Raw genomic sequence first — 114,199 nt, 5'->3', positions numbered from 1 at the left:
CTCGATCGGTTCCCAACTGTCCGTGGTGGCCGAGGCCCTGGGCATGAAGGTCATCTTCCACGACATCGCCGAGCGCCTGGCGCTCGGCAACGCCACCCGGGTCTCACTCGACGAGCTGCTCGCCACCGCCGACGTCGTCTCCCTCCACATCGATGGCCGCCCCGCCAACACGGGCTACTTCGACGCGGAGATGTTTGCAAAGCTCAAGCACGGGGTCATCCTGCTCAACCTCGCCCGCGGGCACGTCATGGATCTTGACGCCCTGCGCGAGGCCCTCCTGTCCGGCCAAGTGGCCGGCGCCGCAGTGGACGTCTTCCCCAGCGAGCCCCTGAAGAACGGTGACCCGTTCTCCTCCGTGCTCATCGGCTTCGACAACGTCATCCTCACCCCGCACATCGGCGGCTCCACCCTCGAGGCCCAAGAGTCGATCGGCAGCTTCGTTAGCGCCAAGCTCCTCAACTACTGGCGCAAGGGCTCCACCGAACTGTCGGTCAACACGCCCAACATCGCCACGGCCCCCGCCGCCGAATCCCTCCACCGCGTGGCCTGGTACCACTGGAACACGCCAGGCGCCCTGGCCGACGTCAACCGCCTGTTCGCCGACGAGGGCGTCAACGTCACCTTCCAGTCCCTGGCCACCCAGGGCGAGTACGGCTACATGGTCACCGACACCGCGGCCGAGGTCCCGGAGGTTATCCTCGAGCGTCTGCAGGAGGCCAAGGCCCACATCCGCCTGCGCCTGCTGACCCGAGAATAGGCTTGCGCACCTCTCCGGGTGCCTCCACGCGGTACTCTTATCCCTAAGTGGGAAGGAGCCCCTATGGACCACATGACACTCGCGCACTCGTACTACGCCGATGGCGTGGCGACCACGATCGAGCCTGTCTCGACCACGATCGACCAGCTGCTTGTCGACGCCACGCGCGATTTCCCCGACCGAGTGGCCATCGACTTCCTCGCTCGCGAGTTTACCTACGCCGAGGTCTTTGACGAGGTGCGCCGGGCCGCCCAGGTGCTCACGATGTGCGGCGTGCGCAAGGGCGATGTCATCTCGGTGATCCTGCCCAACTGCCCCCAGCACTACGTGGCCTTCTACGCTGCCCAGTTCCTCGGGGTGACCGTGGCCGAGCACAACCCACTCGCCCCACCCTCTCAGATCGACGCCCAGATCGACCTGGTGGGATCGACCGTGGTGATCGGCTGGGAGCAGACACTGGAAAAACTGCTGGCAGGCGGCGATTTCAAGGACCGCACCTACCTGGCCGTCAACCTCACCAAGGCCCTGCCCGCCAAGTCCCAGTTCCTGCTCAAAATGCCACTCAAGGCCGCGAAGGCCCAACGCAACAAGCTACGCGGGCGGGTGCCGGACGGGGTGCACTCGTGGGACAACCAAGTCAAGCACAACGCCCCGCTCGACCTCAGCCGGGCGGAGGGCCCCGCGCTCGACGACGTCGCCGCCCTCCTCATGACGGGCGGCACCACGGGCACCCCGAAGGCCGTGGCGCTCAGCCACCGCTCCCTCCTGTCGAACACCAAGCAGATCGAACTGTGGCTGTCCGACCTGGTCTATGGCGAGGAGACCGTGGGCGCCGTGCTGCCCTTCTTCCACGCGTTCGGCCTGCAGCTATCCATGCTCACCTGCGTGGGCCTCGCCGCCACACAGGTGATGACTCCCTCCTTCGACGTCGACATCCTCTTCGCTGCCCACAAGCGCCACCCGCTCACCTTTTTCGGCGGCGTGCCGCCCATGTTTACGAAGATGCTCGACGCAATCGACGCCGGCAAGGTCGCAGACCTTTCGACCATCCGGTATTCGGTGTGCGGCGCGATGGCGCTCGACCCGGAGCTCGCCCGGCGTTGGGAGGAAAAGTCGGGGTTGATGATCGAGGGCTACGGCATGACCGAGGCCTCCCCCGTCATCGCCGGCTCGCCCCTCACCGAACGACGCCGCCCCTCCACCCTCGGCCTGCCCTTCCCATCCACCGAGGTGAGGATCGTCGACCCCGAAAACCGCTCGGTGGAGGTTGCCGACGGGGAAATCGGCGAGCTTGCCGTGCGCGGGCCGCAGGTCTTCCAGGGCTACTACAAAAACCCCGAGGAGACCGAGAATACCCTCAAGGACGGGTGGCTGTACACGGGAGACCTGGGGCGCTGGGATGACGGCTTCCTCGTCATGGCCGACCGGCGCAAGGAAATGATCATCAACTCTGGCTTCAACGTCTACCCCTCCGAGGTGGAGTCCGCCGTGCGCGACATGCCGGGTGTGGTGGACGTGGCCGTGGTGGGCATGCCCACAGACACGTTCTCCGAGTCCGTGGTGGCCGCTCTCGTGCTCGAGCCCGGGGCCACGGTGGACCTGGAGGCGGTGCGGGCGTGGACGGAGGACAAGCTCTCCCACTACGCCATGCCCAAGTCGATCGCCATCTTCGACGAGCTGCCCCGCTCCCAGCTGGGCAAGGTCATGCGCAAGAACGTGACCGAGCGGCTGGCGAACCTCGAGCTGGTCTCCGGCCAGTGGCGCGAGCGCGTCTCGGAGGCCACCGCGAAGCGCGCCGAGCGCCTCGACGAGTACGTGGCCTCCGTCAAGGAGCGGGCCGCGCGGATGACTGGTAGCGCGCCCGAAGAACCCGAGACGACCGGGGAGCCTGGGGCGAGCAACGCGCCTGAGAAGCACGAGGCAACCGAGGCGCCTAAGGCGGCCACGGACGGCGAGACCTCACCCGCTGACGAGTAGATAAGTAGGAGACCGTCTCACCCGTGCGAGCCTCCGCCCGCGGCGAGCGATCACGACGAGCAGGTACGGCTAGTTCTTCAGCGCGGCGATCGCCTGCTCGAAGTCCTCGAGCGATTCGAAGTTGGAATAGACGGAGGCAAAGCGCAGGTAGGCCACCTTGTCGAGATCGCGCAGGGGCTCGAGGATCGCTAGGCCCACGTCCTGTGAGTCGATTTGGGCAACGCCGGAGGCGCGGATCGCCTCCTCCACCTTTTGGGCGAGGACCGCGAGCTGGTCGGACGTCACGGGCCTGCCCTGGCAGGCCCTCCCAACGCCCTTGATCACCTTGTCCCGTGAGAAGGGCTCGGTGGCACCCGAGCGCTTGGTCACCATGAGGGTCGCTGCCTCCGTGGTGGAGAATCGGCGCCCGCACTGCGGGCATTCACGGCGCCGGCGGATGAGTTGGCCGTCGTCAGAGGTGCGCGTGTCGATCACGCGCGAATCTTCATAGTGACAAAAGGGACAGAACATGGTCATAAAGCTACCGCCCGCACTGAAGGATCGGCAAGACAGCGCCCCATGTCCGCGCTGATCCACCGCTGCCCGCGCGATGACCCCAACCATGAGCCGGCCCTCGATCAGTACGCCGGCAGGAGCAGCTGGGCGCCGGCTTCGATGTGCGTACCATCGAGCGCGTTGAGCGACATGATGTCACGCACCACCTGCTCAGTGGGCAGGCCGCTTCCCATGGCACTGGCGATCGACCACAGCGAGTCCCCCGCCATCACCGTGGTGACCGCGCCTGCCTGGGGGCCGACGCCGAGGGCGGCGTAGAGGAAGATGGCCAGGGCGAAGGCGAAAATTGCGACCGCCGCAACGGCGAGCCCCGCGAGCACATTGCGCTGGCGAGCGTTCATCCTGGAACGCTGCTGTGCCACCGATCGTGCAGGCGCCGCGCCCCGAACCGCGCGCGCCGCGCCCGCCCGCTGCGCCCGAGCAACCACGGGTACCGTGGCCACGCGCTCCACGGGCCGCGAAGCTACCACCCGCCGGGCCGGCGCAGTATCGGCAGAACCGGGCGTGGGAACAGCACGCAGGATTCGAGCTGAGCGATCGGGCCGCACGGCCACCTTGCGCTCGCCGGCGCGCACCGCGCGCAACGTGGGCCGCGACGCGGGCCGGACCTCAATGGTGGCATCGCTTCGAAGTGCAGTCATGTCTCCTCCTCGAACATACGTTCGTCGAACATCTGTTTGAATCTTACCGGAGGAGCTCCACGGTGTCTAGAACCTGTGTTCGACACACATTAGAACAGATGTTTGAACTCGCTTTGCTCACCCGATAACCTGTAGGAGAAAGTCAATCAGGCCGCTCCGACAACTTTTTCTGGAGCCGTGAGGGGGAGCCATGAGCATCTCGGATCGCCAACTCGCTATCCTGCGCGCTATCTGTTCGGCGATCGCCGAACGGGGCTTCCCTCCCACCGTGCGCGAAATCGGCCTAAGCGTTGGCCTCAAGTCCTCGTCCTCGGTCAAGTACCAGCTAGATCTGCTTGAGCGCGAAGGGTACCTCGCGCGCGATCCACGCCGCCCCCGCACGATTGAGGTCACAGAGCGCGGCCTCGAAATCGCCGGCTTCGAGGTGCAAATCCCCGCAATCCCCACCAGCTTCCATGTGGAGGGCACCGCCGTCTACCGGCTCAACGATACCGATATCGCCATCAACGCCCCCGTCAACGTCCCGGCGGTCGGCCGCATCGCGGCCGGCGGCCCGATCCTGGCCGAGCAGCACGTGGAGGACGTGTTCCCGCTCCCCCGCCAACTCACGGGAGACGGGGATCTGTTCATGCTCTTGGTCTCAGGCGATTCGATGATCGACGCCGCGATCTGTGACGGGGACTGGGTGGTGGTGCGCCGCCAGCCCGTGGCCGAGAACGGGGAGATCGTGGCCGCGATGATCGATGGGGAGGCCACGGTCAAGACCCTCTCGCGCAAGGACGGGCACGTGTGGCTCCTGCCCCGCAATTCGAATTACGCGCCCATCCCGGGCGACGAGGCCCAGATCCTAGGCAAGGTCGTTACCGTTCTTCGAGCCCTGTAGCCAGCCGCTCCAGCGCTGTGAGCACCACGGCCCGGTCGGTCGTGCGCCACATGTCCGGCAACGACGCCAATAGAAAGCCCGAGTAGCGCGCCTTACGCAGGCGCGAGTCCAGCACGGCCACCACGCCCCGGTCGTCGATCCGGCGCAGCAGCCGGCCGGCCCCTTGGGCAAGCAGGAGCGCCGCGTGCGTGGCGGAGACGGTCATGAACGGATTGCGCCCTGACTCGCCTGCGGCCTGGGTGCGCGCCTGAATGAGCGGGTCGTCCGGGCGCGGGAACGGGATGCGATCGATGACGACCAGCCGGCACGTGGGCCCGGGTACGTCCACGCCCTGCCACAGCGAGAGCGTGCCGAACAGGCTCGCGCTCGGGTCGGCCGCGAACTGTTCGAGCAGAGTCGGCAGCTGGTCATCCCCCTGGCATGCCACCGGAAGGTCGATCCGCTCGCGCACGTACTCGGCTGCCCGGGTCGCACCGGCACGCGAGGTGAACAGGCACAACGCCCCGCCCCGCGAGGCCTCGATGAGGTCCACGATCTCCTGCAGGTGCTCATCCCCGTATCCCTCCCGGCCGGGGGCGGACAGGTGCTCGGCCACGTAAAGGATGCCCTGGCGCCGCTCGTCGAATGGCGTGCCGACGTCGAGCCCGCTCCACTCCCCCTGGCTGGGGAAGGTGAAGCCCACCCGGCCGGCCATCGCGTCGAAGCTCCCACCCAGTTGTAGCGTGGCCGAGGTCAGCACCACCGGTGTGTCCTCGAACAGGCCCGAGGCGATCGCGCCCGACACGTCGAGCGGGGCCAGGTAGAGCGCGCGGTTGTCGTTGTACTCACTGACCCACGCCACGAGCCGCCCTTCACTCACCGCCCCCGAGATCAGGTCAGCACACAGGTTCACCAGTTCCGTCAGCCGAGAGCGCAGAACGTTCTTGGTGGCGTTCGCCTCCTCGTTCGAGCTCGAGAGCGAGGCGACTTCGCCGCCCGCGGTCTGCGCTTTGCCCATGATGCGCGCGATCGTATCGGAAAGCGCGTCGCCGATCCGGATGAGCCGACCCTCGTTGACGGCGCCGAGCGCGTCGGCCAGCTCGTCGGCGACGTCGCCCAACCCCTCGTCGTCGAGCCCAGCCTGGCGCAGCATTCGCGCGATGCTACGCAGCTCGTAGCCGGTGAGCGAGCGCGTGAGCTGGCCGGTTACGCGGTCGACCAGGTCGTGGGCCTCGTCCACGATGTAGGCGTCCGACTCGGGCAGCACGGGCGTGCCGGCGGCCTGGATGCCGAGGAGGGCGTGGTTTGTTACCACGATGTCGGCCTCCTCCGCCTGCGCGCGGGCCATGCGCGGGAAGCACTCGTGGCGCAGCGAGCAGTGCTCGCCGATACACTCGCGCTTTTGGATGGAGATCTGGTTCCATGCCCGGTCGGACACGCCGGGGACCAGGTCGTCGCGGTCGCCGGTATCGGTGGCGAGGGCCCACTCGCGGGCGCGCACCACCTCCTCGCCTGTGGCGGTCGCCCCCACCTCACCCTCGGCGCGCGAAAGCAGCGCGTCTTCCTCCGGAAACCCGCCATCGGCCTTGCGCAGGCAGGCGTAGTTGTTCCACCCCTTAAGCAACGCGACTTCCACGTGCGAGCCCATCGTCTCCCGGATCGCGTCGGCCACCGCCGGCGCGTCCTGCGTGATGATCTGGCGCTGGAGCGGCAAGGTGGCCGTGGAGATCGTGGCGCGCTTGCCTGTGGCTGCCGACCACACCATCGCCGGCACGAGGTATCCAAACGACTTGCCCGTGCCCGTGCCCGCCTCCACCATGAGGTGGGATTCCTCCGTCAGCGCCTCGTAGACGGCGTCGACCATCCGTTCCTGGCCCTCGCGCGGCTTGCCGCCGATTCCTGCCACGAGGTGGGCGAGCACCTCGCGCGGTGTCGCCTCGCTCACGCCTGCCCGCCCAGGGCCTCTACCGCCGCGGCCACGTCCGGGTTGACCCGCGCCACCATATGCGTGCCGGCCTCCTCGTGGGATTCGTGCAGGATCTCCCCGTCCTCGTGGATGCGGCTGACGAGGTCACCCCGGTCGTACGGGATGACGACGTCGACCGCCACCTGCGGGTGCGGCAGCAGCTCCTCGATGCGGGTGCGCAGCTCCTCGATGCCCTCCCCTGTTACCGCCGAGACGACCATCGCGTCCGGGAACCGGCTCCGCAAGGTTGCCACGGTCACCGGGTCAGCAATATCGACCTTGGACAGCACGATGAGCTCGGGCACGTCAAGCGCGCCGTCGACGTCGGCAAGCACCTCGTGGACGGCGTCGACCTGGGCCACCGGGTCGTCGTGAGCGGCGTCGACCACGTGAAGCAGCACGTCGGCGTCGGCGGCCTCCTCCAGCGTGGAGCGGAACGCCTCGACGAGCTGGGTGGGCAGGTTGCGCACAAAACCCACTGTGTCGGTCAGCGTGTACTCGCGCCCGTCGCGCGTGAGCGCCCGCCGCACCGTGGGGTCGAGCGTGGCGAACAGTGCGTTCTCCACGAGCACCCCGGCGCCCGTCAGCACGTTCATGAGCGAGGACTTGCCCGCGTTCGTATATCCCACGACCACGACCGACGGCGTGCGATTCTTGCGCCGGGCGGCACGCTTGGTCTGGCGCGCGTTGCCCATGTGGGCGATGTCCTTGCGCAGCTTGGCCATGCGCCGGTGGATGCGCCGGCGGTCGAGCTCGATCTTCGTCTCACCCGGGCCGCGAGAGCCGATGCCCTCGCCACTGGCAACGCGGCCGCCGGCCTGCCGGGACATCGATTCTCCCCAGCCGCGCAGGCGCGGTAGCAAGTATTCGAGCTGGGCGAGCTCCACCTGGGCCTTGCCCTCGCGCGACTTGGCGTGCTGGGCGAAGATGTCGAGGATGAGGGCCGTGCGGTCGACGACCTTGACCTTGACGATGTCCTCCAGGGCGCGGCGCTGGGACGGGCTCAGCTCGGAGTCCGCGATGACCGTGTCCGCGCCCGTGGCCGCCACAAGCTCGGCCAGCTCGCGGGCCTTACCCGAGCCGAAGTAGGTGGCCGGGTCGGGGTGCGGGCGGCGCTGGAGAGCGCCGTCGAGAACCTGGGAACCCGCCGTCGTGGCCAGCGCCGCGAGCTCGCGCAACGACTCCTCGCCGGCCTTCATGTCATCATCCACCACGCCGATGAGGACCACGCGCTCGAGGCGCAACTGGCGGTATTCAACCTCGGTAACGTCGGTCAGTTCGGTGGACAGCCCCTCCACGCGCCGCAACGAGGAGCGCTCCTCGCGATCCAGCGAATCGCCCGCCCAGTGGCCCCCGTAGGCCGGGTCTTCCTGAAGCGCCGTGCCCTCGCGGGATGTGAAGCTGCTGTTAATGAGTCTCTCCTCGTCTTTCCTCTATTGTCTATCAGCGGGGAAGAAAATGGGAAACGCGCCGCCGCCGCGGTATCGTTAGGCCGTGAGCGAGCACTACTTTTCTTCCCATCCCACCTCTGATTCGGCGGTGCGCCAGATCGACGTCCGCCTTCTGGGTGAAGACTACCGCGTGAGCACCACCGCCGGGATTTTTTCACCACAGGGCCTGGATAAGGGCACCGCGGTCCTCCTCCACAAGACGCCTTTGCCCGAACTACCCGCCGGCTCCACCATCGTCGACCTCGGCTGCGGCTGGGGCCCGCTCACCCTCGCCCTCGCCCGCCACTACCCGGCTTCCACCGTGATCGGCATCGACGTCAACGAGCGCGCCCGCGCGCTCACCGCCAAGAATGCCGACGACGCCGGCCTTGCCAACGTCCGCGTGGCCGAAGGGCCCGACAACGCCACCGCGCACATCGACCTGCTGTGGTCTAACCCGCCGATCCGGATCGGCAAGGAGGCCCTCCACGAGCTGCTCACCACCTGGCTCGTACGCCTCGCCCCCACCGGGGTGGCCTACCTCGTGGTCCAGCGCAACCTCGGCGCCGACTCCCTCGCCTCCTGGCTCACCGAGCAGGGGTTTGCCACGTCGAAGCTGCGATCACAGAAGGGCTACCGGGTGCTCGAGGTGCGCCCGAGCGCGCCGTAGGCGGCTCGCGCCACCTCGCTCAGATCGCCTTCCACGTCGATCCACGTGATGCGCGGGTCGCGCCCGAACCACGTGCGCTGCTTCTTGGCCAGGCGCCGGGTAGCCTGAGCGACCGACTCGACCGCCTCGTCCACGCCCATCTCGCCGTCGATGACGGCGATGGCCTCCGCATACCCCGTAGCCTTGCGTGCCGTCTCCCCCTCGCGTAGCCCACACTCAAGCAGGGCGCGAGTCTCCTCGAGCAGCCCGCCAGCGAACATTTTCGCCGCCCGCTGCCCGATCTCCTCGTTCAGCACCTCGCGCTCGCGCCGGACCCCGAGCATGACGACGTCGTCGTAATGGCTGGTGTGGCGCGGAAAGACGGGGGTGTAAGACCGGCCCGTCAGGCGCACCACCTCAAGCGCGCGGATGACTCGCCGCGGGTTTTTCAGGTTGATGGTCTGCGCGCTCACCGGGTCGAGGTCGCGCAACTCCTCGATGAGCGGGCTCAGGCCGCTCTCGGCATGGACGCGCTCGAGCTCGGCGCGGATCTTTGGGTCGGTGCCCGGGAAGTCGAGCTCATCGAGCAGGCCGGAGACGTACAGGCCCGAGCCGCCCACCACCATCGGGATCTTGCCCCGGCCCAGGATCGCCTCGAGGTCGGCCCGCGCGTGGCGCTGGTAGCCGGCAACGGACGCCACGTCGGTCACGTCGAGCACGTCGAGCTGGTGGTGTGCGATACCGCGCCGCTCTTCTACGGGTAGCTTGGCGGTGCCGATGTCCATGCCGCGGTAGAGCTGCATGGCGTCAGCCGAGATGATCTCCACCTCGCCGGGCCCACCCAGCAACTCGGCTAGCTCGAGCGAGAGCGCGCTCTTGCCTGCCGCCGTGGACCCCACCACCGCGATGATCACGATCGCGGGCGGATGGTCGGCAGTCCAAGTCCGACAGGCGCGATGCCCGCGGCCTCATTGGCCAGCTCGGCGCGGCGCTTGACTCCGCGCTCCCAGGCATCCCCGGCGCGCGTGCGGCGAATCGAGAACGTGCCGCCCTCGAGGGCCGAGTCGGCCAGCAGGTGGTGGGGAGCACCATACGTGACGGTGGCCCGCACGCAGTCGCCCGGGCGCGGGCGCTCCGATTCCAGCAGGCCCTCCGGCAGGGCCACGTGGACCAGGCGGTTGTCCTCGGCGCGGCCCGTCACGCGCTCGGTCGCCCCATCCTTGCGACCCTCACCCTCGGAGATGAGGACCTCCACCGTGGTGCCTTCGAGCGCCTTCGCGTCCTCGGCGCTGATGCGCTCCTGGAGGGCGACCAGCCTGTTGAGCCGGTCCTTCGCCACCTCCTCCGGCACCTGGTCGGCCATGTCGGCCGCCGGGGTACCCGGGCGCGGCGAATAGATGAAGGTAAAGGCCGAGCTGAAGCGCGAGGCCTCCACCACGTCGAGCGTGGCCTGGAAGTCCTCCTCGGTCTCTCCGGGGAAGCCCACGATGATATCGGTGGTGATCGCGGCGTTCGGGATCTTCGCCCGCACGCGGTCCAGGATCCCAAGGAAGCGCTCGGAACGGTACGAACGGCGCATGGCCCGCAGGATCCGATCCGAGCCGGACTGCAGGGGCATGTGAAGGGAGGGCATGACGTTCGGGGTCTTAGCCATCGCGGCGATCACATCGTCAGTGAAGGCGGCCGGGTGCGGTGAGGTGAAGCGCACGCGCTCCAGGCCCTCGATCTCACCCGTGGCCCGCAGCAACTTGGCGAACGCGCCGCGGTCACCAAAACCAACGCCATATGAATTGACGTTCTGGCCGAGCAGGGTCACCTCGATGGCACCCTCAGCCACCACGGCCTCGACTTCGGACAGGACCTCCCCCGGCCGCCGGTCCCGTTCCTTGCCGCGCAGGTGCGGCACGATGCAAAACGTGCACGTGTTGTTACAGCCCACCGAGATGGAGACCCAGGCGGCGTAAACCGACTCGCGATGCGTGGGCAGGGTGGAGGGGAAAACCTTGAGCGACTCCTCAATCTCCACCGCCGCCTCATCATTGTGCCGGGCGCGCTCGAGCAACGCGGGCAGCACGTCAAGGTTGTGGGTGCCGAGGACGACGTCAACCCACGGCGCCTTCTCCACGATCCCGCCACGCAGCTGCTGGGCTAGGCACCCGCCCACGGCGATCTGCATGCCGGGGCGCTGACGCTTGACGGCCGCGAGCTGGCCGAGGTTGCCGAACAGCTTGGTGGCCGCGTTCTCGCGCACGGAGCACGTGTTGATCACCAGTACATCCGCGCCCTCGTCCCCCGCGTCGGTGGCGCGCGCCGCCTTGTCGGGCACCTCGGACACGGGCACATACCCGGCCGCGTCGAGGAGGCCGGCCAGGCGCTCGGAATCGTGGACGTTCATCTGGCACCCGAGGGTGCGCACCGCGTAAGTCTTCAGCTCAGTCATCCCCGCCAGTCTACTGGCAAACGTCCGCGGCCCCACCTCCCACATCTGCGAGATGGCGCACCTAACCGAGAGCCGCCTCCATCGCCTGCCGAATGTGTTCCGGGCTAAACCCGCGCCGGCCGAGCGCGCCATAGAGGCGCCGGCGCTTCTTCTCTTCCTCCAGGCCAGCCATCGATGCCGCCTTCTTGCGAGCAAACGCGATGGCCGCCTCCAGCTCATCCTCCACCGTTATCTGCTCCAGCGCCCGCTGGGCCAGCTCACCCTCCACGCCCTTGGCGCGCAGTTCCTGGGCAAGCACGCGCCGTGTGGTCACCTTCCCCTCGAACTTCGAACGCACGTACATGTACGCAAAGCGCTCGTCATCCACAAGTCCCGCGTCCACGAACGCCTGGAGCGTTGCCTGCGCGATCTCATCGGGCACGAGGTTGCGTTCCATCGCATCACGGAGCTGCCGGCGCGAGCGCTCCTGCGCCGCGAGCAGCCGGTAGCACAGGTTACGGGCGTAGACGTGCCAGTCCTCCTCGTTGCGGGCCGCCGCCCGCGCAGCCCGGCGCTCCACGAAGTCGCGCCGGCGCCGCGGGCGGGGGTCCTCAGAGTAGTCGACCACTACTCATCAACCTCAGCCATCTCCTCCTCGGTGGCCGCGCCTTCGCCCACCCCGAGCTGGGCCTTGACCTTAACCTCGATCTCCTCGGATATCTCCGGATTGTCCTTGAGAAACTGGCGCACCTTCTCCTTGCCCTGGCCCAGCTGGTCACCCTCATAGGTGTACCAGGAACCGGACTTGCGGATGACGCCGGCATCCACCGCCATGTCGATGATGCCGCCCTCCTTCGAGATGCCCTGGCCGTAGAGGATGTCGAACTCGGCCTGCTTGAAGGGCGGGGCCATCTTGTTCTTCACCACCTTCACGCGCGTGCGGTTGCCCACCGGCATCGAGCCTTCCTTCAAGGTCTCAATGCGGCGCACGTCCAGGCGCACCGAGGAGTAGAACTTGAGGGCGCGCCCGCCCGTGGTGGTTTCCGGGTTGCCGTAGAAGACGCCGATCTTCTCACGCAGTTGGTTGATGAAGATCGCGGTGGTGCCCGAGGCGGACAGAGCGCCCGTAAGCTTACGTAGCGCCTGGGACATGAGCCGGGCCTGGAGGCCGACGTGCGAATCGCCCATGTCGCCCTCAATCTCGGCCTTCGGCACGAGCGCCGCCACCGAGTCAACCACGATGATGTCCAGCGCACCTGAACGGATCAGCATGTCCGCGATCTCAAGCGCCTGTTCGCCCGTATCGGGCTGGGAGACGATGAGCGCGTCCGTATCCACGCCGAGCTTCTTGGCATATTCCGGATCTAACGCGTGTTCGGCGTCGATAAAGGCGGCAATACCGCCAGCCGCCTGCGCGGAGGCAACCGCGTGCAGGGCCACGGTGGTTTTACCCGAGGACTCCGGGCCGTAGATCTCAACGATTCGACCCCGCGGGAGGCCGCCGATGCCGAGTGCGACATCGAGTGCGAGCGAGCCGGTGGGGATCACCTTCACGCGCACCTCCGGCGCGTCCCCGAGGCGCATTGCCGATCCCTTACCAAATTGACGATCGATCTGCCCGAGCGCGGTTGCCAGTGCCTTTTCGCGATCGGCGGTTTCCTTCTTTGCCATGTTTTTCCTCACGTATTGGGGCCGTGTGGGCCGGTTGATAGAACAGGTCTTTTTTGGTGTGCGCCCTCCCCGAGCGCCATACCAGCAACGATATGCCCGACCTCCGACATTCTTTTTCTGCACCCCCTGAAATTGGGGTTAGGTGTGCGAAACGAGTTGCCGTGGATAACTTTAGCCGAACATTCGTTCGAGATGGCAAGCTCCCCCGCGTGTCGCGCACAACAAAAGGGGCGACCCCGCAGGATCGCCCCTCTCATTGCTATTTGCTTTTCCTATGCAGGTATTCGTAGGACTCCGGCAGGTCCATCGCCACGCGCAAGGCGTGCCACACCTCCTGCGGATCGGTGTCCGCGATCGCCTCCGCCGCCGGCCGCGACCCCAGTTCCGGGATCACGAGGTCATGTGCGAGGGCGAGGCCACGCCCATTCGGAAACGCCCGCTCAACAACCTCCCAAAATTCGGAGTGCCTCATCGAGTGGGCGCGAGCTCACCGGCGAGGAGGGCCTCGGCAGTATCCGGGATGCGAACCCCGGCCGCGCGCGCCGCCTGCATCTTGCGCACCATCGGCGGGGTGCGGCCCTCGGCCACGTCGATGCGGTCAGCAACGAGGCGCAGCACGTGGCTCATGGGGACATTCAACGCGCGGCAGATCGAGTGCAGCAGCTCCGAAGATGCTTCCTTCTGCCCACGCTCAACTTCCGACAGGTAACCGAGGGAGACTCGCGCGCCTGACGACACCTCGCGCAGGGTGCGCCCCTGACGCTGGCGGTAATCCCGCAGGACATCCCCCAGTTCGCGGCGGAACAGGACGGTCTCAGTGCGGGTGGCTTCATTCATCATGTCTACTCTCATTCTGCTAGTAGCCTTCACTCATGGCTAACTTCGCGTCTTGAGAAGATATTCCCATTCGAAGCTGAAAGTTCCCTGAGAGGCTCGTTGGAGTTTACCGCTACTTTGCACTTGCGCGTTCGATTATCCCCAGGGCTTCCAAAACGGCGGCGTTGCGCACCTCATCGCGGTTTCCCGCGAAGTGAAACAGCTCCGACGTCGTGCCCTGCGGCGTGCGAATGCCGATCCACACGGTCCCGGCCTCGTGCCCGTCCGCGCTTCCAGGCCCGGCGACGCCCGTGGTGGCCACGGCGAAGTCGGCGTCGAAAAGTTTGGCCACGCCCGCAGCCATCTGCTCGGCGACGACGCCGTCCACCGGTCCCGTCTCCTCCAGCCGCGCCCGGCTCACCCCGAGGATGACAGCTTTCGCTTCGCTCGCATAGGCGACGACGCCGCCCTGGAAGCACGCCGAGGCCCCCGGCACGGAGACGATGGCCGACGCCACGCGCCCGCCGGTCAAGGATTCGGCCACCGCGATGGTCCTCCCCCGCTCCGTCAGCGAGGCGATGAGGGCGGGGAGGTGGGTGACGGCGTCAGTCCTCGCCAATGTTGCGCGCCTCCCGGATGTATTCGACCGCCGAGGTCAGCGCGAAGAAGAGCGCGATCGCGATGAGCCCGTAGGACATCCACATGATCGCGGTGGCGAGTGCGGAGGGGAGGAACGAGTACCACGGGATGATGAGCATACCCGCGCCCACCGACTGTGCCATCATCTTGATCTTGCCGCCGCGGCCCGCGGACATCACCTTCTTCTTCACCACCACCATGCGCATGATGGTGATGCCGGCCTCACGCACGATGAACACGATCGTCACCCACCACCACAGGATCCCGTGCGCCGAAAGCATGACGAGGGCGGAGATGATCAGGAACTTGTCCGCGATCGAGTCGGCGAGCTTGCCGAAGTTCGTGATCAGGCCGCGGCTGCGGGCCAGGTGCCCGTCGAGCTTGTCGGTGAAGGCGGCGAGTGCGAAGATCGCCCAGGACAGCCAGCTGCGAGCAGGCGTGGGGTCAAGAAACGCCCAGATGAAGACGGGCACCAGCACGAGCCGGAGTACCGTCAATGCGTTTGCGATGTTGACCAAAGGTACCTGACGTTTCTCTTCCACTCCTCTACTGTAGATCATGTCCACGTTAAATAAAGCTCACCGGAGGCCGCGTTGAAAAAGCCCGTCACACTCGCCGCACTGACGATCGTGCTCGCCCTCGGCGCGTGTAGCGACTCAACAGGCTCCGCCTCCTCGCCCACGACGCCGTCTGGCCCGTCCACGTCCAACGCTCCGGCCATGCCCACCCCGACGCCGAGCCCGACGCCGACCGCGGACCCGGAGTACTTCACGGTCAGTTCGGGCGGGGACATCCTTTTGCACCTGTCGGTCAACGAGGCGGCCCGGATCGCCGGGGAGACCTACGACTACACCCCGTACTACGCCCCGATCAAGGATTACATCGCGAACTCGGACGTGGCGATCTGCGCGCTTGAGATCCCGATCGTCGGCCCGGATCAGATGCCCTCGAACTACCCCAACTTCGGCGCGCCTTACGACCTGGCGGCGTCACTTGCCGAGATCGGCTTCGACGGTTGTGCGTTCGCCACCAACCACACGATGGACCGCGGCTTTGGCGGGGTGGAGACCACGATCGAGGCGCTGTCCGGCGCGGGGATGGGCTGGGCCGGCGCGGCCCGAACCCAGGACGAGGCCGAGCAGATTCAGTTCTACACGGTCGAGGGCGTCAACCACACGGTGAAGATTGCCCACATCTCGGCCACCACGCTCACCAACGGCATCCCGATCCCGGCCGATCACCCCTATTCGTGGAACGTGGTGGGTGAGCTCGGCTCCCCCGTCGAGACGGTGGTGGAGGACGCTAAGCGGGCGCGCGAGCTCGGGGCTGACATCGTCATCGTCTCCATGCACTGGGGAACCGAGTACGTCTCCGAACCCATCGCCGAACAGGTCGATATCGCCCAGCTCCTGGCCGACTCCGGCGAGGTCGACCTCGTCTTCGGCAACCACTCTCACGTCCCCGAACCGCTCGCCAAACTCCCGGGCGGCCCCACCGGGGACGGCATGTGGGTGGTCTACTCGATGGGCAACCAGATCTCGGGCCAGACGGTGGAAAACCACGGCTACCGCGTCACCACGGGCCTCATCACCACCGCCACGATCGAGGCAAACGACGACGGGGCGGCCGTCGTCGACTTCGACTGGATGGCCGTCACCCAGGACCGGCGCGCCGGCGAAAAGCTACACCCGCTCCTGCCCCTCACGCTCGGCGAATATCCCGGGGACCTGCGCCTGTCGGCCCAGGAGATCGCTGGGCGGGCCGAAGTGACCTACCCCGTTATGGAAACCTCCGGGCCCGAGCGCACCGCTCCGCCCGAGGCCACGGGGGCCACGGTCACCAGCTCACGCGAGTAGCTAGTCGCGGCCGGTGAGCTGCCAGGCGTCCTCGTCCGGGTCATCCTCTTCCGGCTCGTAGGCGAGTGGGTCGGTGGCGTAGCGGTCGTTGTTGAGGACGACCGTGCGGTCGGCTGGCACGTCCTCGCTCGCCCCGTCCTCGTCCAGGTCCACGCCCGCACCCGCCTCCCCGTTGGCATACGGGCGGGATTCGGCGTCGGGTTCGCGGGCCACGTCGGCGTCGCCGAAGTCGGCGTCGGCGTAACGGTCCTCGCCCTCGGGATCGTGAAGGGAGACGTCCTCGCCGCGGATCATCGCGAGCACAGTGGGCAGCTGTTCGGGGGTGGCGAGCACCTCGCGTGCCTTCGAGCCCTCCGAGGGGCCGACCACCTCGCGGGCCTCGAGCAGGTCCATCATGCGGCCCGCCTTGGCAAAGCCGATGCGGAGCTTGCGCTGGAGCATGGAGGTCGAGCCGAACTGGGTGGTGACCACGAGCTCGGCGGCCTGGAGAAGGATGTCGAGGTCGTCACCGATCTCCTCGTCGATCACGCGCTTTTCAGCCTTGGGGATCACGTCCTCGCGGTAGACCGGCTGCATCTGGACCTTGACGTGCTTGACCACGGCCGCGATCTCGTCCTCCGTGACCCACGCGCCCTGCACGCGCATCGGTTTCGACGCGCCCGACGGCATGAAGAGCGCGTCACCCATGCCGATAAGCTTCTCGGCGCCCGAGGAGTCGAGGATCACGCGGGAGTCAGCGAGCGAGGACGTCATGAACGCCAGGCGCGAGGGGATGTTCGCCTTGATCAGGCCCGTCACCACGTCCACCGACGGGCGCTGGGTGGCCAGCACCAGGTGGATGCCCGCGGCGCGCGCGAGCTGGGTGATGCGCTGAATCGAGGCCTCCACGTCGCGCGGGGCCACCATCATCATGTCCGCCAGCTCGTCAACCACCACCAGCAGGTAGGGGTAGGGCTGTAGCTTGCGCTCGGAGCCCGGGGGCGCGGTGACTTTGCCGGAGCGGACGGCGTCGTTGAAGTCGTCGATGTGCTTAAAACCGTAGTGGGACAGGTCGTCGTAGCGCTGGTCCATCTCCCGCACCACCCACTCGAGGGCCTCGGCGGCCTTCTTGGGGTTGGTGATGATCGGGGTGATGAGGTGCGGGATACCGGCGTAGATCGTGAGCTCCACGCGCTTGGGGTCCACGAGGATCATGCGCACCTCCTCCGGGGTGGCGCGCATCATGATCGAGGTGATCATCGAGTTGATGAACGACGACTTACCGGCACCCGTGGCGCCCGCCACCAGCAGGTGCGGCATCTTGGCTAAGTTCGCGACCACGAACTGCCCGCCCACGTTCTTGCCCACGGCGACGACGAGCGGGTGGGTCTGCTTGCGGGCCACAGGGCTGCGCAGCACGTCGCCCACCATGACGGTCTCCCGGTCCGTATTCGGGATCTCGATGCCGATAGCGGACTTGCCGGGGATCGGCGACAGGATGCGAACGTCCGCCGACGCCACCGCATAGGCGATATTCTTCGACAGCGAGGTGATGCGATCGACCTTGACGCCCGGGCCGAGCTCCACCTCATACTGGGTGACCGTGGGGCCGCGCGAGAAGCCGACCACCTCGGCGTCCACGGAGAACTCGCTGAAGACACGGGTGAGGGCCTCGACCACCGTGTCGTTCGCGGCGGAGCGTTCCACACCCGGAGGGCCCTCGACCAGCAGGTCGGCGGCCGGCAGGGTGTAGGTGATGTTGGACGATAGCTCTAACTGCTCGACGCGCGGCGGCAGCGGCTCGGGCTTCGGGGCCTTCTTCACTATCTTCCGGGCCGGGCGCGACGGCGTGGGCTCGGGATCGGGGGCACTGCCCTCAGCGGCCACGACGGTCTCTGCCTCCGAGGCATCGTCGGCGGCGGATTCGATGGTGGCCACCTTCGTCGCCTCGACCTCGGCGGCCGGCTTCTTTCCTCGCCGCACGCGCGAACGCACCGGCTCGGTCAGGGCGACGGTGGGGGCGTCGTCGTCGGCACGGTCCAGTCGAGCCTCGCGGCGGCCCTTGACCCAGTCGATGATGTCGCGCACCGAGGTGTTGAGCGAGAACAGCATGGCGTACACGCCGAGCAACACGAGGAGCGGGACGGCACCCCAGACCGACACGAGCAGGGCGAGTAGCCCGCCGGAGACCAGGCCGACGATGCCGCCCGCGCTCTCCAGGCCTCCAAATCCATCCGAGATCGCCGGCTGGCCCATCGACACGTGAAGAATACCCGTGATCGAGATAGTGAGCAGGGCAAGGCCGATGACGAAGCGCCGGTTCGTGTTGCCCACCGATCGGCGGAAGAGCTTGACCGCGACGCCGATCAGCATGATGGGCACGAAGATGGACAACGCGCCGACCACGCCGGCTGTGGCGTGATGGATGATGTCGCCGAGCAGGCCAGACAGGGAGAACCACTCGCGAAGCGCCACGATGATCGCGAGCGCGAGCATGATGAAGGCAAGCCCCTCGTAGCTGCGCTGCGCCTCTTCCGCGGGCTTGGGTTGCCGTGAATTGACGGGCTTATTCGTCCGAGCCATGTCCCCTCTTTCGTGCATCAATCATCTTGAGCCTAACGGCCCTACCCGAGCGGTGCCCACAGGCGCGCGCAAACGTGGCGTAAATGTGACTTGTTGCCACCCCCGTGATCGGATTGACTAGACTCGAAGCCATGACTGTCTCTGTGAGCATCCCCCAGCCCGAGTTCCGCGCCCTCGTGGAGAGCTACCCCGGGGAGGTGGAGATTGTCGAGTGGAATATCAAGAGCCCCGCGCCGCAGCGCCACATCGACATGGTCCTCACCCCGTTCGTCACGTACAAGCCCGACTTCCGCTTCCTTGAGGGGATGGACGCCTCCCTCATTCAGACCACGTCGATCGGTTTTGACCAGGTGATTGGCCACGTGGGCGACATCCCGCTGGCGAACGCCGCCACGGTTCATGAGACCGCCACCGCGGAGCTCACGCTCGGCCTGCTGCTCGTCATGCAGCGCCAGCTCCAGCGGGCCGTGCGCTCCCAGGACGCCGGCCACTGGGACCTCTTCTTCGCTCCCGGCCTGGCCGACAAGAAGGTCCTCCTCATCGGCTACGGCGGGGTGGGCAAGGCGATCGCCTCGCGCCTGGAGCCGTTCGAGGTGGAGCTGGTCCGGGCGGCGTCGTCGCGCCGCGAGGACGAGCTCGGCACGATCTACGGCCCCGAGGACCTGCCGGGCCTGCTGCCCCAGATGGACATCGTCATCGTCATCGTCCCCGGCGCGGCCTCCACGAATAACATGGTGGACGAGGCGTTCCTCGCCTCGATGAAGGACGGCGCCCTGCTGGTCAACATGGCGCGCGGGGCGGTGGCCGACACCGACGCGCTAGTGCGCCACGCGGACCGGCTGCGGATCGCGTTCGACGTCGTCAACCCCGAGCCACTGCCGGAGGGGCACCCGCTCTACACGCACCCGAACGTGTTCTTCACCCCGCACGTGGGCGGGTACTCGGACGCGCTGTGGCCGCGCCTGGAGGCGCTTCTCCACCGGCAGATCGCCCACTTGGAGAAGGGCGAGCCTGTGGAGAACCGCGTGAACTAGGCTTCGATGACGGTGGGGATGATCATCGGCTTGCGGCGCAACTTGCGAGCCACCCACCGTCCCACCACGCGGCGCATCGCCTGCTGCATCTGGTAGGTGGTGGCCGACGCGTTCGCGATCGACTCGTCGAGCGCCGTGCGCACGTCGGGCAGGATCTCCTCGAACACCGAATCGTCCTCGGCCATGCCGCGCGCCTGGATGTGCGGGCCAGTGAGGACCTTGCGCTCCTGGGCGTCAATGACGGCGAAGATCGCGATGAAGCCTTCCTCGCCCAGCGTGCGGCGGTCAGTCAGCTCGGCCTCCCCGATCTCGCCCACCGAGGAGCCGTCCACGTACACGTACCCGCACGGCACTTCGCCCACGATCGAGCAGTGCCCGTCGATCATGTCGATCACCGAGCCGTCCTCGGCCAGGATCACGTTCTCCGCCGGCACGCCCGTCTTGACCGCGATGGCGCCGTTGGCCACGAGGTGGCGGACCTCACCGTGGACCGGCATGGCGTACTCGGGCTCGAGGATGTTGTAGCAGTACAGCAGCTCGCCCTCGGCAGCGTGCCCGGACACGTGCACTTTCGCATTGCCCTGGTGGACCACCTTCGCTCCCAGCTTGGTCAGGCCGTTGATGAGGCGGAACACCGAGTTCTCGTTGCCCGGGATGAGCGAGGAGGCGAAGATGACCGTGTCGCTCGGGCCCACCGTGATCGACTTGTGGTTTCCGGAGGCGATGCGCGAGAGCACGGCCATCGGCTCACCCTGGGATCCGGTGGACATGTAGACGATCTCGTCGTCGGGAAGCGAATCGGCGTGCTTGAGGTCGATCAGCGTGTCCTCGGGGACGGACAGGTAGCCCAGCTCCTCGGCGATCCCCATGTTGCGCACCATCGAGCGCCCCACGAAGCACACCTTGCGCTCGTACTTGTAGGCGGCGTCGAGCACCTGCTGAACGCGGTGGACGTGCGAGGAGAAGGAAGCCACCACGATCTTGCCGCGCGCCTGGGCGAACACGGACTCGATGACCGGGCCGATGTTCGCCTCCGACGGCACGAAGCCGGGGACCTCGGCGTTCGTGGAGTCGCACATGAACAGGTCCACGCCCTCCTCGCCCACGCGGGCGAAGGAACGCAGGTCGGTGATCCGCCCATCGAGCGGCAGCTGGTCCATCTTGAAGTCGCCCGTGTGAAGGACCGTTCCCGCGTTCGTGCGGATAAACACGGCCAGCGCGTCCGGGATCGAGTGGTTGACCGCGATGAACTCGCACTCGAAGTTGCCGAGGTTTTCGATGTCACCCTCCTCGACCACATGCGTGTAGGGCTTGATGCGGTGCTCAGCCAGCTTGGCCTCGACCAGTGCGATGGTCAGCTGCGAGCCGATAATCGGGATGTCCTCGCGCAGGCGCAGCAGGTAGGGCACGCCGCCGATGTGATCCTCGTGTCCGTGGGTGAGGATGATCGCGTCGATCTGGTGGAGGCGATCCTTGATGTAGTCGAAATCCGGCAGGATCAGGTCCACGCCCGGCTGGGACTCTTCGGGGAAGAGCACGCCACAGTCGACCACGATCATGCGCCCGTCAATCTCGAAGACGGTCATGTTGCGCCCGATCTCGCCAATCCCGCCCAGCGGGACGATGCGGAGGGTGCCGTTCTTAATGGATGGGGGAAGCTTCGTCTTAGTCACCCCACCATTGTCGCATGTTTGGGCGCGGCTTGCTTTCACAGGTGGCGACGCGCTGCGTCACGACGCCGTCCACCCGGCTTGCGGCCCGAGCGCCCGGTTTGCACGGGGCCGGGTGGGCCGCCCGACCTGCCGCTTCTGGTTGGCGGCCGGCTACTCGATGAAGCCCTCGGCGCGCAGGGCAGTGCGGAGATTGGCAAGCTCGGCATCGGAGGCACCCACGAGCGGCAGGCGCACGGTGGCCGAGTCCAGCACGCCGATCATCTTGAGGGCCTCCTTGGCCATGACGGCCCCCTGGCCCCCGCCCATGACCGCATCGATGATGGTGGACTGCTTGGAGAACTCGGCGCGCGCGGCCGGCAGGTCCCCGGCATCGACTTCGGTGACGAGCGCACGGAGCCCGGAGGCGATGAGGTGGCCGGCCACCGACACCACGCCGGAGGCTCCGTGGGCGAGCCAGGCGAAGTTGAGCGAGTCGTCGCCCGAGTAGTACTCGAGGCCCGTGCGGGTGATGCGCTCAAAACCCTGTGGCACGTTGCCGGTGGCGTCCTTGACCGCCTTGATCTGCGGGTGCTCCGCCAGACGGTCGAGCGTGGCATCCGAGATCGCCACGCCGGTGCGGCCGGGAATGTCGTAGACCATGACGGGCAGGTCGGTGGCCTCGGCCACCGCCACGATGTGCTGGTAGACCCCGTCCTGGGAGGGGCGGTTGTAGTAAGGGGAGACGACGAGCAGGCCGTCCGCGCCTGATTCCTGGGCGCCCTTCGCGATGCGCACGGCGTGTGCCGTGTCGTTCGAGCCCGCTCCCGCCACGATCATGGCCCGGCCCGCAACCGCAGCCTTGACCTCGCGCACCAGCTCGTTCTTCTCCGGCTGGTGGGTGGTGGGCGATTCGCCCGTGGTGCCGGACAGGACGAGGGCGTCGCACCCGTCGTCGACCAGCTTGCACGCCACCTTACACGCGCTGTCGATGTCAATCGAGCCGTCCGGTTGGAACGGCGTGACCATGGCGACGGAGACGGAACCGAAGGAACGCGAAGGAGTATTCATGGCACTACCCTATACGGCGCTCCCCCATTCCGGCTCAGCTTTCGTCATCTGGACGTTTCCCTGACACAATGGCGGGGTGAACGTTGTGAAATCCGTGCGCCCCGCCCGACCCTCCGACGCGCTCGCCATCGCCCAGGTCCAGCGCGAGGCCATGTTGGAGGCAATCTCAGCCGGCCTCGACCACCGTGCTGGCCCCATGGTCGGCGCACAGCTCGAGATCGGCTCGCTTGCCGCCGCGTGGCAGGCCACGATCGAGGACCTGCCCTCCGATCGTCACCACGTGCTCGTGGCCGTAGCCGGAGACGAGGTGGAGGGCTTCGCCGCTGTCGCCCCCTCCCCCGCCGTTATCCTCAAGGGCGACGACGAATCCGGGCTCGACGCCGAAAGCGGGCGGCCGCGGGTCGCCTACGAGATCACGAACTTCTCCGTGCCGTTGCGCATGGCAAGCGCCGGCCACGATGCCCGCCTGCTCGCCGCCATCACAGACATCTGCACGGATGCCACCGAGCTCCACACATGGGCGATCGCCGGCCATGACCAGTTCACCCACTTCCTAGACGCCTCCGGCTTCGCCCCGCGCCCCCTGCGCCGGCACGCAGAGGTGGACGGGGAGGAAATCCGCGAGCACCTGTGGTGGACCACCCTCGAACGAGACGCCGACTAGTGCGCTAGTCGAGCAGGGCCCGCAGCTCGGCGGCGGACAGCTTGCCGTCCGCCGCGCCGTCCTCGCTCAGCACCCCGAGCAGCCGGCGCTTTTGATCCTGGAGGGCCACCACCTTTTCCTCGATCGTGCCCTCCGCCACCAGACGGTAGACGTGGACTGGGCGGGTCTGGCCGATGCGGTGCGCGCGGTCCACGGCCTGTTCCTCGGCCGCTGGGTTCCACCACGGGTCGGTGAGGATCGCGTAGTCCGCCATCGTGAGGTTTAGCCCCGTGCCGCCCGCCTTGAGCGAGATAAGGAAGACCGGCGCCTCCCCCGCGGCGAAACGCTTGATGAGGCCCGGGCGCCCGCGCGTGGACCCGTCCAGGTACAGGTAGGGAATCCCCGCCTCATCCAGCCGCTCGGCCACCAGTTTGAGGAAGCGCGTGAACTGGGAAAACACCAGTGCCGAGTGATGCTCGGCCACCAGGCTCTCCAGCAGGGGAAGCAGCTCATCCAGCTTGGAGGCCGGCGCGGCCGAGTCCCCGTCCGCCAGGCGCGGGTCGATCGCCAGCTGGCGCAGGCGCGTCAGCGACGACAGGATCTCGATCCGGTCCTCCTCCGACAGCCCGAGCACCCGCTGGCGCTCCTTTTCCAACTGCACATCATACATTCGCCGGTGGGATCCCTTGAGCTCCACGCGCAACACCTGCTCCTGCTTGGGCGGCAGGTCCAGGCTCACGGACTGCTTCGTGCGCCGCAGAAGGAACGGGCCGATGCGCCGGCGCAGCGTCGCCATGAGCTCCTCGCCCCCGCCGTCCGGGCTGGAGGCGGCCTTCTCGATCGGCTTGCGGTAGGCATCATTGAACTTTTCCGCCGAGCCCAGCAGGCCCGGGGCGGTGAGGGAGAACATCGCCCACAGCTCCCCCAAGTTGTTCTCGATCGGCGTGCCCGTCACGGCGAAGACCGTGGCCGCCCCCAGGCTTGCCGCCGCCGCAAACCCCTTCGACTTGGCGTTCTTCACGTTCTGCGCCTCGTCCAGCACCAGGCCCGTGATCCCAAGCGCCCGGTAATCGTCCGCCTCCAGCCGCATGAGGGTGTAGGAAGTCACCACGACGTCCGCGCCGCTCACCTCATCGGCCAGGCGGGTGCCCCGAATACGTTCGGTCGAATCGATGCCCACCACCTTCAGCGTCGGTGCGAAGCGCTCGGCCTCACTCACCCAGTTGCCCACCACCGAGGTGGGAGCCACCACCAGCCACGGCGAGCCGGGGTTACGCTCGCGGTCACGCAAAATCATCGCCAGGACCTGGACTGTCTTGCCCAGGCCCATGTCGTCGGCCAGCACGCCGCCCAGCCCCGCGTCACGCAGCTGGCTCAGCCAGCCAAAGCCCACCTCCTGGTAGGGGCGCAGTGTGGCATTCAGCGTATCTGGCACGGTGGCCGGCTCCGGTTCGGGGGCATTGCGCACTGCCTCCAGCCAGCGGTTCGCGGAAGCATTCACGATCCCCAGGTCGAGCAGGTCTTGCCACCAGGACTGCCGGATCTTCGGCACTCGCAGCTCCGAGCGCCGAGCGTCGCCCAGCAGACGCGCCTCCTCGATGAGCGCGCGCAACCTTGCAAGATCCGGGCTGTCGAGGTTCACGTACGAGCCGCCCACATAGGTGAAGCGTTGCCCCACGGCCAGCGCGCCCAGCAGCTCGCGTAGCTCGACCGGCTGCCCATCCACGAGCACCCGCATCCGCAGGTCCAGCCAGTCACGCGATTCGTCCACGTCCAGGTCTACCTGAACATCCTCGGCACGGCGGAACGTGGGGGTATCCTGGACGACCTCCACGCCGATCGCGGCCAGTTCGCTGGCCAGCTCATCCAGGGCCAGGAGCTGCTCGCCCCGGAGTTTGATCCAGCCCAGCCGCTCGCCCATCATCGCCGGGCACACCCGCGCCACCACGTCGCTCGCCTCGCTCCGGATCGCCTGCTCGGCCTCCGCGTTCCGCCCGGGCCCGGGCGGACTCCACAGCGGATACGTGCTGATCACGTGCCCACGCTTGTCCTGGTAGGCCCACTCCCAGTTCGCGGTCACCACGGGCAACCGCTCGCCCGAGGAGGTGAGGGTGAGGCGCAAAACCGGCTCGGGCGGCAAGGGCAGCTCGTACCCGTCCGTCTTGATCATCCCAGTCACGCGCAACGCCGGGAGGAAATCCCGCTCGAAGTCATCCTGTTCGGAGGTGGGGACGCGGACGTCCTTGCGGCGCAGGTAACTCCATTCCTCGCTTGCCACCGGCTCGAGGAAGGCCATGTGGAGCTTGCCGTCATCCCAAAACACCAGTTGGCTCGGCTTGCCGATAAGTAGGAAGTCCTTCGGATCGCTTGGATGGTTGAGCGCCGCCGTGACGTCGATGAAATCGCCCGTGTCCGTCAGATTAATCGTGGGAACGGCCGGCTCCGGCTCGATAATAATCGGCAGCTTCGTCACCGTGTCGACGAGTTCAACACCAGCGTCGATGCAGCCCTTGAGGTAGTACCCAAGGAGCGGAGAGTGCAGCATCGTCATTGACAGCGGCTCGCGCATCCCGAACAGGCCGCCCGAGCCCAGCTCACACGCCATGAGGAAGTCGCGCACCGCCCGCACCTGGCGCGGATCAAATTCGCGCCCGATCCCCTCCCGGAGGTTGGACAGCGAAATGCCCGTCTTGATCCACGTGTCCCGCTTGCCCTTCCGCATCGAATGCATCTCGAGCCTGCCGGTGGTCTGCTGCTTCCATATGGGAAGGCTCGACATAGGAACACGCGGCGCCGTGAAGGTAAACCCGAGCGCGATGGGATCTTGCCCCGTGGCTTCGAGACCCAGCATGTTGGTCAGCGCCCTGCGCCAGCCCGAGTTCGCGTCAGTGCGAGGACGGCTCACCTGCGAGGCGGTCATGAGCGACGGCGGCACGAGCTTAAGCGCCGTGAGCGTGGCGCTCACGCAGTGCTTACAGTTGTACCCCACCGGGCAGGTACACCGGCCGGAGAAATGGACGAATTCCTCCCCCTCCAGCTCGTATTCGATCCATTCGGTGTAGATCTCCCCGTTCGAGCCGCTAGAGATCGCCTCGATGTCCTCATCACTTGCCGACGTGACGGACGATTGACCGCGCAGGGCATACATGAGGCCCCGCGCGAACGAGCCCGAGTCAACGAAACGTTCGAGCCCGCCGTAGTTCATAGATTCAACAGCGACTCAAGGCCGTACGTCAGCCCCGGGCGGCCCGCCACCTCGCGCACCGCGAGCAGCACGCCGGGCATGAAGGACTCTCGCCCGAACGAATCCTGGCGGATCGTCAGCTGCTCGCCCGGGTTACCCAGCAAGATCTCCTCATGGGCGTACAGGCCGCGCAGGCGGACGGCGTGAACATGCACCCCGTCGATCTGCCCGCCGCGGGTGCCGAGCGGATCGGATTGCGTGGCATCCGGACTTGCCAGCCCCGCCTCCTTGCGCACAGCCCCAATACGCTGCGCGCTGGTGGTGGCCGTGCCCGACGGCGCATCCACCTTGTCCGGGTGGTGCAGCTCGATCACCTCTACCGACTCGAACATTGCCGCCGCCTTCTCCGCAAACAACATAGCCAACACCGCCGACAGCGCGTAATTGGGCGCAATGATCGCGTTCTTCCCCACACGCACCGCGTGTTCGCGCACCGCCTCTAGGCGCTCCTCCGTCCACCCCGTGGTGCCCACCACCACGTGCGATCCCGCATCGAGGATCGCGTGCACGTTCGCGTCCGTAGCGCTCGGCACCGTAAATTCAACGACGACGTCCGCCCCCGCCAGCGATTCGGCCGTGATCGGATCGCCCGCGTCCAGGCGCGCCACGAGATCGTGGCCGGCCCCTTCGACCGCCTCGCACACTGACCTACCCATGCGCCCTGCGGCGCCAACAACTGCAACCTTCATCTTATCCTCCTCTCCCCCCAAGTCTAAGACCCGGGTCCGACAATCATGAGCGATCTCGGCGAGCGGGCGATATCGCGGGCCAGCTCCTGGATCTGCTCCGCAGTGACGGCGCGCGCCTGGGCAAGTACTTCGTCGAGCGAACGCAGACGCCCGAACAGTTCGGACGTGCCGAGCCGGGAGCGCCGAAACGAGTTGCTCTCCGCGGAAAAGACGAGGCGGGCCCGGCGTTGGCGGAAGGCGATATCGACCTCGCGCTCGCTCACACCGCTGTCCGCGATGTCATGCAGGCACTCGGTCATGATCTCTGCCACCGCCTGCGTGTGGGAGGGCGAGCACAGCGCCTCCATCGCAACCAGGCCACCCTCAAGGTAGCCGGCCTGCCAGGCATAGGTGGCATAGGCCAGCCCGCGCCGCTCGCGCACTTCCTGGAAGAGCCGCGAGGACTGGCCGCCGCCCAGGATCGTCTCGAGCGCGGTGAGGATCTCCTCCCGCTCGTCCAGGAGCGGCAGCCCGGGGTATCCGACCACCACGGAGGACTGGCGCCCTGGGCGCTCCGCGAAGCCCTCACCCCCGGCCGTATACCGAATGTCCGCTCCGCGGCGGCGCGGTTCCGGCGCCCGCTCGGCCAGGTCCCACCCCGCCTCGCGCAGCTCCTTGGTCAGCAGGGCAACAAGCCGATCGTGGTCCACCTCCCCCGCGGCGGTCACGATGAGCTCTCCGGCATGGTAGTTGTCCCGGTAGTGGCCCACCATGTGCTCATGGTCGAGCGCCTCCACCGTCTCGAACGTTCCACCGATCGGCCGCGCCAGCGGGTGGGTGCCCATGACGAGCTCCAGGATGGCATCGGACGCGACGTCGGACACGTCGTCGTCGGCAGCGGCGAGCTCCTCGAGGATGACGCCGCGCTCGAGCTCCATGTCGGATCGGTCGAGGCGCGAGTTGCAGAACATGTCCACGAGGAGATTCAGCAATTCAGGCAGGTCGCCGGCGAAGACGTGGCCGTAGTAGCAGGTATACAGGCGGGCCGTGGCGGCGTTCATCGTACCGCCCAGCGCGTCGCCCAGGGCCGAGATCTCCGCGGCCGACCTTGTGTGCGTGCCCTTGAAGAGCAAGTGCTCAAGGAAGTGTGTGGATCCTTCAGCGTCCCGGGCCTCGTCGCGCGACCCGGCTCCTACCAAGAAACCGAGCGCCACCGACTTCTGCCCCGGCACGTGCTGGGTAAGCACGCGGATGCCGCTGGGGAGGAGTGTGCGCTGGGTGGGGATGCCGTCGTCGTCGAATGCGAGAGTGCCCGGAAGATCCAGTGGTAGTTGTAGCGCCATAAGATAGCCCATCTTACTTTTTTCGTCTCAACCACACCACCTGTCGCAACGGGCTTGCCCACGCGTTGGTGAGCTCTCTGGTCACAGATTTACAATCCGTAACGAAAGCATCTACTGAGGATTACGCATGCACGCACATTTTATTCCCTGGCCCACGCTTCCCCAGACCCCGCAGGGTCGGCCGCGCGCCGGAGCCCTCGTCACCACGTTCGCCGACGCAAGCACATCCATCCAGTGGTTCGACCCGGACATCCTGTTCTATTTCCAAGTCTGGGACCGCCTCGATGGCGCTGGCGGCAGCCGCCTCGAACCCGACATCTGCTTAAACGACAACGGCGATATATCTGTCGCAACCCTGCATACGCCGTGGGTCGAAGATAACATCCTGGGCCGATATTCAGTTCGCGACGGTCGATGGATCGACGAGCCAGATGGCCCGTGGGCCGAGTTCACTCGCCGCGCCTGTTCTGCCTTGGCCGAAGGCTTGCGTGCACCCAAAGTGGACCTGCCAGAAGGTAGAGTGTCCATCGTCGCAGTGCACAACTACCTCACGATTCATGTCAACTCTGGCGGAACGATGTATCGTCTGCTCGAGCGCGAGGTTCCCCGCGATGACGAATACGAGCCAATCTATCGACTCTTCGGCGTGCTGAGCGACGATTATCCCGTTCTCAGCCACGCCACCGCGGTCCTCCGGGATGACCGGTGGACCTACTGGGCACCCGGCACCGACGCCTACACCAACCCCAATGGAACACCTTCCCCCGCCTGGCTCGGTCTCGTCTCAGCCGCGTTTTGGAAGTTGTCGCAGTCTTCGTAGACCCTGGAGAGATAAGGGCGAGGGGCCAGCCCCTGCGGACCGGCCCCTCACCCATCTACCGATTACTCGTCAGCGGACTCCTCCGAGTCGCTTTCTTCGCGGGTGCGAGTGCGACGGCGACGACGCTCGCCGCCACGCTTCTCGCCATCCTCGCGGCGGTTACGGCGACGCGGGCGATCCTCTTCTTCCTTCGCGCTCTGCTCGGCCTCAGCGGCCAGCTGCTCGTCGGTGAGGACCGCGTGGAGCGAGAGCTTGCCACGCTGATCGATCTCGGCCAGCTCGACCTCGACCTTGTCGCCAACGTTGAGCACGTCCTCCACGGCGTCGATGCGCTTGCCACCGACCAGTCGGCGGACCTGCGAGATGTGCAGGAGGCCGTCCTTGCCCGGGGCCAGCGAGATGAACGCACCGAAGGTGGTGGTCTTGACCACCGTGCCCACGAAACGCTCGCCCACTTCCGGCATCTGCGGATCGGCGATCGCGCTGATGGTCTGGCGGGCGGCCTCGGCCGACGGGCCGTCGTTCGCGCCGATGTAGACCGTGCCGTCGTCCTCGATCGAGATCTCCGCGCCCGTGTCCTCCTGGATCTGGTTGATCATCTTGCCCTTCGGGCCGATGACCTCGCCGATCTTGTCCACCGGGATCTTGATGGAAATGATGCGCGGGGCGGTCTCCGCCATCTCGTCCGGGGCCGGGGCGGCTTCCTCGATGAGGTCGAGGATCGCGAGGCGGGCCTCGTGAGCCTGGGTGAGCGCCTGGGCGAGGACCGCGGCCGGGATGCCGTCCAGCTTGGTGTCAAGCTGGAGGGCCGTCACCATGTCACGCGTGCCAGCCACCTTGAAGTCCATGTCGCCAAGCGCGTCCTCGGCGCCGAGGATGTCGGTAAGCGCAACGTAGCGCTGCTCGCCCTCAACCACGCCGGAGATCAGGCCCATGGCGATACCGGCAACCGGAGCCTTGAGCGGCACACCCGCGTTGAGGAGCGACAGGGTGGAGGCACAAACCGAGCCCATCGACGTCGAACCGTTGGAGCCGAGAGCCTCAGAAACCTGGCGGATCGCGTAGGGGAAGTCCTCGCGCGCGGGCAGGACCGGGACCAGGGCGCGCTCGGCGAGCATGCCGTGGCCGATCTCGCGGCGCTTGGGCGAGCCCACGCGGCCCGTCTCACCGGTCGAGTACGGCGGGAAATTGTAGTGGTGCATGTAGCGCTTGGCCGTGACCGGCGAGAGGTTGTCCAGCTGCTGCTCCATCTTGAGCATGTTGAGGGTGGTCACGCCCAGGATCTGGGTCTCGCCACGCTGGAACAGGGCCGAGCCGTGAACGCGCGGAAGCACCTCGGTCTCGGCCGTGATGGTGCGGATCTGTGCCGGGGCACGCCCGTCCATACGCACGCCTTCGGTGAGGACGCGGTAGCGCATCTCCTCCTTCCAGTGCTGGTTCACAGCCAGGGTGAGGGCCTGCTCGCGGTCCTCGAAGCGGTCGGACAGCTCGGAGACGATGGTCTCGGTCAGCTCGTTGAGGGCGTCGTCGCGCTCGTGCTTGTCCACGATGCCCCACAGGGCCTCGAAGCGGCCGTTGATCTGCTGGCCAACAGCCTCGAACTCCTCGTCCTCGTACGGCAGGAAGCGCGGCAGGTCAAGCTCTTCCTTCTCCACCTGCTCGGCGAGCTTGAGCTGCGCCTCGCACAGGGTGCGGATGAAGGGCTTGGCGGCCTCGAGGCCCTCGGCAACCGAGGTCTCGGTGGGCTTCGTGCCGCCCTTGGCCACGTTGTCCAGCGCCTCATCGCCAGCCTCGGCCTCGACCATCATAACGGCGATGTCGTCACCAACAATGCGGCCGGCCACCACCATGATGAACGTGGCATCCGGAAGCTCGGAGTAGCGCGGGAAGGCCACCCACTGGCCGTCGATGAGGGCCAAGCGCACGGCACCAATCGGGCCCGAGAACGGCAGGCCGGAAATCTGGGTGGACATCGAGGCGGCGTTCATGGCGACGACGTCGTAGGCGTCATCCGGGTGAACCGTGAGCACGGTGGCCACGATCTGAACCTCGTTACGCAGGCCCTTGGCGAACGCCGGGCGCAGCGGGCGGTCGATGAGGCGGCAGGCCAGGATCGCGTCGGTGGACGGGCGGCCCTCGCGGCGGAAGAACGAGCCGGGGATGCGGCCGGCCGCGTACTGGCGCTCTTCGACATCAACGGTCAGCGGGAAGAAATCGAACTGTTCCCTCGGCTGAGAGGAGACGGCGGTGGCGGACAGGATGGTCGTCTCGCCGTCGAGGTAAGCAAGTGCCGAGCCGGCAGCCTGGCGGGCAAGCAGGCCGGTCTCGAAACGAATGGTACGGGTGCCGAACGAGCCGTTGTCAATAACGGCTTCGGCGAACTTCACGTCTGGACCCTCCATGGATCTCCTTTTCATCTGCCCGCGGTCATCGATTGTCATTGACGCTTTCGTGAGCGGCAACCACAACCGAGGACCGACGGGGATAACTTCTTCTACGTTCGCCCACCAGGCGGTGAGACGAACAATCGGCCCGCTCCATGGGGAGCGAGCCGATCGGGCGTCTAGCGGCGCAGGCCGAGACGCTTAATCAGCGAACGGTAGCGCTCAATGTCTTCGTTCTGAAGATACGTCAGAAGACGCTTGCGCTTACCGATGAGGAGCATCAGGCCGCGGCGCGAATGGTGATCGTGCTTGTGGGTGCGGAAGTGCTCCGTGAGTTCAGAAATACGAGCCGAGAGCAGAGCGATCTGCACTTCGGGAGAGCCGGTATCGCCCTCATGAGTCGCGTATTCCTTAATGATGTCGTCCTTACGCTCCTTGGACAGAGCCATACGATTCTCCTTCTACTCGTTGCGCGGAGCCTGGGGCATGTTCTCCCAAGCGATGACGCTCCGCGGCCGATCGAACGGCTTAGCTAGTCTAGCACGGCGCGCAATCACGCCTCCGTGGCCGCATGGGTGATATGCGCCTCTGTCAGTTAGCGGGCCGTGACGTCCTTCGGGTCCACCCTGTGCGAGACCGGCACGCCGAGGATCTCCGCGCTCTTGCGCAGATCGTCATCCATCTGGGCCTGCAGCTGTTCCACCGAGTCCATCTTCATCATTGGGCGCACGTAATCTACGAAGTCGATCGCGATCTCCTCCCCGTACAAGTTCAGGTCGGCGCGCCCGAGCACATGGGCCTCCACCGTGCGCTCCTCGCCGTCGAACTGGGGGTTCGTGCCGATCGAGATCGCGGCGGGAAGGTGGACTGTCGCCGTCGATCCCTTCACCTGCCGCACCACCCAGCCAGCGTAGACGCCGTCACGCGGCACCTCCCCCACGCCCGAGCCGGGCAGGTTCGCCGTGGGGAATCCGAGCTCGCGCCCGCGCTTGAAGCCGTGCTGGACGATCCCGCGCAGCCGGTGTGGCCGGCCGAGGATCTTCGCGGCCTTACGCACGTTGCCCGCCTCGAGCAACTCGCGCACCCACGTGGAGGAATAGCGCCTGCCGGACGGCCCGCCCAGGTCGTCGATGAGCGTCACGTCGATCCGGCCCTCGCCGTACTCGACCAGGAACTGCCCGTCCCCGGCGTTGCCCTTGCCGTAGCGCACGTCCTCGCCGACGACGACGGCCACCGCCTTCAGCTTCCCGATCAGCTCCTCGTCCACGAAGGCCTTAGGGGTCGTCTCGGCGTAGTCGAGGTCGTACTTTTGCACGACGACGCCGTCCAGGCCTGCCGCCTCCAGCATATTGAGACGGTCCTCGAGGGTTGAGATGAGCGGGAGGTCGACGTCGGGACGGTGGACGTGGCTGGGGTGGGGGTCAAAAGTGAGCGCCACGGAGGCAACGCCGCGCTCGCTAGCCTGCTCCACGGTCTGGGCGAGAATCTCGTGGTGTCCGCGGTGGACGCCGTCGAAGATACCGATGGTCACAACCGAGGGGCCGAGGTCGTAATCCTCGGCCGAGTGAAACACCTTCACTGCCCGCGCAATCCGAGCTGCATCCGGCCCTCGGAACGATCGTCTGGGGCGTCCGCGGGGGTGTTAGCCGTGCGCACGCCGTGGTGCTTACCCTTGCCACCGCAACCGCAGCCGCCACGGCCCTGCCCGTGCCCGTGGCCGCCGCACCCGCAGCCGCCACGGCCGTGGCCGTGTCCTTCGTGGCCCTTGCCACCGCATCCACATTGTTCACTCATAGGTTCATCCTAACGGATGCCGCCGCCGGATCCCCCACCGAACGAACCGCCACCGCCGCCGGAGGAGGAGAAGCCGCCCCCGCCCGAGGACGAGGAGGTGGCGTCGTTGTACGCGGAGCTGAGCGAGGAGGAGATCGAGGAGGCCATGGACACCGAGTTCGGGGTGAAGCTGGACTGTGTCGCGTAGTCCGGGTCCACGATCTTGAACTGCTCCTGGACCTCCTGCGCGATTCCGAGGTAGCCGGCCCACACCATGTACTGGTCCCACAGCAGCACCTGGGAGGCGCCGCGTTCGGCGAGCAAGGAGAAGTCCGTCAGGTAGTTGCGCAGCATGACGACGCGGCGGGCGAGCTCCTTGCCGCGGTCGGTCGCGTCGTACTTGGTGGTGGGGAACACGCCCAGCACTCTCTTCTTCGTCTTGACCATGAGGCCCTGGTGGATCATCTCCAGGCGTGACTGATCGAGCGCTTCTTCCCGCCACCGCTTCATGGTAGAGACATTCCTGCGCGTGTAGCGCTCGATCTCGCTGGCCTGCAAGATCCCGTCCTCGCCGGCAGCTGCCATCATTATGGACCACAGCCATTGCTCGGTGGGCCCTTGGATCACGGGCTCGCGCTGGATAATGAAGGCCGGCTCGTCGCGCTTGAAGAAGCGGCCCCGCTCCATCGTCGTCTCACGCACGGCCCCCTGCCCCACCCAGGTGAGGAAGAGCGCGGTGGCGAGTCCGGGCAGCGGAGAGCCATAGAGGGCCACGAGGTCCTCCAGTCGGCCGTCGTAGGGGATGTCGCGCCAGTACTCGTCCTTTTCCACCCGGCCCGCGAAGCCGTGCTTCGTCGAGTTCTTCGACCTCCTGGCCACATCGAGCCCGATCGCAACGAACGCGATGGTGAGAAGCGCGGGGATGGGGATCGACAGCAACTTGCCCGTCGATGACGATTCTCCCGTGACCAAAAAGTCGCCCTCGGAATCGTCGCCGCGATCGGAAAAGTCCGAGCCCTCCTTCGCCTTCGCCTCGAGGGACTCGGCGGTGTGGTCGAGCTGCGAGGTGGTGGCGAAGGGCCCCTCGGGGAAGATCGCGAGCATGACCATGTGGTCCGAGGAGTCGATCGGCCCGGAGGAGCTGGCCGTTAGCGCGCTAGCTGTGATCGCCGTGCGGCCCTCGTAGCCGAACCCCCACACGCGCGAGTTTTCCTGCGTGTAGGTCATGCCGATCGCGTTCGTCAGTGAGATCGAGATCGACTCACTGTACGTCATGTTGTAGGGGATGAACTCCCAGTACACGGCCTGGGCGCCGTCGGTGAGGTTCTTGACCACGTTCGTCACCGCGTACGTCATGACGGCGGTGTGGGTGCCGTACGTGCCAAAGCCGAAGGCGAGCTCGTAGCCGTCGTCGAGGGTCACGACGCCCGACTGGCCGGCTTTCTCCTCCAGGCTGCGGTCCACGTCCCACTCGCCCACGTCGGTCAGCAACTTGCCATCGAGCACCACGGAGAAGTCCGAGACCTTCGAATCGGCGAGGTTGCCGAGCGAAATGTAGTGCTCGGTGCCGTCCTGCGCCGTGAACGTGCGGGTGTCGGTCACGCGCATCGACCCGTCCGATTGCAACTCGGCCACGATGTCGATGCTTGAAATCTCGGTCGCCTGTGCCGGGATCGGGGCGAAGAGCGCCGGGATCAGGACAAGTGCAAAGGCGAAGACGAGGCGTTTCATGACCAGCCCGGCATCTCGTTCTTCGTGGCCGTGTTTTCGAAGTAGGCCTCCTGCTTGAAGCCGAACAGCGCGCCGACGATCATCGAGGGGAACTGGCCGCGGTAGCGGTTGAGTTTGGTCACCGCGTCGTTGTAGAACATGCGCGAGTGGCGCACGTTGTCCTCAAAGCGCGTCACTTCGCCCATCGCGGACTGGTAGGTCTCCGACGCGCGCAGCTGCGGGTAGGCTTCCGCGAGCGCGTTGAAGCGGCCGAGCATCGAGCCGAATGCCTGGTCGTCCGCCGCCACGTCGGCCGGGGTGGAGGTGGGGCGCAGGGGCGCGCGCTCCTTCGTCACGGCCAGAAGGGTCTCGGCCTCGTGCTCCGAGTACTGTTTGGCGGCGGCGATCACCGAAGTCAGGGCATCCCAGCGGGATTCGATCTGGGTGGCGATCTGCCCCATTGCGTTGCGAACGTTCTCCCGCAACGCCACGAATCGGTTGTAGGTGACGATGACCCACCCCATGAAGGCCAGGAGCAGGAATCCGATGATAAGAATGATGAGCAATAATGTAGGCATGGCCCCCATTATGACATCATGGCGCACGCCACTGCACCAGGGGAGATCTGGCAGATACCCCTAAGCGAACTGACGTCAGGATTGCGCTTCCACGAACCAGCCGTACGTGAAGACCACGCCGAGCTCTTGCCCCACCTCTCGCGTCCGCATGGTTTCCGGCTCGGTCACCACGAGGGTGCCGAGCGGCGTCTCCACCTCGTACTCCATGTGCGTGCGCGCGAAGATGGCACGCATGACCCGGCCGGTCACCATCCCCTGTTCCGGTTCGGTGAGCGCAAGGGTCTCCGGCGGCACGACGACGTCGGCCCGGCCCGGTACGAGTTGCTGGACGGTGGGCAGCCCCAGCCAGACTCGCCCAAACTCCACGTGTGCCACGCCCTCGCTGGCCCGGCTGATCTTGGCGCTCAGGATGTTGGGGATGCCCATGACGCGCGCGCAGAATGCGGTGGCGGGCTGACGGTAGAGCTCGGCCGGCCTTGCGCACTGGACGATGCGCCCGCGATCCATGATCGCCATGGTATCTCCAAGCCGGCATGCCTCCTCCACGTCGTGGGTGACGTAGATGGCGGCGATCTTGTTGCGCCGCACCTGCTCGATAATCGTGGATTGGATCGAGGCGCGCAGGGAGGGATCGACGTGGACGAGCGGCTCGTCGAGGAGGAGGATTCGCGGTCGGCGAACGAGGGTGCGGGCGAGGGCCACGCGCTGGGTCTGCCCGCCCGACAGGTGCTCCACGCCCACGTGTGCCAGGCCCAGGATGTTGAGTTGGGCGAGCGTGAGGTTGACCAGGTCCTCGCGCTGGGAGGGGGCAAGGCCGGTGTCGTCGAGCCCGAAGGCGACGTTGTCCCACACGTCGCGGCCGGGAAAGAGCACGGAGTCTTGGAAGACCGTGCCCGTGGGGCGCCTGTGCATGGGCAGAGAGTCCAGGTCACGGCCGAAGCTGATGCGCCCCGAAGCCCGGATGGCCCCCGAGATGGCGTGGACCAGGGTGGACTTGCCGCACCCGGATGGCCCGACGATCGAAAGGACCTGCCCGGGTTCCACCCGCAACGACACGTCCTGCACGATCCCCGCGCTCACACGGTCGACGACGAGCGCCATCGCTTCCTCCTCACTTCGATCCACAGCACGCCGGCCACCGCCAGCAGGGAGATCACCAGCATGCTCATGATGATGCTCAGGCCGAACGCTTGCCCGTCTGCGGCGGCGGCGACCTGACTTTGGACGGCCAGAGGGGTCAGGGCAAGTCTGCCCCCGACGTCGATAAAGATGGCCGGCGCGCTGCGCGTGAGGACCAGGCCCGTCAGCAGCGCGACCGCGATCGTGAGGGTGGGCCACACGATCGGGAGAAGCTCGCCGGCCAGGCGCAAGCGGTAGGCCCCCGCGTCACGCATGGCAGCAACGAAGGGCCGAATGTCGAGGCGGACGATCACCATCGCCAGCACCGCCAGCGGCAGCACCAGCAGCAGGTAGGCCAACACCACCCCGAGGAAGCCCTGATAGAGCGAATCGACGCCCACGATCGGCGGCACCAGCTTCGCGCCGGCCAGCTCCATCCAGTCGCTGTGCAGGGCACTGACGAACACCCCGCCGGTGGTCTGCGCACTAAGGACGAGCACGAGCGAGGGATAGACGAGCAGGTGTGCGCGGCGCACGGGCACGGCCATGACGATAAGGCCGGCGAGGATGAGGGCGACGGTCACGACGACGAGGAGGATGGCCACGGTCGTCGTGACGGACAGGGAGGCAGAGCGCCTCGCGTTGGCCGCCACGATCCAGGCGAGCGCCACCAGGGGAACTGCGAGCGCGAACAGCAGGCCAGCCCAGGGCTGCGGGGCCGGCGGGCTGGGTGTGGCGGGGTCGACACTGCGGATCCGCGCCGTCAGCGCCCGGCTGAGCGGGAGCGAAACGAGCGCCGCGATCGCACACGAAATAGCGAGGGCCGCGGGCATGGCACCGGGCCGGTTGGTCGACATGCCGATGAGGATCTCGGAGGCGAAATACCGCCGCGTGCCACCAAAGACAAGGGTGAGCGTGGGGTCGGTGAGGGTGAGCAGGCCGGCCACGGCCGTGGCCATGAGAACGCCCCGGGCCGCTTGCGGCGCCACCAGCCTGGCGGCGATCGCGGAGCGCGGCAGACCGAGTGCCCTGGCCTCGATGAGATGGCGATCACCCACGGCCGACAGGGCCAGGAGCGACACAGCAAAGCCGATCGGCACCGAGGAGATCGCGCTGGCGAGGATCACCACGCCCGTACCGTCCACGTCCAGGCCGAAGGGAGGGTAGGTCAGGGCCAGCGCCCACGTGGCCGGCGGCAGAAGGAAGGGCGTGACGGCGAGCATGGCAGTGATCACGCGGAAGCGGCCGAAGCGGTAGCCGAGCGCCAGGGCCATGCCCGCCAGCGCGGAGACGAGCCCGGCGGCCAGCGCCACGACCAGGCTGCGCGGCAACGCCTCCAGGTAGGGCGAATCGCCCAGCCGGTCACGCTCCCACGTCGCGATGAGCTCGGAGCGGTGGGCGCCCGCCCGCTCGATGTCCTCCCCGAAGATCGGCACCGCCACGGCATCGAGCGTGGTGCTCAGGTTACCAGCGAGCGCCGCCGACGTCGGATACTGCGTGGAAGCCGCCGCGCTCACCATCTGCCCCTCATCGGAGATGGCGTAGCCGACAAAGACCTCGGCCAGCTCGGGGCGCGTGGTCCCGGCCAGCACCCCCACCGAGCCGATCTCGAAACCGACACCGTCGGCGAAGTAGACCGGGTGGACCGCCTTGCCAGCGTTCCGCTCCGCCAGACAGTAGGAGTCAAAGGTGAGAGCCAGGGGAAGCCGCCCGCCGGCCACGATCGGCGCGGGGAACGTGCCCGACGTGGTGTAGGTGCCCACATTCTTCTCCAGCGCCCGATAGTAGGCCCGTGCCCCGTCCTCCGAGCCAAGCCGCTCGACCTGGCTCCACAAGATCGTGGCCGCCGTTCCCGACGTCGACGGGTGCGGCATCGCGATCGCATCGGCGTAGGCCGGGTCGATGAGGGCGTCCCACGAAACTGGCGCCACGGCGTCGTTGGCCACGCACAGGCTGAGTACGCCGCCGTAAATCCCAAACCAGCGCCGGCCGGGATCCTTCCAGCGCCCCGGGATCGAGTTGGCCGGCTCGCTCGCAAGCGGGCGCAGCAGACCGTCGGCGGCGGCCTGGGTGTAGGCCTCGGCTGGGCCGCCCATCCACACGTCGAACTCGCCGCGCGCGTTGGGCGAGGAGATGTGGGCGAGGGCCTGCGACGTCGGCACGCGCACCACCAGCGCATTCACCCCCTGAGCCGCCTCGAAGGAGTGCGCCACCGCCTCGCACGCCTCGGCCTTGTTCGAGCACAGGATGGTCAGGTCCGGCTCCGTCTGACGTGTGAGGAGCGCCCCGATGATTCCCACCGCGATCAGCGGCGCCACCACGAGCCAGGCATGGCGGTGGAACCAACGGGAATGACGCATAGAAGAGAGCATAGTCGCGCTACTTCCTTCTATGCGCCATCCCGCACTCGCCGATTACTCGTTGCCCTGAGTCTCCAGGCGTATGAGTTCCTCGCGAGCCTCCATCATCTTCCTCTCATCCTTACCCACGATCATCATGAGGACGAAGGCGAGGATCACGATGGCGGTCAGCGTGGCGTACGTGACGTTCCAGCCGAAGCGGTCAATGAGGATGCCGACGCCGGTCGAGGCGAGCGTTGCGCCGAGCAGATAACCGAACATGCCGGTGAAGCCCGCCGCGGTGCCCGCCACCTCGCGCGGCGAGAGGTCAATGGCCTGCAGGCCGATGAGCATGACGGGGCCGTAAATGAGGCCACCGATAATGGCGATGAGCACGTAGAAGATCCAGATCGGGGCGGTGGCCGGCAGCTGCCAGTAGGCCACGAGCGCGATACCCACTCCGGCGATGAACAGCATGCCTGCGCCCGAACGCCAGCCCTTGAACACCTTGTCCGAGATCCAGCCGCACAGGATCGTGCCGACAATGCCCGCCAGCTCGTAGATCGCAAACCCGATGATGCCGGTCTTGATGTTCGCGCCATGGATGACGTCGGTGAGGTAGACCGGGATCCAGGACAGCACGCCGTAGCGCAGTGTGTAGACGAACACGTTGGCGATGGCGAGCAGCACCACCACGCGGTTGGTGAGGACGTGCTTGAACAGCATCGTCTTCCACGTCAGGTTCTTCTCCTTGCTCTCCACCTTCGCCGGGTCGTTACGGTACTCCTCGATCGGGGGCAGGCCCACCGCCTCCGGCCGATCGCGCAGCATGAAGAAGATGAGCACGGCGATGACGAGCGCCACGATGCCGGGGACGAGGAACGCAGGCGTCCAGTCCGAATCGGAGGTCTGGAACTGGTCCAGCGCCCACACGGCCAGCAGGCCCAGGCCACCGGCGCCGACGTTGTGAGCGGTGTTCCACAGCGACGTCATCCAGCCACGCTCGGAGGTGGAGAACCAATGCACGAGGATGCGGCCCGACGGCGGCCAGCCCATGCCCTGCGCCCAGCCGTTGATGAACATGACGGTGGCGAAGATCCCCACCGACCCCACGATCGAGGGCACGAAGGAGATGACGATGTTGATGATGGCCGACAGGGCCAGGCCGATCGGCATGAAGTAGCGGGCGTTAGCTCGATCTGAGAGCATCGCCATGAAGAACTTCGACAGGCCGTAGGAGAAGAGAACGGCGTTGGCCACAATGCCAATCCCGACCGTGTTCATCAGGTCATATTCCTTGAGCAGGCCCGAGACCAAGGAGACGTTGTTGCGGATGAGGTAGAAGGCTGCATACCCGATGAAGATGCCCATGAAGACCTGCCAGCGCATGCGCTTATAGGTCTTGTCAATCTTCTCTTCGGGGAGCCGGGGTGCGGCCGGCGGTGCTAAGAGCACACCGAGCCCGCGTGATGTCTGTGCCATGATTGTCCCTTTCGCATGAGCGCATCGTTGCGCCGATACGTCGATGCTAAAAGGGGGCCAGTAACAGCGCCGGAAGGCAAAGTTACACTTGGTAACCGGCCCGTTACTCTTGGGCCGAGGCTTGCTCCTGGACCGAGTAGCCCTCCCCGCGGTGCGAGCGGATCACGACGCCGACCCCGGACTTCTCCAGCGTCTTACGCGTGCGGTAGATCGCGGTTTTCAGCATCTCGCGCCCGCCGTGGTGGTCGGGGGCGCCCCACGCCTCGTTGAGGAGCTGACGGTGGGTGACCACGGCGCCGGCGTGGCGAATGAGGGTGGTGAGGAGGCGGACCTCGGTGGCGGAGATGTTGAGGCGACGCCCGCGCCACGTGGCCTCGAGCCGGTCCGCGTCCACCACCAGCTCGCCGATGGCCTCGCGCACCTCATCCGGGTAGCTGCGCCGCAAGAGGGCCTGGGCGCGCAGCGCCAACTCCTGGGGCGAAAACGGCTTGGTGATGTAGTCGTCCGCGCCGGCCTTCAGGCCTCTGATGCGGTCCTCCACGTCCGAGCGGGCGGTGAGCAAGATGATCGGCAGGTCACCGACCTGGGAGCGGATGCGCGCGGTCAGGTCGAGCCCCGAACCGTGCGGGAGCATGATGTCGAGGACCGCAAGGTGAAAGTGGGAAGTGGACAGCAGTTGCCACGCCTCGGCGGCGCTGGCCGCCGTTAGGCACGTAAATCCTTTGGATTCGAGGGCGAAGGTGACGATGGCGAGCATCTGCGGCTCGTCGTCCACCACAAGGACGCGCGGCATCATTCACCTCCCGGATTGCCCAGCGGCAGGAGCACCACGATCGTGGTGCCGACGTCGGGGCGGGTATCAACCATCATCTTTCCGCCGTGTGCCGCCACAATTTCCTGTGAGACGAGCATACCAATGCCCGAACCCGGCCGGCGGCTCGATCCGGTGGCGAACGGGGTGAAAAAGCGTTCCAGATCCGCGCTGTCCATCCCGTTACCGTGGTCGGTGACCTCGAGCAGGGCTCCCCCGTCCTCCGCCTGGTTCACCCGCACGCGCACCCCGTCCTCGCCCTCCGAGTGGCGGATGGCGTTGTTGACGAGGTTCCACACGAGCTGGCGGATGAGCTGCTCGTCGGCATACAGCGGCAGGATCCCACCACGCACGTCCACCAGGATCGGGATGTCAGTGGTGCGGCGCAGGGACTGGGCGGCATCCCCCACGACGTCGCGGATATCCACCAGGTCGAGCCGTAGCGCCGCCCCGTCCTTAAGCCGGCGCTGGACGAGCGAGTTCTCCGCGATTCCGATCGCCTGGGTGGCATTATCGAAGATCGTGGACACGAAGCTAGCCTGGGTCTCGTTCAGCGGGCCGGGGCTCTCCCCCATGAGGAGCTCGGCCGAGGCCTCGATGAGCGACAGCGGCGTGCGGATCTCGTGGGCGACCACCGCCGGCTGGCTCTCATACCGCTTGACTTCCACGCGCGCACGCTCCAATTCTGAGGTCAGGCGACTGTTGAGGACGGCGAGCCTGGCGATGATCCCCGCCGCGACCACCGCGATGATGATGGCCGCGATCATAGCGTGAGCTGCAGATCCGGCTTGAGCTTGCCCGAGCGGGGCGAGACCAGCGCCGCCGGCTCGTCGCCCACGAACGTGGCAGCAGGCCAGGGCTCGCCGCGCGTTCCCTCCGTGGAGGCCGTCCGCTTGTCGATGAACAGACCGTTGCGCAGGGCGCGGGCCTCGGCGTCGTCGATCGCCATGACGGGGAAGACCTGCCGGCACACTTGCGCCATCGAGGCCGCGGGCAACTGCTCCCCTATGCTTGCCAGGTCACGCAGCTGGGCGACCGTCCGCGCGTCGTCGACGTGCCAGGGCCCGATCTGCGTGCGGCGCAGGGAGGTTAAGTGCGCGCGGGTTCCGATCGCCTCGCCGACGTCGCGGGCAAGCGCCCGCACGTACGTTCCGCTCGATGCGGTGACGACGACGTCGAAGTCGGCAACCGCCACATCCCGCCCGCCGAGCTGGATCTGACTGCGCTCGACCAGGCCGGTGCGCTCGAAGCGCTCGATGCGGATGGGGCGGGCGGCGAGCTCGACGCTCTCCCCCTCACGCGCCAAATCATGGGCGCGCTTGCCATCCACCTTGATCGCGGAGACCGTGGAGGGCACCTGCATGATGTCGCCCGTGAGGGCGGCCAGCGCCGCGTCGATCGCCGCGTCCGAGGCCACCGGCGGTTCGGCCGGCGTCAGCTCGCCCTCGGCGTCGTCGGTACTTGATCCGACCCCGAGCCGGATGCGCGCCTCGTAGGTCTTGTCCGCGCCCACGAGGTACTGGATAAGCTTCGTCAGCCGGCCGGTGGCCACGATGAGCAGGCCGGTAGCCATCGGGTCAAGCGTGCCGGCGTGGCCCACCTGCCGGGTGGCGCCCAGGCGGCGCAGCGCGCCGACCACATCGTGCGAGGTCACGCCGCGATCCTTGTCGATCAGCAGCAGCCCCTCACACGGCGCCTCGCCGCGCGGCAACTCGCCCCAGGGCTTCGGGCGCGCCTGGCGGGCGATGGCCCGCTGGCGGTTCCGCTCCCGCCCCTTCGGCACTACTCCTCGCCCTCGGCGTCCTCGAACTGGCTGCGGTAGGGGTTCTCCCCGCCCGCGGGCACGGCGCCCTCGGCGCGCTTGCGGATGTCATCATCGCGCTGGCGGGCAGCCGCGAGCAGGTCCTCCATCGCGCGGGACGATTCGGGGAGGGAATCGAGCAGGAACTCGATCGACGGGGTCAAGCGCAGGCCGAGCTGCTTGCCCACCGCCGAACGGATCATCCCCTTCGCCGACTCGAGCGCGTGGCCCGACTGACGGCGCTCCTCCTCCGATCCCATCACCGTGTAAAACACGGAGGCATGCTGGAGGTCCCCCGTCACGCGCACGTCGGTCACCGTCACCATTCCCAGGCGCGGGTCCTTCAACTTGGTATCGATAAGCCGGGCAACGATCTGGTGAATCTGATCCGCTACCCGATCAACACGTGTATTGGCCATGGTTCTCCTTTGCGTCAGGCGCCCGCATGCGGGCGCGAATGCCGCGGGGCGCCTCCCCGGCGCCCCGCGTGCCACTTAGTCGCGCGGCTTTTCGCGCATCTCCCACGTCTCGATGATGTCGCCCTCGGCGATGTCGTTGAAGCCGAGCGTGATACCACACTCGTAGCCCTCACGAACCACCGTCACGTCATCCTTCTCGCGGCGCAGGGACTCGATCGTCAGCTCCGGAGCAACAACCACGCCATCGCGCACCAGGCGCGCCTTGTGGCCACGGTTGATCGTGCCGCTGCGCACGATCGAGCCCGCGATGTTGCCGAACTTGCCCGAGCGGAACACCTGGCGGATCTCCGCGGTGCCCACCTCGACCTCTTCGTAGATCGGCTTGAGCTTGCCCTTGAGCGCGGCCTCGACCTCGTCGATCGCGGAGTAGATGACGTTGTAGAACTTCATCTCCACGCCTTCCTGGTCGGCCAGCTCCTGCACCCGCTCGGCGGGGCGGACGTTGAAGCCGATGATGACCGCGTTATCCACGGTCGCCAGGTCCACGTCCGACTGGGTGACAGCACCCACGCCGCGGTGGATGACCTGCAACTCGACCTCGCCCTGGCCCACCTCGATCTCGAGGAGGCTGGCCTCGAGGGCCTCAACCGAACCGGAGGAGTCACCCTTGATGATGAGGTTGAGGGTCTCAACCTTGCCCTCCTCGATCGCGGCCGTGAGGTCCTCGAGCGAGATGCGCTTGCGGCGCTTGGCCAGCGTGGCGGCGCGCTTGGCCGCCTCGCGGCGCTCGGCGATCTGGCGGGCGGTGCGGTCGTCGTCGGCAACAATGAGCTGGTCGCCAGCACCCGGCACCGAGGTCAGGCCCAGCACCTGGACGGGGCGCGACGGTCCGGCCTCGTCCACGTTGTTGCCGTGCTCGTCAATCATCGCGCGCACGCGGCCGTAGGCCGTGCCCACCACGATCGAATCGCCAATGTGGAGCGTGCCGTCCTGAATGAGGGCGGTGATGACTGAGCCGCGGCCCTGGTCGAGCTTCGCCTCGATCGCCACACCGCGCGCGGCCTTGTCCGGGTCCGCCTTCGGCTCCACGAGGATGTCCGAGGTGGCGACCACGGTGGACAACAGCTCGCCGATGTTGATGCGCTGCTTGGCCGAGATGTCCACGAACGGCACGTCGCCGCCGTAATCTTCCGCCACCAGGCCGTACTCGGTCAGCTGTGCGCGGACCTTCGCCGGGTTCGCGCCGTCGACGTCGATCTTGTTGACGGCCACCACGATCGGCACGTCAGCCGCCTGCACGTGGTTGATCGCCTCCACGGTCTGCGGCATGACGCCGTCGTTCGCGGCCACCACGAGGATGGCGACGTCGGTGACGTCCGCACCGCGGGCACGCATCTGCGTGAACGCCTCGTGACCCGGGGTATCGATGAAGGTGATCGAGCGGCGTTCGCCCTCCACATCCACGTGCGTCTGGTAAGCGCCGATGTTCTGGGTGATGCCACCAGCCTCGCCCAGCGCCACGTCCTCATTGCGGATCGCGTCGAGCAGCTTGGTCTTACCGTGATCGACGTGACCCATGACCGTGACCACCGGCGGGCGAGGAAGCAGATCCTCCGGATCGGTCTCCTCGCGCTCGGCTTCCAGATCAATATCGAAGGCCTCGAGGATCTCGCGATCCTCATCCTCCGGGCTCATAATCTTGATGTCGTAGCCGAGCTCGGCACCCAGCAGCTGGAACGTATCCTCATCAAGCGACTGGTTGGCGGTGGCCATCTCGCCCATGCGGAACAGGACTGTCACCAGCGCCGCCGGATCGGCGTCGATACGCTCAGCGAAGTCAGCCAGAGAGGAGCCCGCGCGCACGCGCACAGTCTGCCCGTTGCCGCGCGGCACCGAAATGCCGGCGACCATCGGATTTTGCTGCTCCTCCCACTCCTGGCGCTTCATCCGCTTCGACTTGCGACGGCTACCGCCGTTGCGCTTACCAAACGCTCCGGCCGTGGAACCGCCACGCGCCTTACCGCCGGAGCGGACGAAGCCGCCCCCGCGCTGGTTGTTCGACGTGCCGAAGGTGTTACCACCGGTGGTGGCCGGCCTGCCGCGGCCGCGGCTACGGTTCGCGTCAGTCTTGATGTGCTCCGGCATCATGTTCGGTGACGGGCGCGGACCGCCCGCCGGCTTCGGAGTCTTCTTCGCCGAATCCGAACGCATGCCCTGCTTCGGCGCGAACGGCGAGTTACCCGGACGCGGGCGCCCCATCCCCTGCTTGGACGCAAACGGCGAGTTACCCGGACGCGGACCTCCACGGCGCGGCTGCGGGCGCGGCGGGGCCGCATCGCGCGCGGCCTGGGCCGAGCGAGCGGCCTCACCCGGGGTGGCGATCGTACGCTTGTTGGCCGAGGCCGGGGTGGCCTTCGGTTCGGCTGCCTTCGCCTCGGGCGCCTCCTGCGCCGCATCCTTGTTTTCGTCAGCGACGCGCGGGCCCGGGGCGGGCTTATCGGACGACTTGGAGGCCATCGCGGCCGGAGTCGGGGCCGACTTCGCGGCAGGCTGAGCCTCCTGCTTGTCGCTGGTAGCCGAAGCCGCGGGGGCGGCCTGGGCCTTGGCGGGCGCTTTCTTTGCGCCCTTACCCGAGGGCTTCTTCACATCCTCAGGATGCTTGTCAAAATATTCGCGTGCCTTACGCACGACAGGTGCCTCGATACTCGAGGACGCCGAGGTTACAAATTCGCCACTTTCCTTCAGCACTTCCAAGAGCCTCTTGGACGTCACGCCGATTTCCTTGGCGAGTTCATGTACGCGGACCTTTGCCACAGTTCTCCTTATTCTTTGGTCCGCGCGCTCCGGCGTCAGACCTCTTGCAGACAGCTCATCGCTGGGTACTCATCGGGTGCCCATCGGCTTTCTACCCGCTTTCATCTCTTGGGCTTGCGCCCATCGGTCATTTCTCGAGCCAAGAGGCGCATCGCCTCGTCACTGACCTCGCACCGAAAAGCACGATTCAGCGCACGTTTACGCAACGCCAACTCGACACATTCGGGCGTGGGATGGACCCACGCCCCGCGCCCTCCCGCCGCGCGATCAGGATCGGGGACAGCCGCCCCATCCTTCAGCGCGATACGAAGAAGTTCGTGGGAATGTACAACACCTCGGCAACCGACGCATGTGCGCATGGATACGGAACGAGAGTGTGATGACATACCTAAGCTAGTCTATCCCACCCGCGAAGTACTGGGCACGGCCGGCCCGGGTGAGTTAGCTCAACTCTTGAGCCGAACGCTTATCCTCGGACGCCTTGCGAATGTCGATCGACCACCCGGTCAGCTTCGCGGCCAGGCGCACGTTCTGCGCCTCCTTGCCGATCGCGAGCGAGGCCTGATCGTCAGGCACGATCGCCCGCGCCTGACGCGTGTCACGATTGAGCACATCTACCCGGATGGCGCTGGCCGGCGACAGGGCAGCGGCGATGAAAAGCGCGATGTCGTCGTCGTAATCGACGATGTCGATCTTCTCCCCCTGCAGCTCCTGGGTCACCGCTCGCACGCGCTGCCCGTTCGGGCCGATGCACGCGCCCTTGGCCGCGACAGTCGGGTCATTCGACCACACGGCCACCTTCGAGCGGTGGCCCGCCTCGCGCGCGAGCGCCACGATCTCCACCACCCCGGACTCGATCTCCGGGACCTCGGTGGCGAACAGCTCGCGGACGAAATCCGGGTGCGAGCGCGACAGGCGGATCGACGCCCCGCGCGGGCCGACGTTGATGTCAAGGATGAGGGCGCGGATGAGGTCCCCGTGCTTAAAACGCTCGGTGGGCACCTGCTCCTCAGCCCGCAGCAGGCCGCGGTTGTCGCCCAGCTCCACGAACAGGTCGCGTGATTCGCCCGGGCCGGCCGTGGTGTCCACCGTGCCGGCTACGATCTTGCCCTGCTTGCCCTTGAAATCGCCCAGGATGCGGGCCGATTCGGCGTCACGCAGGCGCTGGGCAATGATCGAGCGAGCGGTGGAAGTGGCAATCCGGCCGAAGTCGTTCGGCGTGTCGTCAAACTCGCCGATGACGTTGCCCTCCTCGTCCTCCTCCGGCGCCCACACCGTCACCACGCCCGTGGAGCGATTGAGCTCGATGCGCGCGCCGCGGATCGCGCCGGGCGCGCGGTTGTAGGCGTGAAGGAGGGCCTCCTCGATCGCGCCGAGCAGGATATCCAGGTCAACCCCGAGCTCGCTTTCAACGATCTTGAGCTCATTCATTGAGATGTCCATGGTTCCTCCTAAAACTCGATCTGTACGTGAGCCTTGGCGATCTGCTCCAGCGCGATCACGCGCTGTTCGCCATCCAGAGCAAGTGTTACGTTATCACCTTCGATGTCCTCAACCCGGCCGGTGAGCGCATCCCCACTCGTGAGCACCACGTTGGCCAGGCGCCCCTGGGCGCGCGAAAAGTGGCGGGCGTCGTTCAGCTTGCGCTCGGCTCCGGGCGTGGAGACCTCCAGCGTGTAGGCCCCCGAAATCGGATCGGCCTCATCAAGCGTGGCGGAAACGGCCCGCGTGGCATCAGCCAGCTGCTCCGAATCCACGTTCCCCGGGCCGGACGGCAGATCGATGGTCACGCGCAACACCGAGTGCTTGCCGGCGCGCGTGAGCTTCACGTCCTCCAGGAAGAGCCCCCGGCCCTCGATGGCGGGCCGGATGAGATCAACGATTTCAGTTACCTTTGACATGCGTGAAATTCTACCCGCGCCGTGTGGCAGGATAAAGTTATGGCACATCGGCAAGGTTCCACGCTGGCATTTATCGGCACACTGTTACTCGGGATCGCGCTGTTCGCGCTCGTCATGGTGGTCATGGGCGCGCACCTGGACCGCGACGTCTCCCCCGCCCCCGCCTCGGACGCCGAGGTCGAGCGCCAGATGCTCGCCGCGCGCGCAACCGCCATCAGCGACGACCCGGCGTTCGCCGACGTCGCCGCGCACTGGGCCGAGGCCCTCGGCGGTGTGTGGGTGCCGTGGCCCGACGGCGCCCCCGAGGGTTACACCAATCCTGTCGAACCCTACGTGGCCGGCAGCGACACCCACGCCGAGCTCCTCGAGCTTTCCCGCGCCGCCCTCGATTCTTCGCTCGGACCGATCGCCACCTCGGTGGGGATCTCCGCCCTCACGCTGGGCGCCACCGATGCCGACCAGTGCGGCGAGTACGAACTGTCCGACCTGGCCCGCTCCCTCAACTCCGGGGTGTCAGTAGCCAACATCGAAACGGCACGCCAGTGGCTCGAGTGGCACGCCGCCACCATCCCGGCCGGCCAGCGCGACGCCGAACTGGCCCGCATCGACGAGCTGACCGACCTGCTCGACGCCCAGCTCGCCTCAGGCGCACCCGACGACCGCCCGGTCATCGCACCCGAACCCGAAGGGCCCTACGTGGAGGACGCCTTCAACCTGCTCATCGACCAACTGGCCTTCTCCGCCACCCAGGCTGACCCGGCTGGCAAGCAGGCGATCGCCAGCTTCGTGTGCCACATGGCGAAGACCCCGGACGCGCCTCTCATCGAGGCGCTGCCCGGGATCGAATTCGCGAATGCGGAAGGCTAGCCGATCATCGCGGTGACCTCGGCCACCGCGTCCGCGAGCGCCACCTCGCGCCGCTCGCCGCTGCGCCGATCGCGCAGCTCGACCTTTCCGTCCTTCAGGCCGCGCCCGACGACCACGCCGTAGGGCACGCCGATAAGCTCGAAGTCCGCGAACTTCACGCCGGCCGAGACCTTCTGGCGGTCGTCGTAGATGACCTCCACGCCGGCCGCGTCCAGCTCGGCGGCAATGGCGGAGGCTGCCTCGAAGATCTCCGCGTCCTTGCCGGTGGCCAGCACGTGTACCACGGCAGGGGCGACGTGGGCAGGCCAGATGAGGCCGGCGTCGTCGTGGTTGAGCTCGGCGAGGGCGGCGACCGCGCGCGAGACGCCGATGCCGTAGGAGCCCATGGTCACCACCACGGACTTGCTGTTCTGGTCGAGCACCGTCAGATCGAGCGCCTCGGCGTACTTGCGGCCCAGCTGGAAGATATGGCCGATCTCCATGCCGCGCTCGATGCGCAGCGGTCCAGACCCGTCGGGGGCCTGGTCGCCGTCGCGTACCTCCACCGCCTCCACGAAGCCGTCCGCCTCGAAGTCGCGGCCGTAGACCACGTTGAAGGCGTGGCGCTGTTCGGCGTCTGCGCCCGTGATCCAGGACGATCCGCGGGCCACGTGCGGGTCAAGGAAGTAGCGCACGGAGCCGGAGATCTCCCCGTCTTCGCCCACCACGCGGTCGGGCGAGTTGGGTCCGATCCGGCTGGGGCCGATGTAGCCGGGCACGAGCTCGGGGTGGGAGGCCAGGTCATCGGCCGTGGCCATCTCGATCTCGGCAGGCGCCATGTTCGCTTCGATGCGCTTGAGGTCCGCCTCGCGGTCACCCGGCATACCGATGACCACGAGCTCGCGCTCCCCGGTGGGGTGGGTAGCCACCACGACCACGTTCTTTAGCGTGTCCGAGGCCTGCCAGGGCCGGTCCTCACGCGGCATGACGTCGTTCGCCAGGTCCACCAGCGCCTCGATGGTCTTGCAGTCCGGGGTGGCCACGACCTCCTGCTCGGGCACGCCCGCGAAGTCCAGCTCCGGTAGCGGCGCGGTGGTCACGGCCTCTGTGTTGGCGGCATACCCGCCGTCGGAGACCACGAACGTGTCCTCGCCCACCTCGATGGGCGAGAGGAACTCCTCCGAGCGCGAGCCGCCCATCGCGCCCGACGTGGCCGCGCAGATGACGTAGGGCAGGCCAAGCCGGGTGAACGTGCGCTCGTAAGCATCGCGCATGATCTGGTAGGAGACATCCAGGCCCGCGTCATCCACATCAAAGGAGTAGGCGTCCTTCATCACGAATTCACGCGTGCGCAGCAGGCCGGCGCGCGGGCGGGCCTCATCGCGGTACTTGGTCTGGAACTGGTACAGGTTCAGCGGCAGGTCCTTGTACGAGCTGCACTGGTCCTTCACCGCGAGGGTGAACATCTCCTCATGCGTGGGCGCCAGCAGGTAGTCGTTCTCGCGGCGGTCCTTGAGTCGGAACAGGTTCGCGCCGTACTCCTCCCAGCGGTTCGTGGCCTCGTACGGCTCGCGCGGGAGCAGGCCCGGGAAGAGCATCTCCTGAGCGCCCGCGGCGTCCAGCTCTTCACGGATAATCTGCTCAACCTTGCGCAGCACCCGCAGGCCGAGCGGCAGCCAGGTGTAGATGCCCGGCGCCACGCGGCGGATGTAGCCTGCGCGCACCAGTAGCTTGTGGGAATCGACCTCGGCGTCGGCCGGATTCTCGCGGAGGGTCTTAACAAAAAGATGAGACATTTTCAGCACAAAGCCAAGTGTATATGCCCCGGCCGACAATTCCGTATTCGGCCACCATGTGTACCGAGCGCACGACGCCGTCGCTCACCTCTCGCCCGAATGCCCGACTCTCCGCGCGCAGCTCCCGCACCGCCCGTCTCACAGCAAGATCGTCGAGTACTCCCCCACGGTCTTAAATCCCGCCTTCTCGTACACACGTACGGCGGGCAGGTTGTAGTCGTTGACGTAGAGGGAGACCGTGGGCGCGATCGTGGCCTGAACCAGCCGCGCCACCTGCACCATCGCGGCGGTGGCAATCCCCTGCCCGCGCAGGTCGGGCGCGGTCCACACGCCCTGGATCTGCGCCACTCCCCCGGCCAGCGCCCCGATGTCGGCCTTGAACTCCACGCGCTCGCGCCCATCCGTGCCCCGCCCGAGCCGCACGAAGGTGTGGCCCGCCCGCACGAGCCCGTGCACCCGGTGCGAATACCCCGAGCCGTAGGTGAGGGGATCGTAGCCGACCTCCTCGGTGAACATCGCCACCGACGCCGGCAACACGATCGCGCCCTCGCCGATGCGCGCCGGGCGCACCTCGGGATCGGGCGCCACGCTCTCACGCCCGGCGTATACCATCGACAGCTGGCTCTCGCGCACCTCACGCGCCACGCCCACCCCGGATTCGATCCGCTCCCACAGGGGCATCACCTGCTCGCGCGGACCCACCAGCGAGGAGAAGATGCGGCGGGTGGACAGGACATGGCCGGCGAGCAGGTCCAGGCCGTCGTCGTCGAAACCAAAGGGGACCAGGTTCGCGCCGTTCCAGGCGACGGCCGTGAGTACACCGGCGTCGTCGAAAAGACCAAGCGCGTGGCTGGGACGCGGCCATCCCTCCTCGATCGGGACGCGGGCCAGGATGGTGGCGACGGGGTCAGTGGCGAGGAGGTCGATGGCCGCCTGCCGGTCGGCCGGTCCCAGCCGGCGTAGCCGCCCGGGCCTGCGCAACCAGCGCACTAGACGATCACTTCGACATGCGAGTCCGGATCCTCGGCAAGCCCCAGCTCCTCGGCCACAATCCGGGCGCGCGCGATGAGGGTCTCCACGATATCCGCCTCCGGCACCGTGTCCACCACCTTGCCGCGCACGAAGATCTGGCCTTTGCCGTTGCCGGACGCGACACCGAGGTCCGCCTCGCGCGCCTCGCCCGGGCCGTTGACCACGCAGCCCATGACGGCCACGCGCAGCGGGAACGTGATGTCTTTCAGGCCTTCGGAGACGTTATTGGCCAGCTCATACACGTCCACCTGCGCGCGCCCACACGAGGGGCAGGAGACGATCTCGAGCTTGCGCGGGCGCAGGTTGAGCGAACGCAGAATCTCCTCGCCCACCTTCACCTCTTCCACCGGCGGGGCGGACAGGGACACGCGGATCGTGTCGCCAATCCCCTGGGAGAGCAGGGCGCCGAAAGCCACGGCCGACTTGATCGTGCCCTGGAACTGCGGGCCGGCCTCGGTCACGCCCAAGTGCAGCGGCCAGTCCCCCGCCTCCGAGAGCAGCTCGTAGGCGCGGACCATCGTCACCGGATCGTGATGCTTGACCGAGATCGCGAAGTCGTGGAAGCCGGCCTCCTCGAACAGGCGCGCCTCGTTGACTGCGGACTCCACGAGGGCCTCCGGGGTGGCCTTGCCGTACTTCTTCAGCAGGCGCGGGTCGAGCGATCCGGCGTTGATGCCGATGCGCATCGCGGTGCCGTTCGCGTTCGCGGCGGCCGCGATCTCCGGGATGCGGTCGTCAAACTTCTTGATGTTGCCCGGGTTCACGCGCACGCCCATGCCCGCATCGATCGCGGCGAACACGTAGCGCGGCTGGAAGTGGATGTCGGCCACCACGGGGATCGTGGCCTGCTGAGCAATGATCTTCAGAGCGTCGGCGTCCTTGTCGGTGGGGCAGGCCACGCGCACGATGTCGCATCCGGCGGCCGTCAGCTCCGCGATCTGCTGGAGGGTGGCGCCGATGTCGTGGGTCTTCGTGGTGGTCATCGACTGCACCGTCACGGGCGCGTCGCCTCCCACGAGCACGTCACCCACCTTGATCCGGCGGGTTTTCTTGCGCCGCCGCAGCACGGCGGGCGCCTCTTTGACGGACGGCATTCCAAGAGAAACTGGTGTATTCACGAACACGATTATGTCACTTCCCGCAAAGATTCCCTACCGAAGGCACGCTAGACGACCGGGTTCACGATATCGGCCACGATCAGCAGGATCGTCATCGCGATCAGCGCGAAGAACACGGCGTTGCTCAGCGGCAGGAGGCGGGCGGTATCGAACGGCCCGGGATCAGCCTTGCCGCGTGCCTTGGCGATCGTGCGCCGGGTGCCTTCGAGGATCGCGCCGAGGATGTGCCCGCCGTCCAGTGGCAGCAGCGGGATCATATTGAACACGAACAGCGACATGTTGAGCCCCGCCAGCAGCATCGTCAGGTCCGCCACCCGGTCCGCCGCCGTGTAGTTCACCGCGTTCGAGGAGGTGATGTTACCGGCGATGTCCGCCACGCCCACGATCCCCACAACCCCGGTCTGGTCGCGCTCCCCACCCGTCACCAGGTTCGTGGCCATGTGCCACAGCTGGGCGGGCAGGGTGAGGACCACCTTGGCAGTCCCTGCGGCGATGGTGGCGGTCACGTCCGCCGCGCGCGTGAACGGCTGGCGCTGGCGCTCGAAGGCCGGCGCGATGCCGGCATACGGCACCTCCCGCACCTCGGCCTCGCCCACTTCGTTCTGCTTGGTCTGCTCCACCGGCACGGGTGTGATAACGACGTCGGCCGGCTCGCCCCCACGCAACACCCGGACCGTCACCTGCCCGGTGCCGCCCTGGGCGATCGCGGCGGAGAGCTCGGGCCACGTGGCCACCTCGCGCCGGCCCCATTCGACGATGACGTCGCCAACCTCCAGCCCGGACAGCGCGGCCGGGCTTGGCTCCTTGCCCTCGCACTGGTCGGCCTCGGCCTGCCCGACGCACGGCATGATCGCCCCCACCGCGGTGGTCGGCTGGGAGATCCCGATGCCGGAGACGACCCCGGCGATGAGGAGGGCGGCGAGCACCAGGTTGGTCAACGGCCCGCCGAACATGACGGCGAGCTTCTTCGGCGCGGTGAGGCGCCAGAAGGCCTGGTGCTCCTCCCCCGGCCCGAGTTCGGCGGCCGAGGCCTGGCGCGCCTCCTCGGCCACCGTGATCTGGCCGTTCTTCTCCACGGGGGTGCCCGGCCTGGCCGGGGCCAGCATGCCCGCGATCCGCACGAAGCCACCGAGCGGGATCGCCTTGATGCCGTACTCGGTGCCGCCCCGGGTGGTCGACCACAGGGTGGGGCCAAAGCCGATGAAGTACTGCGAGACCTTGACCCCAAAGCGCTTGGCGGGCAGCAGGTGGCCCAGCTCGTGGATCGCCACCGAGGCCAGCAGGCCAAGAATGAGGAACGCGATGCCGAGGGCGGCCATCAGCCCAGCCGCTCTCGCGCGGCGCGGCGCGCCCAGGCGTCGGCCGCAAGCACGCCGGCAAGCGAGACCTCGCCGGTCCCATCGAAGGAATCAAGCACGGCCGCCACGGTGTCCACAATGTCGAGGTAACCGATCTGGGAGGCAAGGAAGGCATCCACGCACACCTCGTTCGCCGCGTTCAGCACCGCCGGGTGGAGGGCGGAGGCCGCCACGGCGGAACGGGCCAGGTCGATCGCTGGGAAGACATCGGCGTCGTAGGGCTCAAACGTCCAGGCGGCCGGCACATCCCACGCGCACGGGCGCGCCACGTCCTCCAGGCGCGCGGGCCAGGACAGGCCGAGCCCGATCGGCAGGCGCATGTCAGGCGGGGAGGCCTGGGCGATCGTGGAACCGTCGATGAACTCCACCATCGAGTGAATAATCGACTGCGGGTGGACTACCACCGTAATGTCCGCCGGTGCCACGTCGAACAGCAGGGCCGCCTCGATAAGCTCGAGGCCCTTGTTGATGAGGGTCGAGGAGTTGATCGTCACCACGGGGCCCATCGCCCACGTGGGATGGTTGAGCGCCTGCGCGGGCGTCACGTCCTCAAGCTCGGCGCGGGTGCGGCCGCGGAACGGGCCGCCCGAGGCGGTCAGCACCAGCCGGCGTACCTCGCTCTTGCCGGTCACCACCGGGCTGGTCAGCCCCTTTTCGTGGCGGCCCGAACGCAGGGCCTGCGCGAGCGCCGAATGCTCCGAATCGACCGGTACGATCTGGCCCGGCCACGACATCGCGTCCTTAATCAGCCCGCCGCCGATCACCAGCGACTCCTTGTTCGCCAGCGCCAGCGTGGCGCCCGATCGCAGCGCGGCGAGCGTGGGGCGCAGCCCGATCGAGCCGGTGATGCCGTTGAGCACCACGCCCGAATCCTCCGCCGTGCCGGACAGGAAGCCGGCCAGCTCCACCATCGCCTCCTCGCCGCACGCCACCTCCGGCGCGGGCGCGTCGCCCGCCACGGCCTTCCATGCCTCGGCGAATTCGCCGGCGCGGTCGGCGGCGATTGCCACCCGATCGACGTCGTGGTCAAACGCCTGGCGGGCGAGCAGCTCAATGTTGGCGCCGCCAGCGCCCAGCCCGCGCACGCGGAAACGGCCCGGGTGGGTGGCGATGACGTCGAGGGCCTGGGTTCCGATCGAGCCAGTGGATCCGAGCAGGACGACGTCGCGCATCACTCCACCGCCAGCAGGACGGAGACGGCGTGGTCCAAGAAGACGTCAACCACGGACTCGCGGTAGGCATCGGCACCGCGGGCCGAGCCGAAGGTGGCCCCGCGCACCTCGGCCGACGTCAGCTCCGCCTTGCCCGCAAAGTACTCTGACAGGCGCTCGAGCAGCGCATCGACGTCCGCCTTCTTATAACCACGCCCATCGGCGTCGGCGAAGCGCTCCCCGGCCGGACGGAGCAAGCGCGGGTAGAGGGCCTGGGCCTGCTTGTAGGTGGCGGCGAGCCACGCCTCCTCCCCCTCGGCCTCCATGACCTTGGCCCGGCGACGCTGAACGAACGCCGACTCGAGGCGATCGAGGGCGGCGTCGACCAGCGCGGGCGTGTAACCCTTGCGCACCCAGTCGAACGCGACGCCGCGCACGGCCACCTCGTCAATGTCAATCGACTCGTCCCCGGCGTAGGCCAGCTTGGCCTGCTCAAGGAACTCATCGACCTGGGTCGGGTTGTAGCCGTTGTTGAGGCCGCCGACCCGCTTGAATGTATCCGTCATTTTCTCCCCTGTTCCATCACAGCGAGTTGATCAGCCAAATCGACAGGCTCGGCACGGTGCTCAGCCAGGCGCGCCTCCACCGCTTCCTGGGCCTGCTTCGCGCGACGCGCCACGTTGTCCCGGTCCACGACCTCCGCGGCGAGCTGCCCGCACGCACCGTCGATATCCGAACCGCGCGTGTCCCTAATCGTTGTCGAAATCCCGGCATCGATCAAGGTCTGGACGAACGTGCGTGTCGCCCGATCCGTCGACGCCGTCCAGATGCTTCCCGGCGTGGGGTTGAGCGGAATGGGGTTGACGTGCGCCCAGCCGCGCCCGCGCGCATTGAGCTCAGCCGCCAGCAGCTCCGCCCGCCACTGATGATCGTTCATGTCCTTGATGAGGGCATACTCAATCGAAACGCGCCGGCCCGTGCGCACGAAATAGTGCCGCGCGGCGTCCAGCAGCTCACCCACCTTGTAGCGCGAGTTGATCGGAATGAGGTCATCGCGCAGGCCGTCGTCGGGAGCGTGGAGTGAGACCGCGAGCGTCACCTGTAGCCCCTCCTCGGCCAGCTTGAGGATCGCCGGCACCAGGCCCACCGTGGAGACCGTCACGTGGCGGGCCGCCATGCCGAAGCCCTCCGGGGACGGGTCGATCATCCGATGCAACGCCGCCCGCACGGCCGGGTAGTTCGCCATCGGCTCACCCATGCCCATGAACACCACGTTCGTCACCTTCACAGACTCGCCGAGCGCGCCCGACTCGGCGAGCGCCATGTTGAGGCGCAGCTGCTCCACGATCTCGGCCGTGGACAGGTTGCGGGTCAGGCCCGCCTGGCCCGTGGCGCAAAACGGACAAGCCATGCCGCAACCGGCCTGGGAGGACAGACACAGCGTAGCCCGATCCGGGTAGCCCATGAGGACCGACTCCACCACCGCGTCGTCAAACAGCTTCCACAAAACCTTGAGGGTGCGCCCACCATCGGCATACTGCTCGGAGACCTTCTTCACCAAGGGCGGCAGGAGCTGGGACACGATCTCCTCGCGCTGACCTTGGGGCAGGTCTGTCATCTGCGCCGGGGCAGCCGTACGGTGGTCGAAGTAGTGACGCGAAACCTGGTCGGCACGGAAGGCCGGCAGGCCCATGTCGGCCACGAGGGCGCGGCGCTGCTCGCGATCGAGGTCGGCCAGATGACGCGGAGGCTTGCCGCGCCGCTTTTGCTGGAAGGTGAGCGTGGGGCGCTCGCCGCTCTCCACGCGAGGCTTAACTTGCTTGGGCTGAACGTTCATCATCGTGCCTGCACTATAGCAACCCCAGGCCACCGGCAAACATGAGGTAGCACGCAGGGGCACAAAAAAGGATGGAGTCAATCCGGTCAAGCATGCCGCCGTGGCCGGGGAAGATCGAGCCCATGTCCTTGATCGCGAGGTCGCGCTTGAGCAGCGACTCGGAGAAGTCCCCGGCGGTGGACATGACGGGGGTGACGAGCGCGAACAGAACCACCCACGGCCAGGAAAGGCCCACCATGGACCCCACGAAGAACCAAGCCACGAGGAAGCAGGCGATCACCGAGCCGGCAAAGCCCTCCCAGGACTTCTTCGGCGAGATCGACGGCGAGATCGGGTGCTTGCCAAACAGGACGCCAGCCAGCCAGCCACCCGTGTCGTTCGCCACCGGCAACAGGATGAAGGCCGTAATCACCCAAGCCCCGTGCGGCATCGTCGCCATCGCCACCGCGAAGCTGCCCATGAGCCCGATCCAGCCCAGCGAGAAGCAGCCCGCGAGCGCGTCCGTCACGCCCGCGGCGCGCGCATACCCGTTGACCAGCAACGCTAGGACGCAGGTCACCATGTAGATGATGAGCGCGGCCTGAATCCCGTAGAACCAGGTGCCCACCGCCATCGCTGTCTGGCCCGCGATCAGAACGAGGAGCGGGATCTTGAAATTGCGCGCGAGCAGGGCGCCCGCCATCTCCCACTGCGCGATCCCGAGCGCCACCACTACCAGGCCCGCGAAGACCTCGATGCGGATGAAGATCGACGCCGCCACGAGGGCGAGCAGGATGAGCGCAGTGGGGATGGCCGCCTTGAGGTTGCGGCCGGCCCGAGAATGGGACTCCTCGGGTGGCTTGGGTGGACGCGGAGCAAGCCGCGAGAAAATCGCGGCTTGCGGCTGATCTGAGGGCATCAGATCTCCATGAGGTCTTTCTCTTTGCCCTCGAGCAGCGCGTCCACCTGGTCGGTGAAGCGCTTGGTCAGGGCCTCGAGCTCCTTCTCTGCGCGCTCGACCTCGTCCTCTCCGGCCTCGCCGTCCTTCTTGATCTTCTCCAGGACGTCCTTGGCCTTACGACGCGCGGAGCGCACCGAAATCTTCGACTCCTCGGCCTTCGTGCGGGCGAGCTTGACGTACTCCTTGCGGCGCTCCTCGGTGAGGGCCGGCAGGTTGATGCGCAGCACCTGCCCGTCGTCGGTGGGGTTGACGCCCAGGTCGGCGTCGCGAATCGCCTTCTCGATGTCCTTCATCGCAGTGCGATCGTAGGGGGTGATGATGACCGTGCGCGCCTCGGGCACGGTCACCGAGGCGATCTGCTGCATCTGCGTGGGCGAGCCATAGTAGTCGACGATGAGGGAGGTGAACAGTTCGGGGTTCGCGCGCCCGGAGCGGATCTTGGAAAACTCGTTACGCAGGGCGCCCAGAGCCTTCTCCATCATCTCTTCGCCTTCGAGCAGTGCATCTTCAATCATGGTGTCCTCAGTTCTTTGTTACGAGTGTTCCGATATTTTCGCCGCGCAGAGCACGGGTGACGTTTCCAGGTTCCACCATGCCAAAGACGCGCATTGTCATTCCATTATCTTGACACAGCGAGAATGCGGCCGCGTCAACCACACGCAGGCCCTTGCGAAGCGCGTCGTCGTAGGTGAGGTAATCGAGCTTGACGGCCTCCGGATCCGTGCGCGGGTCCGCGCTGTAAACGCCGTCCACTCCGTTCTTGCCCACGAGTAGTTCGTCGCAACGCAGTTCGAGGGCGCGCTGGGCCGAAACGGTGTCGGTAGAGAAGTAGGGCATGCCGGCGCCGGCCCCGAAGATCACCACGCGCCCCTTCTCCAGGTGGCGGATCGCTCGCAGCGGGATGTAGGCCTCCGCGACCTGCGCCATCGTGATCGCGGTCTGCACGCGGGAGGGAACGCCTGCGCTTTCAAGAAAGTCCTGGAGAGCCACGGCGTTGATGACCGTGCCGAGCATGCCCATGTAGTCGGCACGCGCGCGGTCCATCCCCGCCTCCTGCAGTTCAGCCCCGCGGAAGAAGTTTCCGCCACCGACAACGACGCCGACCTGCACCCCGTCGTTCACCGCCGCGGCGATCTCCCCCGCCACTCGCGTCAAGACCGAGGTGTCGAGTCCGACCTCCCCTCCTCCGAAGACCTCTCCGGAAAGTTTAAGCAGGACACGGCGTCGCGTTTGCGAGTCAGACATGGATGAACCTTTCGTCGGGTGATGACCAGTTTACCGCATTCGCCCGTAGTTCGAATCCCGCCCAAACAGCCGGTCCAGTTCGCGACGCTCGCGCTTGGTGGGCCGCCCGGCGCCGGGCTCGCGCGTGGCGATCGGCACGCAGACCTTGGGCCGGGGCAGGGTCAGGTCCGTGTAGGCTTCCCGGGCCACGGGCGCGCCCACGCGTTTGAGGAGCAGCTGCTTGACCTCGAGGATCCGGTCCCAGCCCTGCACGCGGTAGCGCACGACGTCACCCACCTTCACCTTCGTGGCCGCCTTGACCGGCTCGTCGTTGACCCGCACGTGGCCGGCCCGGCACGCGGCGGTGGCCGCCGAACGGGTCTTCGTTTGCCGCACGGCCCACAGCCACTGATCGATGCGCACGCTTTCCATGACAGACAGTGTAGTCGGTGTCGCGCACCACTCCTCGCCGGTGACCCACGCAACTGACCACCCGGGACCTTCCTCACTACGATCAAAACAGAGGTGCTTAGTGCGCCCTTTTTGTTTGTGAGGAATCGATGGCAGAAAACGTCAGCAGGCAACCGAACCAACCCAATTCAAACCCCCGTCACATCCGCGTTCCCGGATCAGATCGGGTCTACGACCGCAACAAACTCCTCTTCGTTCTCCTCGTCCCACTCATGATGACCCTGTTGCAGGTCTCCTCCGTCAACAACATCCTCACCTCGATCGGCCACGCCATGAGCGCCTCCGACTCCCAGCTCCAGTGGGTGCTGTCGGGCTACGCGCTCGCCGTCGGCATCATCCTGGTGCCCGCCGGCCGCCTCGGTGACATGTTCGGCCGCTCCTCGGCCTTCGTGGCAGGATTTTCGCTCTTCACCCTGTCCTCGCTGCTCGTGGGCCTGGCCACCGACGCCACGATGCTCAACTTCATGCGCGTCCTCCAGGGCGCCGGCGCGGGCATCCTCTCACCCCAGACCACGGGCCTCATCCAGCGTTACTTCGTGGGCCAAGCCCGCGCGAAGGCCTTCGCCATGTTCGGCCTGGTCGTGTCGATGTCTGTGGCCGCCGGCCCGCTCATGTCCGGCGCACTCGTGGGGATCCTGGGCGAAGCGGCCGGCTGGCGCTGGTCATTCATCATCAACTTCCCCATCGGCATCATCGGCCTCATCCTGGCCTTCCTTTGGCTCCCATTCGGCAAGGAGCGCCGCCACGTGGGCCCGCACCGCGCCGAGGCCCGCAGCGAGTACATCGAGATGCAAGAAGAGGAGGGCCGCTTCTACGAGCGCCCGAAGATCGACCTCGACTTCCTCGGCATGGTCCTCCTTGCGCTGGCCGTGGTCGGCATCATGCTGCCCTTCATGTCCACCGGCTGGGCGTTCGCCTGGGCGCTCCTTCCCGCCGGTGTCCTCCTGCTCGCGGCCTGGGTGGCCTGGGAGTCGTACTACAAGAAGATCGGGCGCGAGCCGATGGTTAACCTCGAGCTGTTTGGCATCTCCACGTTCTCCTGGGCCACGGCGATTACCGTCTTCCAGTTCCTTGGCATGACGTCGATCTTCGTAGTCCTGGCCCTCTTCCTCCAGCGCGGGCTTAACGTCTCAGCACTCGAGGTCGGCCTGGTCACGCTACCCAACGCGTTGGTCTCCGCCTATGCGGCAGTGTGGGCCGGCAAGCGGGTCCTCCTCAAGGGCCGGGCCGTGCAGGCCATCTCGCTCGCCCTCATGGTGATCGGTGTGCTCGGCATGATGGGCGTGATCTGGGCGATCGGGAAGGGCCTGCCCTTCTGGTGGCTCATGGTCCCCGTCAGCGTGCTCGGCTTCGGCCAGGGCGCGATCGGCTCGACCAACCAGACCCTGTCCATGCTCGACGTGCCCGCCGAGCACGGCGGCACCGCCGGCGGCATCGTTCAGACCGGTCAGCGCATCGCCACCGCAATCGGCATCGCAATGATCACCGCGGTCTTCTTCCAGGGCCAGCACGCTGGTAGCGGCGACACGGCGTGGTACAACGCGATCTACATCGCCTACGCGCTGGTGACCTTCATCCTGCTCATCGCCCTCACCCTGGCCGTCATCTTCTGGCGCAAGGGCACGGCGGAAATCAAGGCGTAGGGGCTCAGCCCTCGCGGTACTCGATCCCCATCCCGCCCTCGGGGTAAACCCAGCTCAGGGCCCCGGGGGTGGCGACTGCGAGGCACGCCCCGCACTCCAGGCACGCGGCGAACTCGGCCGAGATCGTACCGTCGGCCTCCTCGCGATACACGTGCGCCGGGCAGACCGCGATGATCCGCTTGGCCGTGCCCGTGGAACGCACAAGCTCCTGGTCGATGACGATGTGGCTCTCGCCCGTGTGGTAGACGTTCTTGGCGAGGCGCTCGTTCACGCCGCCCGGATTGAAAGACATCCCTGCCTCCTAAAGCGCTCGCAGCGCACGATAGCCGGTCTTGACCAGGTCACCCACGCGGATCCCCGAGCCCTTGAACGCGTCAAGGGCCACCTTCGCCAGGTGCCGGCGCGGACTGAGATCGTGGTGGTAGGCGCCGTAGAAGACGTCCGCCAGCAGCTCGCCCGCCGGCCCGAACATCAGCTGATCATTGCCGAGGAATTCGGGGGTGTGGCGGTAGGTGTGCATGTCCTTGCCCACGAAGCTCGCCTCGTATTCATCCACGTAGGACTGCAGGGCCAGGCGCGAGTAATCGCCCGCCTCGATGGCCGCGTGGACCGCCTTCGCGGCGGCCAGCGCCGATCCGGCCGCCAGGTCCATGCCGCGCACGGTCAGGCCCGTGTTGAGGGTGAAGCCGGCGGCGTCGCCGATGAGGACCAGGCCATCGTGAACGATCCCCTCCTGCATCGCCTGCCCGCCCTCGGCCACGAGGTGGCAACCGTACTCGAGCAGCTCCCCGCCCTCGAGGAAGGGCGCAAGGAACGGGTGGGCCAGCAGGTGGTCATGGATGTCGGTGGAGGCCAGACCCGAGTCGGTCAGCCGCTCGAGCATGAGGACCACGCCCATCGAGACCGAGTCCCTGTTGGTGTACATGAAGCCGCCGCCCGGCACGCCCATCGTGGCATCCCCCACGATCGCGTAGGAGGCGCCTTCGTTGCCTACGAGGTTGAAGCGCTCCCGAACGGCATCCTCGCCGATCTGGATAACGGACTTGATGCCGAGTCCCAGGTTCTTCGTGGGCTGCTTCGGACGCACGCCGGCGCCCTGGGCGAGGAAGGAGTTGACGCCGTCGGCGGCGATGACCACCTTCGCCGTCATCTCCTCGCCCGCGGCCTCGATGCCGCAAAAATGCGTGTCGCCGCGCATCAGCCTATCGACCTTGACGCCGCTAATAAGGCTGACGCCGGCCTCCTCGGCCTGCTGCGCAAGCCACGGGTCGAGGTGGGCGCGCAGCACGCTGACGGCATTGACGGGCTCGGCAAGGCGCTGGTCCCAGTAGTCAATATTGACCGCCGAGGTGGCGTTCAAGAAGCTCAGCGTGTTGCGCGTGATGACGCGCTCCACGGGGGCCTCCTGGGCGAAGCCGGGGAAGATCTCCTCCATCACGCGGCTGTAGAACACGCCGCCGGAAAGGTTCTTGGCCCCCGGCTCGGTGCCGCGCTCGACCAGCAGCACCTCGCGCCCCTCGCGGGCGAGCGCCGTGGCGGCCACGGTTCCGGCCACCCCCGCGCCCACAACGATGACGTCGAAATCCTCCATGTCGGCCCCTCCCCTACGCCTTGAGCGCCTCGATCATCTTCGGCAACACCTCGTACAAGTTGCCGACGATCCCGTAGTCGGCCAGCTCGAAAATCGCGGCCGTCTCGTCATTGTTGATGACCACGATCGTCTGCGCGCCGCCGATGCCGGCCGTGTGGTGGATCTGGCCGGAGATCCCCACCGGGATGTAAAGGTCCGGGGAGACCGAGTGGCCCGAGACCCCAAGATACGAATCGCGCTCGAACCAACCGTGGCCTTCAACGAGCGGGCGGGTGCACCCGACCTCGGCGCCCAGCGCGTCCGCGAGCTCACGTGCGAGCGCCAGGTCCTCCTCGGCCACGAATCCGCGCCCGACCCCCACGATGCGGGTGGCCGCGCCCAAGTTCACCTGCGCGCCCTCGTGGATGTCTTCACTGGCCACGCTCACCGTGTAGCCCTCGCCAGCCACGGTTTCTCCCGCAACCTCGCCCGGCACCGCCTCGCCCTCGCTGACGAGGACCACGGCCGGGCCGGCGAACTCCACGGTCTCCTCGACCATGCCGCCGAAGCGGCTGACCGTGGCGGAGGTGGTCGACAGCTCGCTCACGTTGCGCAGCAGTGGCGCGCCCTTCGCGGCGCACAGCGCACCCGCCAACGAGCGGCCTGCGGGGTTGTTCACCACGAGAATGAGGTCGCCCGCCTGCGCGTCCACCGCGGCCACGACCGCCGGGGCCAGCGCCTCGGCCGGGGCGTCGCCCGTCTCGATCCGGATCACGCGGTCCACCCCGCCCACCGGGGCATCGCCGACGACGACGCCGACCTTCTCCCCCTGGGCCAGCTCAACGAGCGTAGAAATCTCAGAAACGGTGGTCACAATCCAGGTAGTCATTTACAGCACCCCGTCCTCACGCAGGGCCGCCACAAGCTCGGCGGCCGTACCAAACATCTTGCCCTGGCGCACGCGCTTGTCCGGGCGCTTGCGGCCCACCACCTCGAGCGGGGCACCCGCGCTCTCCACGCCCGCGGCCGTCAGCACCTCCACGGGCTTCTTGCCGGCCGCGAGGATGTCCTTCATCGACGGCACGGCCGGGGTGGTTGCATCCGAGGTGGTGGCGACGACGGCCGGGCCGGTCAGGCGCAGCGTGCGGCTGCCGCCCTTGATCCGCTGGGTGAGAACGAAAGCATCGCCGTCGACCTCCACCTTCGCCACGTCGAGAATCGCCGGCCAGCCAAGGTACCCCGCGATGAGCGCGGGCGTGACTCCAGCCGCCTCATCCACCGAAGAATCGGCCGTGAGCACCAGCGAGACGTCACCCACCTTGCTCACCAACTGGGCCAGGGCGGCGCCGACCTGGGTGGCAGACCAGGCCGAGACGGCGTCGTCGGCAAGTATCAGCCCGCGGTCAAAGCCGCGCGACATAGCGTTCTTGCGCGCCATCGGGGAGGCAACCTGGGCAGAGCCCACCGAAATACCCACGAGCTGCGTGCCCGCGGCATCAGCGACCCGCCGGCCCATCTCCATCGCCACCGGATCCGACTCCGACACGGCGGCCTTCGCGCGCGTCCAGTCAACCGTGCCGTCGGCAAGCACCTTGGCATCTTGCGGATTAGGCGCGTACTTGTAGGCCACAACAATACTCAACGTCGTTCTCCCCTTCATCAAACCCTCATTATCGCGCGGGTCGCGCGCAGCCGCGCCCGGGGCACGGCTTTTCATCTGCGAGCAAATACTCGACTTAAGCCAGTGTGGGGTGCGATTACCTCGCACCCCACACCAGTGAACTAGCCCTTACTCCTGGCCAACGCGCACGCGCTTAAAGCCCGTGATCGTGGCGCCGGCGGCCTTGGCAACCTCGCCCACCGAGTGCTTCGGATCGCGAGCGTAGGGCTGGTCAAGCAGGCAGACCTGCTTGAAGTAGCCCTTAAGGCGGCCTTCGACGATCTTCGGAACAGCCTGCTCCGGCTTGCCCTCGGCGATCGTCAGCTCGGTGGCGATGCGGCGCTCGTTCTCGAGCTCCTCCTCCGGCACGTCGCCCTCAGCGAGGTAGGCCGGGGACATGGCGGCCACGTGGACGGCGACGTCGTGGGCGATCTCCTTGCCCGCGGCATCGGTGGCGACGATGACGGCCACCTGGGCCGGCAGGTCAACAGCCGTCTTGTGCATGTAGGCCTCGACGTGCTCGCCAGCGAGGTACTCAACCGCACCCACGCCCAGCTTCTCGCCGATGATGCCGATCATGTTGTCCACGGCGTCCTTGACAGTGCCCTCCGGGTGAGCGGCGGCCAGGACCTCATCGGTAGTCTTGGCACCAGCCTCGACGGCGGCGGCGAGGATGCCCTCGGCGAAAGCGATGAACTTCTCGTTCTTCGCCACGAAGTCCGTCTCAGCGTTGACCTCGACGATGAGGCCGAATTGGCCCTCGTCGTTCGTGCCGATGTGGGACAGGACCAGGCCGTTCGAGGCCGTGCGGCCCTCACGCTTGGCGGCGACCTTCAGGCCCTTGAGGCGAAGGATCTCCTCAGCCTTGGCGGTATCGCCCTCAGCCTCGGTCAGCGCCTTCTTGACATCCATCATGCCAGCGCCGGTCTTCTCACGAAGAGCCTTGATATCTGCAACGGTAATTGCCATGTTGATCTTCCTTAGGCGTTGTCGGTCTCAGCCGGGGCCTCAGCGGCCGGGGCCTCGGCGGGGGCTGCTTCAGCCTCGGCCGGAGCCTCAGCCTCGTCACCCTCGAGGAGCTCGCGCTCCCACTCGGGCATGGGGTCCTCATCCTTAGCGCCACCGCCACGGGCCACCAGGCCCTCAGCGACTGCGTCGGCGATCACGCGGGTCAGGATATCGATGGAGCGGATCGCGTCGTCGTTCCCCGGGATGCCGTAGTCGACGTCGTCGGGATCACAGTTCGTGTCGAGGATCGCACAGACGGACATGTTGAGCTTGTGGGCCTCAGCGACCGCCAGGTGCTCCTTGTTCGTGTCAACGATCCAGATGGCCGAGGGAACCTTGCCCATGTCGCGGATACCGCCGAGCGTGCGCTCCAGCTTCTCCTTCTCACGACGCATCATGAGCAGTTCCTTCTTCGTGCGACCAGAGCCGGCCACGTCGTCGAAGTCAACGAGCTCCAGCTCCTTGAGGCGCTGGATACGGGCGTTAACGGTGGAGAAGTTGGTCAGCATGCCGCCCAGCCAACGCTCGTTGACGTAGGGCATACCCACGCGCTCCGCCTGCTCGCGGATCGGGCGCTGGGCCTGACGCTTGGTGCCAACGAAGAGGATGTTGCCGCCGTGGGCCACGGTCTCCTTGACGAACTCGTAGGTGCGGTTGATGTCGTCAACCGTCTTACGAAGATCAATGATGTAGATGCCGTTACGATCGTTGAGGATGAAACGCTTCATCTTGGGGTTCCAGCGACGGGTCTGGTGCCCGAAGTGGACGCCGGCTTCAAGCAGCTGGCGCATGGAAACGACTGCCATGGTCGTCCTTTCTCACAGCGCGGGTGTGCCGCGCTTGGTTTTACGGTTCTTTGCCCACCACACCCTGTGGCAGGCCCTGGTGCCCCATTCCACGCTCCATCGGACCGATGCGCGGAAGGCCTTGCGGCGAGCGAGCACGCGTAGTCTGTCTTTCGACAGCCTTCCTAGTTTATCCAGGGCCCGCACAGTTCTCCAACACTAAAACTTGGCGCGCGCGGTGGCGTTGCCTACATCGCACCCGGGCCATGCCGGGCTGACATTTGGCGTCCCCGCGGGGCACAATGAATCGGATGGTCATTTCTTGCAGGGAGGTGCGGCATGGATCCTGAGGTTCTCTTCCGTATCGTGGACGTCGCGGGCGTCATCGCCTACGGGGTCATCGGCGCATCCCTTGCCCGCAAGCTCGAATACGACATCATCGGCTACCTCACCCTCGGCATCCTGACCGCGCTCGGCGGTGGCATGATCCGTGATTCCCTGCTTGGCGTGGGCTTCCCCGTGGCGCTGACCGACCCGTGGTACCTCGCCGGCGCGATCGGCGCCTCCGCCTTTGCCTACCTCGTGCCGCTGGATGGGCCGTGGGCGCGACGCGGTCTCACCCTCGCCGACGTCCTCGCTCTTGGCTGCTGGTCCGCCACCGGCGCCGCGAAGGGCATCTCCGCCGGGCTCGCCCCGATCCCCTCGATCTTCCTCGGGGTCATCACCGCCACCGCCGGCGGCGTGATGCGCGACGCGCTCGTGCGCCAGACCCCCGCTATCTTCGGCTCCAACCCCCTCTACGCCACCATCTCCATCGCCGCCGCCGGGATCATGGTGATCTTCCAGCAGCACGACATGTACGAGGTGGGGATGGGCCTAGCGATCCTCCTGTGCCTCATCTTCGGGCTCGCCGCCCGCCGCTTTAACTGGATCCTGCCCGTGCGGCAGATGAACCTGCTAGCCGATTCGCGGCGCATCCTGCGCCGCGAGCACGTGACCAACCTGCGCAAGTTTTCCCGACGCAAGGACTCCAAGTAGCGCCAACCACGCCGTGGCGCAAGCTTGCCGGTCGCTCCGACACAACTCGTGAATCTGGTGCCGCCCTGGCGGCGGTAGCGATCGTTAGCCGGTATTTTCACGAGTTTCGTCGGCCGCCCCAATCGGGACGAGTCCCTGAATTGGGAAGAGCGTGTTTCTCCACAGATTCCCTGCCGGGTGGCCCGACCACATCGGGCACATTATCGGCGTGGGGCTTTCGGCGATTTTGAGAGCCTGGTGGCATGAAGAAGTTTCTTGTTGCACTCGCTCTCGTCTCCCTCGGCGGCGTTGCCGCCCTCACCCTACCCTCAGGCCCTGCGCCTGCTGAGCTCTCGGAGAGTGTGGCGCCCTCGGCGAACTCGGCACTCTCGGCTGACTCGGTGGGTTTGGCCGGCACGGTAGACGCGGACAGCTTGGCTGGCTCGGTGGGCTTGGCCGGCTCGGCGCCCACGGTCGAGTATGCCTGGCCCTCGGGCGCCGAGGTGCCGGTGCTCCGGCCGTTTGCGCCCGGGCCAAACAACTGGGACGCTGGGCACCGGGGCGTGGACCTGGCGATCGCCGCCGGCCAACCCGTGTATGCGGCGGCGAGCGGCCGCGTCATCTACGCAGGCAAGCTCAATGACCGCGACCTAGTGTCGATCGGGCACGCCGACGGGATCCGCACCACCTATGAGCCCCTCTCCCCTGCAGTCACACGCGGGGACACGGTCACGCGCGGCCAGCTCATCGGGCACGTGACCGGCGAACACTGCGCGCCCTCCTCGTGCCTGCACTGGGGAGCCAAGCGCGCAACGAGCGACTACCTCGACCCGCTATCGCTTCTATGGGGTCCGATCATGCTCGTCGAGTAGCACGCCCACCTGCCGTGAGCGCATCAGGCGAACTTGAGGCGCGGCGGTAGATTGCGGGCGCTCCCGGGGCGGGTGCGCCCGCCGTGTACGCACCTCTTCTGTTAGGCGCGCGGGTGGGCCTGGCCGAAGGCGGCGCGCAGGCGCTCGGCGCTCACATGGGTATAGCGCTGGGTTGTGCCGAGCGAGGAGTGGCCGAGGATCTCTTGGACGTTGCGCAGGTCCGATCCGCCGTCGAGCAGGTGGGTGGCCGCCGAGTGCCGCAGGGCGTGAGGCCCGATGTGCGGCAGGTCCGCAAGGTCGGTGAGCCGGTCGAGGACCGTACGTACCATGCGCGGGTCGATCCTGCGTCCTGCCTTGCCCACGAACACCGCTGGCGTCGGCCCCTTGAGGAACTGGGGGCGTAGCGCCAGCCATTCCGACAGCGCCTCGCGGGCGGGCCTACCGAAGGGGACGATGCGCTCCTTATCTCCCTTACCCACCACCCGCAGCGTCATGTCGGGCTGGATGCTGGACACGTCGAGGCCCACGAGCTCGCTGACACGGATCCCGGAGGCGTAGAGCAGCTCGACCATCGCCCAGTCCCGCACCGTGAGCTCGCCGTCCTCCGCCGCGCGATCCGCGGCGATATCGAGCAGGCGCTTGGCCTGGGCATGACTCAGCACCTGGGGTAGCTTGTTCTCCGCCTTCGGGGAGGTGAGCCGCTGGCCCGCGTCGGAGTCGATGTGCCCGTTCTTGTACAGCCACCGGGTGAAGCTACGGATCGCCGCCGAGTGGCGGGCCATCGAGGCCCTCGAGTGGCCCTCCTGCTGGAGGGAGGCAAGCCAGGAGCGCAGGTCGGCAAGCTCCACGAAGCGCAACGCTCCCGCCACGTCGTCCGAACTGGTGCCGAGGAAGTCGAGGAAGGAGCGTGCCTCGGCGGCATAGGCGGCCACGGTGTGCTCGGACAGCCCGCGCCGCACACCCAGCTCGCGCACGTAGTCGTCCAGAATCGTCTCGATGCTCATGACTTCACCTTAGTGCGCCGGTAGCGCCCGTCGCGCTCTTCCACACGCCCGGCAAGTACCAGCCGGCCGAGCGCCGCCAGGGTCTCGGGCAGGGCCATGCCCGCTGTCGCCGCGATCGACGCCGCGCCCTTACCGCGGACGAGGGGCACGGCATCGAAGGCGCGCTGCTCGCGCATGTCGAAGCCGTCGTCCACCCCGCCGGAGAAGAAGTCGGCGGCCAGTGGCCCTTGGACCCCGATTGGCCCCATGAGCTCGCGCAGGTGGCTCACACTGCCGATCGCAGTGGCGCCGTTGCGAAGCAACTCGATGCAGCCCTGGCTCTGCACGGAATCGATTGGGCCGGGGACAGCGCCGACCGGCCGGCCGATCGCGAGCGCGTGGCGCGCGGTTGACAGAGCACCGGAGCGCACGGGCGCCTCGACCACTACGGTGGCCTGGCCCAGCGCCGCGATGATGCGGTTGCGGGCCAGGAAACGGAAGCGCTGCGGGGCGGCCCCCAGCGGGGATTCGGACACGATCGCGCCGCCCGCCTCCAGGGTCTTAGCGAAGAGCGATTCGTGGGAGCGGGGGTAGACCCGGTCCGCGCCGCCCGCGCTGACAATAAGGGTGGGACGGCCGGCGATGAGGGCACCCTGGTGGGCGGCGGCATCGATGCCGAAGGCCCCGCCGGAGACCACGGTGGCCTCCTCGGAGATCTCGAAGGCGAAGTCGCGGGCCGTGCGCAGGCCGGTGGAGGTGGCCGCGCGTGAGCCGACGATCGCCACTGCCCGCGCCTCCAGCGCCGTTGGATTACCCTTGACCCACAGTAGGAGCGGCGCGTCGGCGCCCAGGTCGTTCAGTTGGCTCGGCCACCGCGAGTCCTCCGGCCCGATCACGCTCACCCCGGTCATCTCCAGCGCCCGCATGTGGAACGGCTCTTGGTGGGCAAGCCGGTGGCGCCAGCGCTCGATCTGCGCGCGCATGCCCGGCTCAAACTCCCCGTCGCGGATAGCCTCGAGTGCCCCGGCCGGGCCGAGGTTCTCGATGAGGGTATGGGCGATGGGGTCAGCTCCCTCGGTCATGCGCGACCATTCGATGCGCGCCTGCAAATCGTTCACGAGTCCATCCTTCCGCTCAACATGAAGGCCGCCGCCACGTCGTCGTCGGTGGGCCTGCCGTGCCCGGCGAGGTCGGCAATCGACCAGGCGAGGCGCAAAATCCTGTCATACCCGCGCAGCGAGAGCAGGCCCGAGGCCAGGCCCTTGTCGATCCGGGCCAGTGTCACGCCCTGGAGCGGGGTGTTGCGCCGCAGCCAGGAGCCGGGCACGTCGGCGTTACGCTCGAGTTCGAGGCCGGCCAGGCGGAAGGCCTGCCGCTCCCGGGCCTCGGCCACGGCGCTCTTCAGCTGCGCGCTCGAGGCGCTTCCGCCCCGGCGCAGGTCTGCCTTCGACGGGCGACGCAGGGTAACGTGGATGTCGATACGGTCGCGCACCGGGCCGCCTAGCGAGGCCTCATACAGCCGGATGTCGCGCGAAGTGCACGTGCACGCCGAGCCCGGGTCGAGCCTGCGCCCGCACCTGCAGGGGTTGGCCGCCGCGATGAGCTGGAAGCGTGCCGGGAAGCGCACGCTCGCCTTCGCCCGCGCCACGTCAATCCACCCCTCCTCGAGCGGCTGGCGCAGGGACTGGATCGCTCGCGGGGCAAACTCGGGAAACTCGTCCATGAAGAGCACGCCGCGGTGCGCGGCTGTGATCGCACCCGGCCGCGGCATCCGCGATCCCCCGCCCACCAAAGCCACCGTGGTGGCCGTGTGGTGGGGCGCGGCGAAAGGCGGATGGACGGGCAGGGACGTGACCCGCTCGCCCGTGAGGGAGGCGATCGCCGCCACCTCCAGCGCGTCAGCCTGGCTGAGGTCCGGGAGGATGCCGGGCATGCGGCGGGCGAGCATCGACTTACCCACCCCGGGCGGGCCGACCATGAGCATGTGATGCCCGCCCGCGGCCGCCACCTGGAGGGCGAGGATCGCCTCCTCCTGCCCGCATACGTCAGCCACGTCCGCCATCGCCTCCGGCACGTCAAGCACCTCGGCACTGAGCTGGGTTGGGGGCGGGACGACGACGCCGGGCACCCCGCACATCTCGGCCACCTGGGCCAGGTGGTGCACGCCGATGACCTCCAGCCCGTCCACGAGCATCGCCTCGTCCTGGTTGGCCTGGGGCACGATCGCCACCTGCGCGTCCTTAGCCGCGAGCAGGGCGGGCAGGACCCCGCGCACCGGCCGCACCGAGCCGTCCAGGCCGAGTTCGCCCATGACAACCGCCTCGCGCCCGAAACCGAACCCGATCGAGCCGAGGATCGCCACCGCGATCGACAGGTCAAAGCCGGTACCCGATTTCATGACGTCGGCCGGCGATAGGTTGACCGTGAGGCGCCGATTGGGCCACGTGATCCCGATGGCGTGAAAGCCGGCCCGCAGGCGTTCGCGCGCCTCATTGACCGCCGCGTCGGGAAGCCCCACGATGTGGAAGCTCGGCAACCCGTTGAGCTGGACGGCCTCCACGAGGATTGGCACCGCCTGCACGCCCACCACCGACAGGGTGTTGGCCCGCCCCACCGTTCCTGCGATCGCGCTCATAACTCCACCCCCTTGAGGTGGGTCAGCTCATGCCTATCGCCGGCCAGATCCACCGTCACCACGTCCACGCCAATCTGCGTGCCGAACGAGCGGTGGTCAAGGAGCCACTGCAACAGCAGCCCTTTGATCCGATTGACCTTGAGCGCGGTCACCGCCTCTGCGGGCGTGCCCGCCCGGTGAGTACGCCGTGTCTTGACCTCAACCGCCACGATCGCGTTACGTTGCGGGTCGAAGCCCACGATGTCGATCTCGCCCCCGCGCGTACGCCAGTTGCGGGCGAGGATCGTCCAGCCCTGATGCGTCAGATATGTTGCCGCGAGGTTCTCGCCCCACGCGCCTAATTCATTGTTCGTCATAGGACGATTTCAGCAGGAATCGCCGGCGCCTGATTTCGCAAAAGCCCCAAATGTGGGTAAAGCTCCCGCAAGGGAAAATGTGGATAATGTTTTTTCGCGAAATAACGCTATTCGAAGTCGAGCCCGCGCGAGAGATCGGGCTTGTTCAGCTCCTCCACGTTGACGTCCTTAAAGGTTACGATCCGCGCGCCGCGGATGAACCTCGAGGGGCGGAAGATGTCCCACACCCACGCGTCCGTGAGCATCACCTCGAAAAAGACGTCACCGGCGGCCGAGGCGCGAACCTTGACATCGACGTCGTTGGCCAAATAGAAGCGCCGCTCGGTCTCCACCACAAACTGGAACAGGCTCGCCACGTCCCGGTACTCGCGGTAGAGCGCGAGTTCGGCGTCCGCTTCGTAGTTCTCCAGTTCGCTCATCGTCCCTGCTCCAATCCAGGTAGTTTCCAACTCGTTCGGTGGTGCTCGCTCGCGCCCAGCGCTCCCAGGCCCGCGATGTGGGCCGGCGAGGAGTATCCCTTGTTTCGCTCCCAATCGTAGCCCGGATACTGCGCGCCGAGCCGGGTCATGAGCTTATCGCGCTCCACCTTCGCGAGCACGCTCGCCGCGGCCACCACCGCGCAGCGCGCGTCGCCCTTGACCTCCATGTGCACAGGATAGGGCGGAAGTTGCGGCCCGATCGGCAACTCCGACGGCGACCACCAGTCGTGCGTGCCGTCCAAGATCACCGCCGAAATCGGCAGATCCAGCTGGGCGAGCGCCTCCCCGGCGGCATACCGCAGCGCGCCGATGATCCCCCACTGGTTGACGACGTCGGCGCCCGCGTGCCCCACCGCCGCGGCTTCCACCCACTCACGGACCTGGCCCACTGCGCGGGTCCGCGCTATCGGCGTCATGAGCTTCGAATCGCGCAGTCCCGCGGGGAAGTCATCGGGAGTACCCAGGGAGACGACCGCGATGCCCACCGTGGCCGGCCCGGCGAGCGCCCCGCGCCCCACCTCGTCAACCCCCGCCACGTAGCGACCGCCGCGCTCGCTCACCTCGCGCAACAGGGCGAGCTCGACCTCGCGATCAGGGACTATCAACGCCTGCGAACACCTCTCTGGCCGAGGGGATCTTACCCATCCGGTCGAGCGGATACATGGTCAGCCACGCTCGCCCCTCGATGTTCGAGATCGGCACGAAACCAAAGCCGGTGGCTTGCTGGTGGTAGCGCGAATCCTTCGAGCGGTCGCGGTTATCGCCCATGAGCCACACGTGCCCATCAGGAACCACCACGTCGAACTCCGTGTCCGACGGCGAGGATCCGGGCTTGATGTACGTCTCCGTAATCGGCTCGCCGTTGACCGTGATGAGGCCGTCATGACAGCACTCCACGTGATCGCCGGGCAGGCCAATGATGCGCTTGACCAGATGGTCGCCCACGTTCTGTGGGACCACGCCCACGAGTTCGCCCACACTGATGAGCACCTTCTGCACCCCAGAATAGTGCGGCTTCGCCGAGTCGGACAGCCAGTTGCCCGGGTCCACGAACACGACCACGTCACCCCGGTGGAGGTCTTCCTCCGAGTCCGCCAGCTTGTTGACCAGGATCCGATCCCCCGGAATAAGCGTGTTCTCCATCGACTCAGACGGGATGGCGAAGGCCTGCGCGAAGAAGGTCTTGATGATGACCGAGATGAGGAGAGCTACCGCGATGATCGTGGCAAATTCGAGCACGGTGGATCCCAGGCGCTTCTTGGCGCCCACTTCGCCCTTCTCGCTCCGACTCGGTTCAGCACGGTGCTCGGGCGGGTACGACGGCGGCATCGCGTCCGCCTGGTCAAGTTCCTCCATCGCGCTCCTCCTACTGACCACTACACTACGTCACCGGCCGGGCACGTTCGCCGCCGAGCCGGGGTGTCTCCACGTGACTTCGCCGACAGCGTTCGGGCTGTGGATAAAAAAGAAGCACCCTCGCGGGTGCTTCCAGCTTGCGACACCCCTAGGCGTCTGCACGCATCTCGCGGATCTTCGCGGCCTTGCCGTGACGATCGCGCAGGTAGTACAGCTTGGCGCGGCGAACGCGGCCACGGCTGACCACCTCGATTGAGTCAACGTTCGGGGAGTGCAGCGGGAAGCGACGCTCCACGCCAACACCGAAGGACACCTTGCGGACCGTGAAGGTCGCACCAATGCCGTTGCCGCCCTTGCGGTCGATGACAACGCCCTGGAAGACCTGGATACGGTGACGCTGGCCTTCCACAACCTTCACGTTGACCTTGACCGTGTCACCCGCGCGGAAGTCGGGGCGCTCGGTCAGCGATGCTTCGTTAATCTTGTCGATAATGATCATTATCTTCTCAACCACCCTGCGCGCAGGTCAGAGTGCTTTCCGGGCTTTCGCCCGTTCGTCGGAAAGAACTTGCAGCCGGATCGTGCCCCCTGCGGCAGGCCGCGAATCCCATACAAGCCCTACAATTGTGGCACACGCGCCCGGATCGCCAAAGTGACATCCTTGTTGATCTGCTCACCCACAACGAATTCGCGCGCGCCCACAACCCTGAAGCCGGCCCGCTTGTAGGCCCGGATGGCACGTTTGTTGGCGGTGTTCGTCCCTAGCCAGACGTACGGCTCGCCACCCTCGGCCCGCCGCGCCATCTTGGCCAGGGCCTCGCGCATGAGGATGTCGAACACGCCCGTGCCGCGCCACGGCGTATCGACGTAGAGCTTGGACAGGTACACGAGCTCGCCCTCACGCGGGGTGTCCTCCAGCACGACGTCGACCGGCGCCCCCGCCTCGATCGCCTCGGCCTGGTCCTGTGCGCTCGCCGGGAAGAAGGCCATCGCGTAGCCGGCGAGCTTGCCACCCACGCGGGCCACGAGCACGAGGTAGCGCGGGTCGGCGACGTAGTTCGCGAACCGCTCCGAGCTCAGGTTTTCGGCCACGAAGGCCGCGATGTCGGCGTCGGCCATGCCGGGCGGGCAGGCGTGCGGGAAGAGCCGGCCGGCAAGGGCAGCGACCTCTCCCGCCTCCGCCGGCCCAGCCTCGTTCACGACTACGCGCTGCAGGCCCTCCCCGACCACCCAGCCGAGCCGGGTCAAGGTCGCGCGATCCCTCTTGCCCAAGCCAGCCACGTCGAGCACGGCGATCATGTCCGGGCGCCGGGCGGCCGTGCGCTCGAGGGCGCGGTCGCGCCGCCAGCGAGCCACCTTCCCGTGGTCGCCGGAGGTGAGGACCTCGGGCACGTCCAGGCCGCGGAAGGAGGTGGGCCGGGTGTAGACCGGGTACTCGAGCAGGCCGGCCACCCCGTGCGATTCCTCGCGCAGCGACTCGGGGTTGCCCACCATCCCCGGCACGAGCCGCGAGACGGCCTCGACCAACGCAATCGCGGCCACCTCTCCCCCGTTGAGTACGTAGTCGCCGAGCGAATACTCGACCACCTCCATGCCCGCCGCACGGTAATGTTCGGCCACCCGGGCGTCGATCCCCTCGTACCGTCCGCACGCGATGACGATTTGGTCAGCCTCCGCCAGCTCCCAGCACGCCTGCTGCGTGAGCATCGCGCCCGAGGGCGTCGGGATCGCAAGTACGGCACGGCCGGGGCCCACGACGTCGTCGATCGCCTTGCCCCACACGTCCGGCTTCATCACCATGCCGGCGCCCCCGCCGAACGGCGAATCGTCCACGGTGCGGTGGACGTCGGCGGTCCAGGTGCGCAAGTCGTGCGCGGCGATATCGATAAGGCCGCGGCTGCGCGCCTTGCCGACAAGCGACAGGTCGAGCACGGAGAAGAACTCGGGGAAGACCGAGATGATGTCAAAGCGCACGCCTACCGCCCCTCGGTCTCCTCGGAGATCACGAGCTCGTCGGGCGAGAAGAGCCCGGGAGGGGCGTCGATGATCACGCAGTTATCCTCGAGGTCCACCTCGGTGACGATCTCCTTGACGAAGGGCACCCGGGTGATGATCCCGTCCGGCTCGCGCACCACCAGCAGGTCCTGAGCGGGCATCGGCTCGAGCCCGACCACGATGCCGAGCTCGTAGCCCTCCGGGTCGAGCACCTCCAGGCCCTTGAGCTCGTGCGGGAACCAGGCATCTTCTTCCGCCTCGTCCTCATCCGACTCGATGACCAGCTTCACCCCGCGCAGCGACTCGGCGCCCGTGCGGTCGGCGTACTCGGCGAAGCGCACGTACTGGGTGCCCTTGTATTCGCGCCGCGCGGTGATCGTCACCGGGCCCATGTCGGCCGGGTCGGTCTCCAGCGTGGTGCCCACGGCGAGCCGCCGCTCCGGATCGTCCGTGCGCACGTCCAACTTCACGTCACCCTTGAGGCCGTTCGCGGCACCAATGATCGCCACCGTCAACTGCATGACTCCCCCTTTTTCTCTTCCTTCAATCTTGCCTGGATAGCAAAGGACCCGCCACACCTGGCGGGTCCTTCACGGAAGTTATCACAGATCGGTTTCGATCACGTCAACGCGTACCGGGCCCTGCGTTGCAAGCGCGCCGATCACGGAGCGCAACGCCTTGGCCGTGCGGCCGTTGCGGCCGATCACACGCCCGAGGTCCTCGGGATTGACTCGGACTTCGAGGAGCTCACCGCGGCGGTTGTTGCGCGAGGTGACCTCGACGTCGTCCGGATTGTCCACGATTCCGCGAACGAGGTGTTCCAAGGCGTCAGCAAGCATTACGCTTCCTCAGCCTCTGCCGGAGCCACGTCAGCCTCGGCCTCAGCCTGTGCAGCCTCCGCCTCGGCCTCCTCGCGAGCCTTCGCCTTGTCGGCGCGGCGCTTCTCGGCCTCGGCCTGGACGGCCTTGGTGGCCTCCTCGCGCTGCGCGGCGATGTCCACAACCTCGGCGGTCTTCAGGGTGGAGCCACCCTCGAGACCCTTGGCTGCCTGCCAATCACCCGTGATCTTCAGCTGAGCCAGCACCGGCTCCGACGGCTGGGCGCCGACCGAGATCCAGTAACGAGCACGCTCCGAGTTGATGTCGATCACCGACGGCTCGGTGTTCGGGTTGTAGTAACCGATCTCCTCAATGACGCGGCCGTCACGCTTCTTGCGAGAATCGACGACGACGACGCGGTAGTGGGCCTCACGGATCTTGCCCATACGCTTCAAACGAATCTTGACTGCCACTTTAGCGGTCACTCCTAGTTCATGTTTGGTGGGTTCCAACCGGAAACGTGGGAAATCATGCGTCTGGTTTTTACCCGGACTGAGACGCCGCCAGGGTGAGAGGGACCCGGTGATGCCTGAGTACAACGAACCATGATGCCAGACTTTGCCCACTTTTTGCACTCCCTGCTCGCTTTCCGCTCGGTGGTAGTGGTCACGTGCCGGGTTTTCAGGAGCCCTAAACACGGCGTTTCATTGTAGCGAAGTGTGCGAAAGGTCCCTCAACTGTTAGTTCCCATCGCCGCTGGCAGGAACGACAATGGAGTCATGACCCAAGACACCCGCCACAGGGAGAACCTCGCGCCGTACGCGTGGCTCTCGATCGGCGTCGCTATCGTGACCATCGCGCTCAAAGCGGGAGCCTACCTCGCCACCGGCTCTGTCTCCCTCCTGTCGGACGCGATGGAGTCAGTGGTCAACCTCGTCGCGGCGGTCATCGCCCTCATTTCGCTCATGCTGGCCGCCAAGCCCGCCAGCTCGCGCTACACCTTCGGGCGCTCGAAGGCCGAGTACTTCTCCACCGCCATCGAGGGCGCCATGATCTTCGGCGCGGCCGCGCTCATCATCTTCGCCGCGATCATGCGCCTCGCTCACTCCAAGCCCGTGGAGAGCCTCGGGATTGGCCTGGTCATCTCCGCCATCGCCGCCCTCATCAACGGCGCCGCCGGCATGTACCTCATTCGCGTGGGCCGTAAGAAGCGCTCGATCACGCTCGAGGCCGATGGGCGCCACCTGCTCACCGACCTCATCACCTCCGCGGGCGTCATCGTCGGCCTTCTCCTCGTCCTGGCAACCGGCTGGTCCATCCTCGATCCCCTCATCGCGATCGCCGTCGCCATCAACATCGTGTGGACGGGCCTCTCGCTCCTGCGCACCTCGCTCTCCGGCCTCATGGACGTCACACTTCCCGACGACGAAAACGCGGCCATCGTCGAGGTCCTGCGAAGCTTCAGCCAGCCGGGCTCGATCAGCTTCCACGGTCTGCAGACCCGCCAGTCCGGCCGCGAGCGCTTCATCAACGTCGACCTCCAGGTGCCGGGGCTGTGGACGGTCAAGCAGGGCCACGACCTCGCGATGGAGGTCGAGCGCGCGATCCAGGCCCGGCTCGACAACACCGACATCGTCATCCACGTCGAACCGATCGAGGACGAGGCCTCGTATGAGGATATCCCCGAGGGCTTCATCCCGCTCGGCGACGAGTACTGGTCCTAGCCCGCCGACCTGACGGGCCGGCGCGGCCTAGATGACGCGCACCCCTGAGGCGAACACGGCCAGCGGCTCGCGTAGCGTCTCGATGTTGACTTCCGGGTCTTCCCGGTACACGACGACGTCGGCCGGCTCCCCTTCCGCCCACACGTCGAAGCCGATCTTGGCTCGCCCATCAAAGGTGGCGGCCGCCATGACGAGGTCGGCCGGCATCCCGTCCTCGACCGCGTCGATGAGTTCGTCAACCAGGTTGACCTCCGCCACGTTCTCCGCCGTGTCGGAGCCCATGAGGAAGTGCGTGTCTGTCTCGACCATGAGGGCCAGGTGCTCGCGGCGCCTCGCGTCCATCCCCAGCATGCGTTCCACGTAGGTGGGGAACTTCGCGCCTTTGGCCGCGAACTCGGGGAAGCGGCGGATCTGGTGAACCGTGGGGGTGATGAGGATCCCCCGCGCGGCGGCCTCCAGCAGGTGGTCACGGGTCATACCCGTGCCGTGCTCGATCCCGTCCACGCCCGCCTCCAGCAGGTCATCCACCGTCTCGGTGGCGAAGGTGTGGGCGGTGACCTTGCCCCCGGCGTCGTGAACGGCGGCCACAGCGTCGATCAGCGCCCTGCACGGCCACAGCGGCGTGGTGTCGCCGACCTCGCGGTCGATCCAGTCGCCTACGATCTTGATCCAACCATCCCCGCGCTCGAACTGGCGCACGGCCTCGGCGGGGAGGCCTGCGGGTTCGACGTCGACAGCGAGGTGGCGTTCGTAACGCTTGAAGCGCGCAATGTGCTGGCCCGAATGCATGACGCGGGCCAGCCCCGGCTCCCACGCGACCTTCGCATCGTGCTGGCCCCCGGCGTCGCGAACAGTGGTGATCCCGTGCCGGGCCAGCACCTGCAGGCGACGGCGCATCTCAGCCACCGGGAGCGGCTCGGGCGTGCGGCGCATGCCGGGGTGGGTGTGGACGTCGAGGAGGCCAGGGTAAGCGAAGCCCGCAATCTCCTCTCCCCCACCGGAGCGCGGGGGCGAAAAGGCGAGGCGGCCGCCGTCGATCCAGGCTTGGCTCGCGTCGGTCCCACGGAGGGTACCGCGAAGATGAACGGTCATGATTCCTCCCCGCCTACTTGAGGAAGCGCGCCAGCTCCTCCATGTCGACCTCGGGCTTGGCCTGCGGGCCGCCGAACGCGCTGCCCTTCTTCGCCTCGGCCTCACGCTGGGCGGCGAGTTCCTGCTGGCGGCGCTTGGCCGGGTTGCCCGAGCGGCCCTTCTTCGAACCGGAGGTGTTGCGCTTCTTCTTGTTCTGCCGCTTCGTGTAGCCACCGCCCATGCCCGGCATGTTCGGCATGCCCGGGATGTTCGGCATCCCGCCGCGCGACATGCTGGTCATGACCTTCTTCGCCTGCTCGAAGCGGTCCACGAGCTGGTTGACTTCCGTGACCGTGGTGCCCGAGCCGTTGGCGATGCGCAGGCGACGCGAGCCGTTGAGGATGCGGGTGTCGGCGCGCTCGGCCGGGGTCATCGACTTGATGATCGCCTCCTGGCGGTCGATCTCCCGCTCGTCGAACTCCTCGAGCGCCTCGCGGTACTGGCCCATGCCGGGCAACATGCCCATGAGCTTCTTCATCGAGCCCATCTTGCGGATCTGGTTGAGCTGCTCGAGGAAGTCGTCAAGCGTGAAGTCGCCGCCGGCCATCTTCGAGGCCAGGTCCTCGGCCTGCTGCTCGCTCCACGTGCGCTCGGCCTGTTCGATGAGGGTGAGCAGGTCACCCATGTCAAGGATGCGGGAGGCCATACGGTCCGGGTGGAAGCGTTCGAAGGCGTCCAGCTTCTCGCCCGTGGAGGCGAACAGGACCGGCTGGCCGGTCACCCCGCGCACGGACAGCGCGGCGCCGCCGCGGGCGTCGCCGTCGAGCTTGGAAAGGACCACACCGGTGAAGCCCACCCCGTCACGGAAGGCGAGGGAGGTATTGACCGCGTCCTGGCCGACCATCGCGTCCAGCACGAACAGGATCTCATCAGGGTTGACGGCATCACGGATGTCGCGCGCCTGGGCCATCATCTCTTCGTCCACACCGAGGCGGCCGGCCGTGTCGACCACCACCACGTCGAACGTATTTTCCTTCGCGTAACGAACCGAGTTGCGGGCCACCTCGACCGGGTCGCCGATGCCGTTGCCCGGCTCGGGGGCGAAGACGTGGACACCGGCCTGCTCGCCGACCACCTGGAGCTGGTTGACGGCGTTGGGGCGCTGCAGGTCCGAGGCCACGAGGAGCGGGCGGTGGCCGTTCTCGCGCAGCCAGCGGCCGAGCTTGCCGGCCAGGGTGGTCTTGCCCGCACCCTGGAGGCCGGCGAGCATGATGACCGTGGGCGGCTTGGGGGCCCAGTTCAGCTCGCGGGTTTGACCGCCGAGCACCTCGATGAGCTCCTCGTTGACGATCTTGACCACCTGCTGGGCGGGGTTGAGCGCCTGGCTCGCCACCGCACCCACCGCCTTCTCACGGACCGCGGCGGTGAACTGCCGCACGACGGGCAGGGCCACGTCCGCATCCAGCAGCGCGCGGCGAATGTCGCCGATGACCGCTTCGACGTCCTTCTCCGACAGGCGCCCTGCCTTGCGCAGGTTGCGAAGCGAACCGGTGATCCGATCAGAAAGCGAATTAAACATGCAGACCTCAAACGAAGTAATAGAACGAGCAAAAGTCTACCCCAAGCGCGCCGCCGGCCAGGTGGCGCGCTTGGGGCAGGAGATTAGGCGAGGAGGGAATCGACGAAATCCTCCGGGTTGAAGGGTGCCAGATCGTCGGCGCCCTCCCCCAGACCGACGAACTTCACCGGCACGCCAAGCTCGCGCTGGACCGAGACCACGATCCCACCCTTGGCTGTGCCGTCCAGCTTGGTGAGCACGATGCCGGTGATCCCGGCGACCTCCGCGAACACCTTCGCCTGTGTCATGCCGTTCTGGCCCGTTGTCGCGTCCAGCACCAACAGCACCTCGCGTAGCGGGGCGCCCTTTTCCATGACGCGTCGGATCTTGCCCAGCTCGTCCATGAGGCCCGCCTTGTTCTGCAGGCGGCCGGCGGTGTCGACGATCACGACGTCGGCCCCGGACTCGCGCCCGACCTTGACGGCCTCGAAGGCCACCGACGCCGGGTCTGCACCCTCACGGTCGGATCGCACGACGTCGACGCCAACGCGCTCACCCCACGTGGCAAGCTGGTCGGCGGCAGCCGCGCGGAACGTGTCAGCAGCGCCGAGCACCACGCTCTTGCCGTCGGCCACGAGGAGGCGGGCCAGCTTGCCGGTGGTGGTCGTCTTGCCCGTGCCGTTGACCCCGACCATGAGGATCGAAGCCGGGTGGCGGGCGTCGTCGGCGACGACGGACTCAAGGTTAAGGGAACGGTCCATGTCCGGGCCGACGAGCGCGAGCAACTCCTCGCGCAGGATCACGCGCACCTCCTCCACGTCGGTGGTACCGCGCACCTTGGTCTGCGTGCGCAGGGTGTCCATGAGCTCGGTGGTGGCGTCCAGGCCGAGGTCGGCCATGAGGAGCGTGTCCTCGAACTCCTCCCAGTCCGCCTCGGACAGGTCGCCGCGCGACAGGATCGACAGGAGCGCGCGCCCGAGCGCGCCCGAGGCGGCAAGGCGCCCGCGCAGGCGCTCCATGCGCGAGCCCACCGATTCAGGAACCTCGACGGCCGGGACCTCGACCTCGGGGACCGCGGGCTCCGCAGGGACCTCGGGCTCGGCCGGCCCAGGTTCGGCCGGAACCTGCGGCGCTACCGGCGCCTCGACGTCGGGCTCAGCCTCGGCCGGCGCCTGCTGCTCGAGCTCGGGGCGCTGCTCCCAGGGCAGCTCCTTCGACGAAGACCTGCGCTGGCGCACAACCAGCGCCGTGCCAAGGGCGAGAATAGCAAGAATGCCAAGGATAAGAATGATGATCTGTTGAGTATCCACGGCTCTAGTCTCGCCTACATCGGGCGATATTCCAAAGAGTGACTCGCTCGGCGGACCGCGCCACCAGGCCCATTGAAAAACCTTGGACGGTTCCGGCGCGATGTCCCCATATAAAGAAGATCTCGCCGAAACCGTCCAAAATACTTTACTCGCCGCGCGGCATGAGGTTGATCGCGGCGCCGGTGAAGATCCGAACCCCGGCCGGTAACACCTTTTCCTCCACGCAGAACTTACGGTTATGCGCGCCGGCGGGCGAAGCGGTGAGCATGCGGATGAAGGTGGCCTTGCCGCCGTTGGCCTGGACCCGATCCATCATGAAGGCGTAGTCCTCCGATCCGGAGGCCTCCATCCAGTTCGGCTGGTGCGCCTTCAGGCCCAGCTCCGCTGCGACGGCGTCGATGCGCTCCATGAGCTCGCGGTCGGAATCGAGCGAGATCGACTCCCCCATCCGCACGATCTCATACTCGAGCTCGTACATCGCGGCCGCCGCCTTGATCACCGCCCTGGCCCGCTTTTCCATGTACTCGTTGGTCTCGGTGGTATCGCCCCGCACCTCAATCTCCAGGTGCGCCTTGTCGGCGATGATGTTGCGCCCACCGTCGATGATCACCTTGCCCACGTTGACCCGGCTGGGCCCGTGCGAGTGGCGGGAGATCGCGTACAGGTTGAGGATCGCGGTAGCCACGGCCGGCACCACGTTGCGCCCCTCCTCGGGCGCGCCCGAGGCGTGAGCCGAGCGGCCGAAGAAGTTCACGTCCATCTTCGTGGTCGCGAGCGCGCCGCCCGCTCCGGAGCAGATGTCCCCGTCCTGGGACTTCTCATCCACGTGCTGGGCGAGCATGAAGTCGACGTCGTCAAGGTGGCCCTTGGCCACGATCGACTTCGCCCCTCGCACGCCCTCCTCCGCGGGCTGGAAGATGATCTTTAGCGTGCCGGACCACGAATCCTTCATCTCGGCCAGTAGCTTGGCGGTGCCCAGACCGATGGTGATGTGGGCGTCGTGGCCGCAGGCATGCATAGTGCCCTCATGCTCGGAGCGGAAGCCCTTGGCGGCCGGCTCGAAATCGTCGTCGTCGGCCTCGTGGATGGGCAGGGCGTCGATGTCGAAACGCATGCCGACCGTGGGCCCCTCCCCGTTGCGCATGATCGCCACCGCGCCCGTGAACTGGTCCTTGATCCTCTCCAGCCACGCGGGGTCGGCGCCCTCGTCGAGCGCGCGCTGGAAGGCCGCGGCGTCGGCGTCGGGACCGGGCAGGCCCATGCGCTCGTCGGCCTCGCACACGTCGGGGCCGTAGAGCACCTCGTAGCCCCAATCGGTGAGGCGCTCCAGGATGATCACGGTGGTGCGGTACTCCTGGAAGCCAAGCTCGGGGTAGCGGTGGAAGTCACGGCGCCACTCCACAAGCTCGTCGGTCATCTGGGCGGCGGCGTCGTTGATGCGACGCGCAATATCGTCGGTGATAGCGGTCATGATGTCCTTATTTCCGTTATGCCCGATGTTATCGGAGCCTCCTTCGGGCGTGATCACCGACGACGACGCACGGCGCCCGGGATCCGACGCGCACCGCGATACAGCGCCCTGCCGAGCCGAGCAGAGCCTCGCGCACCCTGCTTGGCCACCTGTGCCACCGTGCCAGCACCCGCCGAGCACGCCGCCCACACCTTCTGCGCGCGCGTGGACTGGGCCGGCGCCTTGTGGGAAGCGCGCTCCGAGTAGTCCTGCTTGACGTCCCCGGCAGCCTCGAGCGCCTTGATGACGGCAAGCTCGGTGGCGTCAAGGACTTTACGCGGGGCCGAGGAGCCGACCGCGCGGGAGAACTTTTCCTCAATGCCGTCCGGGGAGTAGTAGGGATCGCGCTGATCGCCGCCGAAGGTGGCAAACATATCCGACAGGTGTGTGTCCTTCATGTGAACCACGAACCTGTCCCCGTCCAACTCATTCGAGCGCCACGCCCTGACCGATTCCTCGACCCATTCGCGCCCTTCGGCGGTCTTGCGTCCGCGCGCTAAATAGTAGGCGCCGCCGCCGACGGTCCCCACAACAGCTGCACTCATCAGAATGGTCATCACCCTTTAGTTCTAGACCAGCCCCACCCAAATAGCACGCTTCGCCGTGGGCGTTTCCATCACAATTGGGTCACGGTCCCTGCTGGCAGCCGGGACCAGGGTCCGTACCTGCCCGCCGCCCGTGCGTCGTTAGCTTCCGGCGAGGTCCTTGACCCGCTGGGAGATGACGCTGGTAACGCCGTCTTCGCGCATGGCCACACCGTAAAGAGCGTCGGCGATCTCCATGGTGCGCTTTTGGTGGGTGATGATGAGCAGCTGCGAGTTGTCCTGCAGCTCCTCGAACAGCCCAAGGAGGCGGGAGAGATTCGTGTCGTCGAGCGCGGCCTCCACCTCGTCCATGACGTAGAACGGCGAGGGACGCGCCTTGAAGATCGCGATGAGGAACGCCACGGCCGTCAGCGAGCGCTCCCCACCCGACAGGAGCGAGAGCCGCTTGACCCGCTTGCCCGGCGGGCGGGCCTCGATGTCGACGCCGGTAGCAAGCACATCGTCGGGGTCGGTGAGCACCAGCTGTCCCTTCCCGCCCGGGAAGAGGCTGGCGAAGGTCGTCTCGAATTCGCGGGCCACGTCCGAAAGCGCGCTGGTCATCACCTCGTTCACGCGCTGGTCGATGTCGCGCACGATCCCCAGCAGGTCCGCCCGCGACTGGCGCAGGTCCTCAAGCTGCTCAGTGAGGTAGCGCTGGCGTTCCTCGAGCGCGGCGTGCTCTTCGAGGGCGAGGGGGTTGATCTTGCCCAGGCGTGCCAGGTCGCGTTCGGCCTTGATCAGGCGTTTTTCCTGTTCCTCGCGCACGAACGGCTGCTCCGGCTTCGGCTTCTCGCCCTCCGCCTGCGGCAAGGTGATCATGAGGTGGGGGCCGAACTCGGCCACGAGCGTGTCAGCTGACATGCCCAGGTCATCGATCGCCTTCGCCGCGAGCTGCTCGTACTTGAGGCGCTGTTCGGCGAGCGCGAGTTCGTGGCGGTGGCCCAGGTCGTCGAGTTCGCGCTGTTCCTGGCGCAGCCGCTCGAGGCTAGTGCGTGCCGCGGAGAGTTCGCCCTCGCGTGTGGCGCGCATGCCCTCGGCCTCCTCGCGCTCAGCGCTGAGGGCCGCAAGGTATTCTTGCGCGACGACGAGCGCGGCCGTGGCGTCCTTCGCCACCTGTTCCGCCACCCCGGCCGCCTCCTGGCGCCGGGCTGCCGCGCGCTCCTCCTGGGCGATGCGGGCCTCGACCGAGCGGGCCTGCGCCTGGAGCGCCTCCGACTTGCCGGCGATCGCGCGCAGGCGCTCCTCGCGGGTGCGGAGCCTCAGCCGGGCCTCCGTCTCGTCCGAACGCGCCGCCACGGTGAGCTTGTGTGCCGCGTCCCGCTCGGCTGACAGCTCGGCCGCGTGCTTGGCCAGGTCCTCCGGGGCGTCCTCGAGCTGGCCCTGCTGCTCACGCAGGTCGGCAAGTTCGTCGATGTGCCGTTCAAGATCGTGGTCAATCCGGCGCACACGTTCCTCGTTACGCTCGATCTCCTGGTGAGCAGCCGACAGCGATTGGCGCAGCACCCCGAGCTGGGCGCTGACAGCCGCCAGGTGCGAATCGCGGGCGCCGAGCTGGGCGGCGATCTGGTCAAAGTCCTCATCGGCGACCGCGGCGGCTGCGTGAGCGCGGGCCAGCTCCTCCTCGGCCCGCGCGAGGGCCTCGGTGGCGGCGGTGGTCTGGGCCCGGGCGTCGTCGTAAGCAGCCTGGCGCGCGAGGATCGCGGCCGCCTGCACCTGCCCGCCCCAGGCGTGGGTGCCGGACAGGACGTCGCCAGCCATGGTCGCCACCGCCGGCGCGCCGGCGTCGAGGAGCTGTTTGGCGGCGGCGAGGTCGACCGCGAGCACCGTGCCGGTCACTAGCGCGCGCAGAGCCACGGCCGAGCCGCCCTCTCCCTCCACGACGTCGGAGGCCAGCCGCGCCTGGTCGGCGGCAAGATTAGTCTGTGCGAGCGCCGCGCGGGCGGCGTCGTCGCGATCGGATCGCGCACCGGACTCGATGAGGAGCTCGAGGTGGCCGGCGTCGGCCTCGCGGGCGGCCCGCAGGGCGTCGACGGCGGCGTCGACGTCGCGCACGATCGCCCCCGTTGCAACGCCCGACAGCGCGGCCTCGGCGGCGGCCTCCCAGCCTCCGGCGATCTTCACCGCATCCCGCACCAGGCCCACCACGCCCGTGCGGTGCTCGTCCAAGAGCCAGGCGGTGGCGTCCTCGGGGGCGAGCGAGAGTTCAAGGGTGTCGGCCTTCGTGCGCCACTCCACCACCGAGGACTGCGCGGCGGCCACGGCCTGACGGGCCTCCTCGACCGCACCATGCGCACCCTGGCGCACGCGCGCCGCCTCTTCGTGGGCGATAGAGAGCGTGTCGTCGCCGTCGGTGTGAGCCACCGCCTGCTCCTCAAGCTCGATGACCTGCTGCTCGGCGGCATCCGCGCGCTTGCCGGCCTCCGCCATCGCGGCGGCCACGCGCTCCTTTTCAGCGGCAAGCGACTCGATGCGCGAACTCGCCGTGGCAATCTTGCCATTCAACCGGGCTGCCAGCTCGCGGCGATCGGCCACAGAGCGGTTGACGGTGGCAAGCTCCTGGTCCAGCTCACGCTCGCGCAATTCGGCGCCCTCCCGCCGAGAGATTACCTCACGCAGCGCGTCCTCGGCAGCGCGGACCTCCTTACCCAGGCTCTCCTCCTCGACCCGGGCCTCCTCCGCCCGCTGCCAGATACGCTCCGGGGCCTCCCCGCGATGCGCCGACGGGCCGGTCTGAAGCAGGGAACGCTCGCGCTCGGTGGCAAGGTTCGCCAGCCCGCGGAAGCGCTCCACGAGCGAGCCGAGCCGCTGCCAGTTCTCCGTCAGCGCCGCGATCTGCGGGCTGGCCGCATCCGCCGCCGCCTGGAGCTCGGACACCTCGTTCGCCGCCCTCGCCACGCGCGCGGCCAACTCGGCCGCGGATTCCTGGAGCTTCTTCTCATTCACCGACTGAGCCTGCAGGCGCGCCTGGGCCTGGGCGACGTCGTCGGCAAGAATGCGAGCCCGCGCGTCGAACGCCTCAGCCTGGATGACCTGGGCGCGCCGGGCCGTGGCCGCCTGGCGGGCGAGCGGGCCGAGCTGGCGGCGCAACTCCCCGGCAAGGTCCTCAATGCGCGTGAGATTGCCCTGCATCGACTCTAGCTTCCGCAGCGCCTTTTCCTTCCGGCGCCGATGCTTGAGCACGCCGGCGGCCTCCTCGATGAAACCGCGGCGGTCCTCAGGCGTGGCCGTCAGCACCTCGTCAAGCTTGCCCTGCCCGATGATGACGTGCATCTCCTTGCCCATGCCCGTGTCCGACAGCAGCTCCTGGATATCGAGCAAGCGGCAGGCCGTGCCGTTGATCGCATACTCCGAACCACCCGTGCGGAACAGGGTGCGCGAGATCGTGACCTCGGAAAACTCAATGGGCAACGCGCCGTCGGTGTTGTCGATCGTGAGCGTGACCTCGGCGCGGCCCAGCGCGGGGCGCTTCGCGGTTCCAGCGAAGATCACGTCGGCCATGTTCCCGCCGCGCAGATTCTTCGCACCCTGCTCGCCCATCACCCACGCGAGCGCATCCACCACATTCGACTTACCCGACCCATTCGGGCCCACCACACAGTTAATACCCGGCTCGAAGCTCATGGTGGTGGTCGTGGCGAAAGACTTAAAGCCACGCAAGGTCAAGGTTTTCAGGTGCACGCGCCCAGTTTATCGTGGACGAGCAAATTTTCAGCTATCCGCGCTCCACGTGATCCCGCCGTCGATGGATACGGCGCGCTCGCGGCTCCCATCCGTGCGCATGAACGTCACCTCGATCCGGCCCGCGGCTACCTCGACGTCCTCTACCGCGCCCGTCGATGGCAACTCCGCAACATAGACCCACTCCTGACCCATACGCTCGGCGAAGACGTTGCGGTTAGCGGGGCCGGCCTTGTCCACGACGACGACCGCGTGCTCGGGGTCGACATCGAAGGCCTCCACCTCCCCCACGTCCCACCTGGCCGCCACGGTCGGCAGGGACCAAGGCTCAGGCGACGGTGAGGCGGTGGCCTCCGGGGTGGCCTCGACCTCCGGCACGGTGACAAGCTCGGATTCGGGGATTGGCCGGCGGCGCATGGTGAAAGGCGAGAGGGACTCGTACTCGCCGACGTCGCTCTGCCAGCCCTCCCGGCAGTCCGCCGGGTCGAAACACCAGCTGTCGAGGTAAGCGAAGGTGAGCATCGAAGGTGCGATGCCCAGCCATGTGATCCCCGCGAGGGGCAGGGCGAACACCCAGGCTAACATCGCCAGCCCGATCCCCCACGTCCGCCACCTCCAGGCGGCCAGCGCGCCCAGGCAGGCGAGCAGCGGGGCCGCCCCGATGACCACGACGATCTTCAGCGGATCCGTGATCCACCAGCCGAGGCGGACGGAGTCCCATTCGCGGCCCGGCAGGGTGATGGCGAGCCACAGAGCGGTGGCGCAGGAAACCCACACCGCCAGCGCAATGAGCGTCACGCGGGTGAACACATGCCATCCGCGCGGCTCGGGTTCACCCTCAGCCGGGATATGGTCAGCCGTATCCACCGTCAACAACCCTCCAGGGGCCGCCATCATTACGCACAAGGATCTCCTTGTAATCCGTATACGTATCGTCGCCGTTCAGCCCCATCTCGGGAGCCTTGTCATTCGTGATGAAGTCGACTGTGAGCACGATGGCCTCATCTCCGTCGTACTGGCTCGCCCAATAATCGGAGTCGAGCTCGCCCGTGTACGTCACCGACCCGAAATCCTCCAGCACCTCTGACAACGCCGTCCAGTGATCAACGACGACGTCCGCCGCCTCGCGCACCTCGTCCTCCGAGTAAGTGGCCGAGGGCGCAAGGTTATACGTGACCTCACTCATCGGGTCGCTGGAGCACCCGCCCAGGAGGGCGAGTCCAGCGACCAAAGCGAACGCGCTACGAGACCTAGTCGAACCAGACGGAGATCTCATGGGCGGCCGACTCCGCACCGTCAGAGGAATGGATGAGGTTGCGGATCTCGCCGTCGCCCCAATCACGCCCGAGGTCGCCACGGATCGTGCCGGGCGCGGCCGCAGTCGGCTCGGTGGCACCGGACAGGGAGCGGACGCCCTCGATCACACGATCGCCCTCAATGACGGCCGCGACGATGGGGCCGGACTTCATGTAGGCGGTCATGCCCGCGTAGAAAGACTTTTCCGTGTGCTCGTGGTAGTGGCGGGCCAGCAGATCATCAGTGGCGGTGAGCATGCGCATCCGCACGATGCGGTAGCCCTTCGCTTCGATACGGCGCAGGATCTCGCCAGTGAGACCACGCTCCACGCCGTCAGGCTTGACAAGGATCAGTGTTTGTTCAGTCATGCTCCTATGATAGTCGCGCCCTCACCATTGCGTGCGAAAAACGGGGCTAGGACAGCAAAAGTGCGCGGCACAGGGCATCGTGCGCCCGGCGTAAACTCTCGGAATTCTTCATCGCATTGTCGATGTCCCACACCTGAGAGAACTCACCATATACCGACTCGAATTCCGGGCCAGGCCGATGGCCGTCTCTCACCAGGCGCTGTTTCATCGTCTTCGTTCCGAAACGAGCGACGGCCCTTAAAAGCTCCTTCTTGGGGCGCACACTTCGCTGCGCATTGCGCACCTCATTAGTCGGCACTCTAAAGAAAGAAGCGGCGCCCTCATGGTCGGCCAGCATCCACTCCTCGATCATGGGGTCGGCGATTCTGAGGAGAAAGCTGCTTGGGCAGGAACCACCGAGCAAAGCCTGCCGAAGATCAACCGGGCACTTTCCGTCCGAGTCACGTACGACCAACCAAACGCCCCCGTCTGGTACCGACGCCGCTTGACAGTACGCACTGATCTTCTTGTCAAGATTTGCAACGCCATTTTGAATGAAATCGCCACACACCTCCGCTCCCACATACTCCACAAGACGCGCAAGGAAGGCAAGGTCACTCCTCCCCTCACACACAAGGTAGACACGCGCGGCCATCACTGCATCGCTTGGACAAGACCGGTACCGATGCGAGGGTTGATGAGATTGGAGATGGCCTCGGACTTCAGCACTCCGGTATCGACGAAATCTGACTCCGGCGAACACTCCGATAGCAGACTAGCCTGCGTGTTCTCGTCTCCGCGCGTGAGTACCAAGATCTCCTCGCTGGCAACGCCCTCATCGTCGAGCAGGTCGGGCGAGTGAGAGGTCATGACCACCTGCATGTCCTTGCCACGCTGGACGGAGGCGATCATCGACGGGAGTTGCTGAATGATCTCACGGTTAAGCGAGATCTCGGGCTCCTCCAGCAGCAAGATCCCCTCGGATCGAGGCTGGGAAAGCACTGCCCAGAGTAGTGCGATGAGCCGCAACGTGCCGTCGGAAAACTCAGTTTCGAGCTGGTTCGCCGGATTCTTTCGCCAGTTCTTGAAGGCCGCGACCAGGTGTGGGTGCCCGGCCTTGTCGATCTCCAGCTTCAGCGATTCAAAGTTCGGCACCGCCGTCTGAAGCGCCGCTTGGATGCGCTTCAGGCGAGCCAGCCGAGTGCGCTCCTGCGTGGCGTTGATCTCCGCAATGAGCCCGTTCCCCACGGCGTCACTCGATGTCCGGGTGGGACTGGAGTGACGAATGCTCTGCGGGGAGGGATGCGAGTAGCGAATCCCTTCGAAGAACCTCGCCACGTCCCGGAACTTCGTGTTGCTCGCGATCTGCTCCAGGTGGGTCTGAGTGAGCAGGACCGGATCGGCGTTGTCGGCCGCGTTGGGGCGCGAAAGGATAGTCTCGCCCGCTCGCGTCACCACTTCCTTCGCAACGGTCGGCCGGCGCAGGCCCGAGGATTCCCGGCTGATCGCAAGATTGTAGGTCCATTCCTCGCCGCCGTCATCCATGACCACGAGGATTTCAACGTGCCCGTTATTGAAGTTGCGCGCGTTGAGATTGCGGATCGTACTCAAACCGCCACGGTTCTCAATCGCGGAGCTCAGGCCGCCCTGGGGGCTTGCGATGTCACGCAGGAAGCGGAAGACATCCAGGAGGTTTGACTTGCCGGTGGCGTTCGCACCGACGATAATGAGGCGCTGCCCCAGGCGGAAGTCAATCTCGTGGAAATTCCTCCAGTTCTTGACCTGCAGTTTCGTCAGGCGCATTTTCCCTCCCAGGGCCGTCCGTTTCCTCCCATCGTATACGGACGGCCGGCGCATTCCTAGGAGCCATCCACCTTCGGCCGGCCCATGACCGCGCGCGCATTGGCGGCCAGCACGATCGATCCCATGACCACCACGTGCGGGGTGGTGAGCTCCTCGACGTCGGCGCTTTCGGCCACGTCGGCGGCGTACACGATCGCCGTGTCCAGGTTCGGTTCCACGGCCACGCGGTCCTCGCCGAAGACCTCGCGCGCAAGCTCGGCGGTCTCGTCGATCGGCATCGCCCGCTCCGAATCCAGCGCGGTCACCACCACCGAGGAGAAGTGCGGCTCAGCAACCGACAGGATGCCCTCCACGTCCTTGTCCGCCATCGCGGCGAACACGAGGACGCGCGTGCCGGGGAAGTTCTCCTCGAGCGCCCCCACTGTCGCCTCCACGCCAGCGGGGTTGTGTGCGGCGTCGACCAGCACGAGCGGCGACTTGCGCACCACCTCCATGCGCCCCGGCGAGTGCGTGGCCATGAGCGCGTGCTCCACCACGTCCCCGCTCCACGCTCCCCCGCCGAACAGGGCCTCGGCCGCCGCGATCGCCATGGCCGCGTTGCTGGCCTGGTAGTCGCCAAACATTGCGAGCGGCACGTCCTCATACACACCGGCCGGAGTGCGAACCGTGATGATCTGCCCGCCCACCGCGCTCTCCCGGTCAAGCACCTGCAGGTTCTGGCCGTACTGGACGTACTCGGCGCGATTGGCCCGGACGGCGTCGCGGACGAGGTCAAGTACCTCGGGGTCCTGGCGGGCGCTGATGAGGGTGGCGCCCGGCTTGAGGATGCCAAGCTTCTCAGTGGCGATGTCGGTCAGTTCGTAGCCGAGCCATTTTTCGTGGTCGCGGGCGACCGTCATGAGCACGGCCACCTCCGCGTCGATGACGTTCGTGGCGTCCCACTTGCCACCCATGCCCACCTCGACGACGGCGACGTCGACCGGCGCGTCCGCGAACGCGGCATATGCCATCACCGTGAACACCTCGAAGAACGACATCCGCGGGCCGCCCTCAGCGGCGGACTTCTCATCCACCCACGCCACGAACGGGGCCACGTCCTCCCACGCCTGAATGAAAGCGGCGGGCGAAATGGCCTGGCCGTCGATGCTGATGCGCTCACGCACCGAGTTCAGGTGCGGGGAGGTGAAGCGGCCCGTGCGAAGCCCGCGCTCGCGCAGGAGCGCCTCGATCATGCGGGCCGTGGACGTCTTGCCGTTCGTGCCGGTGATGTGGACCGCGCGGAAGGACCGCTGCGGGTTACCCATCATGTCCAGGCAGTCGGCCACGCGCTGGATCGAAGGCTGTACCTTGTGCTCCGGGGCGCGGGCCACGATCTGGGCGTAGATCTCCGCGACCTGGCGCTCCAGCTCTACCTGGTCGGCCAGCTGCTCGGTGGGGTCGGGTGCGGGGGCGGCCACGACGTCGTCGAGCACGGACGGGTCCGGGCCCACCACCAGCCGCGAGCGCAGGACAGCCTCGAGGTCGGCGTCGAGCTCGTCGCCCGCCTCCTGACCGGTCAGCGGGTCCGGGCCCTCGTCGAAACGCGATTCGCTCATAGCTTCTCCACGTTCACATCGATGGTGTCGGCGCCGCCGGACACGCTCGCCTCAAGGGCCAGGGTCTCGGCGGTGATCATGTCGAGGTTGGCCTCGACCGCGGCCACCCGCTCATCAGGAACGCGCAGGGTGAGGCGGATGCGGTCAGCCACGTGCAGGCCGTCGGCCTTGCGCTGGTCCTGGACCGCGCGCACGACGTCGCGCGCGTAGCCCTCCGCCTCCAGATCCGGATCAAGCACCGTGTCGAGCACGACGAACGCGCCCGAATCCAGCACCTCGGCCACCGAGCCCTCGGCCGCCTCCACGGCCGTGGTCGCCTCAAACTGGCCGGGCTCGAGCACAATGACCGGGTCGATGAGCATGCGGGCGCGGTCACCCTCCAGCTCCCACGCGCCCTCGCGCGCCGCCTTGAACAGGGCAGACGTGTGACGACGCACGGCGGGTTCCAGCTCGCGCGGCAGCACCGTCAGCTCCTTGCGCACCTCCAGCCCGGACTCCTCCGCCGTCTGGATCTTGACCTCCTTGACGTTGACCTCGGAGGCGATGAGCGAGGCGAACGGGGCCAGGTCCAGGCCGGTGACCACGGTCAGGGAGCGCAGCGGCTGGCGCACGCGCAGCGAGTGGGCCTTGCGTAGCGAGTGGGCGTGCGAGACGACGTCGCGCACCTCGTCCATGACCTTCACCAGATCCGCATCGACGACGTGCTCGGGCCACGTGGGCCAGTCGGTCATGTGGACCGAACGCCCGCCCGTCAGCCCGCGCCAAATCTCCTCCGCCACCAGCGGCAGGAGTGGGGCCGAGACCCGCATGAGAGTCTCAAGCGCGGTGTAGAGCGTATCGAAGGCGCCCTCGTCCTCGTTCCAGAAGCGGTCGCGGGACGTGCGCACGTACCAATTCGTCAGCAGGTCAATGAACCCGCGCACCTCCTGCGTTGCCGCCGGGATGTCCAGCCCGTCGAGGTCGGCCTTGACGGCGTCGGCCAGCAGCTTCGTACGCGAAAGGAGGTAGCGGTCCATGACGTCCAGGCTCGCGAGCGCCTCGGCGTCGTCGACGTCGATCGGCGACGCCACGTAGCCCTCGCCCTTGTTGCACGTGCCCGCGTAGAGAGCGAAGAAGTACCACGTGTTCCACAGCGGGAGGATGACGTGGCGCATCGCCTCACGGATGCTCTCCTCGTTGACCACCAGGTTGCCGCCGCGCAGCACCGGGGAGCTCATGAGCATCCAGCGCACGGCGTCCGAACCGTACTGGTCGTACATCTCCATCGGGTCCGGGTAGTTGCGTAGCGACTTGGAGGCCTTGCGCCCGTCGTTGCCCAGCACGATGCCGTGCGAGATGCAGGAGGTGAAGGCCGGGCGGTCGAACAGGGCCGTAGACAGCACATGCATGACGTAGAACCAGCCGCGGGTCTGGCCGATGTATTCGACGATGAAGTCGCCCGGGAAGTGGGACTCGAACCAGTCCTGATTTTCGAACGGGTAATGTTTCTGGGCATACGGCATCGAACCCGAATCGAACCAGACGTCGAGGATGTCCGGGATGCGGCGCATCGTGGACTTGCCCGTCGGGTCGTCCGGGTTGGGGCGGGTCAGCTCGTCAATGTAGGGCCGGTGCAGGTTCGGCTCCCCGTCCGGGCCCACCGGCAGGCGGTCAAAGTCGGCTTCGAGCTCGGCGAATGATCCGTAGACGTCGATGCGCGGGTAGGCCGGATCATCCGACTTCCACACCGGGATCGGGGTGCCCCAGTAGCGGTTGCGGGAGATCGACCAGTCGCGGGCGCCGGCCAGCCAGTTGCCGAAGATTCCGTCCTTGATGTGCTCCGGCTGCCACGTGATCTGCTGGTTGAGCTCCACCATGCGGTCGCGAAACTGGGTGACGGCAACGAACCAGGAGGTCACGGGCTTGTAGATGAGGGGCTTGCGGCAGCGCCAGCAGTGCGGGTAGGAGTGCACGTAGGACTGCTCGCGCACCAGCACCGAGCGGCGCTCGGCCGGGATGCGCTCCTGGGAGCCCGTGCCGTCGCGCAGGTCATTCATGATCGGGCGGTTGGCCTCGAACACATTGACCCCGGCGTAGTCCGTGATGTTGGGGAAGAACTTGCCCGCCGTGTCTACGGTCTCGATCACCTTGATGTCCGCCTCAGCGAGCACGAACATGTCGTCCTCACCGTAGGGGGCGATGTGAACCAGGCCCGTACCGTCCTCAGTGGAGACGTACTCAGCGGTGCGGATCTGCCAGGCGTTCGGGCCCGGCTTCTCATCCTCGCGCGTGTAGTAGTCGAAGATCGGGTAGTACTTCTTGCCCTGCAGGTCGGAGCCCTTGTACTCGGCCACCACCTGCGGATCCTCGCCCAGCTCCTTGGCATAGGCTCGAAGGCGCGCCTTTGCCAGCAGCACGTCCTGGCCAGCCAGCGGGCCATCCGCGGGACGCACGGTCACGTAGTCGATCTGCGGGCCCACCGCGATCGCCAGGTTGGACGGGAGGGTCCACGGCGTCGTCGTCCAAATGAGGGCCAGCTCGCCCGACTCGAGGCGCAAGCCCACCGTCACCGTCTGATCCTGGCGGTCCTGGTAGACGTCGTCGTCCATCTTCAGCTCATGGTTCGACAGCGGGGTCTGGTCATTCCAGCAGTACGGCAGCACGCGGTAACCCTCGTAGACCAAGCCCTTGTCCCACAGCGTCTTAAACGACCAGATCACCGACTCCATGAACGTGGGGTCGAGCGTCTTGTAACCGTTGTCGAAGTCCACCCAGCGCGCCTGGCGGGTGACGTACTCCTTCCACTCCTTGGTGTAGGTCAGCACCGAGGTGCGGCAGGCGTCATTGAACTTCTCGATGCCCATCGTCTCGATCTCGGACTTGTCCTCGATCCCGAGCACCTTCTCCGCCTCCAGTTCGGCGGGTAGCCCGTGGGTGTCCCAGCCGAACTCGCGGTCCACGCGCTTACCCTGCTGGGTCTGGTAGCGGGCGATGACGTCCTTGACGTAGCCCGTGAGGAGGTGGCCATAGTGCGGCAGGCCGTTGGCGAACGGCGGGCCATCATAGAAGACGAATTCGTCCCCCGTACGCTGATCGATCGAGGCCTGGAACGTGTCATCCTTCTCCCAGTAGGCGAGGATGTCTTCCTCAAGCTGCGGGAAATTCGGGGAGGCCACGGCGTCGCCGTCGCGATGCAGGGGGTACTTTCGGCTGGTCATTTCTCTCCTCACGTGGGCCGCGTCCGCCGACGCGCCCCAGTTCTTCTGGAAGTTATCGGCGAGGGCGACTTGCGCCGCGGTACCACCTCGCTTGCGTAGCCACGCTACGCCGCTTATTGGAGACGATGACGGGTCCACCCGTCCGGTTCTACTGAGCCACTCGGCCAGCTGCGCCAATTGGGCAGCTTAGCCAGCGGCCGTTCTTCCGGAAGCTCCCCGGTGATAGCCGGATCAAAGCCACGACCAATAATATCCGCGAGCCCCCGCAGGGCGCCATGTCACGCTTGAGGGGCGGACGTGATCTTGGCCGCGTTCGGGCGGTGCGGCCGACGACGGCGACAACTGCCCTACGAGCGCGCGACCACCGTATTCGAGGCCTGCGCGAGTGGGCGGATGATCATGGAATCGACGTTGACGTGCGCCGGGAGGCTGACCGACCAGCGAATCGCCTCAGCCACATCCTCCGCGGTCAACGGCTTGTCCACGCCCTCGTACACCTTGTCGGCGGCGGCCTGGTCGCCGTGGTAGCGATTGAGGGAGAACTCCTCGGTGTGGACCATGCCGGGCGCGATCTCGATGATCCGGACCGGCTTGCCCACCAGCTCCAGACGCAAGGTAGCCGGGATCATGCGCTCGGCGTGCTTGGCGGCGGTGTACCCCGCGCCGCCCGGGTAGGTGCCGTGCGCGGCGGTGGAGGTGATGTACAGCAGGGTGCCGCCGTTTTCCTTCATGTGGGGCAGCACCAGCTGGGTGACCTTGAGGCTCGCCAGCACGTTGAGCTCGTACATGCGCTGCCACTCGTCGAGATTGCCCTCGGCCACCGGATCGGTGCCGAGCGCTCCCCCAGCATTGTTGATAAGCACGTCCACCGGGCCGTGGGCGGCCAGGTAGCGCCCGATCACGTCCACGCCGTCGGCCAGCAGGTCCGCCACCAGGTACTCGCAGCCGGTCTCCTCGGCCAGGGTGCGCAGCCGGTCCTCGCGGCGCGCGGTAGCAATGACACGCACCCCGTCCTTGGCGAACGCGCGCACGGCCGCGGCTCCAATTCCCGACGAGGCTCCCGTCACCAGCGCTGTTGTCATGTGAGCTCCTTCCCTCACCTCCAGCCTACCGCGCATGGGCGCCTCGCCGGCTGGCAGTTGGAGTTGGCTCGGCCGGCCTCGACTCACCTACCCCGCAAGCTGCCCGATCTGGTCCGCGAGCTCGGCGAACGAGGTGTAGAAGCCGCCGAGCCGGTTGCCCAGCATGAAGAGGGCCAGCACCGGCAGCACGGTTGCGCCGGTGTAGAGCACGGCGTCGAGCACCCTGGCCCGGCGCCGCGGCCGCTCACTCCGGTTCAGCCGCCACAGGAGGTAGACGAGGCACGCGAGCCCCACCGCGATCACCACGGCCAGCAGTTTGAGACTGGTGAGCCCAAAGGGCGTTCCGGGTCCCCACACAGCATTCTCCTTACTTTGTTCCGTGCTGAACGCTTGCCAGCCAGGCCACGACGTCGGGAAACTCGGTCACCCACACGGCCCAGCCGTGCCCGCCGCGTGTGAGGGCGTGGTGGTAGATCTTGGACGGGTCGGGCGCGGCGTCGACCACGGCTTGGGCGTCCTCGGCGGTACCGGGATCCTCGGTGGAGGAGACGAACATGAGGTTGCCCTGCCGGGGCACGTCCTTGATGAGTTCGGACAAGCGCTGGCTGTCGACCACCCCGAGCGTGGTGGGGAAGGAATCCGGCAGCGGGCGATCGATCCCGTGCAGCCACACGGCGCTCCCATACACCTCCGGGTGAAGGATCCCCATCCTCGCGGCGCAATACGCACCCATCGACGGCCCGACCACGCTCCAGCCGTTCGCGTCGTCGGTGACATTGAAGTTGGCCCGGATCGCGGCGGGCAGGTCCCTTGCGTACCATGTCTCCGCCTTGTCCCCGCCGGCGACGTCCGCGCAGGTAGCGACCCTGCCCCCGAAATTCATATCCGAGGTGATGAGGAGAGTGGGCGCGATCTCGCCGGCGTCAATGGCCCGCTGCAGTTCTTCGGGGGCGCCGATCGCGGGCGCGATGGCCGAGGCATTGCCGGGCGTGCCGGGCAGGAGGAGCATGACGTTGTATTTTACGCCGGGCTCCGGGTAGCCGCGCGGCACCCAGGCGCGCATCTCAGCGGTGACCGCCGATTCGGGGCCCGTCATCTCCGCGGCGACCATCCCCGGGTCGGAGGAATCCTGCCAGGACAGCACGTAGCGCGGGTCGGTCGTGGGTTCGGTGGCGCTCGGCTCGGGCGCCACGGGCTCTACCTTGCCCTTGGCGGACTGGCCGCTGACGAACCCCGCTACCTCCGACACGTTGCGGAAGAAGCCGAACTGGTAGTTGATGGCGGCAGCGAACGTGACAAGGACGCACAGTTGCACGACGACGACCGTGGCCGCCCGCCCAACCGCGCGAAGCGCGCCGGTTCCGGGGCGGGAGATGAGGGCGAAACCAAGCCCACCAAGGATGATGGCGAGGGCGGCGATACCGAGCACAACCCAGCCGTTGAGAAGATTCATAACATACAGATTAATCCCGCCGATTCTCACCGGTGTCAACCCGTAGGTCGGTGCCCTGCCGGCGACGGCTATCCGTAGTAATCTGCGAGGGAGGAACGGGAGGTTTTTATGCTCGGATTTATTGGAACTGGCAACATGGGCGGGGCGATTTTGCGCGGGGTGCTCACCGCCGGCGTCGTCGAAGCAGAAAATGTGATTTTCACCCGCGCGAACGCGAAGGCGGGGCGCGCTCAGGCCGCCGAGACCGGGGCGTGTTTCGCTGCCACTGCGCGCGAGGTCTACGAGGGCGCCGACACGGTGATCCTCGCCGTCAAGCCCCACATGGTCCCCGGCGTCCTGGCCGAGCTGGGCGAGCCCGCGGGCAAGGTCATTGTGTCGGTGGCCGCGGGCCTGAGCCTGGACACGCTCGCCGCCCACGCCCCGGCCGGCTCCCCCATCGTCCGCGTGATGCCGAATGTTAACAGCCAGATCGGTGCCGGGATGAGCGCGCTGTGTGCGGGCGAGGGCGTGAGCGAGGCCCAGCTAGCCCAGGTCGAGAAGATCTTCGCCGCCGTGGGCCTCACCGCCCGCATCGCCGAGAAGGACTTCGCCGCGTTCTCCGCCATCGCCGGGTGCTCGCCGGCCTGGACGTACACCTACATCGACGCCCTCGCCCGCGGCGCTCTCGCGGCGGGCATGCGCCTGGATGAGGCGCGGCGGATCGCGGCCCAGGCGGTGCTCGGCTCGGCGCACCTCGTGCTCGACCAGCTCGGCACGCACACGCCCTCCGAGTTGCGCGACCAGGTCACCTCCCCGGGCGGCACCACGATCGCGGGCCTGATCGCCATGGAGGCCTCGGGCTTTACCCCGGCCGTCATTGACGCCGTCAACGCCGCCATCGCCCGCGACCGCGAGCTCGGCCAGGCCTAGCGCCCCGGACTTTTCCGGCTAGTCCTCCCACGTCAGCACGTCGGCCACCCCGCGCACGACGACGACCGGGCAGTCCGGCGCGATCATCACCCCTGCGGCCGCGGCCACGGCGTCGATGACTGCCTCCCCACCTTGTCGCTTCGCGTCGATGCCGGCGGCGGCGAGGGCGATATCGAGCACGCCCCTGCCCGGCTCGCAGCTCCTGCCCGAGCCGGAGATGATGACGCCCGGGCGCCCACCGAAGCGCGCGGCGAGCCCGCGACGGATCTGGCCCGCCTCGCGCTTGACGTCGACCGGCGCCTTGAGCCCGAGCTGATCGGGGATGCCGGCGCGGGTGCGGAAGCCGTCGGGATCCTCGCCCGCCCGGTGCCAGCGTCCCTGGGCTTTGGCCACGATCTTGCCGGCGATCACCACGATGTCGTCCCCGCGCAGGCCAACGGAGGCATCAGGCCACGTCAGCGCCGCCAGGTGGGGCGCGATGACGGCGGCGACGTCGTCGCCGCTGGTGAGAGTCGGGATACCGGGCACGGCCACGGCCTGCAGTGAAGTCATGCCCGAACTATAGCGTTCCCGCCGCCTAACCTCACACCGCCGAACGTGACCGGGCCTTGTCGATCGTGAAAGAATGTGGACATGACTGAAACACTGCGCACATCCGCCCACGTGCCGGCCAAGGCGAGCTTGGACGGCCTCGAAAGCCGTTGGGGCAAGGCCTGGGACGAGGAGGGCACGTACTCCTTTGACACGGAGACCACCCGGGAGGCGGTCTACTCGATCGACACCCCGCCGCCCACGGTATCGGGCTCGCTGCACGTGGGTCACGTCTTTTCTTACACGCACACGGACGTGCTCGCCCGCTACAAGCGCATGCGCGGCATGAACGTGTTCTACCCGATGGGCTGGGACGACAACGGCCTGCCCACCGAGCGCCGCGTACAGAACTATTACGGCGTGCGTTGCGATCCGTCGTTGCCGTACGAGGAGGGCTTCGTGCCCCCGCACGACGGCGGGGACGGCAAGTCGATCAAGTACGCGGACCAGAAGCCGATCTCGCGGCGCAACTTCATTGAGCTGTGCTGGAAGCTGACCGAGGATGACGAGAAGCAGTTCGAGGCGCTGTGGCGTTACCTGGGCCTGTCGGTGGATTGGAAGCAGAACTACCAGACGATCGGCATGAAGGCCCAGAAGGTGGCGCAGGCCGCCTTCATCCGCAACGTCCAGCGCGGGGAGGCCTACCAGGCGCAGGCACCGGGCCTGTGGGACGTCACGTTCCAAACCGCGGTGGCCCAGGCAGAGCTGGAGGCGCGCGAGTACCCTGGCGCCTACCATTCGTTGCAGTTCCATACGCCGGACGGGGACGTGACGATCGAGACCACCCGCCCCGAGCTGTTGCCCGCGTGCGTGGCCATCATCGCCCATCCCGACGACGAGCGCTACCAGCACTTGTTTGGCAAGACGGCGACCACCCCGGTTTTCGGTGTGGAGGTGCCGATCCTGCCCCACCCGATGGCGGAGATTGACAAGGGTTCGGGCATCGTCATGTGCTGTACGTTCGGCGACCTGACCGACGTGCAGTGGTGGCGCGAGCTGGGCCTGCCGATGCGCACGGTGCTCGGCAAGGACGGGCGGCTCGTGCGCGAGACCCCGGGGTGGATCACCACGGGCCAGGGCCGCGAGGTCTTCGCGGCGATGGCGGGCGCCACCACATTCACCGCCCGCAAAGTTTTGGTGGAGAAGCTTGCCGAGACGGGCGAGATGATCGGCGAGCCCAAGCCCACCACCCGCATGACGAACTTCTTCGAGAAGGGCGACAAACCGCTAGAGATTGTCCCCTCCCGCCAGTGGTATATCCGCAACGGCGGCCGGTCCTACGAGGATGCGAACGGCAAGGAGCTGCGCGAGAACCTGCTCGAGCGCGGCGAGCAGCTGCACTTCCACCCCGACTTCATGAAGGTGCGCTACAACAACTGGGTGGAGGGCCTCAACACCGACTGGCTAATTTCCCGCCAACGTTTCTTCGGCGTGCCGCTTCCCGTGTGGTACCGGGTAAGCGAGGCGGGCGACGTCGACTATGATTCGGTTCTGCTTCCCACCGAGGACATGCTCCCGGTCGACCCGTCGTCGGACACTCCCCCAGGATTCGACGAGTCCCAGCGCGGGGAGCCGGGCGGCTTCGTGGGCGAGGTGGACATCATGGACACGTGGGCCACCTCCTCGATGTCGCCGCAAGTGGCGGGCGGCTGGCTGACGGACGAGAAGCTGTTTAGCCAGGTCTACCCGATGGACCTGCGCCCGCAGGGCCAGGACATCATCCGCACGTGGCTGTTTTCCACGGTGGTGCGCGCCCACCTTGAGTTCGGCGGCCTGCCGTGGAAGCACGCGGCGATCTCGGGCTGGATCCTCGATCCGGACCGGAAGAAGATGTCGAAGTCGAAGGGCAATGTGGTCACCCCGATGGGCCTACTGGAGTCGCACGGCTCGGACGCGGTGCGCTACTGGGCGGCCTCCGCCCGCCTCGGCACCGACGCGGCGTTCGACGAGCAGCAGATGAAGATCGGCCGCCGCCTGGCAATGAAGGTCCTCAATGCCTCGAAGTTCGCGCTTGGCATGGGTGGCGAGGGCACCGTTGACCTCGACCTTTCCGCCGTCATCGAGCCGCTCGACCGCGCGATGCTGGCGATGGTTTCCGGCGTCGTCGAGCGGGCCACCGCCGCGCTCGAGTCCTACGACCACACGCGGGCCCTGGAGCTGACCGAGACCTGCTTCTGGACGTTCTGCGATGACTACCTGGAGCTCGTGAAGGATCGCGCCTACGATCGCGACGGCGCCTACGCGGATGCCGAGCAGGCCAACCGGGTGCGTTCGGCGCGTGTGGCGCTCAATTTGACGGTCGACACGTTCCTGCGCCTGCTGGCCCCGGTACTGCCCTACGCCACGGAAGAGGTGTGGTCCTGGTACCGCGAGGGTTCTGTCCATCGCGCCTCCTGGCCCACACCCGAGGCGCTCGCGGCCGAGGGCAATCCGGAGCTCGTAGGCCTGGCAGGTTCCGCGCTCGCCGCGCTGCGCAAGGTTAAGTCCGAGCAGAAGGTTTCCCAGCGCACGGCATTCGCCGCCGTCACGCTCCAGATCCCTGCGGGCACGGCCGAGTCGGTGGAACTGGTGCGCGCCGAGCTGGTCGCAGCCGCGCATGTGAAAGGCGATCTGACCATCATCGAGGCCGACGTGGCTGAACCGGAGGTGACCTCCTTCGAATTTGTCGCCTAACACGACCCTAGTGGCGGATATCATGGCTGGGTAAGCCTGATATCCGCCACTTTGTATTTCGGTTACGGTACCGTAGCTTTAGCGTCAAGACGAAGGAGATTCGGTGAGCGAATACATCGAAGAAGAGGGCGTGTCGTTCGTCCCCGGTAAGATGGAAGTCACGGACCAGATGACCGTGCCCGCGCTGATTCGGCGTCGTGCACTGGAGATGCCGAAGAAGACGGCCTTCTACCGCAAGTCCACGATGGGCAACCAGTGGATCGGGGTGGCCTGGTCGCAGTTCTACGACGAGATTCGGGCCCTTGCGCGCGGCTTCATCGCCCTCGGCCTGAAGCCCGGCGATCGCGTGGCAATCATGTCGCACACCTCCGACCAGTGGTCCCTGTTTGATTTGGCGATCCAGTTCGCGGGCGGCTACGCCGTGCCGATCTACGAAACCTCCGTGCTCGACCAGGCCGAGTGGATCATTAACGACGCCGGCTGCCGGTTCGCCGTCGTCGAGAACCAGGCGATGGAGACCATGATGAGCCCGCTGCTGGGCGGGGACATACTGGAGAAGATCTTTGTCATGGCCGACGACGCCCAGGGCCGCATCTCCGCACTGGGCTCTCTTCACGACGACGACGAGATCGACCGCCGCATCGACACACAGGCGGCCGATGATGTGTGGACGATCATTTACACGTCGGGCACCACGGGCCGGCCGAAGGGTGTGGTGCTCACCCACCGCAACCTTCTGCACGTGGTCATCAACGGCCCGGTGGACGAGGGCCTAATGGACATCGTGGCCCGCAAGGGTTCCCGCACCCTCCTCTTCCTTCCGATGGCGCACGTCTTCGCCCGCTTCATCAACGTGCTCGCGCTCTACGCGGGCACCGAGATCGGCTACAGCCCGGACACGCGCAACCTGGTGGCGGACATGCAGTCTTTCAAGCCCACCTACGTGCTCGCCGTGCCGCGCGTCTTTGAAAAGATTTACAACGCAGCAGACGCGAAGGCGGGCAAGGGCGTCAAGCTTAAGATGTTCCGCACCGCGGCGAAGGTAGCAATCGCCTACGCCCGTGCACTCGAGACCCCGGACAGCCCGTCGGCCCAGCTCAAGGCCCAGCAGCGTTTCTTCGACAAGCTCGTCTACTCCAAGCTGCGCGAGATCATGGGCGGTAAGGTCAAGTACGCGATCTCCGGCGGCGCCCCGCTCGGCAACCGGCTGGCGGCCTTCTTCACGGGCGCCGGCATCCAGGTGCTCGAGGGCTACGGGCTGTCCGAAACGGCCGCCCCCACCACGGTCAACCGCGTGAACAAGTCCCGCCTCGGTTCAGTGGGCCCGGCCTACCCGGGCTGCTACGTTAAGGCGGCAGAAGACGGGGAGATCCTCGTCAAGGGCGACCACATCTTCAAGAGCTACCACAACAACCCTGAGGCCACCGCCGCGGCCTTCACGGAGGACGGCTGGTTCCGCACGGGCGACATCGGGCGCGTGGACGAGGAAGAGTTCGTGTGGGTGACCGGGCGCAAGAAGGAGCTGATCGTCACCGCGGGGGGCAAAAACGTGGCCCCGGCTGAACTGGAAGACCGCCTGCGTTCCCACCCGCTCATCTCCCAGGTGGTGGTGGTCGGCGACCAAAAGCCGTTCATCGCCGCCCTCGTCACCCTCGACGCCGAGGCGCTGCCGCAGTGGCTGTCCAACCGTGGCCTTCCGGCGATGTCGGTGACCGAGGCGATCAACGACCCGCAGGTTGTCGCCGCGATCGACCGCGCGGTCAAGCGCACGAACGAACACGTCTCGCGCGCCGAATCGATCCGCAAGTTCAAGATCCTGCCCGGCGACTTCACGGTGGAAAACGGCTACCTAACCCCGTCGCTCAAGGTCAAGCGCACCGCGGTCATTCGCGATTTTGACGCGGCGATCGCGGAGATCTACACCAAGTAGAACCCCAGGGAACTGAAGCGGCGGCGGGCTGACAAGCCCGCCGCCGTCTATTTCGCAGCGTGGAAGTTTCTTAGGCATCCTTCTTTTCGGCCGCGATCCGCTCGTGGTGGCGGATGACCTCGGCCACGATGAACTTGAGGAATTTCTCGGCGAACACCGGATCGAGGTCCGCCTCCTCGGCCAGTCGCCGCAGGCGCTCCACTTGGCGCTTTTCCCGCTCCGTGTCCGAAGGCGGCAGGTTGTGCTCGGCCTTGAGCAGGCCCACCTGCTGCGTGCACCGGAACCGTTCGGCGAGGATATGGACGAGCGCGGCGTCAAGGTTGTCGATCGTCTTGCGGTAGACGCCCAGCTGTTCCGGGATATCCATGGCTACTCCTTCGTCTCCAGGCCCTACGCTGTCCTGTTCTTCCGGCTAGTGACCACCAGGGCCTCCCCCGTGCCGTCCACCACGTCGGAGTCGATGAGGACCTTCTCCACGTCGTCGCGCGAAGGGATATCAAACATGAGCTCGCGCAGGATGTTCTCCATGATGGAGCGAAGGCCGCGCGCACCCGTTCCGCGTTCGATCGCCTCGGCCGCGATCTTCGCCACGGCGTCGTCCGTAAACTCGAGCTTGACCCCGTCGAGCTCGAACATCTTCTGGTACTGCTTGACCAGCGCGTTGCGCGGGGTGGTGAGGATCTGGACGAGGTCGGCCACCGTCAGGTCGTTGACCGTGGCGAGCACCGGAAGCCGGCCTACAAGCTCGGGGATGAGGCCAAACTTGTGCAGGTCCTCCGGCGTGGTCTGGCGCAGCAGCGCCCCGGCCTCCTCCGCCTCATGCAGCGCTGAGCCAAAGCCGATGCCGCGCTTGCCCGTGCGCGAGGAGACGATGTCCTCCATACCGGCGAACGCGCCCGCCACGATGAACAGTACGTTCGACGTGTCGATCTCGATGAACTCCTGCTGGGGGTGCTTGCGCCCGCCCTGCGGCGGCACCGCCGCCACCGTGCCCTCAATGATCTTCAGCAACGCCTGCTGCACGCCCTCCCCGGACACGTCGCGGGTGATCGAGGGGTTTTCCGACTTGCGCGAAATCTTATCGATCTCGTCAATGTAAATGATGCCCTGCTCGGCACGCGCCACGTCGCCGTCGGCGGCCTGGATGAGCTTGAGCAGGATGTTCTCCACGTCCTCACCCACGTACCCCGCCTCGGTCAACGCCGTGGCGTCGGCAATCGCGAAGGGCACGTTGAGGATCTTCGCCAGAGTCTGCGCCAGATACGTCTTGCCCGTGCCCGTGGGGCCAATAAGAAGAATGTTGGACTTGCCGATCTCGACGTGGTCATCCTTCTTCGACTCCGGCACGGAGGACAGGGAGCGGATGCGCTTGTAATGGTTGTAGACGGCGACGGCAAGCGTGCGCTTGGCCGCATCCTGGCCGATCACGTACTCGTTGAGGAAGTCATAAATCTCGCGCGGGGTGGGCAGGTCCGCCTGTTGCTGGGCGCCCTCCTCCGAATTGCCGAACTCCTCGGCGATGATCTCATTGCACAGCTCAATGCACTCGTTGCAGATATAGACGCCCGAGCCCGTGATCAGCTTACGGACCTGGCGCTGGCTCTTTTGGCAAAACGAACACTTGAGCATGTCGGCCGCGTCTGCGGTACGAGTCATCGTTCAACCTCTTTCCTCTATCCCCTCAATTCCACACTAAAAAGGCCCACATCTCCAGTGTGGCGCGCCATGAATTGACGGGGGCGGCGCAGTGCACCACCCCCGTCCGTAACGATCGGCCCGCCTAGCCGTCCTGGCGCGTGACCTTGCGGGAGACCAGCACCTGATCAACGATGCCGTAATCCTTAGCCTGCTCGGCCGTGAGGATCTTGTCGCGTGAGATGTCCTTCTCGATCGTGGCCGCATCCTGGCCCGTGTGGCGGGCGAGGGTATCGATCAGCCACTGGTTCATGCGGTCCATCTCCTCGGCAATGATCGCGATGTCCGAGGCCTGGCCCTGGGCGCCTTGCATCGCCGGCTCGTGGATGAGCACGCGGGCGTTCGGCAGCGCGAGGCGGCGGCCCGGCGATCCGCCGGCCAGCAGGACGGCTGCGGCGGAGGCCGCCTGGCCCAGGCACACCGTCTGGATTTCGGGCTTGACGTACTGCATCGTGTCGTAGATCGCGGTCAGTGCCGTGAACGAGCCGCCCGGGGAATTGATGTACATCGTGATCGGCGACTCCGGATCCTGGGACTCCAGGACGAGGAGCTGGGCCATGACATCGTCAGCCGAGGCGTCATCCACCTGCACGCCGAGGAAGATGATGCGATCCTCGAACAGCTTCGCGTACGGGTCCTGGCGCTTGTATCCATAGGGCGTGCGCTCCTCAAAGCTGGGCAGGACATAGCGATTGGACGGCATCTGCGGTGCCGTGCCCCCAGCGAGCTGGGAAGAAAGGGAAAGTCCGTGCATCATGCGCTCCTTAGTTATCCGACTCGGTAGAGGCCCCGCGGTCCACGCCACCGCCGCCAACCACGGCCGACGAGCTTTCGATAATGTGGTCAACGAACCCGTACTCGAGTGCCTCCTGGGCGGTGAACCAGCGATCCCGGTCAGAATCCTCGAGGATCTGCTCCACCGACTTGCCGGTGTGCTTCGCGTTCAGCGCCGAGAGCTCTTCCTTCATCTGGAGAATGAGGTCAGCGTTGATGCGGATCTCGGTGGCCGTGCCCTGCACGCCGCCAAGCGGCTGGTGCATGAGGACGCGAGTGTGCGGGGTGATGTAGCGCTTGCCCTTCGCCCCCGCCGTCAGCAGGAACTGGCCCATCGACGCCGCCAGGCCCATGCCCACGGTCGCCACATCGGGCTTGATGTACTGCATCGTGTCAAAGATCGCCATGCCCGCCGTGACGGAGCCGCCCGGCGAGTTGATGTAGAGGTAGATGTCCTTATCCGGATCCTCGGCGGCCAGCAGCAGGAGCTGGGCGGAAATCATGTTCGCAAGCTCGTCCGTCACCTGATCACCCAGCCAGATGATCCTTTCCTTTAGGAGCCGATTAAAAATCGAATCTCCAAGCGCAAGGCCTTGGCCTGCCCCACCTGATTGTGGCATGACGCCCCTCCTTCGCCCCATGGGCGGATGTAGTACTGCGCGCCCGTGGCGGCGCGTTTTTCTCAATCGATCCTAACGACTCCCCCGCGCCCGGCCATTCCCGAAGCACCGACTTTTCGCTGTTGGCACATAGGAAGGGGCGGGAGCAGCCACCGCCGCTCCCGCCCCCACGTTTGGCTTAAGCCTCGAGCTTAGAGATGAGGGTCTTGCGAGCCTTGCCGTTCTTCTCGGCTTCGAGCACGCGGGCCTTTTCGGCATCATCCGCGCCCTCAACGTAGGCCAGGACCTCGTCCACCTTGTGCTCGGCCGGATCGAACGCGCCAGCGTTCTCAGCCGCCGGAGCTTCCGCCTTCTTGGCCTTCTTCTCAGCCTTGTCAGCCTTTTCGGCCTTCGCAGCCTTGGCCGGGGCCTTCTTGGCGGGCTTGGCAGTGAACTCGGGGACCACCTCGTTCTCCGGGCGATCGCCAAGGATCGCGTCCACGTCCACCGCGTTGCCGTTCGCGTCCTTGACCTGGGCGAGGCGCAGGGCAGCCATGATCGCCTTGTTACGGGCGAGCTCGCCAGCGAAGGCGTTGAGCTGGCCGGTGGAGACGGCGGCCTGGATGAACTGGTTCGGGTCCATGCCGTACATCTGGGCCTGGGTCACCAGGAACTCAACCAGCTCTTCCTGGCCCACATTGACCTTGAACGCCTGGGCGTACGTGTCGAGCAGGAGCTGGGAGCGCAGCGACTCCTCGATCTCACCGCGGACCTCTTCGCCGTGCGGGTCGCCTTCCTCCTTACCCTCGCTGCGCAGGTGGTTGGCGATCTCCTCCTCGATCGTGCCCTCGGGCAGTGGGAAGTCGGAGGCCTCGATAAGCTGGTCAACCAGAGCCTGGTAGGCGCCCGAAAGCTGGGAGTCGGCCTTGGTCTTCTGCGCGGTCTCACGCAACGAATCCTTGAGCTCGGCGATCGTGTCAAACTCGGAGGCAATCTGCGCGAAGTCGTCGTCGGCGTCGGGAAGCACGGACTCCTTGACCGAGTGAACCGTGATAGTCACCTCGGCCTCTTCGCCCTCGTGCTCGCCGCCAGCAAGCTTGGCGGTGAACTCGACCGTGGAGTCGGCGGTGGCGCCGGTGAGCGCGGCGTCCTGGCCCTCGAGCATGTTGCCGTCACCGATGCGGTAGGACACGCCAGCGACGTCGTCCACCTCCTCCTCGCCGATCTTGGCCACGAGGTCGATGTTGACGTAGTCGCCCTCAGCGGCCGGGCGGTCGACCGTGGTGAGGGTAGCGAAGCGCTCGCGCAGGGCCTCGAGCTCGGCCTCCACGTCCGCGTCCGTGACCTCAACCGCCGGGACCTCCACCGTGAAGTCGGCCGGGTTCGGCATCCAGATCTCCGGGCGGATGTCCACCTCAACCGTGAACTTCAGGGCCGACGTGTCATCCTTGCCCTTCATCTCCGGGACCTCGTTGATCTCCACCTCGGGGCGCGACATCGGGACGATTCCGGTCTCCTTGACGGCGACCTGGTAGTACTTGTCCAGGTTGTCGTTGATGGCCTGCTCGATGATGTAGCCGCGGCCAATCTTGGACTCGACCACGCGGCGCGGCGCCTTACCCGCACGGAAGCCGGGGATCGACACCTGCTTGGACAGCTCCTTGGCGGCCTTGTCGTAATCCGCGTCAAATTCCTCGGCAGGGACCTCCACGCTCAGCTTGGCGCGGGTCTCGCTGATGTTCTCTACGATCTGCTTCACAGTACTCCACTCGAGTTAGGGACGATACGTCCATTTATAGCTACACGTGTGCCCATGGCACACACCACCGTTCATCATAGTTCACCGGCGCGCTCTTCCCCTCATTCCTCGCCATGAAAGGAACCACAAACTGGCGCGTTTCCGCGCCCTTTGCGCGTTCGGCCTAAAACAGCGCCACCTTGGTGGCCGGCGGGAAGATCTGGTCGAGGGCCGCCAGGTCCGCGTCAGACAGCGTGAGGCTCACGGCCTTCGCGTTCGACTCGATCTGCTCGGGCTTGGTGGCCCCGGCGATGATGGAGGCCACCGGCTCCTGGTGAGCAAGCCACGCAATAGCGACGTCGGCCTGGGCCAGCCCCCGCTCGTCGCAAAAACCGCGGAAGCAGCGCAGCTGGTCCATGTCAGCCGCCTCGAGCTTGGGGTCGCCCGCCTTTAGCCGCCCACCCTCGGGCGCGCTGTCGGTGTACTTGCCCGTCAGCAGCCCGGCTGCCAGAGGGAAGTAGGGCACCACGCCCAGGCCGTAGTAGCGGGCCGCGGGCAGGATCTCCTGCTCGGCGCGCCGGTCTATGAGGTTGTAGTGGTTCTGGGTGGCCACGAGCTTGCCGCGGCTAGCGAGCTCCGCGGTGGCCGCCGTCTGCCAGCCGGCCATGTTGGACACGGCGTAGTAACGGATCTTACCCGCGTCCACCGCCCCCTCCAGCGCGTCCACGGTCTCTTCCAGGGGCGTGAGCGGGTCAGGCGAATGGTAGTAATACAGGTCGATGTAGTCGGTACCGAGCCGGCGCAGCGAATCCTCCAGCCGGGCGAGCATGTAGCGGCGCGAGCCGCGCGCACTGTGCGGCACATCTTCCTTCAGCCGCATGCCGAACTTCGTGGCGATCACGGCCTCATCGCGCCGCGTGCCAAGCGCCTTACCCAGCAGCTCCTCGGACAGACCCGTCCGCTTTCCATAGACATTGGCCGAATCAAAATACGTGATCCCGGCGTCCAGTGCCGCGTTCACGACGGCGGCCGCACCCTTCGCGTCCTCGCTCATCGTCCCCGCCCGGCCCAGGTTGTTCGCTCCGTAACCGAGCACCGAGACCGTCAGTCCGGATTCGCCCATCCGCCTGTATTCCATGATTCCTCCACGTTGATCAGCTTTCCCACCAGTCTACGGGCGGCCTCCGACAAGTTTCGACGTTCATGGCTGACAGCGAAGCCCGCACCGCGGACGCGACTGGGGCTTCGGCGTCGTGAGCCAACGCTGTGAGGTGCGACCTGCGCGATAGCAAGGCGCCACAATAGTGACTACACTGGAGGGCGCCTATTGCCGACCGCTGAAAGTGAGGTGAGGACCCGTGAACAGTGACAGTTCTCGTCACCGATGGAAGACCACGCCCTCCCTGCCAGGCGGCCGCCTGCCCATGCGCGCCTAAATTGCGCGCTTATGGCACCAGAGGGCGTGGTGGATTGAGCCAATGTTGGCCCACAGTTAGGAATCACCATGACCCGTCACGTTGATGTCACCACCGTCCTTGAGACCATCCAGCCCGAGCTCTCCACCGGCGAGTTCGCCAAAGTCATCGCACACATCTCCCCCGCCAGCCCCGCCCAGACCGCCGACATCCTCGAGCGCCTTCCCGAAGACCAGCAGCCCATCTTCTACCGGCTCCTGCCCAAGGATCGCGCGACCGCCGTCTTCGACATCCTGAGACCGCGCCAGCAGTCCGACCTCATCAAGGGATTGCAAAACAAGGAAGTCGTGGAGATCTTCGACGGCCTTGACCCCGACGACCGCGCCCTCCTCCTCGACGAGCTCCCCGCCAACCTCTCCACCCGCCTCCTCCAGGGCCTCTCCGGCGAGAAGCGCCGCCACACCACCAACCTGCTCGGCTACCCGAAGGATTCGATCGGCCGGCGCATGTCCCCGCACGTCGTCTCCACCCGCGAAACATACACCGCAGGCGAGACCCTCGCGCGGATCCAGAATCACCTCGAAGACGCCGAAACGGTCTACACGATCCCGGTGGTTGACGACGCGCGGCGCGTGGTCGGCGTCGTCGGCCTGCGTCAGCTGTTGGGCGCGAAGGCGGAGGACAAGATCGGCGACCTCATGTCCACCGTCCACCCCGCGAGCGCCTACGCCTCCGCGGAGGAAACCGCGCGCCTGTGCATCGAGCTTCGCCTGCTCGCCATGCCGATCGTTGACCGGGAGGGGCGCCTGCTCGGTATTCTCACAGTTGACGACGCCGGCCGCATCATCGAGCACGCCGAGACCGAAGACACGGCCCTCTCCGGCGGTGTGGAGCCCCTCGGGCGGCCCTATTTTTCCACGCCGGTGCGTTCACTCGTTCGTTCGCGCATCGTGTGGCTGCTCGTCCTGGCGATCGGCGCCACGCTCACGGTCCACGTGCTCTCCCTCTTCGAGGCAACGCTCGCGCAAGTCACGGCCCTGGCCCTGTTCGTGCCGCTATTGATCGGCACGGGCGGCAACACAGGCAACCAGGCGGCCACCACGGTGACGCGCGCGATCGCGCTCGGCGACGTCGGCAACTCGGACCTGGTGCGGGTGCTCGGCCGCGAATTCTCCGTAGGGCTCACGCTCGGCGCGCTACTCGGCACGCTCGGGGCCCTCATCACGGGCGCGATCTTCGGGGTATCGATCGGCATCACGATCGGGCTCACGCTCCTTGGCATCTGTACGATCGCGGCGAGCATCGGCGGCGTCATGCCCATGATCGCCAAAAAGCTGGGCGTGGATCCGGCCGTGTTCTCCAACCCGTTCATCTCCACGTTCGTGGACGCCAGCGGCCTGATCGTCTACTTCCTCATCGCGAAGGCGGTGCTGGGGCTCTAACACTCCGGGAACTCAAGCGTGAGACAATCGGCGGGTAGTATTCGGGTAGCTTGACGGAAGGAGATCACGATGAGGCGAGGACGCAGGCTGGGATTCATCATCGGCGCGGCACTGCTGATGGCGGGCTGTTCGACGCAAGGCGGCGCCTCGGCAGTCGGCACGTGGACGGACGCCGAGAACGAGGCCGTCTACCTCGAGTTGGCTGACGACGGCACCCTCTCCGGTAGCGACGGCTGCAACGACATGGGCGGCCACTGGAGCGCGGCGGCGGATAAGATCCAATTCACCGAGGTATTCGCCACGCTCAAGTACTGCGAGGGCGTGGACACGTGGCTCGCAGACGTGTCGAGTGCGACCGTGGACGGCGACGAGATGTCGGTCTACAACGACGCTGGGGAAGCCATCGGCACACTCCACAGATAGCGGTCGGCGGAACTCGTGAACCAGAGGTGTGCCAGGGGCGTATAGGAATCGGTAGCCGGTATATTCACGAGTTGTGTCGGGCTGGCCGCCAGACATGGGTGCGGGCCCCGGAGATTCCGGGGCCCGCACTGATAGGCCGGCGTGCCGGTGGGTGGCAGCCTAGGCTACCACCCACCGTGTCTAGCTAATGGCGATCATCGCCTGCCAGCCATGTCCGACCTGGCGGGCAGCGCCCCACCAGCCATTGGCCTGGTTCTTGTAGGCGAACATGGCACCATCCTCGCGGATACCGACCAGGTCAAGCCTGCCGTCCCCATCCACATCACCGGGGATGGTGGCCTGGACGAAGGAATCCCAGCCGTGACCGATCTTGCCCGCGCCATACACACCACCGTCGGCGGCACCGGCGTAGGCATACATCGAACCATCAGCCGCAATCGCCACCAGAT

Annotated in this window: 106 protein-coding genes (1 of these 106 cut by a window edge); 18 read left to right on the top strand and 88 right to left on the bottom strand. The window is 66.8% G+C overall.

What is annotated here, in order from left to right:
• Together serA and AQZ59_RS00515 are read left to right on the top strand one after the other, a co-directional pair.
• Positions 1-757, top strand: the 3' portion of a protein-coding gene (gene serA, locus AQZ59_RS00520) for a phosphoglycerate dehydrogenase (RefSeq protein ID WP_062612153.1). It extends 449 nt beyond the left edge of the window; 757 of the gene's 1,206 nt are visible here — the last part of the coding sequence; its start codon lies off the left edge, out of view; its stop codon occupies positions 755-757.
• Between the two features lie 63 nt (positions 758-820).
• Positions 821-2,734: an AMP-binding protein gene (locus tag AQZ59_RS00515; protein WP_062612151.1), complete on the top strand. Its 1,914-nt coding sequence runs from the start codon at positions 821-823 to the stop codon at positions 2,732-2,734.
• Between the two features lie 69 nt (positions 2,735-2,803).
• On the opposite strand, the gene nrdR is transcribed toward AQZ59_RS00515, so the two are convergent.
• Positions 2,804-3,244: a transcriptional regulator NrdR gene (gene nrdR, locus AQZ59_RS00510; protein WP_062612679.1), complete on the bottom strand. Its 441-nt coding sequence runs from the start codon at positions 3,242-3,244 to the stop codon at positions 2,804-2,806.
• A 107-nt stretch (positions 3,245-3,351) separates the two neighbouring features.
• Positions 3,352-3,930, bottom strand: a complete 579-nt coding sequence (locus tag AQZ59_RS09020; protein WP_082661053.1) for a LysM peptidoglycan-binding domain-containing protein — start codon at positions 3,928-3,930, stop codon at positions 3,352-3,354.
• A gap of 190 nt (positions 3,931-4,120) precedes the next feature.
• On the opposite strand from AQZ59_RS09020, the gene lexA reads away from it, so the two are divergent.
• Positions 4,121-4,813, top strand: coding sequence for a transcriptional repressor LexA (gene lexA / locus AQZ59_RS00500; RefSeq protein ID WP_062612147.1), 693 nt, complete (start codon positions 4,121-4,123; stop codon positions 4,811-4,813).
• On the opposite strand, the gene AQZ59_RS00495 is transcribed toward lexA, so the two are convergent.
• Positions 4,791-6,737, bottom strand: coding sequence for an ATP-dependent DNA helicase (locus tag AQZ59_RS00495; protein ID WP_062612145.1), 1,947 nt, complete (start codon positions 6,735-6,737; stop codon positions 4,791-4,793). The genes lexA and AQZ59_RS00495 overlap by 23 nt on opposite strands.
• Positions 6,734-8,170: a GTPase HflX gene (gene hflX, locus AQZ59_RS00490; protein ID WP_082661052.1), complete on the bottom strand. Its 1,437-nt coding sequence runs from the start codon at positions 8,168-8,170 to the stop codon at positions 6,734-6,736. The genes AQZ59_RS00495 and hflX overlap by 4 nt, the downstream gene beginning before the upstream one ends.
• A gap of 82 nt (positions 8,171-8,252) precedes the next feature.
• Between hflX and AQZ59_RS00485 the strand changes: the two genes are divergently transcribed.
• The gene (locus AQZ59_RS00485) at positions 8,253-8,858 is read left to right on the top strand and encodes a class I SAM-dependent methyltransferase (RefSeq protein WP_062612143.1); all 606 of its coding nucleotides are present in this window, start codon (positions 8,253-8,255) and stop codon (positions 8,856-8,858) included.
• Here the strand turns inward: AQZ59_RS00485 and miaA are convergent.
• The 8 genes from miaA to pgsA form a co-directional block, all read right to left on the bottom strand.
• Complete coding sequence (gene miaA / locus AQZ59_RS00480) at positions 8,822-9,751, bottom strand: tRNA (adenosine(37)-N6)-dimethylallyltransferase MiaA (RefSeq protein ID WP_062612141.1); 930 nt, start codon at positions 9,749-9,751, stop codon at positions 8,822-8,824. The two genes, AQZ59_RS00485 and miaA, sit on opposite strands and share 37 nt — an antisense overlap.
• Positions 9,748-11,277, bottom strand: a complete 1,530-nt coding sequence (gene miaB / locus AQZ59_RS00475; RefSeq protein WP_152994702.1) for a tRNA (N6-isopentenyl adenosine(37)-C2)-methylthiotransferase MiaB — start codon at positions 11,275-11,277, stop codon at positions 9,748-9,750. Before miaB ends, miaA begins: the two co-directional genes overlap by 4 nt.
• 61 nt (positions 11,278-11,338) lie before the next feature.
• Positions 11,339-11,884: a regulatory protein RecX gene (locus tag AQZ59_RS00470; RefSeq protein WP_062612138.1), complete on the bottom strand. Its 546-nt coding sequence runs from the start codon at positions 11,882-11,884 to the stop codon at positions 11,339-11,341.
• Positions 11,884-12,927, bottom strand: coding sequence for a recombinase RecA (recA, locus tag AQZ59_RS00465; protein WP_062612136.1), 1,044 nt, complete (start codon positions 12,925-12,927; stop codon positions 11,884-11,886). The genes AQZ59_RS00470 and recA overlap by 1 nt, the downstream gene beginning before the upstream one ends.
• 259 nt (positions 12,928-13,186) lie before the next feature.
• Positions 13,187-13,399 (bottom strand): DUF3046 domain-containing protein, encoded by a 213-nt coding sequence (locus AQZ59_RS00460; protein ID WP_062612134.1) that lies wholly within the window; start codon positions 13,397-13,399, stop codon positions 13,187-13,189.
• On the bottom strand, positions 13,396-13,767 hold the full coding sequence (locus AQZ59_RS00455) for a helix-turn-helix domain-containing protein (RefSeq protein ID WP_276786553.1): 372 nt from the start codon (positions 13,765-13,767) through the stop codon (positions 13,396-13,398). The genes AQZ59_RS00460 and AQZ59_RS00455 overlap by 4 nt, the downstream gene beginning before the upstream one ends.
• A 109-nt stretch (positions 13,768-13,876) precedes the next feature.
• On the bottom strand, positions 13,877-14,362 hold the full coding sequence (locus AQZ59_RS00450) for a CinA family protein (RefSeq protein WP_062612130.1): 486 nt from the start codon (positions 14,360-14,362) through the stop codon (positions 13,877-13,879).
• Positions 14,349-14,924, bottom strand: a complete 576-nt coding sequence (gene pgsA / locus AQZ59_RS00445) for a CDP-diacylglycerol--glycerol-3-phosphate 3-phosphatidyltransferase (RefSeq protein ID WP_236698624.1) — start codon at positions 14,922-14,924, stop codon at positions 14,349-14,351. The genes AQZ59_RS00450 and pgsA overlap by 14 nt, the downstream gene beginning before the upstream one ends.
• 51 nt (positions 14,925-14,975) lie before the next feature.
• Between pgsA and AQZ59_RS00440 the strand changes: the two genes are divergently transcribed.
• Positions 14,976-16,238, top strand: coding sequence for a CapA family protein (locus AQZ59_RS00440; RefSeq protein ID WP_152994701.1), 1,263 nt, complete (start codon positions 14,976-14,978; stop codon positions 16,236-16,238).
• Here the strand turns inward: AQZ59_RS00440 and AQZ59_RS00435 are convergent, their stop codons facing one another.
• Positions 16,239-18,800 (bottom strand): FtsK/SpoIIIE family DNA translocase, encoded by a 2,562-nt coding sequence (locus AQZ59_RS00435; RefSeq protein WP_062612126.1) that lies wholly within the window; start codon positions 18,798-18,800, stop codon positions 16,239-16,241.
• A gap of 131 nt (positions 18,801-18,931) precedes the next feature.
• Here AQZ59_RS00435 and AQZ59_RS00430 point away from each other — a divergent pair, with 131 nt between their 5' ends.
• Positions 18,932-19,834 carry a 2-hydroxyacid dehydrogenase gene (locus AQZ59_RS00430; RefSeq protein WP_062612124.1) on the top strand — a complete coding sequence of 301 codons (903 nt, stop codon included), beginning with the start codon at positions 18,932-18,934 and terminating at the stop codon, positions 19,832-19,834.
• Here AQZ59_RS00430 and AQZ59_RS00425 read toward each other — a convergent pair.
• Complete coding sequence (locus tag AQZ59_RS00425) at positions 19,831-21,507, bottom strand: ribonuclease J (protein ID WP_062612122.1); 1,677 nt, start codon at positions 21,505-21,507, stop codon at positions 19,831-19,833. The two genes, AQZ59_RS00430 and AQZ59_RS00425, sit on opposite strands and share 4 nt — an antisense overlap.
• Before the next feature lie 150 nt (positions 21,508-21,657).
• Positions 21,658-22,554, bottom strand: coding sequence for a 4-hydroxy-tetrahydrodipicolinate synthase (gene dapA / locus AQZ59_RS00420; RefSeq protein ID WP_062612120.1), 897 nt, complete (start codon positions 22,552-22,554; stop codon positions 21,658-21,660).
• A 76-nt stretch (positions 22,555-22,630) separates the two neighbouring features.
• Here dapA and AQZ59_RS00415 point away from each other — a divergent pair, with 76 nt between their 5' ends.
• Positions 22,631-23,218, top strand: a complete 588-nt coding sequence (locus tag AQZ59_RS00415; RefSeq protein ID WP_062612118.1) for a GNAT family N-acetyltransferase — start codon at positions 22,631-22,633, stop codon at positions 23,216-23,218.
• A gap of 4 nt (positions 23,219-23,222) precedes the next feature.
• Here the strand turns inward: AQZ59_RS00415 and AQZ59_RS00410 are convergent, their stop codons facing one another.
• Genes AQZ59_RS00410 through AQZ59_RS00400 form a run of 3 tightly spaced genes read right to left on the bottom strand, consistent with a single transcriptional unit; the run spans position 23,223 to position 28,452 of the window.
• Entirely contained in the window at positions 23,223-26,402 is a 3,180-nt protein-coding gene (locus AQZ59_RS00410) for a DEAD/DEAH box helicase (RefSeq protein WP_062612116.1), read from the bottom strand.
• On the bottom strand, positions 26,399-27,130 hold the full coding sequence (dapB, locus tag AQZ59_RS00405) for a 4-hydroxy-tetrahydrodipicolinate reductase (protein WP_062612115.1): 732 nt from the start codon (positions 27,128-27,130) through the stop codon (positions 26,399-26,401). Before dapB ends, AQZ59_RS00410 begins: the two co-directional genes overlap by 4 nt.
• A gap of 23 nt (positions 27,131-27,153) precedes the next feature.
• Entirely contained in the window at positions 27,154-28,452 is a 1,299-nt protein-coding gene (locus AQZ59_RS00400) for a M16 family metallopeptidase (protein WP_082661080.1), read from the bottom strand.
• A 127-nt stretch (positions 28,453-28,579) separates the two neighbouring features.
• Here AQZ59_RS00400 and AQZ59_RS00395 point away from each other — a divergent pair, with 127 nt between their 5' ends.
• Positions 28,580-29,272, top strand: a complete 693-nt coding sequence (locus AQZ59_RS00395; RefSeq protein WP_062612111.1) for a hypothetical protein — start codon at positions 28,580-28,582, stop codon at positions 29,270-29,272.
• A gap of 62 nt (positions 29,273-29,334) precedes the next feature.
• Here AQZ59_RS00395 and AQZ59_RS00390 read toward each other — a convergent pair whose 3' ends face one another.
• The 17 genes from AQZ59_RS00390 to AQZ59_RS00320 form a co-directional block, all read right to left on the bottom strand.
• Positions 29,335-31,674: a polyribonucleotide nucleotidyltransferase gene (locus AQZ59_RS00390; RefSeq protein ID WP_062612108.1), complete on the bottom strand. Its 2,340-nt coding sequence runs from the start codon at positions 31,672-31,674 to the stop codon at positions 29,335-29,337.
• A 161-nt stretch (positions 31,675-31,835) separates the two neighbouring features.
• Positions 31,836-32,105: a 30S ribosomal protein S15 gene (gene rpsO, locus AQZ59_RS00385; protein WP_062612106.1), complete on the bottom strand. Its 270-nt coding sequence runs from the start codon at positions 32,103-32,105 to the stop codon at positions 31,836-31,838.
• A 146-nt stretch (positions 32,106-32,251) separates the two neighbouring features.
• The gene (locus AQZ59_RS00380) at positions 32,252-33,235 is read right to left on the bottom strand and encodes a bifunctional riboflavin kinase/FAD synthetase (protein ID WP_062612104.1); all 984 of its coding nucleotides are present in this window, start codon (positions 33,233-33,235) and stop codon (positions 32,252-32,254) included.
• Complete coding sequence (locus tag AQZ59_RS09660; protein ID WP_082661051.1) at positions 33,232-33,450, bottom strand: hypothetical protein; 219 nt, start codon at positions 33,448-33,450, stop codon at positions 33,232-33,234. The genes AQZ59_RS00380 and AQZ59_RS09660 overlap by 4 nt, the downstream gene beginning before the upstream one ends.
• Before the next feature lie 9 nt (positions 33,451-33,459).
• The gene (locus tag AQZ59_RS00375; RefSeq protein ID WP_062612101.1) at positions 33,460-35,160 is read right to left on the bottom strand and encodes a DUF2207 family protein; all 1,701 of its coding nucleotides are present in this window, start codon (positions 35,158-35,160) and stop codon (positions 33,460-33,462) included.
• Positions 35,157-35,717, bottom strand: a complete 561-nt coding sequence (locus tag AQZ59_RS00370) for a LemA family protein (RefSeq protein ID WP_068538525.1) — start codon at positions 35,715-35,717, stop codon at positions 35,157-35,159. The genes AQZ59_RS00375 and AQZ59_RS00370 overlap by 4 nt, the downstream gene beginning before the upstream one ends.
• A 75-nt stretch (positions 35,718-35,792) precedes the next feature.
• Positions 35,793-36,818, bottom strand: coding sequence for an ABC transporter ATP-binding protein (locus tag AQZ59_RS00365; protein WP_062612097.1), 1,026 nt, complete (start codon positions 36,816-36,818; stop codon positions 35,793-35,795).
• A complete protein-coding gene (locus AQZ59_RS00360; protein ID WP_062612095.1) occupies positions 36,794-39,196 on the bottom strand; it encodes an extracellular solute-binding protein in 2,403 nt (800 codons plus the stop codon). Before AQZ59_RS00360 ends, AQZ59_RS00365 begins: the two co-directional genes overlap by 25 nt.
• Positions 39,197-39,250: 54 nt before the next feature.
• Positions 39,251-40,657, bottom strand: coding sequence for an MFS transporter (locus tag AQZ59_RS00355; protein ID WP_062612093.1), 1,407 nt, complete (start codon positions 40,655-40,657; stop codon positions 39,251-39,253).
• Positions 40,658-40,760: 103 nt separating this feature from the next.
• Positions 40,761-41,453, bottom strand: coding sequence for a response regulator transcription factor (locus tag AQZ59_RS00350; protein WP_062612091.1), 693 nt, complete (start codon positions 41,451-41,453; stop codon positions 40,761-40,763).
• A complete protein-coding gene (locus AQZ59_RS00345) occupies positions 41,450-42,235 on the bottom strand; it encodes a sensor histidine kinase (RefSeq protein ID WP_062612089.1) in 786 nt (261 codons plus the stop codon). Before AQZ59_RS00345 ends, AQZ59_RS00350 begins: the two co-directional genes overlap by 4 nt.
• Positions 42,232-43,251, bottom strand: a complete 1,020-nt coding sequence (truB, locus tag AQZ59_RS00340; protein ID WP_236698623.1) for a tRNA pseudouridine(55) synthase TruB — start codon at positions 43,249-43,251, stop codon at positions 42,232-42,234. Before truB ends, AQZ59_RS00345 begins: the two co-directional genes overlap by 4 nt.
• Positions 43,251-43,688, bottom strand: coding sequence for a 30S ribosome-binding factor RbfA (rbfA, locus tag AQZ59_RS00335; protein ID WP_062612087.1), 438 nt, complete (start codon positions 43,686-43,688; stop codon positions 43,251-43,253). Before rbfA ends, truB begins: the two co-directional genes overlap by 1 nt.
• A gap of 75 nt (positions 43,689-43,763) precedes the next feature.
• On the bottom strand, positions 43,764-46,502 hold the full coding sequence (infB, locus tag AQZ59_RS00330) for a translation initiation factor IF-2 (protein WP_062612084.1): 2,739 nt from the start codon (positions 46,500-46,502) through the stop codon (positions 43,764-43,766).
• A 101-nt stretch (positions 46,503-46,603) separates the two neighbouring features.
• Positions 46,604-46,861 carry a YlxR family protein gene (locus AQZ59_RS09885; RefSeq protein WP_201783123.1) on the bottom strand — a complete coding sequence of 86 codons (258 nt, stop codon included), beginning with the start codon at positions 46,859-46,861 and terminating at the stop codon, positions 46,604-46,606.
• Between the two features lie 82 nt (positions 46,862-46,943).
• On the bottom strand, positions 46,944-47,945 hold the full coding sequence (nusA, locus tag AQZ59_RS00325) for a transcription termination factor NusA (protein ID WP_062612082.1): 1,002 nt from the start codon (positions 47,943-47,945) through the stop codon (positions 46,944-46,946).
• Between the two features lie 8 nt (positions 47,946-47,953).
• A complete protein-coding gene (locus AQZ59_RS00320; RefSeq protein WP_062612080.1) occupies positions 47,954-48,403 on the bottom strand; it encodes a ribosome maturation factor RimP in 450 nt (149 codons plus the stop codon).
• A gap of 39 nt (positions 48,404-48,442) precedes the next feature.
• On the opposite strand from AQZ59_RS00320, the gene AQZ59_RS00315 reads away from it, so the two are divergent.
• Positions 48,443-49,270, top strand: a complete 828-nt coding sequence (locus AQZ59_RS00315) for a hypothetical protein (protein ID WP_062612078.1) — start codon at positions 48,443-48,445, stop codon at positions 49,268-49,270.
• Here the strand turns inward: AQZ59_RS00315 and AQZ59_RS00310 are convergent.
• From AQZ59_RS00310 to AQZ59_RS00260, 11 genes are all read right to left on the bottom strand, one after another.
• Positions 49,267-51,045 carry a proline--tRNA ligase gene (locus AQZ59_RS00310; protein ID WP_062612076.1) on the bottom strand — a complete coding sequence of 593 codons (1,779 nt, stop codon included), beginning with the start codon at positions 51,043-51,045 and terminating at the stop codon, positions 49,267-49,269. The two genes, AQZ59_RS00315 and AQZ59_RS00310, sit on opposite strands and share 4 nt — an antisense overlap.
• Before the next feature lie 138 nt (positions 51,046-51,183).
• Positions 51,184-52,035 (bottom strand): GNAT family N-acetyltransferase, encoded by an 852-nt coding sequence (locus AQZ59_RS00305; protein WP_062612074.1) that lies wholly within the window; start codon positions 52,033-52,035, stop codon positions 51,184-51,186.
• Complete coding sequence (gene ispG, locus AQZ59_RS00300) at positions 52,035-53,171, bottom strand: flavodoxin-dependent (E)-4-hydroxy-3-methylbut-2-enyl-diphosphate synthase (RefSeq protein WP_062612072.1); 1,137 nt, start codon at positions 53,169-53,171, stop codon at positions 52,035-52,037. The genes AQZ59_RS00305 and ispG overlap by 1 nt, the downstream gene beginning before the upstream one ends.
• Before the next feature lie 71 nt (positions 53,172-53,242).
• Complete coding sequence (locus tag AQZ59_RS00295; RefSeq protein ID WP_062612070.1) at positions 53,243-54,514, bottom strand: M50 family metallopeptidase; 1,272 nt, start codon at positions 54,512-54,514, stop codon at positions 53,243-53,245.
• The gene (dxr, locus tag AQZ59_RS00290) at positions 54,514-55,725 is read right to left on the bottom strand and encodes a 1-deoxy-D-xylulose-5-phosphate reductoisomerase (RefSeq protein WP_062612068.1); all 1,212 of its coding nucleotides are present in this window, start codon (positions 55,723-55,725) and stop codon (positions 54,514-54,516) included. Before dxr ends, AQZ59_RS00295 begins: the two co-directional genes overlap by 1 nt.
• Complete coding sequence (locus AQZ59_RS00285) at positions 55,725-56,270, bottom strand: cell division protein DivIVA (RefSeq protein ID WP_062612065.1); 546 nt, start codon at positions 56,268-56,270, stop codon at positions 55,725-55,727. Before AQZ59_RS00285 ends, dxr begins: the two co-directional genes overlap by 1 nt.
• Positions 56,267-57,544 (bottom strand): dual-specificity RNA methyltransferase RlmN, encoded by a 1,278-nt coding sequence (gene rlmN, locus AQZ59_RS00280; RefSeq protein WP_062612063.1) that lies wholly within the window; start codon positions 57,542-57,544, stop codon positions 56,267-56,269. Before rlmN ends, AQZ59_RS00285 begins: the two co-directional genes overlap by 4 nt.
• 10 nt (positions 57,545-57,554) lie before the next feature.
• Positions 57,555-58,439 carry a phosphatidate cytidylyltransferase gene (locus tag AQZ59_RS00275; protein WP_062612061.1) on the bottom strand — a complete coding sequence of 295 codons (885 nt, stop codon included), beginning with the start codon at positions 58,437-58,439 and terminating at the stop codon, positions 57,555-57,557.
• Entirely contained in the window at positions 58,439-58,996 is a 558-nt protein-coding gene (gene frr / locus AQZ59_RS00270) for a ribosome recycling factor (protein ID WP_062612059.1), read from the bottom strand. The genes AQZ59_RS00275 and frr overlap by 1 nt, the downstream gene beginning before the upstream one ends.
• 7 nt (positions 58,997-59,003) lie before the next feature.
• Positions 59,004-59,726 (bottom strand): UMP kinase, encoded by a 723-nt coding sequence (pyrH, locus tag AQZ59_RS00265; RefSeq protein ID WP_062612057.1) that lies wholly within the window; start codon positions 59,724-59,726, stop codon positions 59,004-59,006.
• Positions 59,727-59,756: 30 nt separating this feature from the next.
• Positions 59,757-60,137, bottom strand: coding sequence for an RNA-binding S4 domain-containing protein (locus AQZ59_RS00260; protein ID WP_062612055.1), 381 nt, complete (start codon positions 60,135-60,137; stop codon positions 59,757-59,759).
• Positions 60,138-60,265: 128 nt separating this feature from the next.
• Between AQZ59_RS00260 and AQZ59_RS00255 the strand changes: the two genes are divergently transcribed.
• Complete coding sequence (locus tag AQZ59_RS00255; protein ID WP_062612053.1) at positions 60,266-61,819, top strand: MFS transporter; 1,554 nt, start codon at positions 60,266-60,268, stop codon at positions 61,817-61,819.
• Between the two features lie 4 nt (positions 61,820-61,823).
• On the opposite strand, the gene AQZ59_RS00250 is transcribed toward AQZ59_RS00255, so the two are convergent.
• The 6 genes from AQZ59_RS00250 to rpsB form a co-directional block, all read right to left on the bottom strand.
• Positions 61,824-62,111, bottom strand: coding sequence for a ferredoxin family protein (locus AQZ59_RS00250; protein ID WP_062612050.1), 288 nt, complete (start codon positions 62,109-62,111; stop codon positions 61,824-61,826).
• A gap of 9 nt (positions 62,112-62,120) precedes the next feature.
• Positions 62,121-63,410, bottom strand: coding sequence for an FAD-dependent oxidoreductase (locus AQZ59_RS00245; RefSeq protein ID WP_062612049.1), 1,290 nt, complete (start codon positions 63,408-63,410; stop codon positions 62,121-62,123).
• Positions 63,411-63,423: 13 nt separating this feature from the next.
• Positions 63,424-64,278 carry an electron transfer flavoprotein subunit alpha/FixB family protein gene (locus AQZ59_RS00240; RefSeq protein ID WP_062612048.1) on the bottom strand — a complete coding sequence of 285 codons (855 nt, stop codon included), beginning with the start codon at positions 64,276-64,278 and terminating at the stop codon, positions 63,424-63,426.
• Entirely contained in the window at positions 64,279-65,031 is a 753-nt protein-coding gene (locus tag AQZ59_RS00235; protein ID WP_062612675.1) for an electron transfer flavoprotein subunit beta/FixA family protein, read from the bottom strand.
• A 147-nt stretch (positions 65,032-65,178) separates the two neighbouring features.
• Positions 65,179-66,018, bottom strand: a complete 840-nt coding sequence (gene tsf, locus AQZ59_RS00230) for a translation elongation factor Ts (protein WP_062612047.1) — start codon at positions 66,016-66,018, stop codon at positions 65,179-65,181.
• Between the two features lie 11 nt (positions 66,019-66,029).
• Positions 66,030-66,863 carry a 30S ribosomal protein S2 gene (gene rpsB / locus AQZ59_RS00225; protein WP_062612045.1) on the bottom strand — a complete coding sequence of 278 codons (834 nt, stop codon included), beginning with the start codon at positions 66,861-66,863 and terminating at the stop codon, positions 66,030-66,032.
• A 318-nt stretch (positions 66,864-67,181) separates the two neighbouring features.
• Between rpsB and AQZ59_RS00220 the strand changes: the two genes are divergently transcribed.
• A complete protein-coding gene (locus AQZ59_RS00220) occupies positions 67,182-67,880 on the top strand; it encodes a trimeric intracellular cation channel family protein (RefSeq protein ID WP_062612043.1) in 699 nt (232 codons plus the stop codon).
• Between the two features lie 242 nt (positions 67,881-68,122).
• The gene (locus AQZ59_RS00215) at positions 68,123-68,731 is read left to right on the top strand and encodes a M23 family metallopeptidase (RefSeq protein WP_062612042.1); all 609 of its coding nucleotides are present in this window, start codon (positions 68,123-68,125) and stop codon (positions 68,729-68,731) included.
• Between the two features lie 101 nt (positions 68,732-68,832).
• On the opposite strand, the gene AQZ59_RS00210 is transcribed toward AQZ59_RS00215, so the two are convergent.
• The 12 genes from AQZ59_RS00210 to rpsP all read right to left on the bottom strand — a co-directional run bounded on the left by AQZ59_RS00210 (position 68,833) and on the right by rpsP (position 77,826).
• Positions 68,833-69,735: a tyrosine recombinase XerC gene (locus AQZ59_RS00210; protein ID WP_062612037.1), complete on the bottom strand. Its 903-nt coding sequence runs from the start codon at positions 69,733-69,735 to the stop codon at positions 68,833-68,835.
• Entirely contained in the window at positions 69,732-70,832 is a 1,101-nt protein-coding gene (gene dprA, locus AQZ59_RS00205; protein WP_062612034.1) for a DNA-processing protein DprA, read from the bottom strand. The genes AQZ59_RS00210 and dprA overlap by 4 nt, the downstream gene beginning before the upstream one ends.
• Entirely contained in the window at positions 70,829-72,349 is a 1,521-nt protein-coding gene (locus AQZ59_RS00200) for a YifB family Mg chelatase-like AAA ATPase (protein ID WP_062612032.1), read from the bottom strand. The genes dprA and AQZ59_RS00200 overlap by 4 nt, the downstream gene beginning before the upstream one ends.
• Positions 72,346-72,705, bottom strand: a complete 360-nt coding sequence (locus AQZ59_RS00195) for a YraN family protein (RefSeq protein WP_062612030.1) — start codon at positions 72,703-72,705, stop codon at positions 72,346-72,348. The genes AQZ59_RS00200 and AQZ59_RS00195 overlap by 4 nt, the downstream gene beginning before the upstream one ends.
• 107 nt (positions 72,706-72,812) lie before the next feature.
• Complete coding sequence (locus AQZ59_RS00190; RefSeq protein ID WP_062612029.1) at positions 72,813-73,124, bottom strand: DUF2469 domain-containing protein; 312 nt, start codon at positions 73,122-73,124, stop codon at positions 72,813-72,815.
• Complete coding sequence (locus AQZ59_RS00185; protein ID WP_062612027.1) at positions 73,121-73,789, bottom strand: ribonuclease HII; 669 nt, start codon at positions 73,787-73,789, stop codon at positions 73,121-73,123. Before AQZ59_RS00185 ends, AQZ59_RS00190 begins: the two co-directional genes overlap by 4 nt.
• Positions 73,776-74,540, bottom strand: a complete 765-nt coding sequence (gene lepB, locus AQZ59_RS00180; RefSeq protein ID WP_062612023.1) for a signal peptidase I — start codon at positions 74,538-74,540, stop codon at positions 73,776-73,778. Before lepB ends, AQZ59_RS00185 begins: the two co-directional genes overlap by 14 nt.
• Positions 74,541-74,688: 148 nt before the next feature.
• Positions 74,689-75,039: a 50S ribosomal protein L19 gene (rplS, locus tag AQZ59_RS00175; protein ID WP_062612020.1), complete on the bottom strand. Its 351-nt coding sequence runs from the start codon at positions 75,037-75,039 to the stop codon at positions 74,689-74,691.
• Between the two features lie 119 nt (positions 75,040-75,158).
• Positions 75,159-76,514, bottom strand: a complete 1,356-nt coding sequence (trmD, locus tag AQZ59_RS00170) for a tRNA (guanosine(37)-N1)-methyltransferase TrmD (protein WP_062612019.1) — start codon at positions 76,512-76,514, stop codon at positions 75,159-75,161.
• A 2-nt stretch (positions 76,515-76,516) separates the two neighbouring features.
• Complete coding sequence (gene rimM, locus AQZ59_RS00165) at positions 76,517-77,056, bottom strand: ribosome maturation factor RimM (protein WP_062612018.1); 540 nt, start codon at positions 77,054-77,056, stop codon at positions 76,517-76,519.
• 81 nt (positions 77,057-77,137) lie between these two features.
• Positions 77,138-77,374, bottom strand: coding sequence for an RNA-binding protein (locus tag AQZ59_RS00160; protein WP_062612013.1), 237 nt, complete (start codon positions 77,372-77,374; stop codon positions 77,138-77,140).
• The gene (gene rpsP / locus AQZ59_RS00155; protein WP_062612008.1) at positions 77,374-77,826 is read right to left on the bottom strand and encodes a 30S ribosomal protein S16; all 453 of its coding nucleotides are present in this window, start codon (positions 77,824-77,826) and stop codon (positions 77,374-77,376) included. Before rpsP ends, AQZ59_RS00160 begins: the two co-directional genes overlap by 1 nt.
• Before the next feature lie 306 nt (positions 77,827-78,132).
• On the opposite strand from rpsP, the gene AQZ59_RS00150 reads away from it, so the two are divergent.
• Entirely contained in the window at positions 78,133-79,077 is a 945-nt protein-coding gene (locus AQZ59_RS00150; RefSeq protein ID WP_062612006.1) for a cation diffusion facilitator family transporter, read from the top strand.
• A gap of 27 nt (positions 79,078-79,104) precedes the next feature.
• Here AQZ59_RS00150 and AQZ59_RS00145 read toward each other — a convergent pair whose 3' ends face one another.
• From AQZ59_RS00145 to AQZ59_RS00070, 16 genes are all read right to left on the bottom strand, one after another.
• Positions 79,105-80,169: an amidohydrolase family protein gene (locus AQZ59_RS00145; RefSeq protein ID WP_062612005.1), complete on the bottom strand. Its 1,065-nt coding sequence runs from the start codon at positions 80,167-80,169 to the stop codon at positions 79,105-79,107.
• Positions 80,170-80,182: 13 nt separating this feature from the next.
• Positions 80,183-81,727: a signal recognition particle protein gene (gene ffh / locus AQZ59_RS00140; RefSeq protein ID WP_062612004.1), complete on the bottom strand. Its 1,545-nt coding sequence runs from the start codon at positions 81,725-81,727 to the stop codon at positions 80,183-80,185.
• Positions 81,728-81,810: 83 nt separating this feature from the next.
• The gene (gene ftsY / locus AQZ59_RS00135; RefSeq protein ID WP_062612003.1) at positions 81,811-83,016 is read right to left on the bottom strand and encodes a signal recognition particle-docking protein FtsY; all 1,206 of its coding nucleotides are present in this window, start codon (positions 83,014-83,016) and stop codon (positions 81,811-81,813) included.
• Positions 83,017-83,161: 145 nt separating this feature from the next.
• A complete protein-coding gene (locus AQZ59_RS00130; protein WP_062612673.1) occupies positions 83,162-84,487 on the bottom strand; it encodes an amidohydrolase in 1,326 nt (441 codons plus the stop codon).
• A 53-nt stretch (positions 84,488-84,540) separates the two neighbouring features.
• A complete protein-coding gene (locus AQZ59_RS00125) occupies positions 84,541-85,086 on the bottom strand; it encodes a hypothetical protein (RefSeq protein WP_148132192.1) in 546 nt (181 codons plus the stop codon).
• Between the two features lie 126 nt (positions 85,087-85,212).
• Complete coding sequence (smc, locus tag AQZ59_RS00120; RefSeq protein WP_062612001.1) at positions 85,213-88,788, bottom strand: chromosome segregation protein SMC; 3,576 nt, start codon at positions 88,786-88,788, stop codon at positions 85,213-85,215.
• Between the two features lie 30 nt (positions 88,789-88,818).
• Complete coding sequence (locus AQZ59_RS00115) at positions 88,819-89,685, bottom strand: hypothetical protein (protein ID WP_152994700.1); 867 nt, start codon at positions 89,683-89,685, stop codon at positions 88,819-88,821.
• Positions 89,642-89,974 (bottom strand): hypothetical protein, encoded by a 333-nt coding sequence (locus AQZ59_RS00110; protein ID WP_062611995.1) that lies wholly within the window; start codon positions 89,972-89,974, stop codon positions 89,642-89,644. The genes AQZ59_RS00115 and AQZ59_RS00110 overlap by 44 nt, the downstream gene beginning before the upstream one ends.
• Positions 89,975-90,038: 64 nt before the next feature.
• Positions 90,039-90,452 carry a nucleoside-diphosphate kinase gene (gene ndk / locus AQZ59_RS00105; RefSeq protein WP_062611992.1) on the bottom strand — a complete coding sequence of 138 codons (414 nt, stop codon included), beginning with the start codon at positions 90,450-90,452 and terminating at the stop codon, positions 90,039-90,041.
• 46 nt (positions 90,453-90,498) lie between these two features.
• The gene (locus AQZ59_RS09525) at positions 90,499-91,002 is read right to left on the bottom strand and encodes a hypothetical protein (protein ID WP_160326853.1); all 504 of its coding nucleotides are present in this window, start codon (positions 91,000-91,002) and stop codon (positions 90,499-90,501) included.
• An 83-nt stretch (positions 91,003-91,085) separates the two neighbouring features.
• The gene (locus AQZ59_RS00095; RefSeq protein WP_062611988.1) at positions 91,086-92,234 is read right to left on the bottom strand and encodes an AAA family ATPase; all 1,149 of its coding nucleotides are present in this window, start codon (positions 92,232-92,234) and stop codon (positions 91,086-91,088) included.
• Positions 92,235-92,290: 56 nt separating this feature from the next.
• Positions 92,291-93,829, bottom strand: coding sequence for a bifunctional folylpolyglutamate synthase/dihydrofolate synthase (locus AQZ59_RS00090; RefSeq protein WP_062611986.1), 1,539 nt, complete (start codon positions 93,827-93,829; stop codon positions 92,291-92,293).
• A complete protein-coding gene (ileS, locus tag AQZ59_RS00085) occupies positions 93,826-97,026 on the bottom strand; it encodes an isoleucine--tRNA ligase (protein WP_062611984.1) in 3,201 nt (1,066 codons plus the stop codon). Before ileS ends, AQZ59_RS00090 begins: the two co-directional genes overlap by 4 nt.
• Positions 97,027-97,373: 347 nt before the next feature.
• Entirely contained in the window at positions 97,374-98,108 is a 735-nt protein-coding gene (locus tag AQZ59_RS00080; protein ID WP_236698622.1) for an SDR family NAD(P)-dependent oxidoreductase, read from the bottom strand.
• A gap of 87 nt (positions 98,109-98,195) precedes the next feature.
• A complete protein-coding gene (locus tag AQZ59_RS00075) occupies positions 98,196-98,465 on the bottom strand; it encodes a hypothetical protein (protein ID WP_062611981.1) in 270 nt (89 codons plus the stop codon).
• A gap of 10 nt (positions 98,466-98,475) precedes the next feature.
• Positions 98,476-99,561 carry an alpha/beta hydrolase gene (locus AQZ59_RS00070; protein WP_062611980.1) on the bottom strand — a complete coding sequence of 362 codons (1,086 nt, stop codon included), beginning with the start codon at positions 99,559-99,561 and terminating at the stop codon, positions 98,476-98,478.
• Between the two features lie 108 nt (positions 99,562-99,669).
• Here AQZ59_RS00070 and proC point away from each other — a divergent pair, with 108 nt between their 5' ends.
• Entirely contained in the window at positions 99,670-100,470 is an 801-nt protein-coding gene (gene proC, locus AQZ59_RS00065) for a pyrroline-5-carboxylate reductase (RefSeq protein WP_068538449.1), read from the top strand.
• A gap of 18 nt (positions 100,471-100,488) precedes the next feature.
• On the opposite strand, the gene AQZ59_RS00060 is transcribed toward proC, so the two are convergent.
• Positions 100,489-101,022, bottom strand: coding sequence for a coenzyme F420-0:L-glutamate ligase (locus AQZ59_RS00060; RefSeq protein WP_062611978.1), 534 nt, complete (start codon positions 101,020-101,022; stop codon positions 100,489-100,491).
• An 81-nt stretch (positions 101,023-101,103) separates the two neighbouring features.
• Here AQZ59_RS00060 and valS point away from each other — a divergent pair, with 81 nt between their 5' ends.
• The gene (gene valS, locus AQZ59_RS00055; protein ID WP_062611975.1) at positions 101,104-103,734 is read left to right on the top strand and encodes a valine--tRNA ligase; all 2,631 of its coding nucleotides are present in this window, start codon (positions 101,104-101,106) and stop codon (positions 103,732-103,734) included.
• 103 nt (positions 103,735-103,837) lie between these two features.
• Positions 103,838-105,664: an AMP-dependent synthetase/ligase gene (locus tag AQZ59_RS00050; protein WP_062611974.1), complete on the top strand. Its 1,827-nt coding sequence runs from the start codon at positions 103,838-103,840 to the stop codon at positions 105,662-105,664.
• A gap of 70 nt (positions 105,665-105,734) precedes the next feature.
• Here AQZ59_RS00050 and AQZ59_RS00045 read toward each other — a convergent pair whose 3' ends face one another.
• From AQZ59_RS00045 to AQZ59_RS00020, 6 genes are all read right to left on the bottom strand, one after another.
• On the bottom strand, positions 105,735-106,031 hold the full coding sequence (locus tag AQZ59_RS00045; protein ID WP_062611972.1) for a chorismate mutase: 297 nt from the start codon (positions 106,029-106,031) through the stop codon (positions 105,735-105,737).
• Between the two features lie 23 nt (positions 106,032-106,054).
• Positions 106,055-107,320, bottom strand: a complete 1,266-nt coding sequence (clpX, locus tag AQZ59_RS00040; RefSeq protein ID WP_062611971.1) for an ATP-dependent Clp protease ATP-binding subunit ClpX — start codon at positions 107,318-107,320, stop codon at positions 106,055-106,057.
• Positions 107,321-107,444: 124 nt separating this feature from the next.
• Positions 107,445-108,116, bottom strand: a complete 672-nt coding sequence (locus AQZ59_RS00035) for an ATP-dependent Clp protease proteolytic subunit (protein ID WP_062611970.1) — start codon at positions 108,114-108,116, stop codon at positions 107,445-107,447.
• A gap of 7 nt (positions 108,117-108,123) precedes the next feature.
• Positions 108,124-108,774 carry an ATP-dependent Clp protease proteolytic subunit gene (locus tag AQZ59_RS00030; RefSeq protein WP_371258050.1) on the bottom strand — a complete coding sequence of 217 codons (651 nt, stop codon included), beginning with the start codon at positions 108,772-108,774 and terminating at the stop codon, positions 108,124-108,126.
• Positions 108,775-108,931: 157 nt separating this feature from the next.
• The gene (tig, locus tag AQZ59_RS00025) at positions 108,932-110,491 is read right to left on the bottom strand and encodes a trigger factor (protein WP_062611967.1); all 1,560 of its coding nucleotides are present in this window, start codon (positions 110,489-110,491) and stop codon (positions 108,932-108,934) included.
• Between the two features lie 163 nt (positions 110,492-110,654).
• The gene (locus AQZ59_RS00020; protein ID WP_062611965.1) at positions 110,655-111,608 is read right to left on the bottom strand and encodes an aldo/keto reductase; all 954 of its coding nucleotides are present in this window, start codon (positions 111,606-111,608) and stop codon (positions 110,655-110,657) included.
• Between the two features lie 366 nt (positions 111,609-111,974).
• Between AQZ59_RS00020 and mgtE the strand changes: the two genes are divergently transcribed.
• Positions 111,975-113,327: a magnesium transporter gene (gene mgtE / locus AQZ59_RS00015; protein ID WP_062611964.1), complete on the top strand. Its 1,353-nt coding sequence runs from the start codon at positions 111,975-111,977 to the stop codon at positions 113,325-113,327.
• Positions 113,328-113,396: 69 nt separating this feature from the next.
• Positions 113,397-113,750 (top strand): META domain-containing protein, encoded by a 354-nt coding sequence (locus AQZ59_RS00010; RefSeq protein ID WP_062611962.1) that lies wholly within the window; start codon positions 113,397-113,399, stop codon positions 113,748-113,750.
• Between the two features lie 180 nt (positions 113,751-113,930).
• Here the strand turns inward: AQZ59_RS00010 and AQZ59_RS09520 are convergent.
• Positions 113,931-114,199: FG-GAP repeat domain-containing protein (locus tag AQZ59_RS09520; protein ID WP_160326852.1), on the bottom strand; the 269-nt coding region annotated here is incomplete at its 5' end.

Source organism: Trueperella bernardiae (assembly GCF_001469025.1).
Classification (GTDB): domain Bacteria; phylum Actinomycetota; class Actinomycetes; order Actinomycetales; family Actinomycetaceae; genus Trueperella; species Trueperella bernardiae.
Note: the sequence above shows the minus strand (reverse complement) of the source record. Positions and strands in the feature narration are given on the sequence as shown.

Excerpts from the sequence above, each read along its gene's own strand:
- AQZ59_RS00515 (WP_062612151.1), top strand. The coding sequence starts at position 821 with ATGGACCACATGACACTCGCGCACTCGTACTACGCCGATGGCGTGGCG.
- nrdR (WP_062612679.1), bottom strand. The coding sequence starts at position 3,244 with ATGTTCTGTCCCTTTTGTCACTATGAAGATTCGCGCGTGATCGACACG.
- AQZ59_RS09020 (WP_082661053.1), bottom strand. The coding sequence starts at position 3,930 with ATGACTGCACTTCGAAGCGATGCCACCATTGAGGTCCGGCCCGCGTCG.
- lexA (WP_062612147.1), top strand. The coding sequence starts at position 4,121 with ATGAGCATCTCGGATCGCCAACTCGCTATCCTGCGCGCTATCTGTTCG.
- miaB (WP_152994702.1), bottom strand. The coding sequence starts at position 11,277 with ATGACTGAGCTGAAGACTTACGCGGTGCGCACCCTCGGGTGCCAGATG.
- recA (WP_062612136.1), bottom strand. The coding sequence starts at position 12,927 with ATGGCAAAGAAGGAAACCGCCGATCGCGAAAAGGCACTGGCAACCGCG.
- AQZ59_RS00460 (WP_062612134.1), bottom strand. The coding sequence starts at position 13,399 with ATGAGGCACTCCGAATTTTGGGAGGTTGTTGAGCGGGCGTTTCCGAAT.
- AQZ59_RS00455 (WP_276786553.1), bottom strand. The coding sequence starts at position 13,767 with ATGATGAATGAAGCCACCCGCACTGAGACCGTCCTGTTCCGCCGCGAA.
- AQZ59_RS00435 (WP_062612126.1), bottom strand. The coding sequence starts at position 18,800 with ATGGCTCGGACGAATAAGCCCGTCAATTCACGGCAACCCAAGCCCGCG.
- AQZ59_RS00430 (WP_062612124.1), top strand. The coding sequence starts at position 18,932 with ATGACTGTCTCTGTGAGCATCCCCCAGCCCGAGTTCCGCGCCCTCGTG.
- dapA (WP_062612120.1), bottom strand. The coding sequence starts at position 22,554 with ATGAATACTCCTTCGCGTTCCTTCGGTTCCGTCTCCGTCGCCATGGTC.
- AQZ59_RS00410 (WP_062612116.1), bottom strand. The coding sequence starts at position 26,402 with ATGAACTACGGCGGGCTCGAACGTTTCGTTGACTCGGGCTCGTTCGCG.
- dapB (WP_062612115.1), bottom strand. The coding sequence starts at position 27,130 with ATGAAGGTTGCAGTTGTTGGCGCCGCAGGGCGCATGGGTAGGTCAGTG.
- AQZ59_RS00400 (WP_082661080.1), bottom strand. The coding sequence starts at position 28,452 with ATGGCGCTACAACTACCACTGGATCTTCCGGGCACTCTCGCATTCGAC.
- AQZ59_RS00395 (WP_062612111.1), top strand. The coding sequence starts at position 28,580 with ATGCACGCACATTTTATTCCCTGGCCCACGCTTCCCCAGACCCCGCAG.
- AQZ59_RS00390 (WP_062612108.1), bottom strand. The coding sequence starts at position 31,674 with ATGGAGGGTCCAGACGTGAAGTTCGCCGAAGCCGTTATTGACAACGGC.
- rpsO (WP_062612106.1), bottom strand. The coding sequence starts at position 32,105 with ATGGCTCTGTCCAAGGAGCGTAAGGACGACATCATTAAGGAATACGCG.
- AQZ59_RS09660 (WP_082661051.1), bottom strand. The coding sequence starts at position 33,450 with ATGAGTGAACAATGTGGATGCGGTGGCAAGGGCCACGAAGGACACGGC.
- AQZ59_RS00375 (WP_062612101.1), bottom strand. The coding sequence starts at position 35,160 with ATGAAACGCCTCGTCTTCGCCTTTGCACTTGTCCTGATCCCGGCGCTC.
- AQZ59_RS00370 (WP_068538525.1), bottom strand. The coding sequence starts at position 35,717 with ATGCCTACATTATTGCTCATCATTCTTATCATCGGATTCCTGCTCCTG.
- AQZ59_RS00365 (WP_062612097.1), bottom strand. The coding sequence starts at position 36,818 with ATGGCGCTCGTCGTCGACCGTGTGAGCGCGGGGATCGTGCAGGACGTG.
- AQZ59_RS00360 (WP_062612095.1), bottom strand. The coding sequence starts at position 39,196 with ATGCGTCATTCCCGTTGGTTCCACCGCCATGCCTGGCTCGTGGTGGCG.
- AQZ59_RS00355 (WP_062612093.1), bottom strand. The coding sequence starts at position 40,657 with ATGGCACAGACATCACGCGGGCTCGGTGTGCTCTTAGCACCGCCGGCC.
- AQZ59_RS00350 (WP_062612091.1), bottom strand. The coding sequence starts at position 41,453 with ATGATGCCGCGCGTCCTTGTGGTGGACGACGAGCCGCAGATGCTCGCC.
- AQZ59_RS00345 (WP_062612089.1), bottom strand. The coding sequence starts at position 42,235 with ATGATCGCGGCCATCATCATCGCGGTGGTCGCGGCGGGGATCATCGCC.
- rbfA (WP_062612087.1), bottom strand. The coding sequence starts at position 43,688 with ATGGCCAATACACGTGTTGATCGGGTAGCGGATCAGATTCACCAGATC.
- AQZ59_RS09885 (WP_201783123.1), bottom strand. The coding sequence starts at position 46,861 with ATGCGCACATGCGTCGGTTGCCGAGGTGTTGTACATTCCCACGAACTT.
- nusA (WP_062612082.1), bottom strand. The coding sequence starts at position 47,945 with ATGGACATCTCAATGAATGAGCTCAAGATCGTTGAAAGCGAGCTCGGG.
- AQZ59_RS00320 (WP_062612080.1), bottom strand. The coding sequence starts at position 48,403 with ATGTCAAAGGTAACTGAAATCGTTGATCTCATCCGGCCCGCCATCGAG.
- AQZ59_RS00315 (WP_062612078.1), top strand. The coding sequence starts at position 48,443 with ATGGCACATCGGCAAGGTTCCACGCTGGCATTTATCGGCACACTGTTA.
- AQZ59_RS00310 (WP_062612076.1), bottom strand. The coding sequence starts at position 51,045 with ATGTCTCATCTTTTTGTTAAGACCCTCCGCGAGAATCCGGCCGACGCC.
- ispG (WP_062612072.1), bottom strand. The coding sequence starts at position 53,171 with ATGCCGTCCGTCAAAGAGGCGCCCGCCGTGCTGCGGCGGCGCAAGAAA.
- AQZ59_RS00295 (WP_062612070.1), bottom strand. The coding sequence starts at position 54,514 with ATGGCCGCCCTCGGCATCGCGTTCCTCATTCTTGGCCTGCTGGCCTCG.
- dxr (WP_062612068.1), bottom strand. The coding sequence starts at position 55,725 with ATGCGCGACGTCGTCCTGCTCGGATCCACTGGCTCGATCGGAACCCAG.
- AQZ59_RS00285 (WP_062612065.1), bottom strand. The coding sequence starts at position 56,270 with ATGACGGATACATTCAAGCGGGTCGGCGGCCTCAACAACGGCTACAAC.
- rlmN (WP_062612063.1), bottom strand. The coding sequence starts at position 57,544 with ATGATGAACGTTCAGCCCAAGCAAGTTAAGCCTCGCGTGGAGAGCGGC.
- AQZ59_RS00275 (WP_062612061.1), bottom strand. The coding sequence starts at position 58,439 with ATGCCCTCAGATCAGCCGCAAGCCGCGATTTTCTCGCGGCTTGCTCCG.
- frr (WP_062612059.1), bottom strand. The coding sequence starts at position 58,996 with ATGATTGAAGATGCACTGCTCGAAGGCGAAGAGATGATGGAGAAGGCT.
- pyrH (WP_062612057.1), bottom strand. The coding sequence starts at position 59,726 with ATGTCTGACTCGCAAACGCGACGCCGTGTCCTGCTTAAACTTTCCGGA.
- AQZ59_RS00260 (WP_062612055.1), bottom strand. The coding sequence starts at position 60,137 with ATGGAAAGCGTGCGCATCGATCAGTGGCTGTGGGCCGTGCGGCAAACG.
- AQZ59_RS00255 (WP_062612053.1), top strand. The coding sequence starts at position 60,266 with ATGGCAGAAAACGTCAGCAGGCAACCGAACCAACCCAATTCAAACCCC.
- AQZ59_RS00250 (WP_062612050.1), bottom strand. The coding sequence starts at position 62,111 with ATGTCTTTCAATCCGGGCGGCGTGAACGAGCGCCTCGCCAAGAACGTC.
- AQZ59_RS00245 (WP_062612049.1), bottom strand. The coding sequence starts at position 63,410 with ATGGAGGATTTCGACGTCATCGTTGTGGGCGCGGGGGTGGCCGGAACC.
- AQZ59_RS00240 (WP_062612048.1), bottom strand. The coding sequence starts at position 64,278 with ATGACTACCTGGATTGTGACCACCGTTTCTGAGATTTCTACGCTCGTT.
- tsf (WP_062612047.1), bottom strand. The coding sequence starts at position 66,018 with ATGGCAATTACCGTTGCAGATATCAAGGCTCTTCGTGAGAAGACCGGC.
- rpsB (WP_062612045.1), bottom strand. The coding sequence starts at position 66,863 with ATGGCAGTCGTTTCCATGCGCCAGCTGCTTGAAGCCGGCGTCCACTTC.
- AQZ59_RS00220 (WP_062612043.1), top strand. The coding sequence starts at position 67,182 with ATGGATCCTGAGGTTCTCTTCCGTATCGTGGACGTCGCGGGCGTCATC.
- AQZ59_RS00215 (WP_062612042.1), top strand. The coding sequence starts at position 68,123 with ATGAAGAAGTTTCTTGTTGCACTCGCTCTCGTCTCCCTCGGCGGCGTT.
- AQZ59_RS00210 (WP_062612037.1), bottom strand. The coding sequence starts at position 69,735 with ATGAGCATCGAGACGATTCTGGACGACTACGTGCGCGAGCTGGGTGTG.
- AQZ59_RS00200 (WP_062612032.1), bottom strand. The coding sequence starts at position 72,349 with ATGAGCGCGATCGCAGGAACGGTGGGGCGGGCCAACACCCTGTCGGTG.
- AQZ59_RS00195 (WP_062612030.1), bottom strand. The coding sequence starts at position 72,705 with ATGACGAACAATGAATTAGGCGCGTGGGGCGAGAACCTCGCGGCAACA.
- AQZ59_RS00190 (WP_062612029.1), bottom strand. The coding sequence starts at position 73,124 with ATGAGCGAACTGGAGAACTACGAAGCGGACGCCGAACTCGCGCTCTAC.
- lepB (WP_062612023.1), bottom strand. The coding sequence starts at position 74,540 with ATGGAGGAACTTGACCAGGCGGACGCGATGCCGCCGTCGTACCCGCCC.
- rplS (WP_062612020.1), bottom strand. The coding sequence starts at position 75,039 with ATGATCATTATCGACAAGATTAACGAAGCATCGCTGACCGAGCGCCCC.
- rimM (WP_062612018.1), bottom strand. The coding sequence starts at position 77,056 with ATGCAGTTGACGGTGGCGATCATTGGTGCCGCGAACGGCCTCAAGGGT.
- AQZ59_RS00160 (WP_062612013.1), bottom strand. The coding sequence starts at position 77,374 with ATGCTTGCTGACGCCTTGGAACACCTCGTTCGCGGAATCGTGGACAAT.
- AQZ59_RS00150 (WP_062612006.1), top strand. The coding sequence starts at position 78,133 with ATGACCCAAGACACCCGCCACAGGGAGAACCTCGCGCCGTACGCGTGG.
- AQZ59_RS00145 (WP_062612005.1), bottom strand. The coding sequence starts at position 80,169 with ATGACCGTTCATCTTCGCGGTACCCTCCGTGGGACCGACGCGAGCCAA.
- ffh (WP_062612004.1), bottom strand. The coding sequence starts at position 81,727 with ATGTTTAATTCGCTTTCTGATCGGATCACCGGTTCGCTTCGCAACCTG.
- AQZ59_RS00130 (WP_062612673.1), bottom strand. The coding sequence starts at position 84,487 with ATGACCGCTATCACCGACGATATTGCGCGTCGCATCAACGACGCCGCC.
- AQZ59_RS00115 (WP_152994700.1), bottom strand. The coding sequence starts at position 89,685 with ATGATGGCGGCCCCTGGAGGGTTGTTGACGGTGGATACGGCTGACCAT.
- AQZ59_RS00110 (WP_062611995.1), bottom strand. The coding sequence starts at position 89,974 with ATGAGTGAGGTCACGTATAACCTTGCGCCCTCGGCCACTTACTCGGAG.
- ndk (WP_062611992.1), bottom strand. The coding sequence starts at position 90,452 with ATGACTGAACAAACACTGATCCTTGTCAAGCCTGACGGCGTGGAGCGT.
- AQZ59_RS00095 (WP_062611988.1), bottom strand. The coding sequence starts at position 92,234 with ATGCGCCTGACGAAACTGCAGGTCAAGAACTGGAGGAATTTCCACGAG.
- AQZ59_RS00090 (WP_062611986.1), bottom strand. The coding sequence starts at position 93,829 with ATGAGCGAATCGCGTTTCGACGAGGGCCCGGACCCGCTGACCGGTCAG.
- ileS (WP_062611984.1), bottom strand. The coding sequence starts at position 97,026 with ATGACCAGCCGAAAGTACCCCCTGCATCGCGACGGCGACGCCGTGGCC.
- AQZ59_RS00080 (WP_236698622.1), bottom strand. The coding sequence starts at position 98,108 with ATGACAACAGCGCTGGTGACGGGAGCCTCGTCGGGAATTGGAGCCGCG.
- AQZ59_RS00070 (WP_062611980.1), bottom strand. The coding sequence starts at position 99,561 with ATGAATCTTCTCAACGGCTGGGTTGTGCTCGGTATCGCCGCCCTCGCC.
- proC (WP_068538449.1), top strand. The coding sequence starts at position 99,670 with ATGCTCGGATTTATTGGAACTGGCAACATGGGCGGGGCGATTTTGCGC.
- AQZ59_RS00060 (WP_062611978.1), bottom strand. The coding sequence starts at position 101,022 with ATGACTTCACTGCAGGCCGTGGCCGTGCCCGGTATCCCGACTCTCACC.
- valS (WP_062611975.1), top strand. The coding sequence starts at position 101,104 with ATGACTGAAACACTGCGCACATCCGCCCACGTGCCGGCCAAGGCGAGC.
- AQZ59_RS00045 (WP_062611972.1), bottom strand. The coding sequence starts at position 106,031 with ATGGATATCCCGGAACAGCTGGGCGTCTACCGCAAGACGATCGACAAC.
- clpX (WP_062611971.1), bottom strand. The coding sequence starts at position 107,320 with ATGACTCGTACCGCAGACGCGGCCGACATGCTCAAGTGTTCGTTTTGC.
- AQZ59_RS00035 (WP_062611970.1), bottom strand. The coding sequence starts at position 108,116 with ATGATGCACGGACTTTCCCTTTCTTCCCAGCTCGCTGGGGGCACGGCA.
- AQZ59_RS00030 (WP_371258050.1), bottom strand. The coding sequence starts at position 108,774 with ATGGGGCGAAGGAGGGGCGTCATGCCACAATCAGGTGGGGCAGGCCAA.
- AQZ59_RS00020 (WP_062611965.1), bottom strand. The coding sequence starts at position 111,608 with ATGGAATACAGGCGGATGGGCGAATCCGGACTGACGGTCTCGGTGCTC.
- mgtE (WP_062611964.1), top strand. The coding sequence starts at position 111,975 with ATGACCCGTCACGTTGATGTCACCACCGTCCTTGAGACCATCCAGCCC.
- AQZ59_RS00010 (WP_062611962.1), top strand. The coding sequence starts at position 113,397 with ATGAGGCGAGGACGCAGGCTGGGATTCATCATCGGCGCGGCACTGCTG.